At 63.1% G+C, this 111305-nt stretch carries 107 protein-coding genes, 1 tRNA gene, 1 other RNA gene and 1 riboswitch (2 of these 110 running past the window's edge); of the genes, 60 read left to right on the forward strand and 49 right to left on the reverse strand.

What is annotated here, in order from left to right; translation table 11 throughout:
* Window positions 1-1031, reverse strand: the 5' portion of a protein-coding gene (locus ACRTG1_RS18400) for an efflux RND transporter periplasmic adaptor subunit (RefSeq protein ID WP_206546099.1). Its footprint begins 109 nt before the window's first position; only the first 1031 of its 1140 coding nucleotides appear in the window; the start codon lies at window positions 1029-1031; the stop codon falls past the left edge of the window.
* 299 nt (window positions 1032-1330) lie between these two features.
* Here ACRTG1_RS18400 and ACRTG1_RS18405 point away from each other — a divergent pair, with 299 nt between their 5' ends.
* The gene (locus ACRTG1_RS18405; protein WP_113153300.1) at window positions 1331-1948 is read left to right on the forward strand and encodes a TetR/AcrR family transcriptional regulator; all 618 of its coding nucleotides are present in this window, start codon (window positions 1331-1333) and stop codon (window positions 1946-1948) included.
* 14 nt (window positions 1949-1962) lie between these two features.
* Here ACRTG1_RS18405 and ACRTG1_RS18410 read toward each other — a convergent pair whose 3' ends face one another.
* Window positions 1963-2760 carry a 3-hydroxybutyrate dehydrogenase gene (locus tag ACRTG1_RS18410; RefSeq protein WP_317089308.1) on the reverse strand — a complete coding sequence of 266 codons (798 nt, stop codon included), beginning with the start codon at window positions 2758-2760 and terminating at the stop codon, window positions 1963-1965.
* Window positions 2761-2958: 198 nt separating this feature from the next.
* On the opposite strand from ACRTG1_RS18410, the gene ispG reads away from it, so the two are divergent.
* Window positions 2959-4206: a flavodoxin-dependent (E)-4-hydroxy-3-methylbut-2-enyl-diphosphate synthase gene (gene ispG / locus ACRTG1_RS18415; protein ID WP_206546234.1), complete on the forward strand. Its 1248-nt coding sequence runs from the start codon at window positions 2959-2961 to the stop codon at window positions 4204-4206.
* A 66-nt stretch (window positions 4207-4272) separates the two neighbouring features.
* Here ispG and ACRTG1_RS18420 read toward each other — a convergent pair whose 3' ends face one another.
* Together ACRTG1_RS18420 and ACRTG1_RS18425 are read right to left on the reverse strand one after the other, a co-directional pair.
* Window positions 4273-6747: a response regulator gene (locus ACRTG1_RS18420; RefSeq protein WP_432516800.1), complete on the reverse strand. Its 2475-nt coding sequence runs from the start codon at window positions 6745-6747 to the stop codon at window positions 4273-4275.
* A gap of 271 nt (window positions 6748-7018) precedes the next feature.
* On the reverse strand, window positions 7019-7939 hold the full coding sequence (locus ACRTG1_RS18425) for a polyprenyl synthetase family protein (RefSeq protein ID WP_390906827.1): 921 nt from the start codon (window positions 7937-7939) through the stop codon (window positions 7019-7021).
* A gap of 129 nt (window positions 7940-8068) precedes the next feature.
* On the opposite strand from ACRTG1_RS18425, the gene mtgA reads away from it, so the two are divergent.
* Window positions 8069-8845 (forward strand): monofunctional biosynthetic peptidoglycan transglycosylase, encoded by a 777-nt coding sequence (mtgA, locus tag ACRTG1_RS18430; protein ID WP_394374071.1) that lies wholly within the window; start codon window positions 8069-8071, stop codon window positions 8843-8845.
* Window positions 8846-8998: 153 nt separating this feature from the next.
* Window positions 8999-9181, forward strand: coding sequence for a 50S ribosomal protein L32 (gene rpmF / locus ACRTG1_RS18435; RefSeq protein WP_007007560.1), 183 nt, complete (start codon window positions 8999-9001; stop codon window positions 9179-9181).
* Window positions 9182-9238: 57 nt separating this feature from the next.
* On the opposite strand, the gene ACRTG1_RS18440 is transcribed toward rpmF, so the two are convergent.
* Both ACRTG1_RS18440 and phaR read right to left on the reverse strand, forming a co-directional pair.
* Entirely contained in the window at window positions 9239-9661 is a 423-nt protein-coding gene (locus ACRTG1_RS18440) for an ACT domain-containing protein (protein ID WP_206546102.1), read from the reverse strand.
* A 42-nt stretch (window positions 9662-9703) separates the two neighbouring features.
* Window positions 9704-10315, reverse strand: coding sequence for a polyhydroxyalkanoate synthesis repressor PhaR (gene phaR, locus ACRTG1_RS18445; protein WP_113153295.1), 612 nt, complete (start codon window positions 10313-10315; stop codon window positions 9704-9706).
* A 382-nt stretch (window positions 10316-10697) separates the two neighbouring features.
* Here phaR and ACRTG1_RS18450 point away from each other — a divergent pair, with 382 nt between their 5' ends.
* The 7 genes from ACRTG1_RS18450 to ACRTG1_RS18480 all read left to right on the forward strand — a co-directional run bounded on the left by ACRTG1_RS18450 (window position 10698) and on the right by ACRTG1_RS18480 (window position 19631).
* Complete coding sequence (locus ACRTG1_RS18450) at window positions 10698-11882, forward strand: acetyl-CoA C-acetyltransferase (RefSeq protein ID WP_432516801.1); 1185 nt, start codon at window positions 10698-10700, stop codon at window positions 11880-11882.
* 106 nt (window positions 11883-11988) lie between these two features.
* Complete coding sequence (gene phbB / locus ACRTG1_RS18455; RefSeq protein WP_113153293.1) at window positions 11989-12708, forward strand: acetoacetyl-CoA reductase; 720 nt, start codon at window positions 11989-11991, stop codon at window positions 12706-12708.
* A gap of 666 nt (window positions 12709-13374) precedes the next feature.
* A complete protein-coding gene (locus tag ACRTG1_RS18460) occupies window positions 13375-16401 on the forward strand; it encodes a helicase-related protein (protein WP_113153292.1) in 3027 nt (1008 codons plus the stop codon).
* A 9-nt stretch (window positions 16402-16410) separates the two neighbouring features.
* Complete coding sequence (locus ACRTG1_RS18465) at window positions 16411-16800, forward strand: RNA-binding S4 domain-containing protein (protein WP_113153291.1); 390 nt, start codon at window positions 16411-16413, stop codon at window positions 16798-16800.
* A 139-nt stretch (window positions 16801-16939) separates the two neighbouring features.
* Window positions 16940-17278, forward strand: coding sequence for a ferredoxin FdxA (gene fdxA / locus ACRTG1_RS18470; protein WP_113153290.1), 339 nt, complete (start codon window positions 16940-16942; stop codon window positions 17276-17278).
* Window positions 17279-17762: 484 nt separating this feature from the next.
* The gene (locus ACRTG1_RS18475) at window positions 17763-18338 is read left to right on the forward strand and encodes a CarD family transcriptional regulator (RefSeq protein WP_113153289.1); all 576 of its coding nucleotides are present in this window, start codon (window positions 17763-17765) and stop codon (window positions 18336-18338) included.
* A gap of 435 nt (window positions 18339-18773) precedes the next feature.
* The gene (locus tag ACRTG1_RS18480) at window positions 18774-19631 is read left to right on the forward strand and encodes an RNA polymerase factor sigma-32 (protein ID WP_113156050.1); all 858 of its coding nucleotides are present in this window, start codon (window positions 18774-18776) and stop codon (window positions 19629-19631) included.
* Between the two features lie 26 nt (window positions 19632-19657).
* On the opposite strand, the gene ACRTG1_RS18485 is transcribed toward ACRTG1_RS18480, so the two are convergent.
* The 4 genes from ACRTG1_RS18485 to thiB form a co-directional block, all read right to left on the reverse strand.
* The gene (locus ACRTG1_RS18485) at window positions 19658-21145 is read right to left on the reverse strand and encodes a M48 family metalloprotease (protein ID WP_206548415.1); all 1488 of its coding nucleotides are present in this window, start codon (window positions 21143-21145) and stop codon (window positions 19658-19660) included.
* 156 nt (window positions 21146-21301) lie between these two features.
* Window positions 21302-22063: a thiamine ABC transporter ATP-binding protein gene (thiQ, locus tag ACRTG1_RS18490; protein WP_432516802.1), complete on the reverse strand. Its 762-nt coding sequence runs from the start codon at window positions 22061-22063 to the stop codon at window positions 21302-21304.
* A complete protein-coding gene (gene thiP, locus ACRTG1_RS18495) occupies window positions 22060-23658 on the reverse strand; it encodes a thiamine/thiamine pyrophosphate ABC transporter permease (RefSeq protein WP_432516803.1) in 1599 nt (532 codons plus the stop codon). Before thiP ends, thiQ begins: the two co-directional genes overlap by 4 nt.
* 38 nt (window positions 23659-23696) lie before the next feature.
* On the reverse strand, window positions 23697-24701 hold the full coding sequence (gene thiB, locus ACRTG1_RS18500; protein WP_432516804.1) for a thiamine ABC transporter substrate binding subunit: 1005 nt from the start codon (window positions 24699-24701) through the stop codon (window positions 23697-23699).
* 37 nt (window positions 24702-24738) lie between these two features.
* A riboswitch (TPP riboswitch) is annotated at window positions 24739-24900 on the reverse strand.
* A gap of 93 nt (window positions 24901-24993) precedes the next feature.
* Between thiB and ACRTG1_RS18505 the strand changes: the two genes are divergently transcribed.
* From ACRTG1_RS18505 to ACRTG1_RS18525, 5 genes are all read left to right on the forward strand, one after another.
* On the forward strand, window positions 24994-25641 hold the full coding sequence (locus ACRTG1_RS18505) for a thiamine diphosphokinase (RefSeq protein ID WP_432516805.1): 648 nt from the start codon (window positions 24994-24996) through the stop codon (window positions 25639-25641).
* A gap of 3 nt (window positions 25642-25644) precedes the next feature.
* On the forward strand, window positions 25645-27456 hold the full coding sequence (locus tag ACRTG1_RS18510) for an ABC-F family ATP-binding cassette domain-containing protein (RefSeq protein WP_206546108.1): 1812 nt from the start codon (window positions 25645-25647) through the stop codon (window positions 27454-27456).
* 233 nt (window positions 27457-27689) lie between these two features.
* A complete protein-coding gene (locus ACRTG1_RS18515; RefSeq protein ID WP_283799942.1) occupies window positions 27690-28631 on the forward strand; it encodes a tyrosine recombinase XerC in 942 nt (313 codons plus the stop codon).
* An 85-nt stretch (window positions 28632-28716) separates the two neighbouring features.
* Entirely contained in the window at window positions 28717-29796 is a 1080-nt protein-coding gene (locus ACRTG1_RS18520) for a TraB/GumN family protein (RefSeq protein ID WP_432516806.1), read from the forward strand.
* Window positions 29797-29869: 73 nt separating this feature from the next.
* Window positions 29870-30106 carry a hypothetical protein gene (locus ACRTG1_RS18525; RefSeq protein ID WP_432516807.1) on the forward strand — a complete coding sequence of 79 codons (237 nt, stop codon included), beginning with the start codon at window positions 29870-29872 and terminating at the stop codon, window positions 30104-30106.
* Between the two features lie 126 nt (window positions 30107-30232).
* Here the strand turns inward: ACRTG1_RS18525 and lpdA are convergent, their stop codons facing one another.
* From lpdA to ACRTG1_RS18565, 8 genes are all read right to left on the reverse strand, one after another.
* Window positions 30233-31645: a dihydrolipoyl dehydrogenase gene (gene lpdA / locus ACRTG1_RS18530; protein WP_206548408.1), complete on the reverse strand. Its 1413-nt coding sequence runs from the start codon at window positions 31643-31645 to the stop codon at window positions 30233-30235.
* 32 nt (window positions 31646-31677) lie between these two features.
* Window positions 31678-33213, reverse strand: a complete 1536-nt coding sequence (gene odhB / locus ACRTG1_RS18535) for a 2-oxoglutarate dehydrogenase complex dihydrolipoyllysine-residue succinyltransferase (protein ID WP_113153283.1) — start codon at window positions 33211-33213, stop codon at window positions 31678-31680.
* Window positions 33214-33234: 21 nt separating this feature from the next.
* A complete protein-coding gene (locus ACRTG1_RS18540; RefSeq protein WP_206546112.1) occupies window positions 33235-36222 on the reverse strand; it encodes a 2-oxoglutarate dehydrogenase E1 component in 2988 nt (995 codons plus the stop codon).
* Between the two features lie 108 nt (window positions 36223-36330).
* A complete protein-coding gene (gene sucD, locus ACRTG1_RS18545) occupies window positions 36331-37233 on the reverse strand; it encodes a succinate--CoA ligase subunit alpha (RefSeq protein WP_113153281.1) in 903 nt (300 codons plus the stop codon).
* Window positions 37234-37239: 6 nt separating this feature from the next.
* Window positions 37240-38436 (reverse strand): ADP-forming succinate--CoA ligase subunit beta, encoded by a 1197-nt coding sequence (gene sucC / locus ACRTG1_RS18550; protein ID WP_206548406.1) that lies wholly within the window; start codon window positions 38434-38436, stop codon window positions 37240-37242.
* A 14-nt stretch (window positions 38437-38450) separates the two neighbouring features.
* Complete coding sequence (mdh, locus tag ACRTG1_RS18555; protein WP_113153279.1) at window positions 38451-39416, reverse strand: malate dehydrogenase; 966 nt, start codon at window positions 39414-39416, stop codon at window positions 38451-38453.
* 357 nt (window positions 39417-39773) lie between these two features.
* Window positions 39774-40979, reverse strand: a complete 1206-nt coding sequence (gene zapE, locus ACRTG1_RS18560) for a cell division protein ZapE (protein WP_432516808.1) — start codon at window positions 40977-40979, stop codon at window positions 39774-39776.
* Between the two features lie 51 nt (window positions 40980-41030).
* Window positions 41031-41552 (reverse strand): protease inhibitor Inh/omp19 family protein, encoded by a 522-nt coding sequence (locus ACRTG1_RS18565; RefSeq protein ID WP_113153277.1) that lies wholly within the window; start codon window positions 41550-41552, stop codon window positions 41031-41033.
* Between the two features lie 317 nt (window positions 41553-41869).
* Between ACRTG1_RS18565 and ACRTG1_RS18570 the strand changes: the two genes are divergently transcribed.
* From ACRTG1_RS18570 to ACRTG1_RS18590, 5 genes are all read left to right on the forward strand, one after another.
* Entirely contained in the window at window positions 41870-42031 is a 162-nt protein-coding gene (locus tag ACRTG1_RS18570) for a DUF1328 family protein (RefSeq protein ID WP_009450858.1), read from the forward strand.
* Between the two features lie 89 nt (window positions 42032-42120).
* Window positions 42121-43002: a diaminopimelate epimerase gene (dapF, locus tag ACRTG1_RS18575; RefSeq protein WP_206548403.1), complete on the forward strand. Its 882-nt coding sequence runs from the start codon at window positions 42121-42123 to the stop codon at window positions 43000-43002.
* Entirely contained in the window at window positions 43003-44286 is a 1284-nt protein-coding gene (gene mtaB, locus ACRTG1_RS18580; protein ID WP_283799950.1) for a tRNA (N(6)-L-threonylcarbamoyladenosine(37)-C(2))-methylthiotransferase MtaB, read from the forward strand.
* Between the two features lie 5 nt (window positions 44287-44291).
* Window positions 44292-46034, forward strand: coding sequence for a signal recognition particle-docking protein FtsY (gene ftsY / locus ACRTG1_RS18585; protein WP_432516809.1), 1743 nt, complete (start codon window positions 44292-44294; stop codon window positions 46032-46034).
* Window positions 46035-46036: 2 nt separating this feature from the next.
* Window positions 46037-46684, forward strand: coding sequence for a septation protein A (locus tag ACRTG1_RS18590; RefSeq protein ID WP_162742206.1), 648 nt, complete (start codon window positions 46037-46039; stop codon window positions 46682-46684).
* Window positions 46685-46747: 63 nt separating this feature from the next.
* On the opposite strand, the gene ACRTG1_RS18595 is transcribed toward ACRTG1_RS18590, so the two are convergent.
* From ACRTG1_RS18595 to tsaD, 8 genes are all read right to left on the reverse strand, one after another.
* The gene (locus ACRTG1_RS18595) at window positions 46748-48436 is read right to left on the reverse strand and encodes a SulP family inorganic anion transporter (protein WP_206548401.1); all 1689 of its coding nucleotides are present in this window, start codon (window positions 48434-48436) and stop codon (window positions 46748-46750) included.
* Window positions 48437-48506: 70 nt separating this feature from the next.
* Window positions 48507-48779 (reverse strand): helix-turn-helix domain-containing protein, encoded by a 273-nt coding sequence (locus tag ACRTG1_RS18600; RefSeq protein ID WP_113153272.1) that lies wholly within the window; start codon window positions 48777-48779, stop codon window positions 48507-48509.
* Window positions 48780-48881: 102 nt separating this feature from the next.
* Window positions 48882-49289: a DUF1761 domain-containing protein gene (locus tag ACRTG1_RS18605; protein ID WP_206546117.1), complete on the reverse strand. Its 408-nt coding sequence runs from the start codon at window positions 49287-49289 to the stop codon at window positions 48882-48884.
* Between the two features lie 57 nt (window positions 49290-49346).
* A complete protein-coding gene (locus tag ACRTG1_RS18610; RefSeq protein WP_283799952.1) occupies window positions 49347-50003 on the reverse strand; it encodes a class I SAM-dependent methyltransferase in 657 nt (218 codons plus the stop codon).
* A gap of 8 nt (window positions 50004-50011) precedes the next feature.
* Window positions 50012-50437: an EVE domain-containing protein gene (locus ACRTG1_RS18615; protein ID WP_432516873.1), complete on the reverse strand. Its 426-nt coding sequence runs from the start codon at window positions 50435-50437 to the stop codon at window positions 50012-50014.
* Window positions 50437-50733 carry a YciI-like protein gene (locus tag ACRTG1_RS18620; RefSeq protein WP_113153269.1) on the reverse strand — a complete coding sequence of 99 codons (297 nt, stop codon included), beginning with the start codon at window positions 50731-50733 and terminating at the stop codon, window positions 50437-50439. Before ACRTG1_RS18620 ends, ACRTG1_RS18615 begins: the two co-directional genes overlap by 1 nt.
* A 16-nt stretch (window positions 50734-50749) precedes the next feature.
* Window positions 50750-51772: an NAD(P)H-dependent glycerol-3-phosphate dehydrogenase gene (locus tag ACRTG1_RS18625; protein ID WP_283799953.1), complete on the reverse strand. Its 1023-nt coding sequence runs from the start codon at window positions 51770-51772 to the stop codon at window positions 50750-50752.
* A complete protein-coding gene (gene tsaD, locus ACRTG1_RS18630) occupies window positions 51769-52854 on the reverse strand; it encodes a tRNA (adenosine(37)-N6)-threonylcarbamoyltransferase complex transferase subunit TsaD (RefSeq protein ID WP_432516810.1) in 1086 nt (361 codons plus the stop codon). Before tsaD ends, ACRTG1_RS18625 begins: the two co-directional genes overlap by 4 nt.
* A gap of 93 nt (window positions 52855-52947) precedes the next feature.
* On the opposite strand from tsaD, the gene hemC reads away from it, so the two are divergent.
* From hemC to ACRTG1_RS18660, 6 genes are all read left to right on the forward strand, one after another.
* Complete coding sequence (gene hemC, locus ACRTG1_RS18635; RefSeq protein ID WP_113153266.1) at window positions 52948-53877, forward strand: hydroxymethylbilane synthase; 930 nt, start codon at window positions 52948-52950, stop codon at window positions 53875-53877.
* A gap of 1 nt (window position 53878) precedes the next feature.
* Window positions 53879-54586, forward strand: a complete 708-nt coding sequence (locus ACRTG1_RS18640) for a uroporphyrinogen-III synthase (RefSeq protein ID WP_432516811.1) — start codon at window positions 53879-53881, stop codon at window positions 54584-54586.
* A gap of 102 nt (window positions 54587-54688) precedes the next feature.
* Window positions 54689-56200: a COG4223 family protein gene (locus tag ACRTG1_RS18645; protein WP_432516812.1), complete on the forward strand. Its 1512-nt coding sequence runs from the start codon at window positions 54689-54691 to the stop codon at window positions 56198-56200.
* Window positions 56201-56206: 6 nt separating this feature from the next.
* Window positions 56207-57847, forward strand: coding sequence for a heme biosynthesis HemY N-terminal domain-containing protein (locus ACRTG1_RS18650; protein ID WP_432516813.1), 1641 nt, complete (start codon window positions 56207-56209; stop codon window positions 57845-57847).
* 72 nt (window positions 57848-57919) lie between these two features.
* Window positions 57920-58384, forward strand: coding sequence for a TerB family tellurite resistance protein (locus ACRTG1_RS18655; RefSeq protein WP_113153263.1), 465 nt, complete (start codon window positions 57920-57922; stop codon window positions 58382-58384).
* Window positions 58385-58388: 4 nt separating this feature from the next.
* Window positions 58389-59174, forward strand: a complete 786-nt coding sequence (locus tag ACRTG1_RS18660) for a glutamine amidotransferase (RefSeq protein ID WP_299939116.1) — start codon at window positions 58389-58391, stop codon at window positions 59172-59174.
* Between the two features lie 15 nt (window positions 59175-59189).
* Here the strand turns inward: ACRTG1_RS18660 and ACRTG1_RS18665 are convergent, their stop codons facing one another.
* Window positions 59190-60380: a vWA domain-containing protein gene (locus ACRTG1_RS18665; RefSeq protein ID WP_432516814.1), complete on the reverse strand. Its 1191-nt coding sequence runs from the start codon at window positions 60378-60380 to the stop codon at window positions 59190-59192.
* Between ACRTG1_RS18665 and ACRTG1_RS18670 the strand changes: the two genes are divergently transcribed.
* A complete protein-coding gene (locus ACRTG1_RS18670; protein WP_113153260.1) occupies window positions 60373-60855 on the forward strand; it encodes a hypothetical protein in 483 nt (160 codons plus the stop codon). The two genes, ACRTG1_RS18665 and ACRTG1_RS18670, sit on opposite strands and share 8 nt — an antisense overlap.
* Before the next feature lie 84 nt (window positions 60856-60939).
* On the opposite strand, the gene ACRTG1_RS18675 is transcribed toward ACRTG1_RS18670, so the two are convergent.
* Window positions 60940-61386 carry a GNAT family N-acetyltransferase gene (locus ACRTG1_RS18675; protein WP_113153259.1) on the reverse strand — a complete coding sequence of 149 codons (447 nt, stop codon included), beginning with the start codon at window positions 61384-61386 and terminating at the stop codon, window positions 60940-60942.
* Window positions 61387-61499: 113 nt separating this feature from the next.
* On the reverse strand, window positions 61500-62336 hold the full coding sequence (locus ACRTG1_RS18680; RefSeq protein ID WP_206546126.1) for an AAA family ATPase: 837 nt from the start codon (window positions 62334-62336) through the stop codon (window positions 61500-61502).
* Between the two features lie 196 nt (window positions 62337-62532).
* Between ACRTG1_RS18680 and ACRTG1_RS18685 the strand changes: the two genes are divergently transcribed.
* The 5 genes from ACRTG1_RS18685 to ACRTG1_RS18705 all read left to right on the forward strand — a co-directional run bounded on the left by ACRTG1_RS18685 (window position 62533) and on the right by ACRTG1_RS18705 (window position 66037).
* Window positions 62533-63360: a MipA/OmpV family protein gene (locus ACRTG1_RS18685; protein WP_224924956.1), complete on the forward strand. Its 828-nt coding sequence runs from the start codon at window positions 62533-62535 to the stop codon at window positions 63358-63360.
* Window positions 63361-63442: 82 nt separating this feature from the next.
* A non-coding RNA gene (ssrS, locus tag ACRTG1_RS18690) (6S RNA) lies at window positions 63443-63599 on the forward strand.
* Between the two features lie 64 nt (window positions 63600-63663).
* Entirely contained in the window at window positions 63664-64272 is a 609-nt protein-coding gene (locus tag ACRTG1_RS18695) for a 5-formyltetrahydrofolate cyclo-ligase (protein ID WP_432516815.1), read from the forward strand.
* A 102-nt stretch (window positions 64273-64374) separates the two neighbouring features.
* A complete protein-coding gene (locus tag ACRTG1_RS18700; protein ID WP_113153256.1) occupies window positions 64375-65199 on the forward strand; it encodes a TIGR00282 family metallophosphoesterase in 825 nt (274 codons plus the stop codon).
* A gap of 70 nt (window positions 65200-65269) precedes the next feature.
* Window positions 65270-66037, forward strand: coding sequence for a TerC family protein (locus ACRTG1_RS18705; RefSeq protein ID WP_113153255.1), 768 nt, complete (start codon window positions 65270-65272; stop codon window positions 66035-66037).
* Between the two features lie 2 nt (window positions 66038-66039).
* Here ACRTG1_RS18705 and ACRTG1_RS18710 read toward each other — a convergent pair whose 3' ends face one another.
* Entirely contained in the window at window positions 66040-66858 is an 819-nt protein-coding gene (locus tag ACRTG1_RS18710; RefSeq protein ID WP_432516816.1) for an MBL fold metallo-hydrolase, read from the reverse strand.
* A 162-nt stretch (window positions 66859-67020) separates the two neighbouring features.
* On the opposite strand from ACRTG1_RS18710, the gene ACRTG1_RS18715 reads away from it, so the two are divergent.
* Together ACRTG1_RS18715 and ACRTG1_RS18720 are read left to right on the forward strand one after the other, a co-directional pair.
* A complete protein-coding gene (locus tag ACRTG1_RS18715) occupies window positions 67021-67770 on the forward strand; it encodes a YebC/PmpR family DNA-binding transcriptional regulator (RefSeq protein ID WP_113153254.1) in 750 nt (249 codons plus the stop codon).
* Between the two features lie 65 nt (window positions 67771-67835).
* Complete coding sequence (locus ACRTG1_RS18720) at window positions 67836-68111, forward strand: SelT/SelW/SelH family protein (protein ID WP_113153253.1); 276 nt, start codon at window positions 67836-67838, stop codon at window positions 68109-68111.
* 125 nt (window positions 68112-68236) lie between these two features.
* On the opposite strand, the gene rpmE is transcribed toward ACRTG1_RS18720, so the two are convergent.
* Window positions 68237-68458: a 50S ribosomal protein L31 gene (gene rpmE / locus ACRTG1_RS18725; RefSeq protein WP_113153252.1), complete on the reverse strand. Its 222-nt coding sequence runs from the start codon at window positions 68456-68458 to the stop codon at window positions 68237-68239.
* Between the two features lie 204 nt (window positions 68459-68662).
* Between rpmE and ACRTG1_RS18730 the strand changes: the two genes are divergently transcribed.
* Window positions 68663-70480, forward strand: a complete 1818-nt coding sequence (locus tag ACRTG1_RS18730; protein WP_432516817.1) for an ABC transporter transmembrane domain-containing protein — start codon at window positions 68663-68665, stop codon at window positions 70478-70480.
* Between the two features lie 21 nt (window positions 70481-70501).
* Here ACRTG1_RS18730 and ACRTG1_RS18735 read toward each other — a convergent pair whose 3' ends face one another.
* The 11 genes from ACRTG1_RS18735 to ACRTG1_RS18785 form a co-directional block, all read right to left on the reverse strand.
* Complete coding sequence (locus ACRTG1_RS18735) at window positions 70502-70990, reverse strand: cupin domain-containing protein (protein ID WP_206546128.1); 489 nt, start codon at window positions 70988-70990, stop codon at window positions 70502-70504.
* Window positions 70991-71312: 322 nt separating this feature from the next.
* Window positions 71313-72002, reverse strand: coding sequence for a nitroreductase family protein (locus ACRTG1_RS18740; protein ID WP_283799964.1), 690 nt, complete (start codon window positions 72000-72002; stop codon window positions 71313-71315).
* Between the two features lie 64 nt (window positions 72003-72066).
* On the reverse strand, window positions 72067-72780 hold the full coding sequence (locus ACRTG1_RS18745) for a GntR family transcriptional regulator (protein ID WP_113153248.1): 714 nt from the start codon (window positions 72778-72780) through the stop codon (window positions 72067-72069).
* 83 nt (window positions 72781-72863) lie between these two features.
* Window positions 72864-74348, reverse strand: a complete 1485-nt coding sequence (locus ACRTG1_RS18750; protein WP_432516818.1) for a carboxypeptidase M32 — start codon at window positions 74346-74348, stop codon at window positions 72864-72866.
* A 103-nt stretch (window positions 74349-74451) separates the two neighbouring features.
* Window positions 74452-75483 carry a peptidoglycan -binding protein gene (locus ACRTG1_RS18755; protein WP_113153246.1) on the reverse strand — a complete coding sequence of 344 codons (1032 nt, stop codon included), beginning with the start codon at window positions 75481-75483 and terminating at the stop codon, window positions 74452-74454.
* Between the two features lies 1 nt (window position 75484).
* The gene (locus tag ACRTG1_RS18760; protein WP_297562309.1) at window positions 75485-76495 is read right to left on the reverse strand and encodes a MotA/TolQ/ExbB proton channel family protein; all 1011 of its coding nucleotides are present in this window, start codon (window positions 76493-76495) and stop codon (window positions 75485-75487) included.
* A gap of 204 nt (window positions 76496-76699) precedes the next feature.
* On the reverse strand, window positions 76700-77503 hold the full coding sequence (locus ACRTG1_RS18765) for an inositol monophosphatase family protein (RefSeq protein ID WP_420505599.1): 804 nt from the start codon (window positions 77501-77503) through the stop codon (window positions 76700-76702).
* Between the two features lie 45 nt (window positions 77504-77548).
* A complete protein-coding gene (gene efp / locus ACRTG1_RS18770) occupies window positions 77549-78112 on the reverse strand; it encodes an elongation factor P (protein ID WP_113153243.1) in 564 nt (187 codons plus the stop codon).
* Window positions 78093-78344: a hypothetical protein gene (locus ACRTG1_RS18775; protein ID WP_206546133.1), complete on the reverse strand. Its 252-nt coding sequence runs from the start codon at window positions 78342-78344 to the stop codon at window positions 78093-78095. Before ACRTG1_RS18775 ends, efp begins: the two co-directional genes overlap by 20 nt.
* A gap of 37 nt (window positions 78345-78381) precedes the next feature.
* The gene (locus ACRTG1_RS18780) at window positions 78382-79434 is read right to left on the reverse strand and encodes a tetratricopeptide repeat protein (RefSeq protein WP_432516819.1); all 1053 of its coding nucleotides are present in this window, start codon (window positions 79432-79434) and stop codon (window positions 78382-78384) included.
* Window positions 79435-79436: 2 nt separating this feature from the next.
* Window positions 79437-80084, reverse strand: coding sequence for a thiamine phosphate synthase (locus ACRTG1_RS18785; RefSeq protein WP_432516820.1), 648 nt, complete (start codon window positions 80082-80084; stop codon window positions 79437-79439).
* A gap of 193 nt (window positions 80085-80277) precedes the next feature.
* Between ACRTG1_RS18785 and ACRTG1_RS18790 the strand changes: the two genes are divergently transcribed.
* From ACRTG1_RS18790 to ACRTG1_RS18800, 3 genes are all read left to right on the forward strand, one after another.
* Window positions 80278-81051 (forward strand): sulfite exporter TauE/SafE family protein, encoded by a 774-nt coding sequence (locus tag ACRTG1_RS18790; RefSeq protein ID WP_432516821.1) that lies wholly within the window; start codon window positions 80278-80280, stop codon window positions 81049-81051.
* Between the two features lie 43 nt (window positions 81052-81094).
* The gene (locus tag ACRTG1_RS18795; protein WP_206546137.1) at window positions 81095-82744 is read left to right on the forward strand and encodes an acyl-CoA synthetase; all 1650 of its coding nucleotides are present in this window, start codon (window positions 81095-81097) and stop codon (window positions 82742-82744) included.
* A gap of 347 nt (window positions 82745-83091) precedes the next feature.
* On the forward strand, window positions 83092-83625 hold the full coding sequence (locus ACRTG1_RS18800; RefSeq protein WP_113153239.1) for a DUF1465 family protein: 534 nt from the start codon (window positions 83092-83094) through the stop codon (window positions 83623-83625).
* On the opposite strand, the gene ACRTG1_RS18805 is transcribed toward ACRTG1_RS18800, so the two are convergent.
* The gene (locus ACRTG1_RS18805) at window positions 83591-84415 is read right to left on the reverse strand and encodes a sulfite exporter TauE/SafE family protein (protein ID WP_432516874.1); all 825 of its coding nucleotides are present in this window, start codon (window positions 84413-84415) and stop codon (window positions 83591-83593) included. The two genes, ACRTG1_RS18800 and ACRTG1_RS18805, sit on opposite strands and share 35 nt — an antisense overlap.
* A 53-nt stretch (window positions 84416-84468) precedes the next feature.
* Between ACRTG1_RS18805 and ruvC the strand changes: the two genes are divergently transcribed.
* From ruvC to pal, 9 genes are all read left to right on the forward strand, one after another.
* Window positions 84469-84984, forward strand: a complete 516-nt coding sequence (gene ruvC, locus ACRTG1_RS18810; protein ID WP_113153237.1) for a crossover junction endodeoxyribonuclease RuvC — start codon at window positions 84469-84471, stop codon at window positions 84982-84984.
* Window positions 84981-85601: a Holliday junction branch migration protein RuvA gene (ruvA, locus tag ACRTG1_RS18815; protein WP_113153236.1), complete on the forward strand. Its 621-nt coding sequence runs from the start codon at window positions 84981-84983 to the stop codon at window positions 85599-85601. The genes ruvC and ruvA overlap by 4 nt, the downstream gene beginning before the upstream one ends.
* Before the next feature lie 47 nt (window positions 85602-85648).
* Entirely contained in the window at window positions 85649-86695 is a 1047-nt protein-coding gene (ruvB, locus tag ACRTG1_RS18820; protein ID WP_113153235.1) for a Holliday junction branch migration DNA helicase RuvB, read from the forward strand.
* Window positions 86692-87162 (forward strand): tol-pal system-associated acyl-CoA thioesterase, encoded by a 471-nt coding sequence (ybgC, locus tag ACRTG1_RS18825; protein ID WP_297564627.1) that lies wholly within the window; start codon window positions 86692-86694, stop codon window positions 87160-87162. The genes ruvB and ybgC overlap by 4 nt, the downstream gene beginning before the upstream one ends.
* A gap of 307 nt (window positions 87163-87469) precedes the next feature.
* Window positions 87470-88183, forward strand: coding sequence for a protein TolQ (gene tolQ / locus ACRTG1_RS18830; protein WP_113153233.1), 714 nt, complete (start codon window positions 87470-87472; stop codon window positions 88181-88183).
* Window positions 88184-88192: 9 nt separating this feature from the next.
* Window positions 88193-88648: a protein TolR gene (tolR, locus tag ACRTG1_RS18835; RefSeq protein WP_113153232.1), complete on the forward strand. Its 456-nt coding sequence runs from the start codon at window positions 88193-88195 to the stop codon at window positions 88646-88648.
* A 4-nt stretch (window positions 88649-88652) separates the two neighbouring features.
* Window positions 88653-89714, forward strand: coding sequence for a hypothetical protein (locus tag ACRTG1_RS18840; protein WP_432516822.1), 1062 nt, complete (start codon window positions 88653-88655; stop codon window positions 89712-89714).
* 64 nt (window positions 89715-89778) lie between these two features.
* A complete protein-coding gene (tolB, locus tag ACRTG1_RS18845) occupies window positions 89779-91092 on the forward strand; it encodes a Tol-Pal system beta propeller repeat protein TolB (RefSeq protein ID WP_113153230.1) in 1314 nt (437 codons plus the stop codon).
* Between the two features lie 182 nt (window positions 91093-91274).
* Window positions 91275-91778: a peptidoglycan-associated lipoprotein Pal gene (gene pal, locus ACRTG1_RS18850; protein ID WP_113153229.1), complete on the forward strand. Its 504-nt coding sequence runs from the start codon at window positions 91275-91277 to the stop codon at window positions 91776-91778.
* Window positions 91779-91863: 85 nt separating this feature from the next.
* Here the strand turns inward: pal and rpe are convergent, their stop codons facing one another.
* The 3 genes from rpe to ACRTG1_RS18865 all read right to left on the reverse strand — a co-directional run bounded on the left by rpe (window position 91864) and on the right by ACRTG1_RS18865 (window position 94692).
* Window positions 91864-92535 carry a ribulose-phosphate 3-epimerase gene (rpe, locus tag ACRTG1_RS18855; protein ID WP_206546138.1) on the reverse strand — a complete coding sequence of 224 codons (672 nt, stop codon included), beginning with the start codon at window positions 92533-92535 and terminating at the stop codon, window positions 91864-91866.
* 76 nt (window positions 92536-92611) lie between these two features.
* A complete protein-coding gene (locus ACRTG1_RS18860) occupies window positions 92612-93310 on the reverse strand; it encodes a GntR family transcriptional regulator (RefSeq protein ID WP_206548378.1) in 699 nt (232 codons plus the stop codon).
* A complete protein-coding gene (locus ACRTG1_RS18865) occupies window positions 93307-94692 on the reverse strand; it encodes a formimidoylglutamate deiminase (RefSeq protein WP_206553898.1) in 1386 nt (461 codons plus the stop codon). The genes ACRTG1_RS18860 and ACRTG1_RS18865 overlap by 4 nt, the downstream gene beginning before the upstream one ends.
* A gap of 123 nt (window positions 94693-94815) precedes the next feature.
* Here ACRTG1_RS18865 and hutI point away from each other — a divergent pair, with 123 nt between their 5' ends.
* The 10 genes from hutI (at window position 94816) to ACRTG1_RS18915 (ending at window position 107785) form a co-directional block, all read left to right on the forward strand.
* Window positions 94816-96024 (forward strand): imidazolonepropionase, encoded by a 1209-nt coding sequence (gene hutI / locus ACRTG1_RS18870; protein WP_432516823.1) that lies wholly within the window; start codon window positions 94816-94818, stop codon window positions 96022-96024.
* Complete coding sequence (gene hutH, locus ACRTG1_RS18875) at window positions 96021-97562, forward strand: histidine ammonia-lyase (protein ID WP_432516824.1); 1542 nt, start codon at window positions 96021-96023, stop codon at window positions 97560-97562. Before hutI ends, hutH begins: the two co-directional genes overlap by 4 nt.
* Before the next feature lie 169 nt (window positions 97563-97731).
* Window positions 97732-98535 carry an N-formylglutamate deformylase gene (hutG, locus tag ACRTG1_RS18880; RefSeq protein ID WP_317089358.1) on the forward strand — a complete coding sequence of 268 codons (804 nt, stop codon included), beginning with the start codon at window positions 97732-97734 and terminating at the stop codon, window positions 98533-98535.
* Between the two features lie 3 nt (window positions 98536-98538).
* Window positions 98539-100212, forward strand: coding sequence for a urocanate hydratase (gene hutU, locus ACRTG1_RS18885; protein ID WP_432516825.1), 1674 nt, complete (start codon window positions 98539-98541; stop codon window positions 100210-100212).
* A 27-nt stretch (window positions 100213-100239) separates the two neighbouring features.
* The gene (locus ACRTG1_RS18890; protein ID WP_113153221.1) at window positions 100240-101331 is read left to right on the forward strand and encodes a TRAP transporter substrate-binding protein; all 1092 of its coding nucleotides are present in this window, start codon (window positions 100240-100242) and stop codon (window positions 101329-101331) included.
* Between the two features lie 55 nt (window positions 101332-101386).
* Entirely contained in the window at window positions 101387-101896 is a 510-nt protein-coding gene (locus tag ACRTG1_RS18895) for a TRAP transporter small permease subunit (RefSeq protein WP_113153220.1), read from the forward strand.
* Entirely contained in the window at window positions 101893-103443 is a 1551-nt protein-coding gene (locus ACRTG1_RS18900; RefSeq protein WP_432516826.1) for a TRAP transporter large permease, read from the forward strand. The genes ACRTG1_RS18895 and ACRTG1_RS18900 overlap by 4 nt, the downstream gene beginning before the upstream one ends.
* A 258-nt stretch (window positions 103444-103701) precedes the next feature.
* On the forward strand, window positions 103702-104880 hold the full coding sequence (gene cqsA, locus ACRTG1_RS18905; protein WP_432516827.1) for an alpha-hydroxyketone-type quorum-sensing autoinducer synthase: 1179 nt from the start codon (window positions 103702-103704) through the stop codon (window positions 104878-104880).
* A gap of 143 nt (window positions 104881-105023) precedes the next feature.
* Window positions 105024-106019 (forward strand): N-acetyltransferase DgcN, encoded by a 996-nt coding sequence (gene dgcN, locus ACRTG1_RS18910; protein WP_206546147.1) that lies wholly within the window; start codon window positions 105024-105026, stop codon window positions 106017-106019.
* A 113-nt stretch (window positions 106020-106132) separates the two neighbouring features.
* Complete coding sequence (locus ACRTG1_RS18915; protein ID WP_206546148.1) at window positions 106133-107785, forward strand: alpha/beta hydrolase; 1653 nt, start codon at window positions 106133-106135, stop codon at window positions 107783-107785.
* Between the two features lie 85 nt (window positions 107786-107870).
* On the opposite strand, the gene ACRTG1_RS18920 is transcribed toward ACRTG1_RS18915, so the two are convergent.
* On the reverse strand, window positions 107871-108671 hold the full coding sequence (locus ACRTG1_RS18920; protein WP_432516828.1) for an FAD binding domain-containing protein: 801 nt from the start codon (window positions 108669-108671) through the stop codon (window positions 107871-107873).
* 15 nt (window positions 108672-108686) lie between these two features.
* The gene (locus ACRTG1_RS18925; protein WP_113153214.1) at window positions 108687-109175 is read right to left on the reverse strand and encodes a (2Fe-2S)-binding protein; all 489 of its coding nucleotides are present in this window, start codon (window positions 109173-109175) and stop codon (window positions 108687-108689) included.
* Between the two features lie 791 nt (window positions 109176-109966).
* On the opposite strand from ACRTG1_RS18925, the gene ACRTG1_RS18930 reads away from it, so the two are divergent.
* Window positions 109967-110042 (forward strand) — tRNA-Thr (locus ACRTG1_RS18930).
* Window positions 110043-110127: 85 nt separating this feature from the next.
* Here the strand turns inward: ACRTG1_RS18930 and ACRTG1_RS18935 are convergent.
* Window positions 110128-110832, reverse strand: a complete 705-nt coding sequence (locus ACRTG1_RS18935) for an MOSC domain-containing protein (protein WP_432516829.1) — start codon at window positions 110830-110832, stop codon at window positions 110128-110130.
* 286 nt (window positions 110833-111118) lie between these two features.
* Between ACRTG1_RS18935 and ACRTG1_RS18940 the strand changes: the two genes are divergently transcribed.
* Window positions 111119-111305: the beginning of an IclR family transcriptional regulator gene (locus tag ACRTG1_RS18940; protein ID WP_206546150.1), read on the forward strand. 632 nt of this gene lie beyond the right edge of the window; the window shows 187 of its 819 coding nt (coding positions 1-187); the start codon lies at window positions 111119-111121; the stop codon falls past the right edge of the window.

The raw sequence follows: 111305 nt of genomic DNA on the forward strand, positions 1-111305 counted from the left end.
GACACGATGATGTTGGCGTCGGCGGGAATGCCGGCGAGGAAGAGCGCGCGCGGCGTGTCGTCCAGCAGGTCGATGGGATAGAAGATGACCTTGCTGTCCCCATCGACAGCGCGCACGCCCAGCTCCCCGTGCCGGTTCAGCGTCACCACCGAACGCGGCAGCGCAACAGCCTGCACCGGCTCGGCGTGAATGCTGATCTCGGCCGTCATGCCGGCGGGAATTTTCCTGTCGGGGTTCGGGATCGCCACTTCCACGCGGAAGGTGCGGGTCTGCTGCGATGCCTCGCGGCTGACAAAACGAACCGTTCCCTTGACCGTGGAGCCGTTGACCAGCCGCACATCGGCTGCATCGCCCACGTCCACCGAACCCAGATTGTTTTCGCTCACCTCGCCGACCGCGATCACCGGATCGAGCTTGATCAGCGTTGCAATCTCCTGCCCCTGCTGAACCGATGCGCCGAGCTCCACATCGACCCTGTCGATGATGCCGGCAAAGGGGGCGCTTACGGTGATGCGGGCAAGGTCGGCTTCTGCCGCTTCAAGCTGTGAGCGCGCCGTGGCCAGAGCAGAGCGTGCGCCATCAAGCTGAAGGCGGGCCAGATTGCCGGATTTGGCGAGCCGGTCTGCGGCTTCGGCTTCAGCCTCGCGCTGCGCCAGAACCTGGCGCGCTGACTCAACCGCCGATTCCTTGCCCTCGGTCTCAAGCCGCAGGATCAGGTCGCCGGTGGAAAGCAGGTCACCCTTGGAAACCGGCAGTTCGGCAACAATGCCGCTCGCCCTCAGGGCAAGCTCGGAACGCTTGTCCGCCGCAGTCCGTCCCGAAATGCGGATGGTGCGCGAATGATCGACCTGCGGTGCGGACGCAACGATCACGACCTGGGCTTCCGCCGGTTTGTTTTCGGGCCTCTCGGCAACCGTCTGTGCTTCTTCGCTTGCGCTGCCGACCGACGAGAATTTGCCTGTGGCGACCCATGCTGTCGTCGCGACCAGAACGGCAATCGCGGCAATCTTATGCAACCTGAACTTCGGCATGTTGTTTTCCGATGCGGTAAGCCGGCCCGTCGATGAAGGACTGGCGCGATAGTGAGACGATCCGCGCAGAGGTCAATTCACAAAGGCAGTTCCTTGCGGCAAAAGCACGCTCCTATATCGCACGCACGGGCTTTACAAAAGCCAAACGGCTATTGCTCCTGACATCAACGAACGTCGGTCTGGAGCCGAAAAGCACGCGCGCACGACAGCTCTGGCGAGCTGGGTGCGCACCAATTGGGACATGTTGACAAAATTCGTAATTATGTCAACAGTGAAAGAAAAATGAGAGAGCGCAGGCAATGAATCTGATCGCCGGATGCACGGAAGACCCCAAGCGAGAGCGCATCCTCAATGGCGCCATGAAGGTCTTTCTCGCCTATGGTTTCGCGCGGACGACCATGGATGACATCGCCCGTTCGGCAGAGGTTTCGCGCCCGGCGCTTTATCTTCTCTTCCGCAACAAGGCGGATATCTTCCGGGCCATCGGCGTCTGCATTCTCGAGCAGTCGCTTGAGGGCGCGCGTGCGGGGCTGAAGGAAGAGGGCACTTTCGGCGAGCGGATCATGGCGTCGCTCGAGCGCGCCCTTTTCGGCCTGATCGAGATGGTCGACCAGTCGGCGCACGGTCAGGAAATTCTGGATATCGAGAACAAGCTTGCCGCAGACATCATCGCCGAATGGCGTGAAAGGCTGAGTGGCATTGTCGAGGCTGCGGTGGCCGAGGAGGCGGAGCGCTCCAAAGCGGATCTGGAGGCGCTTGGCCTTTCTGCGCGCGGGCTGGCCGACATCCTGCTCGATGGCCTTGACGGCATGCGGGTGCGCGGCATCTGCGGCAAGCCGGCGATTGACGGTGCGCGCCGGCTTGTACGGGTGATGGAGATTTCCCTTCTGGCAGCGCGCCCGGAAGCGCGCATCTGACGAAAGAATTCGGGTTACTGCGCCGTCCAGCCGCCATCCATGGGCAGGGCGGAGCCGGTCATCTGGCTTGCATTGTCGGATGCAAGAAACACCACGAACGCGCCCAGCTCCTCAACGGTGACGAACTCACGTGTCGGCTGTTTGGCGAGCATCACTTCGCGCACCACCGTATCGCGGTCCATGCCGTGCACCTTCATCTGATCGGGGATCTGCGCCTCGACGAGCGGTGTCAGCACATAGCCCGGACAGATGGCGTTACAGGTGATGCCCGTCTCGGCCAGTTCAAGCGCAACCGTCTTGGTCAGGCCGACAACGCCGTGCTTGGCGGCCACATAGGCCGACTTGAACGGTGAGGCGCGCAGGCCGTGCGCCGAGGCGATGTTGACGATGCGGCCCTTGCCGGCGGCTTTCATGTGCGGCGTTGCGGCGGCAATGGTGTGAAAGGATGACGAAAGATTGATCGCCAGAATGGCGTTCCATTTCTCAATCGGGAAATCCTCGACCGGCGCCACGTGCTGAATGCCGGCATTGTTGACCAGCACATCAATGCGGCCGAAACGCTCTACCGCCCGTTCCACGAGCGCGCGGCAGGCTTCAGGCTTCGACATGTCAGCGCTGATATAGACGGCCTCGACACCGTGTTTGGCGGCCAGTTTCCCGGCAGCCGCATGGTCTTCCGGCGTGTCGGAAAAAGAGTTGAGCACGATGTTGCAGCCGTCTGCGGCAAGAGCCTCGGCCACGCCCAGCCCGATACCGGAAGTGGAGCCCGTAATGACGGCTGTCCGGTTCTTTTGGTTCGATGCGCTGTTCATGGAGGTGGCCCTTTGTATCGCAAGACGTTATGTTGCGACGCAGCAAAGCGATGGGCGCCGGTGCTGTCAAGCAGGCTGATCGCTGCAAATGGGCGTTCGCGCCATTGACATTCCGGCCGCTGTCGGCCACCTCAAGCGCGACACGGCTGAAAACGGGACAGTTCCCCCATGACCGGAACATTCACGGCCAGCAAATCTATGAGCGGCTATTTTTCTTCGCCCTTTCCGCGGCGTGATGCGGTTGGCGTTGCTGTGGGCAATGTGATCGTCGGTGGTGATGCGCCGGTGGTCGTGCAGTCCATGACCAACACGGACACTGCCGACGTGGATCGCACGGTCGCGCAGGTGGCCGCGCTTCATCGCGCAGGCTCCGAAATGGTGCGCATAACGGTTGACCGCGACGAGGCGGCCGCCGCCGTTCCGCGCATCCGCGAGCGGCTTGAGCGCGTCGGCATTTTCGTGCCGATCGTCGGTGACTTCCATTACATCGGCCACAAGCTTCTTGCCGATCACCCGTCCTGCGCGGAAGCGCTTGCGAAATATCGCATCAATCCGGGCAATGTCGGCTTCAAGGACAAGAAGGACCGGCAGTTCGCCGCCATCATCGAAATGGCGATCAAATACGACAAGCCGGTGCGCATCGGCGTCAACTGGGGCTCGCTCGATCAGGAGTTGCTCACGCGCCTGATGGATGAGAACCAGGAGCGCGGTGCGCCGATGACGGCGCAGGAGGTGACGCGCGAGGCCATCGTGCAGTCGGCGCTGCTTTCCGCCGAGCTGGCGGAAGAGATCGGGCTTGGCCGCGACCGCATCATCCTGTCGGCAAAGGTCAGCCAGGTGCAGGACCTGATCGCCGTCTACACGGAGCTGGCCCGCCGTTCCAACCATGCGCTGCATCTCGGCCTCACCGAGGCGGGCATGGGCACCAAGGGCATCGTCGCCTCGTCTGCCGCCATGGGCATTCTGCTTCAGCAGGGCATTGGCGACACGATCCGCATTTCGCTCACGCCGGAGCCCGGCGGCGACCGCACCCGCGAGGTGCAGGTGGCGCAGGAGCTTCTGCAGACCATGGGCTTCCGCCAGTTTCTGCCGGTGGTTGCCGCATGTCCCGGCTGCGGCCGCACCACGTCGACCGTGTTCCAGGAGCTCGCCCAGAAGATCGAGGGCGATCTGCGCAAGAACATGCCGGTCTGGCGCAAGAAATATCCGGGCGTGGAAGCGCTCAAGGTTGCGGTCATGGGCTGCATCGTCAACGGGCCGGGCGAATCCAAACATGCCGATATCGGCATTTCGCTGCCGGGAACCGGTGAAACGCCGGCTGCCCCCGTCTTCATCGACGGCAAGAAGGCTGCAACGCTGCGCGGCGAAGCCATCGCCGAGGAATTCGAGCAGATGGTCGGGGCCTATATCGAGCAGCGTTTCGGCGCGCGCAACGACGCCGAATAACCCCATCAAAGAACATCTTGAGGGCGCACGCCGTACCGGGTGCGCCCTTTGCTTTTCGGCCTGCCCTCAGGCCGTTGCAGCCAGCTTCTGCTCGCAACTGCGCCAGTGGGTGATCTTGTCCGCCAGTTTCTGCGGGGAGATCGGTTTGGGCAGATAATCGTCCATGCCGGCTTCGAGGCACTTCTCCCGGTCGCCCTTGAGCGCATGTGCCGTGATGCCGATGATCGGCGTACGGTCGCCGGTGATGGCTTCCAGCTCGCGGATCGCGGCCGTGGCTTCGTAGCCGTTCATCTCGGGCATGGAGACATCCATCAGAATGATGGAAGGCTTCAGCGCGCGGTGCATCTCGGCGGCCGTCTTGCCATTGCCGGCAATCCGGTACTTTAGGCCGAGCCCGTCCAGAACCTGGCTGAACACCAGCTGGTTGACCTCATTGTCCTCCGCCACCAGCACATCCAGCGCGCCATTCGCGCTGCGTGAGCTTGAGAGCCCGCGTTCGATGGGCGAGGAGGCGTGGATCTGGATCGGCTTGGCCGGAACCCTGACTTCCGGTTCGGGTGCAGCCGGTTCCGCCGGGCTCGCCTTTGCCGCACGGCTGCGTTGCATCACCGAGACGAGCGTTTCCAGCAGCATGGAGGAGCGGGTGGGTTTGTTCAGATGCGCGGCGATCCCGCACTCATTCACCAGCCGCGCCGTATCGTTCTGGTCGACGGATGTCAGAAGCACCAGCGGAATGTCCGCAAGCGCCGGGTCCGCCTTGATCATCTTGGCGACATCCGCGCCGTTCATGTCGGGCATCTGGTAATCGAGGATCACGCAGTCGACGCGGGCGTCGAGCTTGGCGGAATGCTGCAGGAAGGCGAGCCCCACCGCGCCGCTCTCGGCTGCGGCGCACTCAAAGTCCCAGCTCTTCAGCTGTTCCTGCAGGATCTCGCGGTTGATCGGGTTGTCGTCGATGACAAAGACGCGCGCACCCGAAACGTCCACCGGCGCGGTCGCCTGCGGGGCTTCCGTGCGGTCGACGGTCAGTGGTACGACGAAGGAGAACACCGAGCCCTTGCCCACTTCGCTGGTGGCCGTCATCGCGCCGCCCATCAGTTCGACAAGCCGCGTGGCGATGGCCAGACCGAGGCCTGTTCCCTCATGGCGACGGGTGGAGGAGGTGTCCACCTGCGCGAATTTCTCAAAAACCGCATCGAGCTTGTCCTGCGGAATGCCGATGCCGGTGTCCTCGACGCGCACGGACACTTTCGTGATGTCGCCCTCGATGCGCCCGGAAACGTCGATCAGAACATGGCCGCGCTCGGTGAACTTCACCGCATTGCCGACGAGATTGGTCACGACCTGCCGGAAACGCCCCGCATCACCCATGAAGGAGCTCGGCAGCTCCGGGTCCACGCGCACGATCAGTTCCAGATCCTTCTCCGATACCTGCGAGGACACGAGCGCCGCCACGTCTTCGATGGCTTCGCCCAGCCGGAAGGACGACTCATCGAGCTGGAGCTGGCCGGCGTCGATCTTGGAGAAGTCGAGAATGTCATTGATGATGGTCAGCAGCGCCGTGCCCGACTTGACGATCACGTCGACGAACATGCTCTGCCGCTTGTCCAGTTCGGTGCGCGCGAGCAGTTCGGCCATGCCCATAACGCCATTCATCGGCGTGCGGATTTCATGGCTCATATTGGCCAGGAATTCAGACTTGGTGCGGTCTGCGGACTGCGCTTTGATCTTCTCCGCCGCCAGCGAGATATTGGCGCTGTGCAGCTCCTGATGCGCACGCGAAATGCGATACATCATCGGCACGAAGATGCGCATCGCCAGAAGAAGGCTCGCTGCGATCATCGCGATGGCGACGCCGATCAGGCCCAGCTGCAGCGTCCCGTGGCTTTCGATCATCTGCGCGTTGAGCATGTCGGAGATGCGTTTCAGTTCCGGGCGCACCTGTGTGTTGGCGAGCGCCTGCAGCTCCCTGAACACGCGCTGGGCGGTGGCGTTCTGATAGTCGTTGAAGACTTCCAGCCGGTTTGCCTGCGAGATGACATCGCGGATCTGTGTGCGCAGCGCCTTGTCGCCATCTTCGCCAAGCCAGATGCGCCTGACGGTTTCCGGCACCGCGTGGCCGGTAATGTCGGTGGCGAGCGATCCGCTCTGCAGCACCGGCGCCACTGTTGTTCCGCCGACCTGCCGATAGGTCAGGCGCTGGCTCTCCATCGTAGTCACTTCGCCGCTGATGGCGAAGTCCAGCGCCTCATAGGCGTCGCTGAGCTGATCGAGCGCGTATTCCAGTTCGTCATGGGTGAGGTCCGCCTGGGCGCTGTTCTGCGGGCGAAGCTCTGCCTGTTCGAGGCGCAGCGCATTGTGGATCACGTCATTGGTCACATCGGCCATGTGGCTGATGAATGCACTGAAACGCACCTGGTTCTTCGTGGCCTGCGTTTGCCATAGCAGGATCCCCGTTCCGGCCATGACTGCCATCACAAACCCCACCAGCACGACAATGAGGCGCGCACGCATATACTGCTGTGTAGCTACTGTAGGCATTACTCTTCCCAAGACGTCCCCCAATTCCCGTAAGAATTGAGCATCTGGATTAATGCCCGATTAACGCTAAAAAGATGTGTTTTTCATTCTGCTGATGCTCAACACAAGCAAAGAGAAGCGTGTTTAGAAAGAAAAGATGCAGTTCAGGCCCGGCAATGCGTGGTCTCTTGTCTCCGGTTAAGATGTGCCTGAGCCAAGAAACGCGCGCAAAAGAGCACAACCCGGCGCAGAGCGCGCGGGCGTAAAAAAGAAAAAACGGGTTGAACCTGGTTTAGCTCTGGCGTTCGGCGACGAAACGCGCGGCCTGTTTCAGCGTGTCTGCGCGTTCGCCGAAAGGCTCCAGAATATCCTCGGCCTGGGCAACAAGCCCCCTGAGCTGCTGGCGTGTCCAGTCGATCCCGTGAAGGCTCGCAAGCGTCGCCTTGCCGGCGGCGGCGTCCTTGCCGGTTGCCTTGCCCATCGCTTCGCTGCTGGCCGTCAGGTCGAGCAGATCGTCGGCAAGCTGGAAGGCGAGCCCGATGGCCGCGCCGAATTCGCCGAGGCGTTCGATGTCCGCGTCCTGTGCGCTGCCGATCACGGCGCCCGCCTCGCAGGCAAAGCGGATCAGCGCGCCCGTCTTCATCGCCTGAAGCCGCAGAATTTCGTCTTCGCTGAGGCTGCTGCCCTCTGCGGCCAGATCCAGCGCCTGACCACCGGCCATGCCGCCCATGCCCGAAGCGCGGGCGAGCCTGTTGACCAGCGTGATCTTGGCTTCAGCGGGCAGCGCCGTTTCAGGCGCGCTCACAATGTCGAACGCATAGGTCAGGAGACTGTCGCCGGCGAGAATGGCTGCTGCCTCGTCAAACGCGCGGTGAACGGTCGGCTTGCCGCGGCGCAGGTCGTCATCGTCCATTGCCGGCAAATCGTCATGGACCAGAGAATAGCAATGGATGCACTCGAGCGCTGCCGCAACGCGCAGCGCAGCCGTGTCGTCCGTCGCCTCAAACAGCGCTGCCGTCTCGAGCACGAGGAACGGCCGCAGCCGTTTGCCGCCATTCAGAACGCCGTGGCGCATGGCTTTCAAAAGGCGGTCGGGGCGGTAAAGTTCGCCTTCCAGCGGTCGCGTGTCGAGCAGTCGGCGCAGTTCGCCTTCCACCATATCCGCGCCAGCGGCAAGTTTCACTTCAAACGGCAGTGTCATCGTCTCGTCCATGCCGGGAGCGATGCCGTCAAAGGGCGTCCGGGTCAAGTCCGTTTGTTTGCGCCATTGCGCCGAAAGCCCCTGGCGGCTATGCGAAAGGCTGGTTTTGAGGCGTAACGTCACACTGAGGGAAAAACAGGTTTGAGCGGCCCCACAGTCGACCCGGAGAAAAGGACGACGAACAGGCGTGGCGGGCGCCGCGGTCGCAGGGCGGCCGGGCGGCGCGCAGGCGGTCGGGCGTGGCTCGGCTGGTTTGCCCGGCGTGTTCTGCTCGTTCTTGTGGTGCTGGCGCTCATTCCCGCGCTTCTGACGCTTCTCTATCGTGTGCCGGTGGTACACCCCATATCGACATTGATGATGCGCGATCTGGTCACCTTCACCGGCTATGACCGCGACTGGAAGTCTCTCGAAGAAATGGGGGATCTGGTCCCGCATTCGGTGATGATGTCGGAAGACGGTCAGTTCTGCGCCCATGATGGCATCGACTGGGCTGCGCTCAACCTCGTCATCAACGACGCGCTTTCGGGCGAGAAGACGCGGGGCGCATCCACCATCCCCATGCAGACGGTGAAGAACCTCTATCTCTGGCAGGGCCGCTCCTTCGTGCGCAAGGGGTTGGAACTGCCGCTGGCGATCTATCTGGATCTGGTGCTGCCGAAACGGCGGATCATGGAGATCTATCTCAACATCGTTGAATGGGGGCCGAACATCTACGGCGCTGAAGCCGCCGCGCAGCATTACTTCGGTCGCCCGGCATCGCAGCTTTCGCGCCGGCAGGCGGCGCTTCTTGCGGTCACGCTGCCCAATCCGCTGGAGCGCAATCCGGCCAAACCCTCAAGCGGGTTGAACCGGCTTGCCGCGAAGATTGAACAGCGTGCGCGCAAGGCCGGCGGGTATGTGGGGTGTTTGAAGCCCTGATCATGCGCTTTCGTTGAAAAAAGCGATGCGCCCCACTGGCCAAAACCTCTTTGGACGTGTATAGGCACGCCGACTTCCAATTCCCGGCCGAAATGCTGGGCCTCTGGATTGAAGGGGCCGCAACGGCCTTTGACCGATTAGCGGAGCAGGACCATGGCTGTACCAAAAAGGAAAACGACGCCTTCGAAGCGCGGCATGCGCCGCTCGGCCGACGCCATCAAGGCGCCGACCTATGTCGAAGACAAGAATTCGGGCGAACTGCGTCGTCCCCATCACATCGACCTGAAGACCGGCATGTACCGCGGTCGCCAGGTTCTGGAGCCGAAGGACGCATAAGCGCCTTTCCTCCTCTGGATGCAAAAAAGACCGGTCATTGACCGGTCTTTTTTTGTTTCAGATGTCCTTGCCGGCTTTTGCCCGTCGCTGCAGCGCCTGCAGGATCGAAAGTGCCTTCTCGGCCATCTCTTCCGGCACGAAGACATGATCGTGATGGTAGGCGGCGACCACGTTGCAGGGGATGGCTTCATCCGCCAGCGCCGTCGCCACACCGGCCGTCAGCCCCACGCCGTCGAGCGCGGAATAGACTTCAAGGACGATCCGGCGCATCGGCATCTGCGTGTCGAAACCAAGCGTTTCTGCGCGCGCCAGCGGCAGCACGAGCGTCGTGCCTTCCTCTTCCTGAAAAACACCTTCCGCTTCCGCATAAAGCGTTGCGGCGCGGTCCCGCTCCACGCAGCAGAAAACGAAAACGCCCGTCGTAAGAACGGGCGTCATTCCTGCCAGCATGGCCTGCGTATCACGAACGGTCCGGGGCATGTCTCTGGCGCTTCAGTCTGTGTTTGCTCCGGGGAAGGGCGGTCAGGAACCGCCCAGGGAGTTGATCTTGCGCTGCATGTCGGCGATCTGCTCACGTAACTCCTTCAAATCGTCGGAGCGCGGTGCCTCTTCGCCGGCATTGTCTTCGCGCGCTGCGCCCTGATTTGGGGCAGGGGGCGTGGGCGCGAACATGCGCATGGCGTTCTGGAACATCTCGATGTTGCGGCGGGTCTGCTCCTCGACCATCTTCATCGGGGCCGACATGCCCATCATGTCCATGGATGATCCGCCGAACGCTTTGTCCATCTGCTCGCGCATGCGTTCCTGCTCCTTGGAGAAGGCCATCATGGATTGTTCGAGGAAGCTCGGCACGACCATCTGCATCTGGTCGCCGTAAAAGGCGATGAGCTGACGCAGAAACGAGATCGGCAGCATGTTCTGCCCGTTGCGGTCGTTCTCCAGCTCGAAAATGATCTGGGTCAGGACCGCATGGGTGATGTCTTCGCCGGATTTGGCGTCCTGCACGACGAAATTCTCGTCGCGCTTTACCATCTCGGCCAGGTCTTCCAGGGTCACATAGGTGCTGGTGCCCGTGTTGTAGAGGCGGCGATTGGCGTATTTCTTGATGACGATCGGGTCGTCCTTGGCTGGCATTACTGACCTCCCCGTAGCACGGTTGTCTGTGGCATCGCGCCCGGACGTCTCCTGCGTCGTCCGGTTTTCGATGCCTTGGATTCAAGGACTGAGGGCTTTGCAAGACGCCACTGCGCCGTTCCACCGCCCCGTTGCCGGGGCCGTCGGCGCGCACCCCCTGCATTTGCCGGTGTCAGGATATGCGCAAAATCCCATTGAATGAAAGCGCTTTTCGCAGTGGCGAAGAGCGCGGCGCTCCTGTTCGGCGGTGCGCAAGCTTTGTTGCGCTGCACACAACCGTTTGACTCGCCCCTGATTAGCCGCAACAAATGTGAATGAGAGCAGTCCGTCACAAGGGCTGCACATTTGCACGTGTATGCAATTTTCCAAGGGAGAGCCTTTCATGTCGTCAGCCGAAGCCATTGTCGTTGCCAGCGCCGCCCGCACCCCGGTCGGCTCGTTCAACGGTTCCTTCGCCACCGTGCCAGCGCATGAGCTTGGTGCAACCGCCATTCGCGAGGCGCTTTCGCGCGCCGGCGTCGCGCCGGAAGAGGTGAACGAGGTGATTCTCGGTCAGGTGCTCACGGCCGGCCAGGGACAGAACCCCGCGCGCCAGGCGGCTGTCGCCGCCGGTCTGCCGGAAGAAGCCACCGCCTGGGGGCTCAACCAGGTCTGCGGTTCGGGCCTGCGCACCATCGCCATCGGCATGCAGCAGATCGCCTGCGGCGATGCCGACATCATTGTTGCCGGCGGTCAGGAATCCATGACGCTCTCCACCCATTGCGCCTATCTGCGCGCCGGCGTGAAGATGGGCGATTATGCCATGATCGACACGATGATCCGCGATGGTCTGTGGGATGCCTTTAACGGCTACCACATGGGCATCACCGCAGAAAACGTTGCCCGCAAGTTCCAGATCACCCGTGACGAGCAGGACGCTTTTGCGCTCGCTTCGCAGAACAAGGCCGAGGCCGCCCAGAAGGCCGGGCGCTTCAAGGATGAAATCGTCCCGGTCACCGTGAAGAGCCGCAAGGGCGAAACCGTGGTCTCGGACGATGAGTACATCCGTCATGGCGTGACCATCGAGGGCATGCAGAAGCTGCGTCCGGCCTTCGACAAGGAGGGCACGGTCACTGCCGCCAATGCGTCGGGCATCAATGACGGTGCGGCCGCCGTGGTGCTGATGCGCGAGAGCGAAGCCCAGCGCCGTGGTCTGACGCCGCTGGTGCGGATCGCCTCCTGGGCGACGGCTGGCGTCGATCCGGCAATCATGGGCACGGGGCCGATCCCGGCATCGCGCCGCGCGCTGGAGAAAGCCGGCTGGAAGGCCGAGGATCTCGATCTGGTCGAGGCCAACGAAGCCTTCGCCGCACAGGCCTGTGCGGTCAACAGGGACATGGGCTGGAACCCGGATATCGTGAACGTGAATGGCGGCGCCATCGCGATCGGCCATCCGATTGGCGCTTCGGGTACCCGCATTTTCAACACGCTGGCCTTCGAGATGCGCCGCCGTGGCGCGAAGAAGGGACTGGCCACGCTTTGCATCGGTGGCGGCATGGGCGTCGCCATGTGCGTGGAAGCGTTGTAGGCTTTGAGCTGGCGCGCGGCGTTTGTGCCGTGCGCCAGCCGGATTATCGCCCGGTCTCAACAGGGCGAAGGCGGCGGGGAACACTCACCTGAGGGAGACGAACTGCATGAAAACGGCACTTGTTACGGGTGGAACACGCGGCATCGGCGCGGCGATAGCGATGGCTCTGAAAGAGGCGGGCTATCAGGTCGCGGCCAATTATGCTGGCAACGATGAGGCTGCCGCGCGCTTTACCGAAGAAACGGGCATAGCCTCCTACAAATGGTCGATTGCCGATTACGACGCCTGTGCGGACGGTGTGGGCCGGGTCGAGGCCGATCTCGGGCCGGTTGACGTTCTGGTCAACAATGCCGGCATCACGCGGGACGTGATGTTTCACAAGATGACGCCAGAAGACTGGCGTGCCGTGGTGGATGTGAACCTGAACGGCGTCTTCAACATGACCCATCAGGTCTTCGCCGGCATGCGCTCGCGCAAGTTCGGCCGCATCATCAGCATTTCGTCCATCAATGGTCAGAAGGGCCAGATGGGCCAGACCAACTATTCCGCCGCCAAGGCGGGAGAGATTGGCTTCACCAAGGCGCTGGCGCAGGAAGGCGCGCGCTTCAACGTGACGGTCAATGCGGTCTGCCCCGGCTACATCGCCACCGACATGGTGATGGCGGTGCCGGAAGTGGTGCGCGAGAAGATCATTTCGCAGATCCCGGTGGGGCGTCTCGGCGAGGCGTCTGAAATCGCCCGTTCCGTGCTGTTCCTGGCCTCCGACGATGCGGGCTTCGTCACGGGCTCCACGCTCACTGTCAATGGCGGTCAGTACTTCATCTGACGAAAAGCCACGTCCTGTGCATTCATTTTTCGGGGCGCTGTGGGTAACCCGCAGCGCCCTGTTTCGTTAAAATGCGTATCAATTTGAAACAGCTTCGTTAACGCGGCATTCAGGCTGCGCGGCTGCGTTTGTGGATAAACTGTGCGCTGTCTGCCCGGAACCGGTGGAAACCACCAGATGTTGCGGTGAACGTAGCAGGAACATCCGGATATCAGTGATTCGTAGCCGATTCGTTCCGGGTTTGGTCGAAGTGTTAACGCCATGCGGCATGGCGGGGCCGTAACCCGTTAACGGCTTCGCAAAAAATCCTAACAAAATCTTATGCTTGCACCGTTGCCTGGCAGGCCCGTCGCGCTTCCCGCGCAAATCCTTAACGCGCGCCACGCGTTTTCCGGCTTTGCGGAACATGCCCGATTCAGCATTTGGGTGTCTTTACGTTGCGTCATACTCTATCTTGTGGTGAACAAAACGGGAAACAACGCAGGTCAGTGATTCGTAGCCGATTCGTTCCAGACTCGTTCCAAATCTTAATGGCCGGAAACGGTTTGGGTCATTTTTGGCAGTCTTTGTCGGTGGAGCGGCAGTCTTGCCTTGGAATGCGCATGCAAAGCATGCTAACCCGTGTGCTCGCCTTTTTTCGCTGAGGTAGACGGCTTTTCAGGCCCTATGAATTTCCAAAAACAGAATGCCAAGCCGAGAGTGTTGTCGGGTCGTGACGTAACGGCCATCCTCGGGCCAACAAATACCGGCAAGACGCACCTGGCCATTGAGCGCATGGTTGCGCATGGCACGGGCGTGATTGGCCTGCCGCTGCGGCTGCTTGCGCGCGAAGTCTATTCCCGCGTCGTCGCCAAGGTCGGCGAGCAGAATGTCGCGCTTGTCACCGGCGAAGAAAAAATCTCGCCGCCCGGCGCGCGCTATTCGGTGTGCACGGTCGAGGCCATGCCGCGCGAGACCGACGCCGCCTTCGTGGCGATCGATGAGGTGCAGCTCGCCGCCGATCTGGAGCGCGGCCACATCTTCACCGACCGCATTCTGCATCTGCGCGGCCGTCAGGAAACGCTGCTTCTGGGCGCGGGCACCATGCGCGGCATTCTTGAAAAGCTGCTGCCGGGCCTCTCCGTCATCACCCGTCCGCGCATGTCGGTGCTCAGCTATGCCGGTTCGCGCAAGATCACGCGCCTGCCGCGCCGCTCGGCCATCGTGGCCTTCTCGTCGGACGAGGTTTACGCCATTGGCGAGCTGATCCGCCGCCAGCGCGGCGGGGTGGCTGTCGTGCTTGGCGCGCTCAGCCCGCGCACGCGCAACGCGCAGGTAGCCCTCTACCAGTCGGGTGATGTGGACTATCTCGTGGCGACCGACGCCATCGGCATGGGCCTGAACCTCGATGTCGATCATGTCGCCTTCGCGCAGAACCGCAAATTCGACGGTTTCCAGTATCGCGACCTCAACCCTGCGGAGCTCGGGCAGATCGCCGGCCGCGCCGGCCGTCACCTGCGTGACGGCACGTTTGGCGTCACCGGCCAGGTCGATCCCCTTTCCGATGAACTCGTTCACCGCATCGAGGCGCATGATTTCGACCCGGTGAAAGTGCTGCAATGGCGCTCCGCCGCGTTTGATTTCTCCAGCGTCGATGCGCTCAAAGCCTCGCTCGACGTTACGCCCCCCGTGGAAGGTCTTACCCGCGCTCTGCCCGCTGCCGACGCCAAGGTGCTCGAATTCCTGTCGCGTGACGGGGATGTGCGTGCGCTGGCCGACGCCCGCGAGCGTGTGGCCCTCCTGTGGGACGCCTGTGCGCTGCCGGACTACCGGCGCATCGCACCGGCCCACCACGCAGAAATTGTTGGTGCAGTCTTTTCTGATCTGGCGCGAACGGGCCATGTCGATGAAGACTACATGGCTGAGCAGGTTCAGCGCGCCTCGTCCACCGAGGGGGACATCGACACACTGTCGCAGCGTATTGCGCAGATCAGAACATGGACATTTGTCTCGCACCGGCCTGGATGGCTGGCCGATGCGACACACTGGCAAGAAAAAACACGAGAGATAGAGGACAGTTTGTCCGATGCGTTGCATGAGCGATTGACGAAACGCTTTGTGGACCGCAGGACATCCGTGCTCATGAAGCGCCTGAGAGAGAATGCAATGCCGGAAGCAGAAATCAGCCCCGTTGGCGAAGTCCTTGTCGAGGGGCATCACGTTGGTGAGATGCTAGGGTTCCGTTTCACCGCCGACCGCTCTGCGGAAGGTGAGGACGCGCGCGCCGTCAAGGCTGCCGCCCAGAAAGCACTCGCTGCCGAATTCGAAACGCGGGCAGACCGCTTTGCCGCTTCCGGCAATGGCGATCTGGCGCTGGATTCCGAGGGCCTTCTGCGCTGGCTCGGCCAACCGGTGGCGACGCTGGTTTCCGGTGAGGAAGCGCTGCGCCCGCGCGTCGTGCTTCTGGCCGACGAGCAGCTGACCGGCCCGGCGCGCGACAAGGTCGCCGCCCGCGCCGAGCGTTTCGTGAACTATCAGATCGAATCGCTTCTGAAGCCGCTGGTCGATCTGCGCGATGCCGAGAGCCTTTCGGGCATGGCGCGCGGGATCGCGTTTCAGGTTGTCGAGAGCTTCGGCCTTCTGAACCGCCGCACCGTGGCAGAGGATGTGCGTGCGCTCGATCAGGACGCCCGCGCTTCGCTGCGTCGCCTCGGCGTGCGCTTTGGCGCTTACCACATTTTCGTGCCGGCGCTGATCAAGCCTGCGCCTGCCGGCCTTCTCACCCTGCTCTGGGCGCTCAAGAACGATGCCAAGGACAAGCCGGGCTATGGCGATGTGGTCAATGCGCTTGCCGCCGGCCGCACCTCCATCGTGTCCGATCCGGCTTTTGAAAAGGCATTCTATGGCCTTGCCGGCTATCGCAATCTGGGTCGCCGCGCCGTGCGTGTCGATATTCTCGAGCGCCTTGCCGACCTGATCCGTCCCGCACTTTCGTGGAAGCCGGGTTCCGGCGCACGTCCCGAGGGCGGTTATGATGGCGCGGCCTTTGTGGTCACGCCGGCCATGATGTCCATTCTCGGCGCGACCGCCGATGATATGGAAGCCATCCTCAAGGGGCTGGGCTACCGCGGCGAGGCGAAGCCGGCCGAAGAGGTTGCAACGCATCTGAAGTCGCTGGACGACGCTGCTGCCGAGAAGGCTGCTGCACCGGCCCAGGCTGCCGATGCTGCCGCTCCCGCCGAGGCCGAAGCCGAAGCCGCCGCGAAGACGGACGACGCGCCCGCCGATGCAGAGAAGCCTGCTGAAGCTGAAGCGCCAGCCGAGGAAGCGAAGCCCGAAGCCGAGGCGAAGCCGGAAGCTGATGCCAAGCCGGAAGTTGAGACGCCGGCTGCTGCTGAGGCACCGGCTGAAAAGGCCGCTGACGAAGAGGAAGAGCCCAAGCCCGTCATGATCTGGCGTCAGGCCCGTTTCGACGGTCGCAAGCGTCAGGGCGGCGGCAAGGGCAACAATCAGCGTCAGCAGGGACGTGGTGGCCGTCAGGAGCGCGAAGGCGCACCGCATCGCGGCAAGCCTAACCGCAGCAAGGATGGCGACAAGCAGGGCTTCAAGCGCAAGGGTGGCGCAGGCCGTCCGCGCGAAGAGCGTCCGGCGCGCATCGATCCCGATTCGCCCTTCGCCAAGCTCGCTGCCCTCAAGGATCAGCTGAAGAAGTAGCGACATGCGATGAGCGGCACGGTCCTGGAACGCCAGCGTATCGACAAGTGGCTGTTCTTCGCACGGGTGGTGAAATCCCGCTCGCTTGCCGCAAAGCTCGCTCAGGCGGGCCGTGTGCGGGTCAATCGCAACAAGATCGAGCAGGCCGCCTACCAGATCAAGGTGGGCGACGTGCTCACCATTTCCCTTGAGCGGCAGGTGCTCGTCTATCGGGTTCTGGCTCCGGGGGCGCGGCGCGGCCCGGCAGAGGAAGCCCGCACGCTCTACGAGGATCTGACCCCGCCGGCGCCACCCAGGGACGCTGTCGTCAAGGCGTCGGCGCCACGGCGCGACGCCGGGGCAGGGCGTCCCACCAAGAAGGAACGCCGCGCGCTTGATCGCTGGCGTGACGACCCGTGATGGCGATGTTTGCGCCGTTTGAGATTGGAATGGGATTCCGCCTGCGACGATTGCCGCGCAACAACGGGCCTTGCAACCGCCGTTTAAAGGGGCTACCTCACCACTCGACATTTTAAGAAGCTGTCAGCCGAGAACACCCATGACCTATATCGTCACCGACAATTGCATCAAGTGCAAGTACATGGACTGTATAGAAGTCTGCCCGGTGGACTGTTTCTACGAAGGCGAAAACATGCTCGTCATCCACCCGGATGAGTGCATCGATTGCGGTGTCTGCGAACCGGAATGCCCGGCCGAAGCCATCAAGCCCGACACCGAGCCGGGTCTGGACAACTGGCTTCAGCTCAATTCCGAGTATGCCGAAAAATGGCCCAATATCACCGCTAAGAAAGAGCCTCCGGCAGACGCCAAGGAATTCGACGGCGTCGAAAACAAGCTGGAGCAGTACTTCTCGCCGGAACCCGGTGAGGGAGACTAGATCGCCGCGCGCCCATCGGGGCGCACAAACGACGATCTTGATGATTGACGGAGCATCGGATTAGCCCGAAACCCGAATTCCACTTTTCGGTCCGGTGCTCTGAGCCCACAATTTGACGTGGGACATAATGCGAATAGATGGGGCGGTCGCGCAGGAAACTGCGGCGACATATTCGCACATGCGGCAAAATCTTGATTCTTTCGGCTTTTTGTGGTAGCTTCACAAAATCATGCCGGTGACAACACGTCTAATTATGGCGCACACACACTAATCACTGAAAGGTGGGGCTCCAAATCCAGGCCAGGGCAATCTGGGTCAGGATGTTTTGGTTTGCGTGGCGGGCCTTCGGTGCAGGCGCAGTCACCATCTTCCGGAGCTTGAACTCTTTCATGCACACGACAAGCCGGCAGGCGTTTTTGGGTACGGGGCATCGCCGAGGCGAGGCGTTGCTCACATACCCCTTTAGAACAGGAGTGTTAGGCGGATGACCACCCAGCAGAAAAAATCGGCGCAGCGCCAGGGTTTCAAGACTGGCGAATACATCGTTTACCCGGCGCATGGCGTCGGCCAGATCGTTACGATCGAAGAGCAGGAAGTCGCCGGTCACAAGCTGGAATTGTTCGTCATCGATTTCGAGAAAGACAAGATGCGCCTCAAGGTGCCGGTCGCCAAGGCGACGTCCATCGGCATGCGCAAGCTTTCCGAAACCGATTATGTTGATCGCGCACTCAAGGTCGTTCAGGGCCGTGCCCGCGTGAAGCGCACCATGTGGTCGCGCCGCGCGCAGGAATACGATGCGAAGATCAACTCGGGCGACCTGATCTCCATCTCGGAAGTCGTGCGTGACCTTTACCGCGCCGACAACCAGCCGGAGCAGTCCTATTCGGAGCGTCAGCTTTATGAAGCCGCGCTCGACCGCATGGCGCGCGAGATCGCAGCCGTCAACCGCATGTCGGAGACGGAGGCTGTCCGCCTGATCGAGACCAACCTCAACAAGGGCCCGCGCCGCGGTGCGAAGGCCGACAATGAGGAAGCCGAAGAGAAGGAAGAAGCTGCATAAGCTTCCCACCTCATCTGTTTTGAAAAACCCGGCTGTTTCAGCCGGGTTTTTTATTGCCGGCTACTAAACTGTAATCGGCTGGAACTTTTTTCGTCTGCGACTCGTTACTCTAGGTGATGTCTCGTTTCTTCGGTCGAGATCACCGCTTTTTGCAAAGCCTGGTCGGGGTCCCGGGATGTCCGTCATTGGCGTGTTTCTGCACCAGCAGATGCCGCGTCAGGGCGCTCTGACACGTGTAACCGCGCATCGGCAATTGGGCCTGTGCGTATGGGCTGACCGGCTTGGAATCCTCTCCTTAAGAAAGGGGCCAAGCCAGAGCATCGGACCGAAAAGTGGGAACCGGTTTTCGGATCATCCGATGCTCCATCAATGGTTTGGATCGTCCTTTATGCGTCCGGACGGACGCGTGGCGATCCAGAAACGCGGGAGAGCATCATGCAAGACCGGGCGGAACGCAAACTCATCGAAAAGGCCATGAAGGCGCCTTATCTGGCGCTGGAGGAAGAGCAGGACCTCGCACAGCGCTGGCACAAGAAGCAGGACCAGCAGGCGCTTCATCATTTAACAGTGGCGCATATGCGGCTTGTCATTGCCATGGCGTCGCGCTTCAGGAATTTCGGATTGCCCGCTGCCGACCTCATTCAGGAGGGGCATATCGGCCTTCTGGAAGCGGCGGCCCGGTTCGACCCGGAGCGGGGTGTGCGCTTCTCCACCTATGCCACCTGGTGGATACGCGCCTCGATGCAGGATTATGTCCTGCGCAACTGGTCCATCGTGCGTGGCGGCACGAGTTCAGCGCAGAAGTCGCTGTTTTTCAAATACCGCCGGCTGAGGGCCAAATTGCAGAAAAGCATGGGCTCACCCAGCGAAATTCATCAGGAAGCGGCCAAGCTTCTCGGCGTTTCGCCTGCGGATGTGGCGATGATGGACGCGCGGCTTTCCGGCCCGGATCTGTCGCTTAACGCGCCGGTGCGGGATGAAGGCGAGGCTTCAGCCGAGCGCATGGATTTCCTGCCCTCCGATGAGGCCCCGGTCGACGAGACGGTCGAACACATGATCGATGAGGAACGGCGGGCGCTCTGGCTGACCGACGCACTCGATGTTCTGGACAGGCGCGAGCTGAAGATCATCCGCGAGCGGCGTCTGGCAGAAGATGGCGCAACGCTTGAAGCGCTCGGTTCGGCGCTGGGCATCTCCAAGGAGCGTGTGCGGCAGATCGAGACGCGGGCCATGGAAAAACTGCGCACGGTGCTCACGCGCGAGCATCCCGCGCTGTCCGGCAGCACGGCCTGAACGGCTGGCCTTGCGCCAGCCGTAATTTAGCGATCAGTGACGATCTTGACCTTGCTCCCGGCCGACGGCGTTGCGCCGGGGCCAAGTGCGTTGAGGAGCCGGAAAAGCTCCACCTTGCGGTCCACACCGCGCATCTGCGATGCCAGCGAACCGAGCGTTTCTCCCGGCTGAACCGTCACGACACGCACGCGCAGCGGCTTGAGCGCAGCGCGCTCCGCCTGATTGAGAATGCGGAAGCTCTGCCCGACGGAATTGGCAACCCGTTCCAGATCGTTGCTCGTCGCAGGCGCTGCCGTCAGCAGGCGGTAAACCTGCCCACCGGAGCGGATCACCGTCACGTCGAACTGCCAGCCATCGGCGCTCGCGCGTCCCTTGGCTGCCGGATATCCATTGATCGTGAACGTGCGGATGGTTTCGGGCTCCAGACCCGCAACCCAGCCGCTCGTCAGATAATCCGTCAGCGAAGTGCGCTGGGGCACCGTCGCCCCGTCGAAGCGCACCGCGATGTCGTCCGGCCCGACAGCCGTCACCGCCTTGGTGGAATTGTCGATGATGAAGCCTTCGGGCACCTGGAAGGCGACGCCCAGACCCGGATGCAGGAAGTCGCGCCCGCGCACATAGCCCTCTTCCGGCGAATCCCCGTAGATCATGCCGTCAATGCCGGCGAGGAAGGAATCGCGGTCGCGCTTGCCTGCGGCGTCCGGCTGCTGCATCTCGCGCGCATGGCGCTGCGCGAGTTCGATGCGCCGTGGCGCATTGGGGTGACTGGCCAGGAAGTCGAGGCTGGCGTCGGTCGCGCCGCTCACACTGCGGAAGCCCTGATAGGCGTCCATGGCCTGCAGGAAGCGCGCAGCCGCAAACGCATCATAGCCCGCATGGGTTGTGGTGCGGATGCCCAGACGGTCCGCTTCCAGCTCCTGATTGCGCGAGAACTGCGCGAGCCTCAACTTGCCGCGTACCAGCGCTGCCTGCGCCGCCTGATCGCGCCCGTCGATCACCTCGCTCACCACTTTCGAGGCGAACTTTTCCTGCGCTTCGAGCTTCTGCCGCTCGATGCCGTGATTGGCTGTGACGTGCGCCATTTCATGCGCGATGACCGCTGCAAGCTCAGCCGAATCATTGGCGAGCGCCAGGAGGCCGCGCGTGACATAGAGATAGCCGCCCGGCAGCGCGAATGCGTTGACGTTGGGCGAATTCAGAATGGTGACCGTGTAGGCCGCGCCGGTGTTCTGCTCATCCAGCGTCAGAGACCCCACCACCTTGGCGACCATGCGCTCCAGCTTCGGATCGGAGTATTCGCCGCCATAGGTCTGCAGAATGCGGGGATGCTGCTGGCGTGCAAGCCGTGCAAGACGGTTGCCGCGCGTCACCGAATCGACCGTGACCGGGTTCGACGACGGCATGAAGCTGCCCGTGTCCGTGGGTACCATCTGGCAGCCCGACAGGAGGACTGTGAGCGCTACGGCGAGAATGGCTTTGCGCGGTATGGCTCGCGCTGATGGCTGGAAATTCATGGTAGCGGGCGCTTCATTGGACAGGGTCGTGTCCTTCCGGTTGATTTTGTCCAAAGCATGACCGTCATTAATGCCCAAGTCACGCACTTGGTTCCCTCAACATGGCGTGATGTCCCGTCCGAGCCACGGTCTAGCGCATAAGCTGCAACAGTGGAATCAATTTGTTGTAGAGTAATTTATTTCCCGCCGTGCGCCTATGTAGCGATTGAAGGCTTCTGAGGCATCGCCGGCGATGAACGCTGCGGTTGTGCCGGTCGCGGCGACCTGCCCCTCTTCAACAAAGATCATCGTCCTGCAAAGCCGTTCCGCGTCGCGCGGGTCATGCGTTGCCATCAGCACCGTCATGTGCTGTTCCGCATGCAGGGCGCGGATCAGGTCCAGCATCTCGTCGCGCAGCGCCGGTCCGAGCGAGGCGAAGGGTTCGTCCATCAGGAGCACCGGACGCTTGCGGATTAAAACACGCGCCAGCGCCACCCGCTGGCGTTCACCGCCCGAAAGCGCCCGTGGCAGCCGGTCTTCCTTGCCGGCAAGCCCGGTTCTGGCAAGCGCATCGGAGACCGCCGCGCGGTCTTCCTCCGTCAGCTTCAGCGCAGGCGAGCGCCCCAGCCCCACATTCTGTGCGACCGTGAGGTGCGCGAAGAGATTGTTTTCCTGAAACACCATGGAGACGGGCCGGCGATGCGGCGTCAGCCCGGAAACATCCTTTCCGTCGATCATGATGCGGCCGGAGGTCGGTGTCTCGAAGCCGGCGATCAGGCTGAGAAGCGTCGATTTGCCAGAGCCGCTCGGGCCCATCACGGCGACGATGTCGGACGGGGAGATGGTCAGGTCGAACGCCATTTCGCTCCCGCCCGGATAGGCAAAGCGCAGCTTTTCGAGTGTGATCCCCGCGCCGTGTGCGGCGTCAGCCTTGGTCATGTCTTCTCCTTGCCGAGACGGTCGGCCACGAACATCAATGCCAGACAAAGAAGCCCCAGAAAAAGGGCAATGCCTGCGGCATCCGCCGTGCGATAGCTGCCCATGCGCTGCAACAGAAGATAGGGCAGCGTCTGCACCTGATCGGAGCCGAACAGCGCGATCACGCCGAGGTCGCCGAGCGAAAGAGCGGCGGCGAAGGCGAGCGCGGTCGCGGCAGGGCGGCGCAGCGCCGGCCAGTCGACGAGGCGTAGTCGTGTCCAGCCAGTGATCCCCAGCGACAGGCAGAGCCGCTCATGGCGGGCGCTGGCAGCGTCATAGGCCGGGCGGATTGCGCGGATTGCAAACGGCATCGCCATCACCGCGTTGACGGTGACGACCATCGCCGGTGCAAAGGCGAACACATCGCCCACATGCCGCAGCAGAATGAACCAGCCGGCACCGATCACCAGCGGCGGAATGATGAGCACCATCGCCGCCCCGCTGTCGGTGGCGCGTTCAAGCAGGCCCGCAGGCAGCGCGCCGCGCTTCATTTCGAGCGCCCGGCGTGCCGCCACCAGCGCCAGCGAGAGAACCAGACATAAAAGCGCGGAGAGGCTGGCGAAAAGCAGGCTGGTTGTTGTGGCCGAGAACACCGCGCTCTCGGTGGCAAGCCGCGCCAGATCCGCCTTCAGACCGGCGATCACGGTCGCGGCCATCGGTCCGGCGACGAAGAGCAGCCCCGCGACGATGATGACGGTGTTGAGAACCGTCTCCAATGGCGTGTGCCAGACAATGCGGCGCGGTGCGACGGGCAGGTTGGCATCGCCGCTGAGCGACGCGCCGAGCCGGCTTAACGCCAGAACAACGCCGCCGGCCAGCACCAGCTGCACCAGCGTCAGCACCAGCGCGCGGGCCGGATCGAAGTCGAACCGCAGCGCCTGATAGATCGCCACTTCCAGCGTTGTCGCGCGGGGTCCGCCGCCAAGCAGCAGGACGATGGTAAACGAGGTCACGCACAGCATGAAGACGAGGCCGGCAATGCCGGGAAGGGCCGCGCGCATGGCCGGCCATTCGAGAAACCGGAACGAGGCGCGCGCGCCCATGCCGAGCTGGGCCGCAAGACGCCACTGGTCGGCGGGCACGCTTTCCAGCGCGTTCAGGAACAGGCGCGTGGCCAGCGGCAGATTGAAGAAGACATGGGCGACCAGAATGCCCGAAAGCCCGTAAATGCCGGGCCAGTGCTCATTGAAGAGCACGGACAGGAAAGGCGCGAAAATCCCCGCTCTTCCCAGAAGCGCCAGAATGCCGAGCGCCGCCACAATGGCGGGGAGCGCAAGCGGCACGGCAAACAGGCGCAGAATGAAGGCGCGCCCCACAAATGCGGGATGGCGCGCCAGCGCGCGCGCCAGAAGGATCGCCGGCACGACTGATAAAAGCGTCGATAACAGCGCCTGCCAGAGCGTGAAGCGGGCGATCCGCAGCAGATAGGCGTCGAAAGCTGCAAACGCGCCCGTACCCTGTTGCAGGGCCTCCACGGCAAGGCCCGCAAAGGCCCCGCCGATCAGCAGGCCGACAGCGGCCAGCGCAAGCCGTCCCGCTGCGATACGCCTGTCCATCAGGGGGCGTCTTTCCATGTCGGGCGCGCGCGAAACGGTCAGCGGCTCATCACCGAAAGCCACTCATCGACCCAGGCCTTGCGGTTTTCCGCCACCTCTTTCGATGAGAATTCGAGCGTCTCGCCCGGCTTCACCAGAGTGTCGAACACCGGGTTGAGCGGCTCCGATGTCTCGCCGGCCGGGAACATCCAGTTGGTTTCGGGAATCGCGTCCTGAAAGCCGGGACCGGTCATGAAGGCGAGGAATTTCTGCGCCAGCGGGTTTTCCGCGCCCTTCACGGTCTGTGCGGCCACTTCCACCTGAAGATAATGCCCTTCTTCAAAGCCCGCCGCCTTGTAGCGCTCGGAATCTTCGGCAATCTGGTGATAGGCGGGCGAGGTGGTGTAGGACAGCACCATCGGCGCTTCGCCGCTGGTGAACAGGCCATAGGCCTCGCTCCAGCCCGGCGTCACCGTCAGCACCTTGTCCTGCAGTTTGCCCCAGGCGTCCGCTGTGTCGTCGCCATAGACGGCCTTCATCCAGAGCAGCAGTCCGAGGCCCGGCGTGGAGGTGCGCGGGTCCTGAATGGCGATCTTCAGATTGCTGTCGCTCTCCACCAGCTCCTTCAGGCTTGCCGGCGGGGTCTCGATGGCCTCGGTGTCATAGACAAAGGCGAAATAGCCGTAGTCGAACGGAACGAACGTGTCGTCCTCGAAGCCGCCCGGCACGTTCACCCTGCCCATGTCGACGCCATGCGGCGCAAACAGGCCGGTCTCGCGGGCCTCGTGCACGAGGTTGTTGTCGAGACCGAGCACGATGTCGGCCTTGGTCGATTTGCCTTCGAGCTTCACGCGGTTCAGAAGCGCCACGCCATCGGCCACGGAAACGAAATCCACGTCGCAGCCGCATTCCGCTTCGAACGCCTTCTCCACCGCCGGGCCGGGGCCCCAGTCGGAGGTGAAGCTCTCATAGGTGTAGACGGTGAGCTTGTCTTCGGCCGCCGCATGGCCGGCCATGGCCAGCGTGCCAAGCGCTATGGTGGAAAGCAGGGTGGTCGCGCGCATCTGCGCCTCCTCTCGTTTGGTTGGGGAATGAGGCGCTGTGCGAAAAGCGTCTAATCCCTCCGCCGGTGCAAACCGGATCAGGTTCAGCGGGTTGGCCGGGTTCCACTGATGCGGCTTTCCTTTGTTCAGGGAAAAGCTGCATCCGTTTCAACCACTGGGCCTCTCAGCCGGCAATCCGCCGGCACCCCGTTAGAGCGACCGGGAAAATAGGGCGCGGCAGGGGCCGGCGCAAGAGGCGGAATGGCGCGAACGCCGTTGGCGCTTGCCCGCCGGCATGATATGGGCCTCGACCATGAGCCTGTTTACCCTTCTCCTGGGCGGAGATCTCACACGCACGCCGGCACTCGATGCCGAAATCGCCGACAGCCGCATCATCGCGGCTGATTCAGGCATGCGCCACGCAGCGCTTCTGGGCGTTATGCCGGAGCTGTGGGTCGGCGATTTCGATTCCGAGCCGGACGGCATGGCCGAGGCCTATGCCCGGGTGCCGCGCCGCGCCTTTTCCGCCGACAAGGACAAGACGGACGGGGAACTCGCCATCGCCGCAGCGCTGGAAGCGGGCGCGACGAGCCTCGTTCTCGTGGGTGCTTTCGGCGGCGCGCGGCCCGACCACATGTTCCTGCATCTCGCGCAGGCGCTTCAGCTTTCAGAACAGGGCATTAAGACGCGGCTGACAAGCGGCGTGCAGGAAGGCGTGCCGCTGCTGCCCGGCAAACGCCATCGCTTCGACTATCCGCAGAAAACGCTGTTTTCGATCCTCGGCTTTTCGGCCCTTTCCGGCCTCACCGTGGAAGGGGCCAAATGGCCGCTCGATGCGGTCGAGGTTCCTTTCGGCTCGTCGCTGACCCTTTCCAATGTGGTCGATGGCGAACTCGCGGTTACCCTCAAAGAGGGCAGGGCGCTTCTGGTCGCCCATCTTTCCAACGACGGAGAACACTGATCCATGGCGCCGCCTCTCTTAAAGCTTGATGGCATTCGCCTGACCTTCGGCGGCACGCCGCTGCTCGATGGCGCATCGCTGATGGTCGGCCCCGGCGAGCGGCTGGCGCTGGTCGGGCGCAACGGCTCCGGCAAGTCGACACTTCTGAAGATCGCCGCCGGCCTCGTGGAGCCGCAGGATGGCGAGGTGTTCCGCCAGCCGACGGCGACCGTGCGCTATCTGCCCCAGTCGCCCGACTGGCAGGGTTTTTCGACCGTGCGCGCCTATGTGGAGGCCGGTCTCGGCCCGGCGGACGACATCAACCGCGTGGCGCTGGTCATCGACCGGCTGGGCCTGTCCGGCGATGAAGACCCGGCAACGCTGTCGGGCGGCGAGGCGCGCCGTGCCGCGCTCGCCCGGGTGCTTGCGCCCGAGCCTGATCTGCTGTTGCTGGACGAGCCGACCAACCATCTCGACCTCGCCACCATCGAATGGCTGGAAGAAGAGCTGCAGCGCACGTCTTCAGCCCTTGTCACCATCTCGCATGACCGTCGTTTTCTCGAACGCGTGAGCCGCGCAACCGTCTGGCTCGACCGTGGCGTGACGCGCAGGCTCGACAAGGGCTTTGCCCATTTCGAGGACTGGCGCGATCAGGTGCTCGAAGAGGAAGAGCGCGACCAGCACAAGCTTGCCCGCAAGATCGAGCGCGAGGAGCACTGGCTGCGCTATGGCGTCACCGCGCGCCGCAAGCGCAATGTGCGCCGTCTGGGCGAGCTGCATGCGCTGCGCGAAAAGCACCGCAGCCATCGCGGTGCGGAAGGCGTGGCCACCATGACGGCCAGCGACGCCGCCGAATCCGGCAAGCTGGTCATCGAGGCAAAGGGCCTCGCCAAGTCCTATGACGGGCTTCAGGTGGTGAAGGATTTCTCCACGCGCATCCTGCGCGGCGACCGTGTTGGCCTTGTCGGCCCCAATGGAGCCGGCAAGACGACGCTGATCAATCTTCTGACCGGCAAGCTCGAGCCGGACGAAGGCTCGCTGCGGCTGGGCGCAAATCTGGAAATCGCAATTCTGGACCAGAAACGTGCACTGGACCCGCTGGAGACCCTGTCTCATTTCCTCACCGATGGCCGTGGCGACAGCGTCGTGGTCAACGGGCAGGAGCGGCATGTCGTCTCCTACATGAAGGACTTCCTGTTCAAGCCCGAGCAGGCCCGCACGCCGATCCGCGAGCTTTCCGGTGGCGAGCGCGCGCGGCTTGTGCTCGCCCGCCTTCTGGCCCGCCCGGCCAATCTTCTCGTGCTCGATGAGCCGACCAACGATCTCGACATGGAAACGCTCGATCTCCTGCAGGAGCTTGTCGAGGGCTTCCCCGGCACCGTGCTGCTCGTCAGCCATGACCGCGACTTCCTCGACCGCACGGTCACGAGCACCATCGCGCCGGCCGGCGATGGCCGCTGGATCGAATATGCCGGCGGCTATGCCGACATGATGGCGCAGCGCAAGGGCGAGGAGCTGGAGCGGCGCAAGGCGCGCACGGCAGAGCAGCAGAAGACCAGGTCAGCCGGCAATGCAGGTGCGCCCAGGGCAGCTTCGAAGAAGCTCTCCTACAAGCAGAAATTCGCACTGGAGACCCTGCCGAAGAAGCTCGATGAGCTGGCTGACGAAATTGCGGCTCTGGAGAAAAAGCTCGCCGATCCCAACCTCTACACGCGCGATGCCGCCGCCTTTCAGCGCTTTTCCAAGGAGCTGGACGACGCGCGCGCCAGCAGCGAGAAGATGGAAGAAGAGTGGCTGGAACTCGAAATGCTGCGCGAGGAAATCGAAGGCGCTTAGCGGTTTTTGCTGAAGCACCAACTTCAAGGCCCCCTTCTCCCCGCATGCGGGGAGAAGGTGAGGATGAGGGGCGAGCGCCAACCTTTCCGAACCCAACACCCTGCGAGCTTGTCAAGCGCAGCGTCAGCCCCTCATCCCCCTGCCGGGACCTTCTCCCCGCATGCGGGGAGAAGGAAGCTGTCATCCCGCACGCCTTCACCGGCTGCTAACCAGACTGGTTCACAATGCTTCCCATGAACCAGGAATTTCTCGTTTCCGCAAAGCCCGACCTTCAAAAGGCCCGCACCGCATGGCTTGCCACGCTTGCCGGTGAGCGGCGTCTCTCCGCGCTCACCGTCGATGCCTATGAGCGCGATACGCGGCAGTTTCTGCAATTCCTGACCGGCCATTGCGGCGATGCGCCGGGCCTCTCCGATATTGCCGAACTGCGCCCGGCGGATCTGCGCGCCTTCCTCGCCTTTCGGCGTGGCAATGGAGCCGGCGCGCGCACGCTCGGTCGCGGCCTTGCCGGGGTCCGCTCCTTCCTGCGCTACCTTGAGCGCCGCGGGCTTGTGAATGCGGCCGCCGCAGCAGCACTCAAAGCGCCGCGCGCACCCCGTGCATTGCCCAAGCCACTGACGGCGGTCGATGCCCGCAAGGTCGCTTCCGGCGCCGGGCAACTGGCCGAAGAGCCGTGGATCGCCGCGCGCAATGCAGCCGTCTTCACGCTGCTTTACGGCGCGGGGCTGCGCATTTCCGAGGCGCTGGGGCTTCTGTGCAGTCAGGTTGCCGACATGCGCCAGGGTGCGCTGCGCATCACCGGCAAGGGCGGCAAGACGCGGCTCGTGCCCGTCCTGCCCGTCACGGTCGAGGCGGTCGCCGAATACCAGCGTCTCTGCCCCTGGCATGGTGAGGCCGACAAGCCGCTCTTTCGCGGCGCGCGCGGCGGCGCGTTGCAACCGGCCATCATTCAGCGCGAGATGAAGCGCATGCGCTCGGCGCTCAACCTGCCGGAGACGGCCACACCCCACGCACTGCGGCATTCCTTCGCCACCCATCTTCTGGGGCGTGGCGGCGATCTGCGCGCAATACAGGAACTGCTCGGTCACGCCAGCCTCTCCACCACGCAGGTCTATACCGGTGTGGACACGGCGCGGCTTCTGGAAATCTACGATGCGGCCCACCCGCGCGCCTGAAACATTCCCCCGCAACCACTGGGTTCCCACGAAACCGCGCGGTTCGATTAACGCTTTGGCCGTGATTTGCGTCTAGCGTGGCCGCATGAAAACGCACGTCAAAGCCACCGCCATTCCCATGGCCGAACGGTTCGCAGATCGCCTCTTCCAGCTGGCGACTGCCTTTCCGTTGCTTCTCCTTCTCGCGCTTGTCGTCGGCCTCGTCACCGCCACCCCGGCGAAGTCCAGAGAGATTGTCTGCGCGGGCAAGAACCTTCTGACCGAACTCGCAACGGACGATCCCGCAGCGCTCGAAGAGGTGCGGCGGCAGGCAGCCGAAACGCCCAATGGCAGTGGCCTTCTGTGGCGGGTCGAAAAGGAGGGCGTGGAGCCCTCTTATCTTTTCGGCACCATGCATATGAGCGATCCGCGTGTCGTGACGCTGACGGAAGACGCGCAGGCGGCTTTCGATGCCTCCGAGCGTGTCGTGATCGAGACGACCGACATTCTCGACCAGTCCAAAATGGCGGCCGCCATGTTCAAGCGGCCTGAACTGATGATGTTCACCGGCGACGAAACGTTGGCCGATCATCTGAGCGAGGAAGACCGCAAAGCGGTTTCACAGGCGCTGGCCGAGCGCGGCGTGCCCTTTTCCAGCGTCCAGAAGATGAAACCCTGGATGCTGATTTCGCTGGTCGCCCTGCCGGGCTGTGAGCTTGAGCGCAAGGAAGCGGGCATGCCTATCCTCGACATCAAGCTTGCCGCCGATGCGGAAGCCTCCGGCAAGGAAGTGCTTGGTCTCGAATCCGCTGTCGAACAGCTCGACGCCATGGCTTCGCTGCCGCTCGACCTGCATATGCGCGGTCTGGTGGAAACGCTGGCGCTCGGCGATGGCCTTGATGACGTGATGGAGACCATGGTCGCGCTCTATGCGCAGGGTGAGACGGGTATGTTCTGGCCGCTCATCCGCGTCGCCATTCCTCAAGAGGAAAGCGCCGGCGACGACTATGCCGCGTTCGATGAGGCGATGATCAAGGTGCGCAATGGAACCATGGCCGAGCGCGCCGCGCCGATCCTCGACCGGGGCAGGGCGTTCATCGCCGTTGGCGCACTGCATCTGCCCGGTGAGGAAGGTCTCATCGAATTGCTCCGCGCCGAGGGCTATGCGGTCGAACCCGTTCTGTAATTCCAGGGTTCCGGCTAACTAATTGCATGTTATCGTCTGGCCAGCGCTGGGGAGCGCCATCTGGAGTGCGATCATGCGCGACGACAATGATAATGAAAAAACCGGGGATAATGAAAAACCCGTGCGTCATTCCGCCGGGTCGGCCGGGGCGGTGAGATCGGAAGGAACGCGCGGCTTCGTGCTCGGTGCAGTGGGCGCCGCGATCATCATCCTCGTCATCATGGCGTTTTCCGGCACCGGCTTTTTCGGCGGGGAAGACGCTCCGACTGCCGACGATGCGGGTGTCGTGCCCTTGGGCGATGGCGGCTAAGGGGCTTTCTGTCCGGCGAGATGCCTGACACGGCACACATCAAAACTCGTAAACCCGACCTGAAACGAAAAAGCCCCGCAGCTTGCGCCACGGGGCCTTTGTCTCACGCAAATGCGCGGGATCGGATCACATGTGGATCGGCTTGGCGAAGGTCGCGAGAGCCGCTTCCTTGACCGTTTCCGACATGGTCGGGTGGGCGTGGCAGGTGCGCGCCAGGTCTTCCGAGGAACCACCGAACTCCATGAGAACAGCAGCCTCGTGGATCATTTCGCCAGCACCAAAGCCGACGATGTGAACACCCAGAACACGGTCCGTCTTCTTGTCGGCAAGCACCTTCACGAAGCCGTCCGTCTTCAGCATGGAGCGCGCGCGTCCATTGGCCGAGAAGGGGAATTTGCCGGCGTTGTAGTCCACGCCAGCCTTCTTCAGCTCTTCCTCGGTCTTGCCGACGGAAGCGACTTCCGGGCTCGTGTAGACCACGCCGGGGATCACGTCATAGTTCACGTGTCCGGCCTGACCCGCAAGGATCTCGGCCACGGCAACGCCTTCATCCTCGGCCTTGTGCGCAAGCATCGGCCCGGCAATCACGTCGCCGATGGCGTAGACGCCCTCGACATTGGTGCGGAAGTGACCGTCGGTCTTCACGCGGCCGCGCTCATCAAGCTCGACGCCAACCGTGTCGAGGCCGAGACCATCGGTGTAGGGCTTGCGGCCCGTCGCCACCAGAACGACGTCGGCTTCCAGCGTTTCGGCGTCGCCGCCCTTTGCCGGCTCGAAGGTCACCTTCGCGCCCTTGCCGGCCTTGGCCACATCCGTGACCTTCGCGCCGAGCTTGAACTCGAAGCCCTGCTTGCCCAGCATGCGCTGGAACTGTTTGGCCACTTCGCCGTCCATGCCGCCGAGGATCGTGTCGAGATACTCGACCACCGTCACCTTGGCGCCCAGACGCGCCCAGACGGAGCCAAGCTCGAGACCGATCACGCCGCCGCCGACAACGATCATGCGCTCCGGCACCTTGGAGAGTTCCAGCGCACCGGTGGAGGAGACGATCACCTTCTCGTCGAACGTCACGTCGACGCCCGGAATGCCGGCCACGGCTGAGCCCGTGGCGATGACGATGTTCTTCGCCTCCACGGTCTCTTCCTTGCCGTCATCGGCCTTCACGGTCACCTTGCCTTTGCCGGCAATGCTTCCGAAGCCGCGATAGATGTCGATCTTGTTCTTCTTCATCAGGAAGTCGAGACCCTTGGTGTTCTGCTCGACTGTCTTGACGCGGTGCTCCATCATCTTCTTGAGATTGAGCTTCGGCTTGCTCACCTCGACGCCGAGATCGGCAAGACCATGTCCCGCCTCCTCGAACATCTCCGTGGCGTGCAGCAGCGCCTTGGAAGGGATGCAGCCCACATTGACGCAGGTGCCGCCATGGGTGGGCAGCTTCTCGACCACGGCCGTCTTGAGGCCAAGCTGCGCCGCCTTGATGGCGCAGACATAGCCGCCGGGGCCGGTGCCGATCACGACGAGATCATAGGTGTTGGACATGGGTCTTTTGCCTTTTTCTGCTCGGTGATCGCCTAGAGGTCGAGAACCAGACGCTCGGGATCCTCAAGCACGTCCTTGATGCGCACGAGGAAGGTCACGGCTTCCTTGCCGTCCACGATGCGGTGATCGTAGGAGAGGGCGAGATACATCATCGGGCGGACGACGATCTGGCCGCCGACCACCATCGGCCGCTCCTGGATCTTGTGCATGCCCAGAATGCCCGACTGCGGGGCGTTCAGGATCGGGGTCGACATCAGCGAGCCGTACACACCGCCATTGGAGATGGTGAAGGTGCCGCCCTGCATGTCGGCCATGGAAAGCTTGCCGTCGCGGGCAGCGAGACCCAGACGACCGATTTCCTTCTCCACCTCGGCAATCGACATCTGGTCGGCATCGCGCACCACCGGCACGACGAGGCCGCGGTCGGTGCCGACGGCAACGCCGATATGGCAGAAGTTCTTGTAGATGATGTCCGTGCCGTCGATCTCGGCGTTAACGGCCGGGATTTCCTTCAGCGCATGGGTCACCGCCTTGGTGAAGAAGCCCATGAAGCCAAGCTTGACGCCGTGCTTCTTCTCGAAGAGCTCCTTGTACTTCTTGCGCAGCTCCATCACGGCCGTCATGTCCACCTCGTTGAAGGTGGTCAGCATGGCGGCTGAGTCCTGCGCGTCCTTCAGGCGGCGCGCAATGGTCTGGCGCAGACGCGTCATCTTCACGCGCTCTTCGCGAACCTCGTCCTCGGCCGGGGAGGCCGGGCGGGCTGCCTTGGGCGCTTCGGTGCGGGCGCTGGACGATCCGCCTTCAATGGCGGCGATCACGTCGCCCTTGAGCACCTGGCCACCCTTGCCGGAGCCGGCAACGTCGGAAGCCTTGATGCCCTTTTCGGTCATCATCTTCTGGGCCGAAGGCGCAGCCGGGCGGCCGCCGTCTTCGTCCTTCTTCGCAGCAGGTGCTGCCTCGGCCGGCTTGTCGGCCTTGGGAGCTGCGGCAGAAGCGGTTGCGCCCTGCTCGATGCGCAGCAGCAGTGCGCCGACTGCAACTTCATCACCCGTGGTAACCACCATTTCGGTGATCACGCCGTCGACCGGAGACATCACTTCCTGTGCTGCCTTGTCGGTCTCGAGCTCGAGAAGCGCTTCGTCGGTCTTCACCGCGTCGCCGACCTTCTTGAAGATCTCGCCGACCTCGGCCTCGGTGACGGACTCGCCCGCCGATGGAACATTCACCTCGACGATTTTTCCGCCGGCCATGGTTGCCTCCTGATTTTCAGAGCTGCCGGACGAAGCTTCGCCGGACTGTTTGGTTTCTGCTTTTGCTTTGCTGGCGCTACCGCCTGCGGCAATCATGCCGAGCAGCGCGCCGACTTCGACGGTTTCGCCTTCCTTGACCACGATCTCGTCAAGCGTGCCGGCTGCGGGAGCCGGCACCTCGATGGAAACCTTGTCGGTTTCCAGTTCGACGATCGCTTCGTCGGTGGCGATGGTGTCGCCCACCGATTTCATCCAGCGGGCGATGGTTGCCTCGGTTACGGACTCGCCCAGAGTGGGAACCCGAATCTCGGTCGCCATGTGGTTTTTCTCCGTCGCTTGCTATTCGCCAAGCGCATCTTCGAGGAATGCCTCGAGCTGCGCCAGGTGTTTCGACATGAGGCCCGTCGCCGGCGATGCGGCGGCCGGACGGCCCGTGTAGCGAACGCGGGTGTTCTTTGCCTCGATGTGCTGCAGAACCCACTCAAGATAGGGCTCGATGAAGGACCAGGCGCCCATGTTCTTGGGCTCTTCCTGACACCACACCATTTCCGCGTTCTTGAAGCGCGAAAGCTCGTTGATCAGAGCCTTGGCCGGGAACGGGTAGAGCTGCTCGACGCGCAGCAGGTAGACATCGTCCAGCCCGCGCTTCTCGCGCTCTTCATAGAGGTCGTAATAGACCTTGCCCGTGCACAGCACGACGCGGCGGATCTTCGAATCCTTCACCAGCTTGACGCTGTTCGCATCCTGATGCTCCGCATCGTCCCACAGCAGACGGTGGAACGCGCTCTCGCCGGAGAGTTCGGCCAGCGTCGAGACGCAGCGCTTGTGGCGCAGCAGCGACTTCGGCGTCATCAGGATCAGCGGCTTGCGGAAGTCGCGCTTCAGCTGACGGCGCAGGATGTGGAAGTAGTTCGCCGGCGTCGAGCAGTATGCGACCTGCATGTTGTCCTCGGCGCACATCTGCAGCCAGCGTTCGAGGCGGGCGGAGGAGTGCTCCGGACCCTGGCCCTCATAGCCGTGCGGCAGCAGGCACACGAGACCCGACATGCGCAGCCACTTGCGCTCACCAGACGAGATGAACTGGTCGAACACCACCTGTGCGCCGTTGGCGAAGTCGCCGAACTGGGCTTCCCACAGCGTCAGCGCCCGCGGTTCTGCAAGCGAGAAGCCATATTCGAAGCCGAGCACGGCTTCTTCCGAAAGCATCGAGTTGATGACTTCGTAATAGGCCTGCTGCGGTCCCATATTGTTGAGCGGGATGTAGCGGTTCTCGTCGCGCTGGTCGTAAAGCACCGAGTGGCGCTGCGAGAAGGTGCCGCGCTCGGAGTCCTGACCGGAAAGGCGAACCGGGTTGCCTTCGAGCAGGATCGAGCCGAAGGCAAGCGCCTCGGCCGTCGCCCAGTCGATGCCCGCGCCCTCGTCGATCATGCCCTTGCGGTTCTTCATGAAGCGCTGGATCGTGCGGTGGGCTTCAAAGTCCTCCGGCACTTCGGTCAGCTTCTTGCCGATCTCCTTCAGCGTCTTCACCGGCACGGCGGTCTTGCCCCGGCGCTGCTCGTCCGCATGGTCGGCCTTCTTCAGACCCGACCACACGCCGTCCAGCCAGTCGGCCTTGTTCGGCTTGTAGGCCTGGCCCGCATCGAACTCCGTCTCCAGGTTCGAGCGCCATCCAGCACGCATCTCTTCGATGTCGGCTTCGGTAACGAGGCCTTCGGCCAGCATCTTCTTCGCGTAGATTTCGCTGGTCGTGGGGTGCTTGCGGATGTTGCTGTACATCAGCGGCTGCGTGAACGCCGGCTCGTCGCCCTCATTGTGGCCGTAGCGGCGGTAGCAGAACATGTCGATGACCACCGGCTTGTGGAAGGTCATGCGGAATTCGGTCGCAACCTTTGCCGCATAGACCACCGCTTCCGGGTCGTCGCCGTTCACGTGGAAGATCGGCGCTTCGATCATCTTCGCCACATCCGAAGGATAGGGCGAGGAGCGCGAGAAGCGCGGATTGGTCGTGAAGCCGATCTGGTTGTTGATGATGAAGTGCACGGTGCCGGCAACGCGGTGTCCGCGAAGGCCCGAAAGACCGAAACACTCCGCCACCACGCCCTGGCCGGCAAAGGCGGCGTCGCCGTGCAGGAGCAGCGGCATGACGCGCGCGCGCTCTTCCGGCGGCACGATCTCTTCGCGCTTGCGGCCAAACACCTGATCCTGCTTGGCGCGGGCCTTGCCCATCACCACCGGGTTCACGATTTCCAGGTGAGACGGGTTGGCGGTCAGCGACAGGTGAACATTGTTGCCGTCGAACGCACGGTCGGAGGAAGCGCCGAGATGGTACTTCACATCGCCCGAACCTTCCACGTCGTCAGGTGCGAAGGAGCCGCCCTTGAACTCGTGGAAGATGGCGCGGTGCGGCTTTTCCATGACCTGTGCGAGCACGTTCAGGCGGCCACGGTGGGCCATGCCGAGAACGATTTCCTTCAGGCCCATCTGGCCGCCGCGCTTGATGATCTGCTCGAGCGCAGGGATCAGCGCTTCACCGCCGTCGAGGCCAAAGCGCTTGGTGCCCTTGTACTTGACGTCGATGAACTGCTCGAAGCCTTCGGCCTCGATCAGCTTCTGCAGGATCGCCTTCTTGCCGTTGGCGGTGAATTCGACGCCCTTGTCCGGACCCTCTATGCGCTCCTGAATCCAGGCCTTTTCGGCGGGGTTGGAGATGTGCATGAACTCGACGCCCAGCGTCGAGCAATAGGTCCGCTTGAGGATGTCGAGCATCTCGCGGATGGTCGCCGTCTCCAGACCAAGCACATGGTCTATAAAGATCGGACGGTCGTAGTCTGCCTCGGTGAAGCCATAGGCCTCGGGCGACAGCTCGTTGTAATCTTCCAGCGGCTTGGCAATGCCAAGCGGGTCGAGATCGGCATGCAGATGGCCGCGCATGCGATAGGCGCGGATCATCATGATGGCGCGCACGGAATCGCGGGTCGCCTGCAGCGTCTCTTCGGGAGAGAGCTTGGCCCCGGCCTTCGCAGCCTTGTCCTTGATTTTGCCGTCGAAGTGTTTTTCGACCGCGCCCCAGTCGCCATCAAGCGCCGAGACGAGTTCGCCATTGGCGGCCTGCGGCCAGCCCTTCTTCTTCCAGGACGCGCCGGCGGCGTTCTTCTTCACATCGGCTGCGTCGTCCTTGAGCGCGCCGAAGAAGTCCCGCCAGTCCTCGCTGACCGAGGCTGGATTGTCCTGATAGCTGGCGTAAAGCTCCTCGATGTAGGCGGCATTGCCGCCATACAGGAACGAGGTGAGCGACATTTGGTCGTTGGCCTGATCTTGCCGTGCCATATCACTTCCCGGAACGACGGTTCCGGCTCCTTGGTCGCCGGCAATAAAAGCCGGACAGTCACATTGTTCCCGGCTGCCACTTGTGTGGCAAGCCGGGATTGATCGTCCTCAACCCTTGATCGCTTCGACGAGCGTCTGGCCAAGGCGCGCCGGGGAGGGCGATACCTTGATGCCAGCAGCTTCCATCGCTGCAATCTTGTCTTCTGCGCCACCCTTGCCGCCGGAAATCACGGCGCCTGCGTGGCCCATGGTGCGTCCGGGAGGAGCCGTACGGCCCGCGATGAAGCCGGCCATCGGCTTCTTGCGGCCCTTCTTGGCCTCGTCGCGCAGGAACTGGGCTGCTTCTTCTTCTGCCGAACCGCCGATCTCACCGATCATGATGATGGATTCGGTCGCGTCGTCGGCAAGGAACATCTCCAGCACGTCGATGAACTCGGTGCCCTTCACCGGGTCGCCGCCGATGCCAACGGCCGTCGTCTGGCCGAGGCCGGCATTGGTCGTCTGGAACACGGCCTCATAGGTGAGCGTGCCCGAGCGTGACACGACGCCAACGGAACCCTTCTGGAAGATGTTGCCCGGCATGATGCCGATCTTGCACTCGTTCGGCGTCAGGACGCCGGGGCAGTTCGGGCCAATCAGGCGCGAGTTGGACTTCTCGAGCTTCGCCTTCACATGGACCATGTCCATCACCGGAATGCCTTCCGTGATGCAGACGATGAGCGGGATTTCCGCCTCGATGGCCTCGATGATGGCCGCGCCTGCGCCTGCCGGCGGAACGTAGATCACGGACGCGTTTGCGCCGGTCTTGTCCTTGCCTTCGGCAACGGATGCGAAGATCGGGAGCTCTTCACCGCCCTGGCCGGTCCAGGTGGAGCCGCCCTTCTTGGGGTGAATGCCGCCGACCATCTGCGTGCCGTGATAGGCGAGCGCCTGTTCGGTGTGGAAGGTGCCGGTCTTGCCGGTCAGGCCCTGCACCAGGACCTTGGTGTCTTTGTTGACGAGAATGGACATCTTGGCTCAGCTTCCCTTAACGGCTGCAACGATCTTCTTGGCGGCGTCGTCGAGATCATCGGCGGCGATCACGTTGAGACCGCTTTCGTTGATGATCTTCTTGCCAAGATCGACATTGGTGCCTTCGAGGCGAACCACCAGCGGAACCTTCAGGCCCACTTCCTTGACGGCAGCGACAACGCCTTCAGCGATGACGTCGCAGCGCATGATGCCGCCGAAGATGTTGACCAGAATGCCTTCCACTGCCGGATCGGCGGTGATGATCTTGAACGCTGCCGTCACCTTCTCCTTGGTGGCGCCGCCACCAACGTCGAGGAAGTTGGCAGGCTCGGCTCCGTAGAGCTTGATGATGTCCATCGTGGCCATCGCAAGACCGGCGCCGTTGACCATGCAGCCGATATTGCCGTCCAGCGCCACATAGGCGAGGTCGTATTTGGAAGCCTCGATTTCCTTCGCGTCTTCCTCGGTCGTGTCGCGCAGGGCAACCACGTCCTCGTGACGGAACAGCGCGTTGCCGTCGAAGGAGACCTTGGCGTCGAGAACGCGCAGACGGCCATTGTCCATGACGATCAGCGGGTTCACTTCCAGAAGGCTCATGTCCTTCTCGGTGAAGGCCTTGTAGAGGATCGGGAACAGCGTCTCGCCGTCCTTCGCCGCGTCGCCCTCGAGCTTCAGCGCCTCGTTGAGCTTCTTCACGTCGTCAGCCGTCACGCCCGTATCCGGGTCGATGGGGAGCGTGAGGATCTTCTCCGGCGTCTCTTCTGCAACGGCCTCGATGTCCATGCCGCCTTCCGTCGAAACGACGAAAGCCGGACGGCCGACCGTGCGGTCGATGAGGATCGAGAGGTAGAGCTCGCGGTCGATGTCCGCACCGTCCTCGATGTAGAGGCGGTTCACCTGCTTGCCGGCCGGGCCGGTCTGCTTGGTGACGAGCGTGTTGCCCAGCATCTCATTGGTGTGAGCGACAACTTCCTCGACGCTCTTCGCCAGGCGCACGCCGCCCTTTGCGTCAGCGCCGAGTTCGGTGAACTTGCCCTTGCCGCGTCCACCGGCGTGGATCTGGCTCTTCACCACATAGAGCGGACCGGGAAGCTGCTTTGCAGCAGCCTCGGCTTCGCCCTTCTCGAACACCGGCACGCCATCGGCCACCGGTGCGCCATAGCTCTTCAGAAGCTGCTTGGCTTGATACTCGTGAATGTTCATGGCGCGGCCTACTCCTACTTTTTCAGGTTGGGCGCGATGTTGGCGCAGGCCTCGCAAAGACCGGCGACGGCCTCGACGGACTGGTCGAACATCTTCTGCTCGTTCTTGTTCAGGTCGATCTCGATGACGCGCTCGACGCCGCCGGCGCCGATCACCGTCGGAACACCGACATACATGTCCTTGACGCCATACTGGCCGGCAAGATGCGCTGCGCAGGGCAGGACGCGCTTCTTGTCCTTCAGGTAGCTCTCGGCCATGAGAATTGCCGAGGAAGCCGGAGCGTAATAGGCGGAGCCGGTCTTCAGCAGGCCGACGATCTCTGCGCCGCCGTCACGGGTGCGCTGTACGATCTGGTCAATCTTTTCGTTGGAGGTCCAGCCCATCTTCACCAGATCCGGGATCGGGATGCCGGCAACGGTGGAGTAGCGCGTCAGCGGAACCATCGAATCGCCGTGGCCGCCCAGCACGAAGGCCGTCACGTCTTCGACGGAGACCTTGAACTCTTCCGACAGGAAGTGGCGGAAACGGGCCGAGTCCAGCACGCCGGCCATGCCGACCACGTGGCTCTTCGGCAGGCCGGAGAACTTCTGCAGCGCCCAGACCATGGCGTCGAGCGGGTTGGTGATGCAGATCACGAAAGCGTTGGGGGCGTATTTCTTGATGCCCGCGCCAACCTGCTCCATGACCTTGAGGTTGATGCCCAGAAGGTCATCGCGGCTCATGCCCGGCTTGCGGGCGACGCCGGCGGTGACGATGCAGACATCCGCGCCTTCAATGGCGGAATAGTCGTTGGCGCCAACCATCTTTGCGTCAAAGCCTTCGACCGGAGCCGACTCGGCGATGTCCAGTCCCTTGCCCTGGGGAATGCCCTCGGCAATGTCGAACAGGACAACGTCGCCCAGTTCTTTCAAGCCCGCCAGATGTGCGAGCGTTCCACCGATCATGCCGGAGCCGATTAGAGCGATCTTGTCGCGTGCCATGTGGATAGAATTCCCCCTTGTGTCGAAAGGATAGGTGGTGAGATTTGTCTAAAGAGAAAATGCGCGCGTCGCGTTTTGCCTGTGCCGTGTCACACCGATGCATTCGGGCCTACGTCCCGCCACGGACCTTTGTTCAAAGGCGCGGCAAATTCGTGGCGTGGCCCGCTCTGTAAGCCTCTCTGGAATAAGCATACTGGCAGGAAAATTCAACCGGTTCTTACACGGCCAGAAATTTCAATCGTTTAGACAGTTTGGGAGTTACGTAAACGTAAAAATTTTGCCCGATTAATGTGCATATCTGCAGACTCTCCGGTGTTCTGGCCGATCTTCTGGCTGCTTTTTCGCGCTGACCGGTCGTCAGTCTTTCTTTCCGGCCTGATCGTCGTCTGTGTCAGTCCGGTCACGGCTTTTCGCGGTGGTCCGCTCAAGCCAGTCCCGGCTCTGCATTTCGATCAGGCGCGAGGCCGTGCGGTCGAACTCGAAGGCTTCCGTGCCGTTGCTTGCCGTATATAGAGCCTCCGGCGCGGCTTCGGCAGAGACAAAGAGCCGCGCTTCGGCGTCATAGAGCGTGTCGATCAGCAGGATGAAGCGCTTCGCCTCGTTGCGGCGCTTCATGTCCATGGTCGGCACATTGTCGATGAAGACCGTGTCGAACGCCCCGGCAATGGCCAGATAGTCGCGCGCGCCCAGCGGCTTTTCGCAGAGATCGGCAAAGGCAAAGCGCGCCGCCGATCCGGAAGCCTGCGGCACCGCCACCGCGCGTCCCTTCACCGTCAGCGTCGCCGGCTCGACGGGCTGCCCGTCCACCACCGTGTTCCAGGCTTCATCCATCTGCTCCCGGGCCGCCGCGTCGTCGGGCGTCATGTAGACGGGAATGCGGTTCAGCTTCTGCATCCGGTAATCGGTATCGATGTCGAGTTCCAGGACGCGGGTGTGATCCTTGAGAATGCCGATGAAGGGCAGGAAAAGGCCGCGATTGAGCCCGTCGCGATAGAGGTTGTCAGGTGCGACATTGGAGGTCGCGACCAGCACCACGCCGCGCTCGAACAACGCCGAGAAAAGCCGCGACAGGATCATCGCGTCGGCAATGTCGGTCACCGTGAATTCGTCGAAGCACAGAACCCATGCTTCCTTCGCAAGGGCGGCTGCAACGGGCAGAATGGGATCCGTTTCCTGCGTCTCGCCGGCCTTCAGCGCCTCGCGGTGCCGGCCGATGCGGTCATGCACATCGGCCATGAAGTCGTTGAAATGCGCGCGTCGCTTGTGTTCCACGGGCACGAGTTCATGGAAAAGGTCCATGAGCATGGTCTTGCCGCGCCCGACGCCGCCATAGACATAGAGCCCGCGCACGGGCTCCTGCACCTTGCGGCGTTTGGCGAACAGCCAGCCAAGCGCGCTCGATTTGCGCGCCAGTCTTTTGTCGCTGATTTCGCCGATCAGCTGGTCGAGCGCGGCCGCGATGGTTTCCTGCGCGGGGTCGCGCGCAATCGCACCGGTCTCGACCAGATGGTCGTAGCGCTTTGTGACGGAGGGATGGGTCACGAGACCGTCACGCAATGTCATGTCAGACTTTCAAGCTTGGCCTTTCGGCCGAAATGTGTTGGCGGTCTTGCTTTAGCGCGACAGCGAAATCGGCTGACCGTTGCTGGTCTGACCGTCGAAACGGCCTGCGCCCGACGAATAGAGCGTTGCCAGCACGCTGCCATTGGCGTCGTAGAAAGCGAGCTGCTTGCCCTCGACATTCCACGATTTCACACCGTCCATCGGTGCGGGGCAGCGCAGCGGGCCGGCGCGGTAGCCGGCGCCGAACTTGGTCTGCGGCGTGGCCACGCGGCAGGACTGGCCGGCCACATTGACGCTCCACACGCCGGCAACGCTGCCGGTGGAAACTTCCGCGGCCGTGTTCGGGTCGATCGCGGCCATCTGCGTCTGCTGTGGCGCTTCGGGGAACTGCGACGGGTCCGTCTGCGTGGCGGAGGGCGGCGGCAGCTGGTTCGACGTCACGACGCCGGACGGCGCGGACGGCAGCGGCTGCGGCGCGGGGCTGTTCATGGATGAGAAGCGGTCGCTCTGACAGCCGGCAAGCGCCAGCGCCATCAGCGATACTGCCAGAATTGCGGTTTTGTTATGCGGCATTCCGTTTCTCCGTTTGCGCGACCAATGCACGAGCATCCACACCGGTTCCATCTAAATGCCCGATCGTGGCAAAGTTTGGCGATTATAACAGCCCACCCATGGTTAAGAACCGGTTTCGAGCATGTCTGTTTGTAACTGTTTCTTATTGGCAACAGTATCCGCGGGCCTCTTTCAACCCCCCGGGAACCAGCCCGGCCTTCCCGCGTTGATGCAGCTCAACAGGCGCTGGAGCGTTTTGCATGCCGGTCACCATGCCAGAAGGCCGGGTGTCGCATGAAGAAAAGCGGCCGCCCGGCGCTGCAAAAGGAGGGCCGAAAATGCTGAAATGGATTCTCATTCTCTTGATCGTTGCCGCCGTCGCGGGTCTGCTGGGCATGAACAGCCTGGCGGGCGCGGCCATGACCGGCGCAAAACTCTTGATCGCCGTGGTGCTGATCCTCTTCCTTCTCGCCGTGTTGGGCATTGTCGTCATAGCCTGACGCCGCGTGCGATTGATGGGCCGTTTGTCTGGTAATTTTGCCTGTCATCAGCCATATAGGCGCCTGAGACACAGGGTTTTGGAGCCACCATGGCGCTTGAGGCAGCATTCGCGAAGATGAACGGCCTCGGCAACGCAATCATCGTTGCCGACATGCGCGGGCGCGCGGACCGGGTTTCGCCCGAGGCCGCCCGCGCCCTCAACGCCGATCCCGCGACCCGGTTCGACCAGATCATGGCCATCCATGATCCGCGCGTCGCCGGCACGCACAATTACATCGAAATTCTCAATTCCGACGGCAGCCAGGCGCAGGCCTGCGGCAATGGCACACGCTGTGTCGTGCAGGCGCTCGCCGCCGAAACGGGACAGAAGGTCTTCACCTTCCAGACCGTTGCCGGCATCCTCAACGCCGAGGAACATGAGGACGGCCTGATCTCGGTCGACATGGGCAAGCCGCGCTTCGGCTGGCAGGACATTCCGCTCGCCGAAGAGTTTCGCGACACGCGCATGATCGAGCTGCAGGTCGGCCCCATCGATGCGCCGGTGCTGCATTCGCCCTCCGTTGCCTCCATGGGCAACCCGCATGCGATCTTCTGGGTCGAGGGCGACGTCAATGATTACGACCTGCCGCGTTTCGGCCCGCTTCTTGAAAATCACCCGATCTTCCCGGAGCGCGCCAACATCTCCATCGCTCAGGTCACCGCCGATGACGCGCTGACGCTGCGCACCTGGGAGCGGGGCGCAGGGCTCACGCGCGCCTGCGGCTCGGCCGCCTGCGCTGCCGCCGTGTCCGCCGCGCGCACCGGACGCACCGGTCGCCATGTCACCGTCACCGTGCCGGGCGGGCCGCTCGATATTCTGTGGCGCGAAGACGATCACGTCATCATGACCGGCCCCGCCGAATGGGAATTCTCCGGCCGTTTCGACCCCGCCACCGGGGCCTGGGAGCGCGAGACCGAGGGAGCAGCCTGAATGGCGGTGGATGTTCTGACATTCGGGTGCCGGCTGAACGCCTACGAGTCCGAGGTCATCAAGCGCGAGGCGAAAGACGCCGGGCTTGAGGAGCTGGCGGGCGGCGCGGTCGTCATCAACACCTGCGCCGTAACCGGCGAGGCGGTGCGTCAGGCCCGCCAGGCGATCCGCAAGGCGCGGCGTGAAAACCCCGATGCCCGCATCATCGTCACCGGCTGCGCCGCACAGACGGAGCCGGGCACTTTCGACGCCATGGATGAGGTTGATCTCGTTCTCGGCAACGAGGAAAAACTAAAGGCCCACAATTACCGCGCCCTGCCGGATTTCGGCGTGAACCAGTTCGAGAAGGTTCGCGTCAACGACATCATGGAAGTGCGCGAGACCGCGTCGCACATGGTCGAATCCATCGAGGGCCGCGCCCGCGCCTTCGTGCAGGTGCAGAATGGCTGCGATCACCGCTGCACCTTCTGCATCATTCCCTATGGCCGGGGCAATTCCCGCTCGGTGCCCATGGGCGCGGTGGTCGATCAGGTGCGCCAGCTTGTCGGCAATGGCTATGGCGAAGTGGTGCTCACCGGCGTGGACCTGACCAGTTTCGGGGCCGATCTGCCGGGCAGCCCGCGCCTCGGGCGGCTTGTCTCCACGCTTCTGCGTGAAGTGCCGGAGCTTGAGCGCCTGCGTCTCTCCTCCATCGATTCCATCGAGGCGGATGACGAGCTGATGCGCGCCCTGGCGGAAGAGGAGCGGCTGATGCCGCATCTCCACCTTTCGCTTCAGCATGGCGACGACATGATCCTGAAGCGCATGAAGCGCCGCCACCTGCGCGCCGACGCGATCGCATTTTGCGAGCGTGTGCGCACGCTCCGGCCCGACGCCGTGTTCGGCGCAGACATCATCGCCGGTTTCCCGACCGAGACCGACGCGATGTTTGAGAATTCGCTGAAGATCGTCGAGGAATGCGGTCTCACGCATCTCCACGTGTTCCCCTTCAGCCCGCGCGAGGGCACGCCGGCAGCGCGCATGCCGCAGCTCGACCGCGCGCTGGTGAAGGAGCGCGCCGCGCGTCTGCGCGCCGTGGGCGACGCCGCCTATGCGCGGCATCTTGCATCGCTTGACGGCACCCGTCAGCGCATTTTGATCGAGCGGCCAGGGCTTGGCCGCACAGAGGGTTTCACGCTGGCCGCGCTTGAAGGCGGTCAGCCGGGGCAGATTGTCGAGGCGCGGATCACCGGCCACGACGGGGAGCGGCTCACTGCGGTCGCTGTCACACAGGAAGCGGCGTAGCAGGCATGGCATTCGGATTTATCAAGAAGGTCTTCTCGTTCGGCAAGAAAGAGGCCGAGGAGACACCGCCAGAAGAGGTCACCGAGACCGAAACGCCGGACGCCGCCGCTGCGGCGCAACCGGCTGACGCCGCCCCGGCTTCCGAACCGTCCGAACCCTTGACGGAAGAGCCGGCTGCTCCTGAAGTCGTTCCAGAGCCAGAGCCAGAGCCAGAGCCAGAGCCAGAGCCAGAGCCAGAGCCAGAGCCAGAGCCAGAGCCAGAGCCAGAGCCAGAGCCAGAGCCAGAGCCAGAGCCAGAGCCAGAGCCAGAGCCAGAGCCAGAGCCAGAGCCAGAGCCAGAGCCAGAGCCAGAGCCAGAGCCAGAGCCAGAGCCAGAGCCAAAGGTCGAAGTTTCAGACGCAACGCTCGCGCCACCTTCTCCCCGTGAACGGGGAGAAGGTGAGGATGAGGGGCAGCGCGACGCCGACGATAACACGCCTGCAGTAGAAGCCGCGCCGACACCCTCGACCGATGACGCCCGCCCCTCATCCGGTCCTTCGGACCACCTTCTCCCCGCAGGCGGGGAGAAGGAAGCGGAGCCCGTCATTGAGGTTGCGGAAGAGACCGTTGCCGACGAAGCCCCGGAACCGAAGGCCGAAGAACCGGACGCAGCGCCCGCGACTCCTTCTCCCCGCAAGCGGGGAGAAGGTGAGGATGAGGGGCAGCGCGACGTTGACGACATCACGCCGTCACCTGATGCCGCGCAAGCCGCTGCCGCCGGCAAGGTCGCCGTCTCCAAAGCCGTCGAGCGCGTGGAAGAGAAGGCTCCCGAACAGGAAACGCCGCAGCCGCGCAAGCCATGGTTTCAGCGTCTGCGCGAGGGGCTGTCGCGCTCGTCGCGCGAGCTGCGCGATTCCATCGCCGGCGTCTTCACCAAGCGCAAGCTGGACGAAGACACGCTTCAGGATCTCGAAGACGTTCTGCTGCGCGCCGATCTCGGCCTTGAGACCGCCATGCGCGTGACCGATGCGCTGGCGTCGGGCCGCTACGGCAAGGATGTGTCGGGCGAGGAAGTGCAGGCCGTCATGGCCGAGGAAATCGAGAAGGTCCTGGCACCGGTCGCCATGCCGCTCGAACTCGACCTCTCGCACAAACCGCATGTCATTCTCGTGGTTGGCGTCAATGGCACCGGCAAGACGACCACCATCGGCAAGCTGGCTGCAAAGCTCACCGAGGGCGGGCTCAAGGTCACGCTGGGCGCTGGCGACACGTTCCGCGCCGCCGCCATCGAGCAGCTCAAGATCTGGGGCGAACGCACCGGCTCGCCGGTCGTTTCCTCAAAGCTCGGCGCGGATGCGGCGGGTCTTGCCTTCGATGCCTATGAAAAGGCGAAGGAGGCCGGCTCCGACGTGCTGATCATAGACACCGCCGGCCGTCTTCAGAACAAGGCGGAGCTGATGGCGGAGCTTGAGAAGATCGTGCGCGTGCTCGGCAAACATGATCCCGATGCGCCGCACACCGTCCTCCAGACGGTTGACGCGACCACCGGGCAGAACGCCCTTAATCAGGTCGAAATCTTCCGCAATGTTGCGGGCGTGAACGGTCTGGTCATGACCAAGCTCGACGGCACGGCGCGCGGCGGTATCCTTGTTTCCATCGCCGCCAAGCACAAGCTGCCGGTCTATTTCATCGGCGTCGGCGAGCAGGTCGACGATCTCGAACCCTTCTCGGCGAGTGATTTCGCCAAGGCGATTGCAGGAGTTGCATAAGCGTGAGCGAGAAACACATCTTTGAACGCGACCCCGCCGATCCCAAGCGCAAGGAGATCAACCCGATCCTCAAGCTGGCGCTGGAACTGGGGCCGCTCATGGTGTTCTTCTTCGCCAATTCGCGCGGCGAGTGGCTGGTCGGGCGCTTTCCCGCGCTGGCGGAGCTCGGTGGCCCGTTGTTCGTTGCAACCGCGCTCTTCATGGCCGCCACGGCCATTGCGCTCGCCGTTTCCTGGGTCCTCACGCGCACCCTTCCCATCATGCCGCTCGTTTCGGGCGTGGTGGTGTTCGTGTTCGGCGCGCTGACGCTCTACCTGCACAGCGAAATCTTCATCAAGATGAAGCCGACCATCGTCAACACGCTGTTCGGCGTGGTGCTTCTGGGCGGTCTCGCCTTCGGCAAGTCGCTGCTCGGCTATGTGTTCGATTCCGCTTTCAAGCTGGATGCGGAAGGCTGGCGCAAACTCACCCTGCGCTGGGGCCTGTTCTTCATCTTCCTGGCGGTGGTCAACGAAGTGGTGTGGCGGATGTTCTCCACCGACACCTGGGTCGCCTTCAAGGTGTGGGGCATCATGCCGATCACCATTCTCTTCACGATGAGCCAGATGCCGCTCATCATGAAGCACTCGCTGGAAGAGCCCACCAAGTAAGCACGATGCGCAGATTCAACAGGTTAGAGCGTCCTTTGTGCGTCCGAATGGACGCACGGCGCTCTAGCCGGCGGCATCCCGCCTTGCGGCGCTGATGGCGTCGTCCAGCCGGCTGTAGAACCGGAGTGCGGGTGGCCGCATCCCGTGTGTGCGCAGCAGTTTGCGCACCGGCTGGCTCGCCCCCGCGAGATAGACATTGGTTCCCTGCTGGCGCGCCTTGCGCACGAAACCTTCAATGGTCGCGGCCGCCGTGGAATCGAGAAAGCTCACCGAACCGATATCGATGACATAGGCTTTCGGCTGGCCGCCGATCCGGTCGAGCGCCGCCCCCACCGCAGCCGCCGCGCCGAAGAAGAACGCGCCGGCAATGCGGTAGACCACCACATCGTCATCCGTCGCGTTCGCCGCCGAATAGGGGCCTTCGCCGCTGTCTGGCTGGTCGCTCAGCGATGAAACGCCATGCTCCACGCGCACCGCTTCCGACATGCGGTGCAAAAAGAGCAGCGCGCCGAGGCCGAAGCCCACCAGAATGCCCTCTGTCAGGTCGCGGAACACCACCAGCAGGAACGTCACCAGAAGCACCACCGCGTCGCCCCACGATGAGCGCAGCAGTGCTGCAAACTGGTGCTTCTCCGCCATGTTCCACGCCACCACGGCCAGAATGGCAGCAAGGGCTGCAAGCGGGATGAAGCGCGCCAGCGGCGCGGCCACCAGCATGAATGCCAGAAGAAACAGCGAATGCAGCATGCCCGAAACAGGCCCGCGTGCGCCGGCCCGCACATTGGCGGCCGTGCGCGCAATGGTGCCCGTCACACAGAAGCCGCCAAACAGCGCCGAACCGATATTGGCCGCGCCCTGCGCCACCAGTTCGCTGTTGGAGCGGTGCCGCCGGCCGGTCATGGAATCGGCCACCACCGCCGAAAGCAGGCTCTCAATACCGCCCAGAAGCGCAAACGAGAAAGCGGCGGGCAGAACCGCCATGATCTTTTCGGTGCTCAGGTCCGGCAGATGCGGGGCGGGCAGCATTTGCGGAATGCCGCCGAACCGTGAGCCGATGGTTTCCACCGGCAGACCCAGCGCCCAGGCGACCAGCGTGGCCGCCACCACGGCGATCAGAAAGCCCGGCCAGTGCGGCCGCCAGCGGCGCAGCCCGACGATCACGGCCACCGAGCCAAGCGCCAGCAAAAGTGCTGCGGCGTTCACCGTCGGCGCGGCTTCCGCCAGCGCCTGCAATTTGGGGATGAAGGGCCCGGGCTCCGCGCCCGACAGCGTCAGGCCGAAGAAATCCTTGAGCTGGCTCGTCAGGATGATGACAGCGATGCCGGAGGTGAAGCCCACCGTGACCGGGTAGGGCACATATTTGATGAAGGTTCCCAGCCGCAGAAAGCCGATGGCAAGCAGGATGAAGCCGGAGAGGAAGGTGGCGAGGATCAGCCCGTCTATGCCGTGCGCCTGCACCGTTGCGAAAACGAGCACGATGAACGCGCCCGCCGGTCCGCCGATCTGAAACCGGCTGCCGCCAAGCGCTGAAACCAGAAAGCCGCCGACAATGGCCGTGTAGAGTCCGCGCTCCGGCGGCACGCCCGAAGCGATGGCGATGGCCATCGACAGTGGCAGCGCGATGATCGCAACCGTCAGGCCGGCAACAATGTCGGCCTTGAGCGCGGCAGGGCCATAGCCCTCGCGCAGCACGGTCAGCAGTTTGGGCGTGAAAAGAGCAGTGAAACCGGGGCGCGTGGCGCTCGCCTGCATGGGAAAGCCTCATACCATCGGCAGCGGAAGGCCGTCGGCGTCTTGCAGGCGGTCGCCGTTGCATTTCGTCTCAGACGGATTTCACCTTTGCCGGGGTCGGCTCCCTGAAGCGCACGCCGCGGCCGGTGCCGAGGCTGGGCGCATGGTCACCGATCAGCTCGATGCCGGCGGCGCCCAGCGCCTCGACCACCTTGGACAGCGTGTCGACCACGCCGCGCACATTGCCTTCGCTGGCCTCCATTCTCTGAATGGTGGGCAGGGAAACGCCCGCTAACTCGGCCAGCTGTTTCTGGTCGATGCCCAGAAGGGCGCGGGCGGCGCGCATTTGTGCGGCGGTAATCATTGGCGCTCCGTCTTAGGATGCATATAATATCTTTCACTATTGATGTCTAGTACATCACTTTTGATGCTCTGACATCAATTAATGATGTTTGGAGCCTTGGCCCTAGGCACCCGATAACCCGATAATGCCGCCCATGATCAGCGCAACGCCCAGCCAGTGGCCGGCGTCGATCACGCTCAGCGTCCATCCGAAGCCCTGATAGCGCTGGTTGACGACCACGGTTGTCGCCATGAAGCCGAGCCACAGGAATGCGCCCGAGATAATGCCGTTCCAGAATGTTACCTGGCCCAGGCCCAGATGGCCGATCACCCCGGCCAGCACCCACGCCATGATCAGCTCCGCCACAAACGCGGCAATGACGAGTGGGGGCGTCATCTTTGCCTCTTCGGGCTTGATGCGTGCGGCCTTCATCCATGCCGTTCCCAGCGCGCGATAATAGAGCGCTCCGAACAGGCAGGCGGCCACCGCCGCCACAAAAATGGCAAGAAAATTGAGCCCCGCAAAATCCATCGTGTCCTCCTCCTCCGATGTCTTGAGCCGGGATTGAACCCATGCCCCCCGGAGTGGTCAAGTGAATTGCCAGACTGTGGTGCGTTTCACTTCGGCATCTTCCAGCGCGCGTGTCACCGGCACGGTGTAGACGGCGAGTTCGGAAAGGCGCTCGCGCGGCAGGTAGCTGCGGCCGGGATCACCGACAATCACGGTGGAGCCGGCCCGTGAAAGCCGTTCGAACCATGGCGTCAGCGTCTCGGTCATGGCCCTGTCGTAGAAAACGTCGCCCGCCAGCACCACGTCCCATCCGTCCGTCAGTCCGACGAGATCGTCCTGCGTGGTTTCGAACAATACGTGGTTTTCCGCCATGTTCAGCGCGCAGGCCGGTGCGCTGAACGGATCGATATCCGCCGCCGTCACGCGTTTGGCGCCCGCCATTGCAGCGGCGATGGCGACCAGTCCCGAGCCGGTGGCGAAGTCCAGCACGGTGCGGTCGCGCACGGTTTCGGGATGGTCGAGCACATACCGCGCCAGCCCCTGTCCGCCCGCCCAGGCAAAGGCCCAGAAGGGCGGCGGCAGACCGATTTCGGCAAGCTCCTCTTCGGTGCGTTGCCAGAGGTCGTGCGCCTCGTCGGCCAGGTGAAGGGCGATCTCGGGCACATGCGGCGGCCGCGTCAGCGCCGTGTTGGCGCGGATGAACGCCGCCGCATTGTCCGCAGTGATTCGCCTCATGCGCGTTCTCAGGGGATTTTCTTGAGGCCACCCATGCGGCAGATCTCGGCCCATTCGTCCGGCCGCACCGGCTGCACGGAAAGCCTGGAATTGTTGACCAGAACCATTTCCGAAAGCATCGGATTGGCCTTGATCTCCGCCAGTGTCACCGGGCGGGGCATCTCTTCCACCGCGCGAATGTCCACGCATTCCCAGCGCGGGTCATCGGTCGTCGTGTCGGGATGCGCCAGCGCACACACTTCCACGATGCCCACCACGGAGGTTTCCTTGACCGAGTGGTAGAAGAAGCCGCGGTCGCCGATCTTCATCTCGCGCATGTTGTTGCGTGCCTGATAGTTGCGCACGCCGTCCCACTGCTCGCCCTCATCGCCTTTTTTCTTCTGCATCTCCCACGACCAGGTGGAAGGCTCGGACTTGAACAGCCAATAGGCCATCATGCGTTCTCCGGATTGTTGAAGACCCAGTTCCAGGCCCGTATTTCAACGGATTCGAACAGGCCCGCAAGGGCGTAAGGATCGGCTGCGGCGATCAGCTCCGCCGCCGCTTCGTCTTCGGCTTCCACCGCCACAAGGCTGCCGCAGGGCTTGCCCTCGGCGTCGAGGAAGGGACCGGCAAACTTCAGCGCGCCGTTTTCATTGAGCCCGTTCAGATACGCCACATGGTCGGGTCGTGTACCCAGTCTCGTTTCGAGATGGCCTGGCTTGTCCTTGCAGATAATGGCGAAGATCATGGTGTTTCCCTCCGTGTCATGTTTCGCTTTTGAGCGGGCGTGAAAGCAGGGCTTCCATGGCGGCCTGCACGGTCAGCCTGCCTTTGAGAAGCTCTGTCACGCTTTCGATAATGGGTGCCTCGAGGCCGCGTTCGCGCACGATGCGCGCGGCAATCCCCGCCGTATGCGCGCCTTCCGCCAGCGGTCGGCCCTCAAGGCTTTCCCCGCGTCCGAGCGCTGCCCCAAAGGCAAAATTGCGCGATTGTTCCGAGCCGCAGGTCAGGATCAGGTCGCCGAGGCCCGAAAGCCCCATCAGCGTGTCGGGCCGCGCCCCAAAAGCCTCGCCGATCCGCCGCAGCTCCACGAATCCACGAGTGATCAGCGCCGCCGATGCGCTCGCGCCAAGGCCAGCGCCATGGGTCGCGCCGGCGGCGATGGCCAGAACGTTCTTCAACGCGCCGCCAATCTCCACGCCGGTCAGGTCGTCGGTCGAATAGCAGCGAAGGCGCGGCGCGGAGAGCCGTTCGGCGAGCGTCACCGCCAGATCGGCATTCTGCGCCGCAACTGTCACGGCGGTCGGCAGGCCGCTTGCCAGATCGCTGGCAAAGCTTGGGCCGGAGAGGGCGGCCACCGGGTTCTCCGGCAGCGCCTCGGCGGCGATTTCGGACATCAGCCTGCCCGTCTCGCGCTCAATGCCCTTGGCGCAGAGCACAATCGGGACACCCTTTGCCACATGCGGGGCGGCGTCGGCGAGAACCGTGCGCAGCGTCTGCGCCGGCGTCACCGCCAGCACGCAGTCAGCGCCCTCAAGCGCGCTCTGCATTTCGCTTGTCGCCTTAAGCCGGGCATCGAGCGTGATCCCCGGCAGATACCTTCTGTTGACGTGATCGTCATTGATCGAGCGCGCCAGCGCTTCGTCACGGGCCCAGAGCCGGGCGTGATGGCCGCCGGTCAGCATGGTCGCGCCGAGCGCCGTGCCCCATGCGCCCGCGCCCAGAACGGCGATGGTCCATTTCTGGGCCGATGACTTGGATGACGTCTGGGACGATGTCTCGCTCATGCCTTGGCTCCCCGTTTTCCGGTGCCGAAAAGTGGTGTCGCAGCCTGATCCAGCGGCCAGCGCGGGCGTGGCGCGAAGCCGAGCGCATCGTCCTCGCCAAGCTCCGCTTTGAGCCGCTCCAGACCCGCCCAGGCGATCATCGCCGCATTGTCGCCGCACAGCCGGATCGGCGGTGCGATGAGGCGGAAACCGATTTTGTCGCACAGCGTGTCGAGCGCGGTGCGGATTGCCTGGTTGGCCGCCACGCCGCCCGCCACCACAAGCGCCGGCGTTTCGATGTCGGGATGGGTTTCACGGAAGCGTTCCAGACTTCGCTTCACCCGGTCGCTCAGCGTTTCCGTCACCGCCTGCTGGAAGGAGGCGCAGATATCGGCAATGTCGTCCTCGCCGAGCGGGGCCAGCGCAGAGGCTTCGCGCCGCACCGCCGTCTTGAGGCCGGAGAACGAAAAGTCGGGCCGCGCCTCGCCTTTCAGCGGACGCGGAAAGGCAAAGCGCTTGGGGTTGCCGCCTGCGGCCGCCTTTTCCACGCTGGGGCCGCCGGGATAGGACAGGCCAAGCAGCTTTGCCGTCTTGTCGAACGCCTCGCCCAGCGCATCGTCGATGGTGGATGCCCAGCGCTGATAGCGCCCCACACCTTCCACATGAACGATCTGCGTGTGCCCGCCGGAAACGAGCAGAAGCAGATACGGAAATTCGATCCCGTCCGTCAGTCGCGCCGTCAGCGCATGGCCTTCCAGGTGATTGACGGGAACAAGGGGCTTGCCGCTCGCCGCCGCAATCGCCTTGGCGGTGGTCAGGCCCACGATCAGCCCGCCGATCAGGCCCGGCCCCGCCGTTGCCGCGATGGCGTCGATCTCGGTGAGCGACACGCCTGCTTCCTCAAGCGCCGCCTTGATCACGCCGTCCAGCGCCTCCACATGGGCGCGCGCGGCGATCTCCGGCACCACGCCGCCAAAGGCTGCATGGTCGGCAATCTGGCTAAAAACCACATTGGAAAGTATCTCGGTCTTGCCGCCACGATCATCGATCACGGCGGCTGCCGTCTCGTCGCAACTCGTCTCGATGCCAAGGATGCGCGTCATTCAGCCTTACCTGCTCATGTTGCCGTCGCCGCCAATCCCCGTTAGGGGTGTGGTGCATCCGGTTCGGATGCGGGTTAGCACGGACATGACGGCATGCAAACTGATGTGGTGAAGATCGGCACGCGCGGAAGCGCTCTGGCAGTGGCTCAGGCGGCAGAGGTGCGCGCGCGCCTCATGGCGGCGCATGGCCTGCCCGAAGACGCGTTTGAGATCGTCGTCATCTCCACCTCGGGCGACCAGATTCAGGACCGCCCGCTCTCGCAGGCCGGCGGCAAGGGGCTTTTCACCAAGGAAATCGAGGAAGCCATGCTCGATGGCCGGATCGATCTGGCCGTGCATTCCTCCAAGGACATGCCCACCGTTCTGCCCGACGGGCTCGAAATTTCCGCCTTTCTCGAACGCGAAGATGTGCGCGATGTTTTCATCGGCCGCTCCATCGCCAGGCTTGAGGATCTGCCGCAGGGCGCCAAGCTCGGCACATCGTCGCTGCGCCGTCAGGCGCTGGTCCTGCGGCTGCGCCCCGATCTCGAAGTCGGCATGTTCCGCGGCAATGTGCAGACGCGCCTGCGCAAGCTGGATGAGGGCGTTGCCGAGGGCACGCTTCTCGCACTTGCCGGGCTCAACCGGCTGGGCGTGCCGCACATCGCCACCGAAATCATGGACCCCGAACGTTTCCCGCCCGCACTCGGGCAGGGTGCAATCTGCATTGAAAGCCGCATCGGCGATGCGCGCATCGGGCCGATGATTGCCGCGATCCATCATCCCCAAACGGGCGATGCGCTTCTTTGCGAACGCGCTTTTCTCGGCGCGCTGGACGGTTCCTGCCGCACCCCCATTGCCGGCCTTGCCCGCATCGAGGGTGACATGCTGCGCTTTTCCGGTCTGGTGCTGACGCCCGACGGGCGTGAGGTGCATGACATCGAGACCGAAGGCCGGGCAGCGGATGCCGTTCGTCTCGGCGCGGAAGCTGGCGCCGCCGTGCGCGAAAAGGCGGGCACGCGGTTCTTCGACAGCTGGCTCTAGCATGCGGCGGGTGCTGGTCACGCGCCCTGAACCGGGCGCATCGGAAACAGCCAGACGGCTTGCCGAAATGGGTTTCGAGCCGCTCGTCCTGCCGCTCACCGAAACCGTGCCGCTTCCTGCCGCCATACACGCCGAGGCGGTGGATGTGGTGGCTGTCACCAGCCCCAATGCCATCCGCCATGCGCCGCAATCCGTTTTCGACGCGCTGAAGGGCAAGCCCGTCTACGCCGTTGGCCGCCGCACGGGCGATGCCGCACGTGCTGCCGGGCTCCATGTGGTGGATGATGAGGCGGGTGACGCCGAACGGCTTTCCCGGCGCATCGACGCCGCCTTTGCCGCCCCCTGTCATGTGACGGTGCTTTGCGGCCAAGTGCGCCGTGACGTACTCGAAACGCGGCTGATGGAATTCGGCCACAGGCCGCGCCTGATCGAGATCTACGACACGCTGCCGCTTGAGCCTTCCGACGCCGCCGTCCAGTCGCTCATCGGCGACCGTCCGGTCGATGATGTGCTGCTTTATTCGGCCAATGGGGCCGTCCAGCTTGCGCGTCTCATGGCGCGGTCGGGCGTTGGGAAAAAATTAGCGGCTGCGACATATTATTGCCTCTCCGAGCGCATTGCCGAAGCTTTGGGGCCTGATGTCGCAAAAACCGCCCGAATTGCGGATTTTCCGGCGGAAGACCGTTTGCTGCTTCTGCTAAAGACTTAACGTCAATTGCGCTCGCCCCTGTTTTCACCACATGCGGGTGTGATAGGAACTTATATGCACTGCACATAGTGCAGGAACAGCCTTTTGCAGCGGAGTTGCCTGATGGTCAAAACGCCGAGAACGCGTCATTCCAAAACCCAGAAGGAGCCGGTGACCATCGATCTGGATCCCGATCAGGTAAAGCGGGAGAAGGTGGAAACGCCCGACGCGCCCGGCGATACCAGCAAGCAGGAAGCCAAACCGGAAGCGCAGAAGCCTTCTGACGCCGTCAGGGACAGCGCAAAGCCTGAGGCCGCGAAGGCCGAAGCTGCCGCAAAGCCGGCTTCTTCTGCTGCTGCGAAGGACGACAAGGCCTCCACTTCGCCCAAAGACAAGCCCGCGTCGAAGGATGCCGGTTTCGGTCGGGACGCGAAACCCGGCAATGCCGGTGCACGGCAAGACGATCAGGCAGCGAAGTCCGCAAAGCCTGAAGCCTCCACTCCCGCTACTCCCGCCCCGGCCAAGAGCGGCGGCGGCGCGGGTCGCGCCCTTGCCGGCGGTGTTGTCGGTGGCGTCGTTGCGCTCGCCATTGCCGGTGGCCTTCAATGGGCTGGCGTTCTGCCCGCGCTCGACACGAAGAGCAATGCGCCCGACCCGGCGGTCGAGGTGCTTCGCCAGCAGGTTGCAGCACTTGAGAGCAAGCTGAACGAACAGCCCGCCGCCGGAGGCGAAAGCGAAGCCGTCACTGCCGCTTTGAGCGAGGCCAGTGCGCGCGCCGGTGCGACCGAGCAGCGCCTTGCCGAGCTGGGCGATGAGATCACCATCCTGCGCGAATCGATGTCGTCCGGTGCGGCAGGCGAGGGGCCGGGGCTCGAAGCGCTTTCGCAGCGCCTGGCAACGCTTGAAGAGCAGACGGCCAGCCTTTCGGCGTCCGGCGATGCCGGTGCGGCGCTGGAGGGCGTGACCGCGCAGCTTTCCACCATGGAAACCGCCGTTCAGGGCGCGACCGAGGCTGCGCGCGCCGCAAACCAGTCGGCGTCCGGCAATGCGACGACCCTATCCACGCTCAAGAGCGAGCTTGATGCGCTGAAGGCGCAGGTGCAGGAGGCGGACGCCGCGCCGCGCATGGCGCTCGTCATCGCTGCGACCACGCTCAAATCGGCGGTCGAGCGCGGCACGCCCTATGCCAGCGAGCTTGAAACCTACACCGCCATTGCGCCGGCGGGCGAGGCCGAGGCGCTTGCGCCGCTTGAGGCGAACGCCGCATCCGGCGTGCCGAGCCGCGCCACGCTTGCCGCAGAAGCGCCTGCGGTGGCGAGCAGCATCGTCGCCGCCGTCACCCGCGAGGCCGGAGATGGCGGAGGCGGCATCATCGACAATCTGATGGCCAGCGCCCGCTCGCTCGTGGTGGTGCGCCCGGTAGGCAGCGTTGAAGGTGAAGGCCCGGACGCCATCGCCGCGCGCATGGAGGCGGCGGTCGTCGCCAATGATTATGCGAAGGCGCTCGCCGAATATGAGACGCTGCCGGAGGCCGGCAAGCAGGCTGCGGCGGATTTCGCCAACAAGCTTCAGGCGCGTCAGGCCGCCGACCAGATCTTGAACAAGGCGCTCGCCGATGCGCTGAAGGGAGCATAAGCGCAGATGTTCCGTATTCTCTTCTACCTCGTCGTTGTCTTCGTTCTGGGGCTGGGCTTTGCCTGGCTGGCCGAGCGTCCGGGCGACCTGGCAATCACCTTCTCCGGCTACCGCTATGAGGTTTCGCTCATGGTGGCGGCGGTCGGCATCGTGGCCATCGTCGCTGCGGTGATGATCCTGTGGTGGCTGATCCGCAGCATCTGGACGAGCCCTTACACTGTCGCCCGCTATTTCCGGGTGCGCCGCCGCGACCGTGGCTATCAGGCGCTTTCCACCGGCATGATCGCCGCAGGCGCCGGCGATGGCGGTCTGGCCCGTCGCATGAGCCAGCAGGCCGCCAAGCTCATTTCCGCCGATCAGGAACCGCTCATCCACCTGCTCGATGCGCAGGCAGCCCTCCTTGATGGCGACCGTCAGGCGGCGCGCGACAAGTTCACCGCCATGCTGGACGATCCCGAAATGCGCCTTCTGGGCCTGCGCGGGCTTTATCTTGAGGCCGAGCGGCTGGGCGAGCGCGATGCCGCGCGCCACTATGCCGAGCGCGCCGTCGAGGCCGCGCCGCAGCTCGAATGGGCCGTCAATGCTGCGCTTGAGTGCAAGACCGGCGAGGGCGAATGGGATGGCGCGCTGAAGCTGCTCGACAGCCGCAAGGCGACCGGCAAGGACGAGCGCGAGAGCGTCGCCAGCCGCCGCGCCGTACTCCTCACCGCCAAGGCGATGGACGTGCTTGACGCCGACCCGCAGACCGCCCGAACCGCCGCCCTCGAAGCCCACAAGCTTCGGCCCGATTTCGTGCCGGCGGCTGTCACTGCGGCAAGGGCCCTGTTCCGCCAGAACGAGCTGCGCAAGGGCTCCAAGGTTCTGGAGACCGTCTGGAAGAAGGAGCCGCATCCCGAAATCGCGGATGTCTATATCCATGCGCGCCCCGGCGATTCCACGCATGACCGTCTTGCCCGCGCCAAAAAACTCCAGTCGCTGAAGCGCAACAATGTCGAATCGGCGCTGATCGTTGGCCGCGCCGCGCTTGATGCCGGTGAGTTCCAGCTTGCGCGCGAATCCTGCGAGGCCGCAGCCCGTCTCGGCCCGCGCGAGAGCGTCTATCTGCTGATGGCCGATATCGAAGAGGCCGAGACCGGCGATCAGGGGCGTGTGCGCCAGTGGCTCGCCAAGGCCCTGCGCGCGCCGCGCGATCCCGCCTGGGTGGCCGATGGCTATGTGGCCGAACGCTGGGCGCCCATCTCGCCCGTCACCGGCAAGCTCGACGCGTTCGAATGGCGCATGCCGATGGAGCGGCTGGCGCAGGTCGTGGAGAGCGAGGAGGATTTCTCGCCCGCTCCTTCCATTCCCGCGCCGAGGGAAGAGCCTGAAACGGCAGAAGCCGAAACCGTGGTGATCGAGGCCGAAACGGTAAAGCCGGAACCCGCCGCAAAGCCTCAGGAACCGGAAAAGCCCTCGGAACCTTCCCCGGAAACGGCAAAAACCCCGCCGCAGCCCCCCGAACCGCCTGCAACTCCAGCGCCGGTCAACGGGCAGAAAGCTGCGCCGGAGGAGGCCGAAGAGCCCGTCAAACCGCCCATCCCGGATGACCCCGGTGTGGAGCCGGATGACAAGGACGCCTCGACGTCGGGCCGCTTCCGCCTATTCTAATGATCATGCACTGCGATTCGCCCTTTCGGGGCGGATCGCGCTTCCCCCAGGCACCGGATCGCAATCACGCTCATGTTCGACAGCATTCTGTCCTTTCTGAAAGACCTTCCCGGCGGTAGCCGGCAGACCACCCTCAGGCCCGAGGACGACCCGCGCGTCGCCGCTGCCGCGCTGCTCTTCCACGTGCTCGATGCAGACGGCATCCGCGAGGCTTCCGAAGTCGAGAAGCTCAAGGAGACCCTCTCCCAGACCTACAATGTCACGGGTGCGGAGCTGGAAAACCTCCTTGAAGCCGGTGAAAAGGCCGAGCAGGAGGCCATCGACCTCTACGCCTTCACCAGCGTTTTGAAGCGGCATCTCGATGCCGATGCGCGCAAGTCCTTCATCGGTCTCATGTGGGGCATCGTCTTCGCCGATGGCGAGATGCACGAGCTGGAAGACAATCTCGTCTGGCGCGTTGCGGAGCTGATCGGCGTCGACAATCGCGACCGGGTGGTTCTGCGCCAGGAAATGCAAGAGAAGTACAGCAAGTCCTAGCCCCATGGAGACAGACCCGAGCCGTAAGATCCTCATCGTCCTGCATCAGGAAACGTCCAGCGCCGGGCGTGTTGGTCAGGTTTTGCAGGCGAGTGGCTTTTCGCTCGACATTCGCCGCCCGCCGCTCGGTCATCCCTTACCGGAAACGCTGGAAAATCACGCCGGCGTCGTCATGTTCGGCGGCCCGATGAGCGCCAACGACCATGATGAGTTCGTGCGGCGCGAGACGGACTGGCTGTCCGTTCCCCTGCGGGAGAACAAGCCCTTTCTCGGCATCTGCCTCGGCGCGCAATTGCTTGTCAGGCATCTGGGCGGGCAGGTGAGAAGCCATGATGACGGGCTGGTCGAGATCGGCTGGTATCCGCTGCGCGCCACCGAGGCCGGGCGCAGGCTCCTGCACTGGCCCGAGATGGTCTACCAGTTCCACCGCGAAGGTTTTTCGCTGCCGAAGGACGCAACCCTTCTGGCCACTGCCGAACACTATCCCAATCAGGCCTTCCGCTATGGCGAAAACGCCTGGGGCGTGCAGTTCCACGCCGAGCTGACCCGCGCCATGATGCAGCGCTGGGTGGTGCGCGGCGCGCAGCGTTTCGTCATGCCCGGCGCACAGCAGGGCCGCGATCATCTGGGTGGCCGTCTCATCTGGGACCGGCACCTGAAAACCTGGCTGGTTGATTTTCTGGAACTGATCTTCGATTGCGAATGCAAAGGCGCTCTGCACAGCGGTGACGAGGCCACGGGCCAGCACCCCGCCGGCCGCCGCATGGTAGGCCGCCGGGGCCTCGCCTAACCGAAGCCGGCCACCTCAGTGCTTGCGTGAAAGTTCCCGCGTGGCGGCTTCAAGCCCGGCAAGCGTCATCGGGTACATGCGCCCGGAAAAGATCTCCTGAAGCATCTGGACCGAGTGCGTGTAACGCCAGTGCTTTTCCGGCACGGGGTTGAGCCACACCGCGTTCGGCCATTGCTGGAGCACGCGGTTCAGCCACACATGGCCGGCTTCCTCGTTCCAGTGCTCCACCGAACCGCCTGCATAGGCAATCTCGTAAGGGCTCATCGACGCGTCGCCGACGAAGATCACCTTGTAGTCCGGCCCGTATTTGTGCAGCACGTCAAAGGTCGGCGTCACCTCGGAATAGCGCCGCCGATTGTCCCTCCACACGCCTTCATAGAGGCAATTGTGGAAGTAGAAATATTCCATGTGCTTGAACTCGGCGCGCGCCGCCGAAAACAGCTCCTCCACAATGCGGATATGGTCGTCCATCGAGCCGCCCACGTCGAAGAACATCAGAAGCTTCACTGCGTTGCGCCGTTCGGGCCGCGTTTTCACGTCCAGATAGCCGTGCTCCGCCGTCGCCTGCACCGTGCCGGGCAGGTCGAATTCCTCCACCGCGCCCTCGCGCACCCAGCGGCGCAGCCGTTTCAGCGCGACCTTGATGTTGCGCGTGCCAAGCTCCACCGCATCATCGAAATTCTTGAAGTCGCGCTTGTCCCAGACCTTCACCGCCCGCCGGTGGCGCGATTCGTGCTGGCCGATGCGCACGCCTTCCGGGTTGTAGCCATAGGCCCCGAAGGGAGAGGTGCCGGCAGTGCCGATCCACTTGTTGCCGCCCTGGTGGCGGTCCTTCTGTTCGGCCAGCCGCTCCTTCAGCGTCTCCATCAGCTTCTCGAAACCGCCCATGGCTTCGACCAGCTTCTTCTCCTCGTCGCTGAGGTGTTTTTCCGCCAGCCTCCTCAGCCATTCCCCGGGGATCGCCTGCGGGTCTACGCCATCGCCGCCCGACACCGCCTCCACGCCCTTGAAGACCTGCGAGAAAACCTGATCGAAACGGTCGATGTGCCGCTCGTCCTTCACCAGCGCCGCCCGCGCGAGATAGTAAAATCCCTCCACGTCATAGGCGACGAGCCCCTTCTCCATCCCCTCCAGCAGCGAAAGATATTCGCGCAGCGACACCGGAACGCGCGCGGCTTTCAGTTCAAGGAAGAAGGGGATGAACATCTTGCTTAGAATCTTACCGATTGCATTTGGGATCTATTGGAATGTCTCTCATATACGGGATGTCATGGAAACAGACCAACTGCATTCCCTCGTTCGCTCGGCGGAGTCCATTATCGGTCTCTGGTGGCAGGATGACCGCAGGAACTGGTGTGCCTATTGCGGCATTCCCATGCGTCGTCGGGCGGCAACGGGTACCCGTTTGCCACCCACCAAGGCAACGCGCGATCATGTGGTTCCGCGTGTTCACGCCAGCGGACTGCTGACCCTTCCTTGCTGTCTGGAGTGCAATCAGGCCAAGGGTAAGCAGTCGCTGCCGGAGTTCCTGTCGGGGCCATATTTCAATCAGAAACGAATGAAGAAGCACCGCAACCAGTGGCCGCTAGCCCATCTCTGGTTTGTGGCCGGCCTCGCCTATTTCCGAAAAAGCGAATTGATCGCTCAAAAGGCTCGCGGCTCAAGGCGCGTTGCAGGCTAGAGCATCGGCCCGAAAACCGGAATCGATTTTCGGAAAGCACGATGCGCAGATTCAATGGGTTGGAGCGTAACCAGTCGCGGCGTCCTAGCCCCGCTGGTACTTGATGAACGGTGTCAGTTTCGCGATCCGGTCATAGAGCTTGCGGGCGGTCTCGTTGAAGTCCTGCGTCATCCAGTAGACATTGGCGGCGCCCGCCGCATCCGCCTTCTCGTAAACCGCCTCGATCAGCGCCCGGCCAATGCCCTTGCCGCGTATCGCGGGGTCGGCATAGAGATCCTGCAAATAGCAATTGTTGCCCACGGTCCAGCACGTGCGGTGGAACATGTAGTGCACCAGCCCGACCGGTTTCCCGTCCACCTCGGCGATCAGCCCGTTCGGCTCATAGTCGCCATCGTCGAAAAGCCGCTCCCATGTGGTCGCATAGACCTCTTCGGGAACGCTGGTCTTGTAGAACTCCAGATAGGCGGTCCAGAGCCTGCGCCATTCGGGCTCGTCGCTTCTGGCAAGCGGGCGGATGGTGATTTCGGTCATTCGGGTCTCGTCCTCCTCTTTCCCGCACAGTCCGGCCCCGCACTGTTCGGCGTAGCGGTTTCGCCGGCAAGGGCCAGAAAAATGAAGGCTTTGCGCCTGGTAAAGCCGCCCGTCTATTGCCGTCGCGCCATGAAGGCGAGCTTTTCGAAGAGGTGCACGTCCTGTTCGTTCTTCAGGAGCGCGCCGTGCAGGCGGGGCAGGGCGCTTTTCGCATCCCCGCGCAGATCCTCCGGCTGCACATCGTCGGAAACGAGAAGCCTGATCCAGTCCAGCGCCTCAGAGGTCGAGGGCTTCTTTTTCAGTCCCGGCACGTCGCGGATCTCGTAAAACTGGCTGAGCGCGGCAGACACCAGGTTCTTCTTGATACCCGGATAGTGAACCTCGACAATGTCGGCCAGCGTCTCGGCGTCGGGAAAGCGGATATAGTGGAAGAAACAGCGGCGCAGAAAGGCGTCCGGCAGTTCCTTCTCATTGTTCGAGGTGATGATCACGATGGGCCGATGGATCGCCCGCACCGTCTCGCCGGTCTCGTAGACATAGAACTCCATCTTGTCGATTTCCTGCAACAGATCGTTGGGGAACTCGATGTCGGCCTTGTCGATCTCGTCGATCAGAAGAACGGTCCTGCGGTCCGCCGCGAAGGCTTCCCACAGCTTGCCGCGCTTGATGTAGTTCTTGATGTCGTTGAAGCGCTCGTCGCCGAGCTGGCTGTCACGCAGGCGCGACACGGCGTCATACTCGTAAAGCCCCTGCTGGGCGCGTGTGGTGGATTTCACATGCCATTCGATCAGGTCCAGCCCCAGTGCGGCGGCCACCTGCTTGGCAAGCTCGGTCTTGCCGGTGCCGGGCTCGCCCTTCACCAAAAGCGGCCGCTCCAGCGCAATCGCCGCGTTCACCGCCACCATCAGATCCTTGTCGGCGACATAATCCGCCGTGCCTTCGAAGCGCATGCAATCTCTTCCCTGTTCCCGTGCGCAGTGAACCTATTGGCGCGGCATGGCAAGCGCAAGCATCGGCCGGCCAATCTGTGCGCTCTACCGGCTGCACGCGCCGGTTTCGACAAGGGTTCACAGAGCGTTAAGCCGGTCTTTACGGAAAAGAGGGTATTTTAGACATTTCGGCTTTCCCGGTTCTCGGAGTTCTGCGTTGCGTCCACATTTAGCCGCCATTCTGTCCGCGCCTCTGGTTGCGGCGTCCCTCGCTCTCGCCCCCGCTTCCGCACAGGAAGGCGGGTCCGGCAAGAACTTCTGGTCGGGTGACTGGTCGGTGACCGTTGGTGCAAGTGGCGCTTTCCGGCCGGAGTTCGAGGGCTCCAGGAGTCATCTTTTCAGCCTGGTGCCGCTGGTCTCCGTTGGCCGTCAGGGCAATGACAGGCGTTTCTCCTCGCGCAACGACAATGGCTCCTTCGCCCTGTTCGGGGCTCATGGCTTCGAGGCGGGCCTCACCGGCAAGTTTCTCTTCAAGCGCGACGCGGACGACGCCAATGACCTGAAGGGCCTCGACCCGGTCAAATGGGGCGTGGAAGCCGGCGGTTTCGCCGAGGTCTACCCGACCGACTGGTTGCGGGTGCGTGGCGAGTTGCGCCACGGTTTCCGCGCCCATAGCGGTTTCGTTGCCGATGTGGCGGCAGACGCCTTCTACGATGTGACCCCGCATATCCGCATCTCGGGTGGCCCGCGCGCCTCGTTCGCCAGCAAGGACTATTTCGAGACCTATTACGGCGTTAATGCCAGAGAGGCTGCGGCCTCCGGACTGAGCGAGTACCAGCCCGATGGCGGCGGCCTCAAATCGCTTGGTGTGGGCGGTGCGGTGACATGGAAGGTGACCGACGCCTTCACCTCCAGCGTCTTTGCCGAATACGCGTCCCTGAAGGGCGCAGCAGCCGATTCCAGCCTCGTTCGCGAGCGCGGTTCGCGCAATCAGTTCACGATTGGTCTGTCCTCCACCTACCGTTTCGATTTCACGCTCGACTGACGTCACACTTGGTTGTGAAACTTGTGCGCCCGGCGTCAGAATATCTCTGGCGCGGGCCGGGGCTCGTCCCTATATTGCGCGCAGCGATCTGCGCTTCCCGACAGGAATCTTTTTCCCCGGGGCCTTATCGATCCTTAAGGGAGCTGTCCCTGACCTCGCCCGTGGGCTTGGTTACACGGCGCCCACCTACGTTGTAGGTTCCCGGGATCGTGCATTCCATCGGTCGCCGTGGATCGCAGCTTTCTTTTTTCAAATGTCGTCAGCACGCTTCCTTCCGTGCTTCATTCATGGTGATTGAGCCGCATGAGCGACATGATGAACGATCAGGCCTCACAGAAGAAGCAGTTGCGCCGCGAGGCGCTGGCCCGCCGCAATGCGCTCGATCCCGATTGGCGTGCGGAAGTGGCCGAGGCGCTGGCATCGCAGGCGCAGCGGATCGCAGTCGGGTCCGGCACGGTCGTCTCGGGCTTCTGGCCAATGCGCTCTGAAATGGATGTGCGCCCGCTGATGGCGGTGCTGGCTGCGCGCGGGGCGCGGATCGCGCTGCCCGCCATCCTCGACAGGACCACCATCGTTTTCCGGGAATACCGCCCCGACGCGCCTCTGGTCGATATGGGGTTCGGCACATGGGGACCGGATGACAGGGCGGCGGTCCTTGACCCCGAAATCATGCTCGTGCCGCTTGCAGCCTTCGATGCGCGGGGCCACCGCATCGGCTATGGCGCGGGCTATTACGACCGGGCAATCGCGCGGCTGAAGGCGCAGGGGCTTTCGCCCCGGCTCATCGGCATCGCCTTCGATTGCCAGGAGGTCGCGGGCGTGCCCGACGAGCCGCATGACGAGCGTTTGCCCGAGATGCTCACCGAAAGCGGCCTGCGGCAGATTTCCGGTTTTCACGCGCAGAAAAATTGATCTAGGGCGCCGTGCGTCCATTCGGACGCACTACCTTGTTGAATCTGCGAAACGGCCCGAAAATCGATTCCGATTTTCAGACCGATGCGCTAGAAGCGGCCCATGAGATTTTTGTTTCTTGGCGATATGGTCGGTCGCGCCGGCCGCACGGCGGTCTGGGAAAAGCTTCCCGGCCTTATTTCTGATTTCCGGCTCGATTTCGTGGTCGTGAATGGCGAGAACGCGGCAGGCGGTTTCGGCATCACCGAAGAGATCTTCCGCAACACGCTGGATGCGGGCGCCGATGTGGTGACCACGGGCAACCACGTGTGGGACCAGCGCGAGGCGCTGGCCTTTGCGCCGCGCGAGGAGCGTTTCCTGCGCCCGGCGAATTTCCCGAAGGGTACGCCCGGTCGTGGCTCCGGCGTCTACATCGCGCGCAATGGCGCGCGGGTTCTGGTGTCCAACATCATGGGCCGGGTGTTCATGCATCCCGAGCTCGACGATCCCTTCGCCTGTGTTGAAGATGTGCTGGCCGCCTGTCCGCTGGGCGAGCAGGCCGATGCCGTCATTCTCGATTTCCATGCCGAGGCCACGTCCGAGAAGATGTGCTTTGGCCATTTCGTCGATGGCCGCGCGAGCCTTGTCGTGGGCACCCACACGCACCAGCCGACGGCCGATCATCAGATCCTGAACGGCGGCACGGGCTATCTGTCCGATGCCGGCATGTGCGGCGATTACGATTCTTCCCTTGGCATGGACAAGGAAGAGCCCCTCAACCGGTTCACCGCCAAGGTGCCCAAAGGGCGGTTCGAGGCGGCCAGCGGTCCTGCAACGATCTGCGGCGTCGGGCTCGAAATCTCCGACCGCACGGGCCTTTGCGAGAAGATCGCACCGCTCAGGCTTGGTGCGCGCCTTGAGGAAACCGTTCCCGCCTTCTGGCGTTGACGCTGGGCGCGGCTGCGCATAACTCTGCAAAACGCTATATTTTGAACAATTGCCAGCGAGGGGTGCTGCCATGGAATGGCTTGCCGGTCACTTTGAGTTTGTCTCCCATCCGGAAGCCTGGGTCGCGCTCGTGACCCTGGTGGTGCTCGAGATCGTTCTCGGCATCGATAACCTGATCTTCATTTCCATCCTCACCAACAAGCTGCCCAAAGAGCAGCAGGCGCGTGCGCGGCGCATCGGCATCAGCGCCGCGCTGATCCTGCGGCTGGCGCTTCTGGGCACGATCTCGATCATCGTCCAGCTCACCGAGCCGGTGTTCGAGCTGTTCGGCCATGGCTTCTCCTGGCGCGACCTTATCCTCATCGCGGGCGGTCTCTTCCTGGTGTGGAAGGCCACGAAGGAAATCCACCATTCGGTCGATCCCGACGATGGCAAGGAAAACATGATGGGTCAGGTCACGATGTCCGCCGGTGCGGCGATCGTTCAGATCCTGCTGCTCGACCTGGTGTTCTCCATCGACTCCATCATCACCGCCGTTGGCATGACCAACGAGCTCGCCATCATGTTCATCGCCGTCATCTCGGCCGTGACCGTCATGCTCATCGCCGCCGAGCCGCTGTCGCGCTTCATCGCGGCCAACCCGACCGTGGTCATGCTGGCGCTCGCCTTCCTGCTGATGATCGGCATGACGCTGATCGCCGATGGCATGGGCTTCCACGTGCCCAAGGGCTACATTTACGCGGCCATGGGTTTCTCGGCGCTGGTCGAGTCGCTCAACATGCTGGCGCGCCGCAAGCGTGCGCGCGCCAAGGCGCTGCAGGGCGGGGCGGGCAAGTAGCCCTAAACCCCGTTTAGAATAACGATTGTCGGTCGCCGTGGCAGGTTATCCAGCGCCACGGTGATCGACCGTCCCTCACGAAAATCCAGTTCGAACCCACCGCCCATACGGCCCGTGAAGGCGCTGAGCGGTGTCGAATGCCGGTGCATCGGCAGGATCACCGACGAGGAAAGCCGGCGCGCAATCTCGCTCATCCCGTCAAGAGACAGCGTCAGCCCGCCATCGACGGGCACCATCAGCACGTCGAGCCTTCCGATCGCCGCATAATGGCCGTCGTCCAGCCGGTGATGCAGATGGCCCAGATGCCCGATGCACAGCCCCGCGACCTCGAAGATGAAGATCGAATTGGCGTCCGGCTCCATCGCGCCATAGCGGCGGATGTCGGTGGTCACATTGCGGATATAGACGTCTTCAACCAGCAGAGAGTGTTTCACCGGCCCGCCCTCTTCGTTCCAGCCCGGCAGAACATGCTCTATGGCGGGGTCGGGATTGCGCGTGAAGTGCGTGCCATGCGCCCTGTTCATGGTCACGACGCGCGGTGGCGGGTTCGCGCCATAAATGCCCGCGAAGTCCGTGGCGATGGTCACACCGGCCGGCGTCTCGATCAGATAGGTGGAATGGCCCGCATAGGTGATGGTCACCGGGTCGGCCCTTGCAGCGACCGGTGCCACCAGCGAGGCGTAGATCACGCCTGGCAGCGCCTGCGCCATGGCGAGGCAGGTGCTTGGTCGCTCGATCTGCCCGTTTGTCTGTGCAAGGGCTGCAGGCAGCGGAGCGAGCAATAAAGTCAGAATGGCTGCGGTCAGTCGGAAGGCGGTCATCGGCATCTCCCGTGTGTGCAAGAGCCCATGGTAGGGCAAAGCGCGGCTCTGCGCCATGTCCGCCCCCATCGCTGCAGTGCGCGGGTTCTGGACGTTGGCCGGCATTTTCACTATAAGGCCCCGGTATTCCATTGCTTTCAAAAGACCGTGAGAAGGAGCCCCATGGCCGGTCATTCCCAATTCAAGAACATCATGCACCGCAAGGGCCGGCAGGACGCCGTTCGCTCGAAGATGTTTTCCAAACTGGCGCGCGAAATCACAGTCGCTGCCAAGATGGGAATGCCCGACCCGGCGATGAATCCGCGCCTGCGCCTGGCCATCCAGAACGCCAAGGCCCAGTCCATGCCGAAGGACAACATCGAACGCGCCATCAAGAAGGCGTCGGGCGGTGATGCGGAGAACTATGACGAGGTGCGTTACGAGGGCTATGGTCCCGGTGGCGTCGCCGTCATCGTCGAGGCGCTGACCGACAACCGCAACCGTTCCGCTTCCAACATCCGCGCCGCCTTCACCAAGGCAGGCGGATCGCTTGGCGAAACCGGTTCCGTTTCCTTCATGTTCGACCGCGTTGGTGAAATCATCTACCCGGCTGACAAGGGCGATGCCGACACGGTGATGGAAGCCGCCATCGAGGCCGGCGCCGAAGATGTCCAGTCGGACGAAAACGGCCACGTCATCACCTGCGCCTTCGAAGATATCGGCGATGTCACCACGGCGCTGGAAGGCGCTCTGGGCGAAGCCGAGTCCGTCAAGGCGATCTGGCGTCCCCAGACCGGCACGCCGGTCGATGAGGAGCGCGCCCAGTCGATCCTCAAGCTCGTTGCAACCCTCGAAGACGACGATGACGTGCAGAACGTCTACGCCAATTTCGAGGTGGACGACGAAACGCTCGCGAAACTCAGCGCAGCCTGATTGCGCTTCTGCCGGGCTTCAGGCCCGGCAGTTTTTGGCTGTCTGGCAACAAAGGACAGGTTCTCGTGAAACAGCATCGTATCGCGATTACCTACTGCACCCAGTGCCAATGGCTCCTGCGCGCCGCATGGCTCGCGCAGGAGCTTCTCTCCACTTTTTCCACAGAACTGTCGGAAGTCGCGCTGCGTCCGGGCACGGGCGGGGTGTTCGAGATCACGTGCAACGGCATCCTCATCTGGGAGCGCAAGCACGATGGCGGCTTTCCTGACGCCAAGACGCTGAAGCAGCGTGTGCGCGACGTGATCGATCCCGAGCGCGATCTTGGCCACATAGACAAGTAGGCAAGCAGACAACAAAAAACCCGCCTCGATGAGACGGGTCTCTGTAAAAACGCTTTTGCGTTCCGGTCGGCTCTGCCTCTCGGTGTCCGCAAATGCCGGATGACGCCATCCGGCCGCAGGATACCTTAGATGCCGAGGCCCTGGTAACGCTGCTTGAAGCGGGAAACGCGGCCGCCGCGGTCCATCAGGGACTGCTGGTTGCCGGTCCATGCCGGGTGCGTGGACGGGTCGATGTCGAGCTGAAGGGTCTCGCCTTCCTTGCCCCAGGTGGAGCGCGTCTCGTACTCGGTGCCGTCCGTCATGACGACCTTGATCATGTGGTAGTCGGGATGAATTTCGGCTTTCATCGTCTTGTCCTGAGTTCTGGCGGGATGGCAATCTGATCCGCACTTGCGGCAATTGCACCCATCTTGAAAACTTGAAGCCGCGGCCAAGGAAGGCTACGGCTTCGGAATTGGTTGGCGAGCCTATACATCAGGTACGACGACAAGACAAGGCTTGAGCGGCGCACATTTTGCCGCTCCCGAACGAGAATTGAGAAGGGGCAGGCGATGGCGCGCAGGCAAAGGGCGTCCGAAGAGCGGGAACAGGCGGCGAAGCGGCGGTCGTTAAAGCCGCTCAAACGCCTCTTTCCCTATATCGGCCGCTATCGCGGTCTTGCGCTTGGCGCGGCCTTTTTCCTGGTGCTCGCAGCCATCGCGACCCTCACGCTGCCGCTGGCCGTGCGCCGCATGATCGATCACGGGTTTTCCCATTCCGATTCCATCTTCATCGCGAATTACTTCTCGATGCTGGTGGTCATAGCTGCGGTTCTCGCAGCCGCCTCGGCGGGGCGCTATTTCTTCGTCATTACGCTGGGCGAGCGTGTTGTCAGCGACCTGCGGCGCGATGTCTTCGATCACGTCACGCGCCTTTCCCCCGGCTTCTTCGATACGGTCCAGTCCGGTGAAATCGTTTCGCGCATTTCGGCCGACGCCACGCAGGTCAAATCGGCTGTCGGGGCCACCATTTCCCAGGCGCTGCGCAACGTCATCATGGGGCTTGGCGCTGTCGGCATGATGGTCGTCACCAGCCCGCGTCTTTCCCTGCTGGTGGTGGCGGCCATCCCCGTCATCGTTCTGCCGCTGGTCGCCTTTGGCCGCTCGGTGCGCCGTCGCTCGCGTTTTGCGCAGGACACGCTGGCCGACGCCACCGCCTATGCGGGCGAGCAGATCGGCGCGGTGCGCACGCTTCAGGCCTTCACCGGCGAGAACGTGGTGCGCAAGAAATTCTCCGATGCCATCGAGACGGCGTTCTCTGCTGCACGCGCATCCATCTTCGCGCGGTCCTTCCTCACCTTCTTCGCCATCTTCATGACCTTCAGTTCGGTCGTGGCCGTTCTCTGGTTCGGCTCGCGGGCCGTTCTGTCCGGCGAGATGACGCCGGGCACGCTCGGTCAGTTCCTGCTCTACTCGGTTCTGGCCGCTGGCGCTCTCGGCGCCCTGTCAGAGGTCTGGGGCGAGCTCTCGCAGGCCGCCGGCGCTGCCGAGCGCATGAGCGAGCTCCTGTCGGAAGAGCCCGCCATCACCGCGCCCGCCAGCCCCGTGGCGCTGCCGCAGCCGGCGCGCGGCGAAGTGGCGTTCGACAATGTCTCCTTCGCCTATCCGACGCGACCGGATCGCTCTGCGCTTCATGGATTGTCCTTCATCGTAAAACCGGGCGAGACGGTCGCCATTGTCGGTCCCTCGGGCGCGGGCAAAACCACTGTCTTCTCGCTGCTTCTGCGCTATTACGATCCCGATTCCGGTGCGGTGCGCGTCGATGGTGTCGATGCGCGCGAGGCCGATCCGCTGGCGCTGCGCGGACGCATGGCCATCGTTCCGCAGGACGTGACGATCTTTGCCGCCAGCGCGGCCGAGAACATCGCCTTTGGCCGTCCTGACGCCTCCCGCGCCGAGATCGAGGCTGCGGCCCGCGCCGCGCTTGCGCATGATTTCATCACCGATCTGGCGGAAGGCTACGACACGCCGGTCGGCGAGCGCGGCGTCACCCTGTCGGGCGGTCAGCGGCAGCGCATGGCCATTGCGCGCGCGATCCTGCGCGATGCACCGATCCTGTTGCTCGACGAAGCCACCTCCGCCCTCGATTCGCAAAGCGAGACGCTGGTGCAGCAGGCGCTTGAGCACCTGATGAAGGGCCGCACCACGCTCGTCATCGCACATCGTCTCTCAACGGTTCTGAAAGCCGACCGCATTCTCGTCATGGAAGAGGGGCGCATCGTTGAGGAGGGCACACACGCCGCTCTCGTGGCAAAGGGCGGCATCTATGCCGAACTCGCCAGCCTTCAGTTCCAGGCGGGCGCAGAGGCTCTCGGAGACGCTGCGGAATAGTCGCGGAGGGCGGGGTCGGCTCTACTTCTTGCCGACCTTGCCGCCGACCGCATCGATCCTGTCGATGTCGGCCAGCCCCCAGGGCATCTGCCTGTCGCGGAAAATGCGTTTGCCCAGCCTCGGGTAATCGCCCACATCATGCGCAAGCCGCTCGCCAACGACGATGCAGCGCAGCGTTTCATTTCCCGTGTTCTTGATTGAATGGGCCAGCCCGCCCTTTCTGTAGCCGATGAAGTCTCCGGGGCCGATTGCGTGCTCTTCATCGCCGATAAAGGCCGTGGCGGAACCCGCCAGCACGAACACGCATTCGTCTTCGTGGTAATGGCAGTGGTGTTCCGTCGTTTCATAGCCGGGCTCCACTTCGATGATGTGGAAGCCGAAGCCGCTCAGACCCGTGAGGTCGCCAAGAGACTTGTTCAGACGCTGCGCATTGGGGTTGAGAAAGTGGGTCTTCTTCAAACCCTCCATCTCGGCAATTTCGCTGCTTTTAACGAGATATGTCGTGCTCAAAACCATTCCCTCCAGAATTGCTTCGTAGAAACGGGCTGACCCTATTGCATCGGGCAAAAAAGTGGAAATCGGCTCCGGTGTCTGGCCGCTTCTGGAGAAGGTCATGGGTGCCCGGACATGCCGGGCATGGCGAAAGGCGGCATGTGCACCGTTCCATCGAGCGGCTGGCACGAGCCCCTTGCCAGCCATTCGATGCGAAGCCTGCACGTCGCTTTTCGTCATCCTCAAAGAGAGGACCCATGTTCGTTCAGAGCCTTTCGGGAAAGCCGAAACGCCCCGAATGGCTCTGTTGTCCGATGCCTGTACGCGTTGGAGGCGACGCTCAGATGAACGTGGCGATTTCCTCCAGCGGCTTCTTCTCCATTGCGTGTTCGGGAATGGTGGCGTCCTCCTTTGGATAGCCGACCACCATCAGGATATAGGGTTTGTCATGCGGGTCGCGACCGCACAGCTCGTTTAGAAAGCTCATCGGGTTCGGCGTGTGCGTAAGAGTTGCCAGACCTGCCTTGTGCAGGGCTGTAATCAGAAAGCCGGTTGCGATGCTCACGGACTCTGGAACGTAGTAGTTCTTGCGCTTCACGCCATCGGCCGAGCGGCTGCGGCGTTCGCCGAAAACGCAGATGAGCCAGGGCGCTTCTTCCAGAAACGGCTTGCTTGCATCGGTGCCGAGCGGGGCCAGCGCATGAAGCCATTCTTCACCCGCGCGTCCTTCGTAAAACGCTTTCTCCTCGGCCTCCGCCGCCTCGCGGATCTGTTTCTTTACCGCCGGATTGCCGATCACCGCGAAGTGCCAGGGCTGGTGGTTTGCGCCATTGGGCGCGGTGCCTGCTGCCTTGATGCAGGTTTCGATGATGTCGCGCGGCACGGGGCGGGTGGAGAAGTCGCGCACGGTGTGGCGTGTGCGGATCTCGTCATAGAAGGCCTGTGCGCGGGCCCGCATCTCCTCGACCGGAAGCTCCCTGTAATCGGGAAGTGGAACCGGACGGTATTCCTGTGTGGCCTTTTCGCTCATGCGGACGTCTCCTCCATTTTGTCCGATAAGATTGTCGGACAATCTAGATGGGCTGGTTCCGGCGTCAAGCCTTGGCGTTGCGCTGGTTGCCCTTTGCTTTGCTTTTTGCGGGCGCTGGCGGTGCGGCGAAATGATCGTCAGGCAGCGACTGGATGAGCTGCCGCGCATTCTCCACATGATCGAGCATCGCAGCTTCCGCGCCTGCCGTGTCATCGGCCACCACGCAATCCGTCAGCTGCCTGTGCTGCCGGTTGGTGTCGAACACATCACGCCGGTCCACCAGCACGCGAAACTGCAACCAGTAGAGCGAGTTGGAAAGCCGCGTCAGCGTCTCGTTCAGAAGGGGATTGTCCGCTGTCTCGCGAAACAGCCGGTGGAAACGGGCGTTGAGTTCGGAGAACCGGTTCATGTCGCCCTGTTCGGCTGCGGCGTCCAGATCCGCCTGCAGCGCGACAAGCGTTTCGGGTGCTTGGTGAAGCACAGGCAGGGCGAGCTTCACCGCCAGCGTTTCCAGTGCCCCGCGCACCTGGAAGAGGTTATCCACCTCGCTGCGCGAGAGCTGGCGCACCATCACGCCGCGATGCGGTTCCGCCGTCAAAAGCCCGTCTGCCGTCAGGCGTCGAAAGGCTTCCCGCACCGAGGAGCGCGAAACGCCCAGCCGGCTGGTGAAGGCGTTCTCCGTCAGTCTCTGGCCCGGAACCAGACGCCCGTCGCGCACGGCTTCCGTCAGCGCGTCGGCCACGGTCTCTACAGTGGATCGGGAATCGGTTTCTTCCATGTCCGTCAGAGTGTGCGCAGGCAATGGTCCTGACAAGCCCGACCTCACCGGTTCGTTTTCAAGCCAGGACCGAGCGTTTGGCCCTATTGGCCGTAGCGTGCTTCCAGATGTTTCTTGAAATGCGCGGCATTGAGCGGCTCGCCGGTGGCCCGTTCGATCAGCTCCGGCGTCGACCAGCGCGAGCCCTGCGACCAGATCCGTTCACGCCGCCAGTCGTTCACCGCATCGAACTGGCCCTTGGCGAACTGCGCGTTCACGTCCGGGATGTCCTTCTCGATGGCCGACCATTGCTGCGCCGCGATCATCGCGCCGAGCGTGTAGGAGGGGAAATAGCCGAAGGCGGCGGATGGCCAGTGCACGTCCTGCATCGGGCCGTCCTGCGGCGTGTCGATGGTCGACAGGCCCAGATAGGCCTTCATCTTCGCGTCCCAGGCTTCCGGCAGGTCGGCGGCTTCCAGCTTGCCGGCGATCAGGTCCTGCTCCAGCTCGAAACGCAGGATCACGTGCAGCGGATAGGTCACCTCGTCGGCGTCGACGCGGATCAGCCCGCGCTCCACATGGTGCACATGGGGCAGGATCTCGTCCATCGACCAGTCTTCGCCCAGATGCTTCGCCACCACCGGCAGCGCCCATTCCCAGAAGGCGGGGCTGCGGCCGATCTGCTTTTCAACGAACAGGCTCTGGCTTTCATGCATCGCCATGCCGCGCGCCTTGCCAAGCGGCCAGTGCGCCCAGGCCTGCGGCAGGTTCTGTTCATAGAGCGCGTGGCCGGTCTCGTGCAGAATGCCCATCAGCGAAGAGAGAAACTCGTCTGAACGGTAGCGCGTGGTGATCCGCACATCGGTCGGAACGCCGCCGCAGAACGGGTGATGCGAGACCGACAGGCTGCCGCGCGTCAGGTCGAAACCGACCGCCGCCATCATGGCGAGGCCAAGCTCGCGCTGCTTCTCGACGGCGTAATGTCCGGAGAGCGGGCGCAGGGGATTTTGCGCGCGTTTCGTTTTCTGGATTTCCAGCGCATTTGGCACGAAATCCACCAGAAACGACTTCAAATCCTCGAAAACGGGGGCGATTTCCGCCGTTCTGTTTCCGGGGTCGAATTGCTCCATCAGCGCGTCATAGGGCGCAAGGCCAAGCGCCTCGGCGCGCATCTGCGCCTCCTCCCGCGCCAGCTCGATAACCCCTTCCAGCGCCGGCAGAAAACCCGCCCAGTCGCCCTTGCCACGGGCCTCGCGCCACAGCTGTTCGCAGCGCATGCGGTTGCGCGTCTGGCGCTCCACGAAATCGGCCGGGAGGCAGGTCAGGTTGACGTAATTTCGGCGAAATTCGGAAATTGCCGCTTTTTGCTCTGCGTTCAGGTCTTCCTGTTCGGCGGCCTCGATCCAGTCGGCAATCTCGGGTGCTGCGGCCTGACGGTGGGCCATGCCGGCAAGGGCAGACATGGCTTCGGCGCGGGCCTCGCCGCCACCGGGCGCCATATGCGTCGCCTCATCCGCACCGAGGATCGCCAGCGCGTGATTGAGCGCTTCGATCCTGTGGCCGAGTTCATCGAGTTTCTGAAAGGACATGGAACACCTCGTCGGGGCATTGGGAGGAACGACGCCCGCAGATGCAGGCGTCGATTGTTTGAAGGAGGGGACACGAAGCCGGGCGGCTTCGCAAGCCGTGTCGTCAGCGCTCGGTGAGCTTCAGCTCGATGCGGCGATTGCGGGCACGCGCTTCCCGCGTGTCTTCCGTGTCGAGCGGCTGATACTCGCCGAAACCGGCTGCAACGAGCCGGTTGGCGGGGACGCCGTTCTCGATCAGAAACTTGACGACCGCCGTGGCGCGGGCCGTGGAAAGCTCCCAGTTGTCGCGGAAGCGACCGGTGCCCGAAAGCGGCACGTCATCCGTATGGCCGTCGACGCGCAGAACCCAGTTGATCTCCGGCGGGATCTCTTTTTGCAGTTCGAGAATGGCGTCGGCAAGCTTGCGCATCTCGTCCTGCCCGTTCGGATTGATCTCCGTCGCACCCGACGGGAACAGAACCTCGGACTGGAAGACGAAACGGTCGCCGACAATGCGGATGTTTTCGCGGTCGGAGAGGATTTCGCGCAACCGGCCGAAGAAATCCGAGCGATAGCGGTTCAGTTCCTGCACGCGCTGCGCCAGCGCCACGTTCAGGCGGCGGCCAAGATCGGCGATCTTGGTGCGGGACTCCCGGTCGCGCGCTTCGGAAACCTCAAGCGCGGCTTCCAGCGCGCCGATCTGCTTGCGCAGCGCCGAAATCTGCTGGTTGAGCAGCTCCACCTGCGAAAGCGCCCGCTGGCTGACCAGACGCTCCTCGTCGAGCGCGCCCGAAAGCTCGCCAATGCGGGCTTCCGCCTGCTCGCTCTGGCCGCTGCCACTGGCCAGCAGCGTTTCCAGCCGGGAACGGTCGGCGCGGATGTCTTCCAGCGAGGCGCGCAGGCTGGCGATGGTGTCCTCGGCGTCCTGGCTGTTGGCCTGTTCGAGCGCCAGAAGCTGCGTCAGCTCGTTGATCTGCGCATTGAGCCGGTCGAGCACGGCGTCCTTGCCGGTGATCTCCTGGCTCAGAAAATACTGCGCCAGCACGAAAACCGAGAGCAGGAACATGATGGCGAGCAGAAGCGTCGCCATGGCGTCCACGAAACCCGGCCAGTAGTCGACGTGGCGGTCGTTGCGGCGTCCACGGGCAAGCGCCATGTCAGCTGTCCCGCTTCTTCAGCGTCGTCGCCAGCTTTTCAAGTGTGGCGCGCATGGCGCGCTGCTCTTCCGCCTGGGATTCCACCCAGTCGCGCATCATCTGCTGTTCACTGCGCATGTTCTTCACAAGACCGGAAATGCCCTCGGCCAGATTGGCCATGGAGGCCGCAAGGCGCGGATTGGAGGTTCCATCCTCCTGAACCGCGCGCAGCTTGTCGGCCAGCTGCTGCATTTCGCTGGACGCGCCGCTGCGGCCCTCTGCGATGTCGGAGCCAAGGTCGGTGACGGACGAGAGCCAGTTTTCCAGCTCGGTATAGAAACGGTTCTGCGCGCGGCCCGCCTGAAGGTCGAGGAAGCCCAGGATCAGCGAGCCTGAAAGACCGAACAGCGAGGAGGAGAACGCCGTGCCCATGCCTTCCAGCGGGGCTGACAGGCCGGATTTCAGCGCGTCGAGAATGTCGTTGGCATTGCCCGATGCGGGGTCGAGCGACTGGATGGTGTCACCGATGGACCCGATGGTCTGCAACAGGCCCCAGAACGTGCCGAGCAGGCCGAGAAAGACCAGTAGGCCGATCAGGTAACGCGAAATGTCGCGGCTCTCGTCGAGGCGGGTGGCGATGGAATCGAGGATCGAGCGCATGGAGCTGGTCGACAGCGCCATCGAAGAGGCCCGGCTCAAAAGCGCCTTCATCGGTGCGAGAAGGACCGGATCGGCCGCATCCGTGCCGGCGCGGAAGGAATTGACCCACCGTACCTCGCGGAACAGGCGGATCACCTGCATGAAAGCGAGCAGGATGCCGATCAGCAGAACGCCGAGAATGAGCCCGTTCAGCCCCGGATTGGTCTGAAAGGCGGAAGCGATCTGCCGGTAAAGGATTGCCGCAACGAAGCCGGCAATCGCCAGAAACACCAGCATGGAAAAGAGGAAGACTTGGGGGCTCGACAAGGTATGCGGGTCGTAATCGAGCCCGTAGGATGGTTCGTCGTCCCCACGCGATTTCAGCAAGGCCATCTGCTCCTCGTGTCCACTGCGCCGCAGAACCAGTATTGATTCCTGTATGGCGCAGGATTCTAATCGTAAATATGACGAAATTGAAAGCCGCAGACAGTATCCGGTTATGAGCGCATCAGCTTTTTGATGTCGCAACGACAAAGCCCGGGACCTTTCGATCCCGGGCTTTGCTGGTTCTGAAACACCGTGCGGGACGGGGTTGAATCAGGCTTTTTTTGCGGCCGGCTTGCCGAGCGTCTTGACCAGTGCGCGGTGAATGGCTTCGTTGCCGGCGACGATCTGGCCGCTGTCGAACATCTTGTCGCGGCCCGTCTTATCGCTGACGAAACCACCGGCTTCGCGCACGAGGATGATGCCGGCGGCAATGTCCCAGGGCGAAAGCGTATCTTCCCAGAAACCGTCCATCCGGCCCGCCGCCACATAGGCGAGGTCGAGCGCCGCAGAGCCAAGCCGGCGGATGCCCGCCGTCTCGCCCATGACATTGCGCAGGTCGAGCAGGGCCGTGCCGTGGTGGCCGCGACCCAGATGCGGAATGCCGGTGCCGACAACGGCGTCGGACAGCTTGGTGCGCGCCGCGACACGCAGACGGCGGTCGTTGAGGAACGCGCCGCCACCGCGCTCGGCGGTGTAGAGCTCGTCCATGGCCGGGTTGTAGATGACGCCGGCGACGATCTGGCCCTGACGTTCCAGGGCAATCGAGATCGAGAAGATCGGAATGCCGTGCAGGAAGTTCGTGGTGCCGTCGAGCGGATCGACGATCCAGCGGTGCTGCGGGTCGTCACCCTCCACCGTGCCGCTCTCTTCCATCAGGAAGGAGTAGCCCGGACGGGCGCGCGACAGCTCGGCGTGAATGATGTCTTCCGCCTTGCGGTCGGCCTGGCTCACATAGTCGCCAGGGCCCTTGAGCGAAACCTGCAGGTTCTGGACCTCGCCGAAATCGCGAGCGAGGGAGCGGCCTGCCTTCATGGCAGCCTGAACCATGACGTTGATAATCGCCGAACGGGCCATGGGATGTAAGCTTTCGTAAGTGTGTGTTTCGCGGAAGCGCCGGGTTTATTCGCCGCGGCGCAGATAGGTGAGTTCGTTGGTGTCGACGACGATCCGCTCGCCAGCCTCGATGAAGGGCGGCACCATCACGCGCACGCCGTTCTCCAGAACCGCCGGCTTGTAGGAAGAAGCAGCCGTCTGGCCCTTCACCACCGGGTCGGCCTCGGCAATCGTCAGCGTGACCTGATCCGGCAGGGAGATGCCGATCGGCTTTTCTTCGTAGAGCTCGACCGTGACGGTCATGCCGTCCTGAAGGAATGCGGCGCGGTCGCCGACGAAGTCCTTCTGCAGCTCGAGCTGCTCATAGGTCTCGGAGTCCATGAACACCAGAGCGTCTTCCTGCTCGTAGAGGAAGCTGAAGTCCTTCTGCTCGAGGCGAACGCGCTCGACGGTTTCGGCAGCGCGGAAGCGCTCGTTGAGCTTCGTGCCGTCGATCAGGTTCTTCAGTTCGACCTGGTTGTATGCGCCGCCCTTGCCGGGCTTCACAGCGTTGGTCTTCACCGCAACCCAGAGGCCGCCATTGTGTTCGATGACGTTGCCGGGGCGAATTTCATTGCCGTTGATTTTCATATGGATCGTCCTGCGGGTCTTGAGCGCGCCAGCGGTTCACGTCCTGCATTTGCATCCCGGCTGCATCGGCCGCGAGAGCAAAGGTTGGAAACAGCAAAACCGCCAGCAAGTTTATGTTTCCAGTGGAGTGAATTCGACATCCGATCTCAAGACCGCATTGCGGATTTCGAATGGCGAGTTCATTCCACTGGCGCGCAATTCGGCGCTTCCAAGACCATAAAAAGCGGTCCAAGGCAAGTCATGCGGCCTTTGGGGGCGTCCGAAAAATGCTAGCGGAGCCGATTTGCGCGCTGGATGGCTTCCTTCATTTCTTCCGGCGTGAGGCCGGCCAGAAAGTCTTCCATCTCCGGATCGATCAACCCGGCGCGGCGCGCGGAGATATACCATGCAGCGCCTTCAATCGTGTCAGGGTCGGTGCCGACGCCGGCGCGATAGAGCTTGGCGAGGCGGTTCTGCGCGGCGATGTTGCCGCCTTCGGCTGCGCGCTTGAGCCAGGCGAACCCGGTTTCCGCATTGCGCTCCCCGCCACGGCCTTCGACCATCCACGTGCCCAGATCGAGCTGTGCGGTGTCGTAATTCTGCCTGGCTGCACGATCAAGCCATGAACGGGCGACCTTGTCATCGGCCTCGCGCCCGCCAAACCCGTTGGCATAGACCTGGGACATCGCATACTGCGCGTCGGCCAGCCCGGCATTGGCGGCCTTCTCGTAATAGGAGACAGCGCGTTCGCGACTTTCGAAGCTCGACTGCCGGTCGAGGATCATCTGCGCGAGGTTGAACTGGGCGAGCCGGTTGCCATTGTCGGCCGCCACCTGCATGAGTTCGAAGGCGCGGTCGGTGTTCTTCTCGACGAAGCCGCCGTCAAGCAGCATCAGCGCATACTGGAACTGCGCCTCGGGAACGCCCTGCTGCGCGGCCTTTGAATACCATTCGGCGGCCTTCTTCGCGTCGCGCGCCATGCCAAGGCCACGGGCATAGATCTCTGCGATGAGGGTCTGCGCAGCCGGGTCGCCCGCCTCTGCGCGGGGCAGGGCCAGATTGTGCGCGGTCAGATAGTAGCCGCGCTGAAAGGCGCCATAGGCGGCGTCCGGCAGCTTGCCGAAGCGGTCCGGGTCCACCTGATCCACCGTGGGGGCGGAAAGCGGCCTGTCGCCGACCGGTTGCAGCCGGTCTGCCCGGGGCGCCTGCTTTTCAGTCCCGGTTGTGGCGGGTGTCGTTTCTGCGGCCTTTTCCGGGCCGGCGTCGCCGGCTGCCTGCGCTGTCGCGGCAAGCCCGCAGAACAGGGCGGCAAGCAATGCTACCGGCTGGAGGCGCGCGCGCATAATCAGGCTCCTTGAGCGTTCTGGGAGGTCTTCTCGAGAATGACGTTGGCTTCCTTCACGGCGGCGGCGGCGTCGATCTCGTCAGCGAAGACGGCCGCACCGAGCGCAATGAAGTCGCAGCCGCTCTGTGCCACGGGTTCTGCCGAGGCGACCGCATTGCCGCCCATCACGATGCAGGGGATCTGGACCATTTCCGACCACCATTCGCCCAGCGTGAGGTTGCGCGGGTGCGGTTCCGGCTTGTTGTCGTATCCGAAACGGCCGAAGAACAGATAATCGGGCTGCATTTCGCCGCGCTGAAGCGCGTCGTCGCGGGTTTTCACGCCGCCTGCGCCGATCATCATGCGATCCTGATATTTCTCGATGATTTCGGCCAGCTCTTCGAGCGGGCCGTCGACATGGATGCCGTCTGCCTTCACCCGCGCGGCGATGCGCGGCGCGCCGGCGATCATCACGGCGACGCCGTGCGCCTGCGCGATGGGGGTGAGGCGCTCGGCACGGGCCTGGAAGCTGACCTCGTCCTGCCCGTAATCGGGAATGATGAGGGAAGCGACATCGCCGGCGGCGAGGGCTGCTTCCAGATGTGCTTCGTCATTGGCAGCCAGTTCCGGCGGCGGTGCAATCAATACGAGGCGGCAGCGATTGGTCATGTAGGAACTCCTGGCGTCTCGACGGAACCGACCCGGTTCGTTTCTGACCCGTCATTTTGGTTTGAATGCGGCATAGACGAAGCACGGGGGGATGGACAAGGAAAATTGGTCCTTCCTGCCGGACGCTCGCCAAGTGCGCTCATAAGGATTATGACTGGCGACGCCCGGCCGTCGGGCGATCCAGACGAATTTCATGACACCTTTGCTTTCCGATCCAGCTTTTTATCTTGCAGCGATTCCGGCCGTTCTGCTGGTCGGCCTGTCGAAGGGGGGCTTCGGCGGCGCGATGGCGCTGCTCGGCGTGCCGATGCTTTCTCTGGTCGTGTCGCCGGTGCAGGCGGCGGCGATCCTGCTGCCGATCCTGATCGTCATGGACATCGTCTCGCTCTGGGCCTGGCGTGGTTACATGGACCGCAGGACGCTTTCCATCATGCTGCCTGGCGCGCTGATCGGCATCGCCATCGGCTGGGCGACGGCGGCCGTCGTGACGGAAGGGCATGTGCGCCTGATCGTCGGTCTGGTGACGCTGGCCTTCTTCCTGCGCTGGGCGTTCGAGAAGATCGCAGGGAATGTGCGGATCGCCAGCCAAAGCCGCCCGCGCGGCACTTTCTGGGGCGCGGTTGCGGGCTTCACGAGCTTCGTCGCGCATGCGGGCGGGCCGCCCTATCAGGTCTATGCGCTGCCGCTTGGGCAGGATCCGCGCCTTTACACGGGAACGAGCGTGGTCTTTTTCGCCATCGTCAACGCGGTGAAGCTCGTTCCCTATTTCGCGCTCGGGCAGTTCGACCGTTCCAACCTGACGGCGTCGCTGATCCTGATACCGCTTGCGCCGCTCGCCACGCTGGCCGGCGTTTGGGTGATCAAGCGCATGAAGCCGACGATCTTTTATCCGTTCATGTATATCATGGTCCTGATCGTTTCCCTCAAGCTCATCCATGACGGGGTCTTTGACCTTATGGGGTGGTGACGGGTTCGGGAGCCTGTGCTTAAAAGATGAAAACAGCGGGAGGATGTTTGTGACCGGCAATGCTTTCGAACGGGATCTGGACAAGAACCCCGCCAACCACCAGCCGCTGACGCCGCTTGTGCTTCTGGAGCGCGCGGCGAAGGTGTTTCCCGATGACGTGGCGATCATCCATGGCAGCCAGCGCATCACCTATGCGACCTTCTGGGAGCGCTCGCTGAAACTCGCATCGGCGCTTGCCAGCCACGGGATCGGCAAGGGCGATACGGTGACGGTGATGCTGTCCAACACGCCGCCCATGCTGGAGGCGCACCACGCCGTGCCGATGACGAAGGCGGTGCTGCATTCGCTCAACACCCGCCTTGATGCCGCGATCATCGCCTTCCAGCTCGACCATGCGGAGAGCCGGGTGGTGATCGTCGACCGGGAGTTCTCCGGCGTGATGAAGGAGGCGCTGGCGCTGGCGAGCGTCAAGCCGCTGGTCATCGATTATGACGATCCCGACTATGCGGACGATGCGCCCTATCCGAAGGGCGAGCGCATCGGCAGCGCCGATTACGAGGAATTCCTGGCTTCGGGCGATGCCGGGTTTGCCTGGTCCATGCCCGATGACGAATGGGACGCCATCGCGCTGAACTACACGTCCGGCACCACGGGCAATCCCAAGGGAGTGGTCTATCATCACCGCGGTGCGGCGCTGATGACCTATGCCAACACGGTGCATGCGGGGTTGACGCGCGGATCGGTCTATCTGTGGACGCTGCCGATGTTCCACTGCAATGGCTGGTGCTTTCCGTGGACGCTGGCGCTGACGGCGGGAACCCATGTCTGCCTGCGCTGGGTGCGCGCAAAGCCCATGTATGACGCGATTGCCGATCACGGGGTGACGCATCTGTGCGGCGCGCCGATCGTGATGTCGGCGCTGCTCAATGCGCCGGATGAGGAAAAACGCGATTTCTCGCACACGGTGACGTTCAACACGGCAGCGGCTCCGCCGCCCGAAACCGTGCTTTCGGCCATGGCCGAGGCGGGTTTTGCGGTGACCCATCTCTATGGCCTGACGGAAACCTACGGACCGGCCGTGGTCAATGAATGGAAGGGCGAGTGGGATGCGCTCGACGGCGCCGGGCAGGCCGCGCGCAAGGCGCGTCAGGGCGTGCGCTATGCGGCGCTCGAGGGGCTGACCGTGATGGACCCGGAGACGATGGAGGAAACCCCGCGCGATGGCGAGACCATTGGCGAGGTCATGTTCCGCGGCAACATCGTCATGAAGGGCTATCTGAAGAACAGGGCGGCGACGGAAGAGGCTTTCGCCGGCGGCTGGTTCCATTCGGGCGATCTGGGTGTGATGCACCCCGATGGCTACATCCAGCTGAAGGATCGTTCCAAGGACATCATCATTTCGGGCGGCGAGAACATCTCTTCCATCGAGGTGGAGGATGCGCTCTACAAACATCCCGCCATTGCGGCCTGCGGCGTGGTCGCGAAGGCGGATGCGAAGTGGGGCGAAACGCCGGTGGCCTTCGTCGAACTGAAGCCGGGCAGAAGTGCGGAAGCCGAAGAGATCATCGCGCACTGCCGCTCTCTGCTCGCGCATTTCAAGTGCCCGAGAACCATCATTTTCTCTGAAATACCAAAGACTTCGACGGGGAAGATTCAAAAGTTCCGGCTGCGGGATCAGGCCCGGGCGCTGTAGGGAAAAGAGGGCGAACGCTGGCATTCGATGCAATTATCGGTGGCGGCGTTAACCAAGCATTAAGCTTTACATGCGTTTACTGTGTACATCCAGTGATCTGGATTCTTACCGAGTGGCTGGAGCCATTCTGTTTGACGCCTCCCTGTTTAAACTCCTGAGAGCCGCGTTTGCGGCTCTTTTTTTCGACAAAATGAGCATTAACCTTTCATTAAGTAAGAACTTGCCAACAGCTGTGCACAGGCTCATCCTTGCATTGAGTTCTTGGCATTGAGAGTCAGGCTCACTTGTGATTGAACGCATCAGCCGGCGGTGGCCGCAGTTTCGTATAATGGTGGGGCGTAAGCACAATGATTGAAGGCGGGAACGGTCGCGCGACTACGATCAAGCTGGCCGAGCATCGCGTGTTCTCGGATTCTTTCAAGCCTCTCTACAATCAGGGCATGAGCCTGGTTGAAGAGGCCGCGGAGTATCTGGATGGCGAAGGACGCATCGAGGCCAAGGGCCTGACGCGGGCCGGCGCTGCGCTTTATGCGGCCGAATCCATGCGGCTGACCACACGTCTGATGCAGCTTGCCTCGTGGCTTCTTCTGCAGCGCGCCGCCAATTCCGGCGAGATGACGCGCGAGCAGGTGGCTGCCGAGAAGTCCAAAGTGCGTCTCGACACGCATTCGCCGCAGGAGCAGGCCGACGGCTGGTCCGATCTGCCGGAGAATTTCCAGGATCTGGTCATGCGCTCGGTGCGCCTGCAGGACATCGTGCGGCGTATGGACGAAGAGATCTATGGCGGTGCGCCGGCTGCAGCGAACGATGCCGATCTCTACAGCCACAACCCGGTCTTCGAGCAGATCACCCTGCTGAAAACAGCGTTCGGGCACCGCTGATTCCCCACTGAAACAGCGTCTGCGTGAGTGGCAGCGCGATCAGCGCAGATGCGATGATGAGCGTGAAGGCGAGCCGCCGATAGGTCGTGTCGCTGGCGATTCCGTACAGCTTTCCGCCGATGAGCAGGCTCACCACATAGGGCGGGACCATAATCAGGCCGAGCATCACGCGCGGCTCATCGAACAGGCCGGCCGCCCACAGATTGCCTGCGGAAAAGATCTCCGAAATCAGAAACAGCGTCATGAGATTGGCGCGCACCACGGAGACCGGCAGCGCCGACGCCATCCAGTAGATGATGACCGGCGGGCCGGGAATGGCGGCGATGCCCGACAGCGTGCCTGAAATGCCGCCAATGCCGCAGGATACGGGAAAGCCGCGCGGCCCGTGGTAGCGCCAGCCGCTGCGCAGCACCAGCGCACAGCCCAGAATGACGATGCAGATGATCCAGCGCAGCGCGGTTTCGTCGCCATTCTTGAGAATGTAGACGCCAAGCGGCACGAACAGCGCCAGCCCGGCGAGAACCGGCAGCACCTCGCGCCAGCGGGCGAGTTTCACCACCGGCAGGGCGACGGGAAGCGTGGGCAGCGAATCGATGATGACCAGCAGAACCACAGCAGTCACGGGATCGTAGAGCGCGCCGGCAATCGGCGCGACGATGAGCCCCGTGCCGAACCCGGACAGGCCGCGCACCACCCCCGCCACCAGAACGGTGAGGGTGAGAAGGGCAAGACTGAGATCGAGTTCGGGCAGGATTTCGCCTCCAGGCAGTCGGTGTACCCGGACAGGAATGCAGCTGCATCCTAACGCGTGGCAATGGGCCTGCCCACCGCTATGGTAGAGCCATGAACACACCGATTCGCATTATGGGCATCGACCCGGGGCTTCGCCGCACCGGCTGGGCCGTCATCGAGACGCAGGGCAACTCCCTTCGCTTTGTTGACGCAGGCTCGGTCTCATCCGATGCCAAGGCTGACCTCGCCTCGCGCCTGTGCCAGTTGCATGAGGGGCTGGAGGCGGTTCTGCACCAGCACCGGCCGGAGGAGGCCGCTGTGGAGGCCACTTTCGTCAACAAGGACGCATCGGCCACGCTGAAGCTGGGTCAGGCGCGTGGCATCGCCATGCTGGTGCCGGCAAGGGCCGGCCTGCGCGTTGCCGAATACGCGCCCAATGCGGTCAAGAAGGCCGTGATCGGCGTCGGTCACGGCGACAAGAAGCAAATTCATCTGATGGTGAAGGTGCTGATGCCGAAGGCGCATTTCGACACGCATGATGCGGCGGATGCGATTGCCATCGCCATCTGCCACGCGCATCACCGGCAGTCCGTCACCTCCCGACTGGCAATGGAAGCACTGAAATGATTGGCAAACTTAAGGGCATCATCGACGAGATCGCCGAAGATCACTGCATCGTCGATGTGGGCGGGGTTGGCTATGTGGCCTACTGCCCGGCGCGTACGCTGGCCGCGCTGGAAGGCGAGGGGACGGCGGTGACGCTGTTCATCGAGACCTACGTGCGTGAGGACATGATCCGTCTCTACGGCTTCCGCTCCGCGCTGGAGCGCGAGTGGTTCCGCCTTTTGCAGAACAATGTGCAGGGCGTGGGCGCAAAGGTGGCGCTTTCGGTGCTTTCCACGCTTTCGGCTTCGGAACTCGCCAACGCCATTGCGCTGAAGGATGCCGCCACGGTGGCGCGCGCGCCGGGCGTGGGCAAAAAGGTGGCCGAGCGCATTGTCTCGGAACTCAAGAGCAAGGCCCCCGCCTATGCCGGCGAGGCCAGCGACACGATCGGTCTCAAGCAGGAACTGGGCGAGGGCGCAGCGCCTTCGGCGGTGGCCGATGCGGTTTCCGCGCTTGCCAATCTCGGTTATTCGCGCGATGTCGCAGCCAATGCGGTTGCGGCGGCGCTGAAGGAAGCCGGCGAGAGCGCCGAGGCCGGAACGCTGATCAGGCTTGGCCTGAAGGAACTGGCGCGCTAGGCAACAGGCATGCGCGCCAAGCTGTGTAGTGAAGTGGATTTCTGCGGATGACGGATGCCGAACGGCTCATTTCGGCCGACAAGCGCGGTGAGGATCTGGACGCGACCATGCGGCCGCAATCGCTGGACGATTTCGTCGGCCAGAAGGCGGCGCGCGCCAATCTGAAGGTCTTCATCGAGGCGGCGCGCGGACGCGGCGAGGCGCTGGACCACGTGCTGTTCGTTGGCCCGCCCGGCCTCGGCAAGACCACGCTGGCGCAGATCATGGCGCGGGAGCTGGGCGTGAATTTCCGCTCCACCTCCGGCCCGGTGATCGCCAAGGCCGGTGATCTGGCGGCCCTTCTCACCAATCTTGAAGAGCGCGATGTGCTTTTCATCGACGAAATTCACCGGCTGAGCCCGGCGGTGGAGGAAATCCTCTATCCGGCGATGGAAGATTTTCAGCTCGACCTGATCATCGGCGAGGGGCCGGCGGCGCGTTCGGTGAAGATCGATCTGGCGAAGTTCACGCTGGTGGCCGCGACGACGCGGCTTGGCCTTCTGACCACGCCGCTGCGCGACCGTTTCGGCATTCCGGTGCGGCTCGATTTCTATACGACCGAAGAACTGCAATCCATCGTCACGCGCGGCTCGCGCATTCTGGGCATGCCGCTGGCCACCGATGGCGCGGAGGAAATCGCCCGTCGCGCGCGCGGCACGCCGCGCATTGCCGGACGCCTGCTGCGCCGGGTGCGCGATTTCGCCACCGTGGCGGGTGCGAGCGAGGTGACGCGCAAGGTTGCCGACGAGGCGCTGTCGCGGCTTGAAGTGGATGCGCTTGGCCTCGACCTGCTCGACCGGCGTTACCTCAGCATGATCGTGGAAAATTTCGGCGGCGGCCCGGTGGGCATCGAGACCATTGCGGCGGCGCTCTCGGAGCCGCGCGACGCGATTGAAGACATTATCGAGCCCTATCTGATCCAGCAGGGCTTCATCCAGCGTACGCCGCGCGGGCGCGTTCTTGCCGCGAAGGCATGGCGTCACATGGGGCTTCAGCCGCCCAAGGCGCTGGCCGAGGCGCAGATCAGCCTGTTCCAGCAGGGAGACAAGGAATGAGCGGCGGCGGCGCAGGCGAAAACCTGACGGTCGGGCTTGCGGGCGAACTGACCGAATTCGGTCACCGTCTCGTGGCGCGGGTCTATTTTGCCGATACCGATTTTACCGGTGTGGTCTATCACGCCCGCTATCTGGAGTTTCTGGAGCGCGGCCGGTCGGATTTCCTGCGTCTTGCGGGCGTCCACCATACCGAGCTTGCCGACGGCAAGCATGGCGAGGTGCTGGCCTGGGTCGTGCGGCGCATGGAAATCGACTTTCGCCAGCCGGCCCGCGTGGACGACATCGTGACGGTGGAAACGCGCACCGAGGCGATTTCGGGCGCGCGCATCTATATGGCGCAGCGTCTCCTGCGCGGTGACGATGTGCTGGTGGAGGCGAAGGTGGAGGCGGCGATCATCGGCGCATCCGGCAAGCCGCGCCGGTTCCCGAAAGAATGGATCGAGGCCTTCAAGCCGAAAGGCGGCTAATTCGCGGGTTTCGCTGCGATGAGGGGCATGCCGAAGGCGCATTGTCTTGCCCTGTAAGCGATTCTCTTTGCCGCAGCCTGGTTGGCGCTCCGTTTCCTAACGCTTAATTAACCATAACGGTTCATGAAGAAAATCATGAAATCCGTAGCGAATCCGTGCGCCTTCCTTTCACCAAATTTTACCGGATAAAGGGGCCTTGAAGCATCTTGCGGGGACGCCTCGGATCGGACGAAGGCAACGGCACGCAAGCAGGGGCGAGACCGAAGCCGAGATGTACGCCGCCCTGATCTTAAGAGGATTTTGATCCATGGAAAGTGTTACGCTCGCCGCACCAGGTGGGGAGTTGTCGATCTGGGCTTTGTTCTGGCAGGCCGGTTGGGTCGTCAAGCTGGTCATGATCGGCCTTCTGGCGGCATCCGTGTGGACCTGGGCCATCATTATCGACAAATCGATTGCCTATGCCCGCATGCGCTCTGCTCTCAATCGTTTCGAGAAGACGTTCTGGTCCGGCCAGTCTCTTGAAGAACTTTACCGCGCGCTTTCGGAGCGCAAGACGACCGGTATGGGGTCGATCTTCGTGGCTGCGATGCGCGAGTGGAAGAAGAGCTTCGAGAAGGGCGCGCGTTCGCCGATCGGCCTTCAGAACCGCATCGACAAGGCCATGGATCTGGCGCTGACGCGCGAGATGGAGCGTCTGGAGAGCCGGCTGGGCTTCCTCGCCTCCATCGGTTCGGCTGCGCCGTTCATCGGCCTGTTTGGCACGGTGGTCGGCATCATGACCTCGTTCCAGGCCATTGCCGGTTCCAAGTCGACCAATCTGGCCGTTGTCGCGCCGGGCATCGCCGAGGCGCTTCTGGCCACGGCCATCGGCCTTCTGGCCGCCATTCCCGCTGTTATTGCCTACAACAAGCTGTCATCGGATGCGGGCAAGCTCGCCGGACGCATGGAAGGCTTTGCGGACGAGTTTTCGACCATCCTCTCGCGGCAGATCGACGAGAAGGTCGCCGCCAAGGCGGCTTAGGAGAACGCAATGGGTATGTCAGTCGGCTCGGCGGGCGGAAGAAACGGACGGCGGCGCGGTCGCCGGGGTTCGCGCTCGGGCCTGATCTCCGAAATCAACGTGACGCCCTTCGTGGACGTGATGCTGGTGCTGCTCATCATCTTCATGGTGGCCGCCCCGCTGCTGACCGTCGGTGTGCCCATCGACCTGCCGGAAACGCAGGCCAAGGCGCTCAACTCCGAAACGCAGCCGATCACGGTTTCCGTCAACAGCGATGGCCAGATCTATCTGCAGGAGACCGAAGTGCCCATCGAAGAGGTGGTCGCGAAGCTGCAGGCGATTGCGCGTTCGGGCTATGACGAACGTATTTATGTGCGCGGTGACCGCGCGGCTGATTACGGCACGGTGATGCGCGTGATGGCGCGTATCTCGGCTGCCGGCTATCGCAATCTGGGCCTGGTCACGCTGCAGGAAGAAGGCAACTGACCGAATGAAGGCGGGTATCGTCATATCGGCGGGCATGCACGCGGCGCTTCTGGGCTTTGGCCTGGTTTCGCTGTCGGCGCCGCGCGCCTATGAGGTGGCGGATGTCGAATCCCTGCCCGTCGACATCATTCCCATCGAATCGATGACGCAGGTGCAGGAGGGCGACAAGAAAGCCGAGCTTTCCGAAAAGCCTGCGCCCACGCCAACCAAGCGTCCTGATCCGGTCGAGAACGCGCAGAACACGGGCGACAATGATGTCGACCTGAAAACGCCGCCGACGCCGGAGCCGAGCAAGCGCGAAGTGCAGAAGACGGCGGAGCCGCCGCCTGCGCCGAAGCCGACGCCCAAACCCGAACCGAAGCCGGAGCCCGAGCCCAAACAGGCCGAGGCGGAGCCGACCCCGGTGCCGGCGACGGAGGTGCGCCCCGAGCCGCAGCCCAAGCAGGATGTGCAGCCGGACCCCGCGCCTGAAGAGACGGTGGTGGCCGAAGCGCCCGAGGCAGAGAGCGTTTCCCTGCCCAACAGCGCGCCGGTGCCACAGTCGCGGCCTCAGCCGCCAAAGGCGAGCACGGCCAAGGCACCCGACCGCAAGGATGCCGAAAAGCCGGCGCAGAAGACCGCGGCCAAGCAGAAGTCGGAGAAATCCGACGAGCTGTTCGACGAGGTGGCGGCGCTTCTGAACAAGGACAAGGCCTCTGGCGGCGGCGCGAAGCGCTCGCAGGAGCAGGCGTCGCTTGGTGGCAGCCGCAACACGCCCGGCGAGAAGCTTTCGCAGAGCGAGATGGATGCGCTGCGCGGTCAGATCCAGCGGTGCTGGAACGTGCCGGCCGGCGCGCTCGAGGCCGACAATCTGAAGGTCTCCATCCAGATGAACCTGGATGCGAGCGGCAATATCGAGGGAAGTCCGCGCATCATTTCCGGCGGCAGCGGGTCCATGGTCGAGCGGGCAGCGGCAGAATCCGCACGCCGCGCCGTCCTCCAGTGCGCGCCCTACAGTCTGCCGGCGGCGAAGTACGACACCTGGTCTGAAGTCATCGTCCACTTCGATCCAAGCGACATGTTTTAACCCGGGCACCATCCATATGGCGATGGGGGCTTGAGCCTAACCAAATGGGGAGAGGCAGGAGCAAATGCAGATAATCTTGAGAGCGACCTTCCTGATCGCGACGCTTGTCGCCGGGCTTGGCGTTGCAGTGCTGCCGGCAAGGGCAGTGGTCGAGATCGACATCAACAAGGGCGTGGTCGAGCCGCTGCCGATCGCCATCACGGAGTTCATCTCCGCCGATGGCACCGGCGCGGAAATTGCCAGCGTCGTTGAGGCCGATCTGAGGCGGTCCGGCCTGTTCGCACCAATCGAGAAGGGGGCCTTCATCGAGAAGATCTCCAACCCGGATGCGGCCCCGCGTTTTCAGGACTGGACCGTGATCAACGCGCAGGCGCTGGTGACGGGCAAGGTTTCCGAGACGGCGGACGGACGGCTGAAGGCCGAGTTCCGTCTGTGGGACACCTATGCGGGCCAGCAGCTCATCGGCGAGCAGTTCTTCACCAGCAAGGACAAGTGGCGGCGCGTGGCGCACATCATCGCCGACGCCATCTATCAGCGCCTGACGGGTGAGAGCGGCTATTTCGACACGCGCATCGTGTATGTGGACGAGTCCGGCCCGCGCAACAACCGCGTGAAGCGGCTTGCGATCATGGATCAGGACGGTGCCAACCAGCGTTTCCTGACTGATGGCCGCGCCATCGTTCTGACGCCGCGCTTCTCGCCGACGCGTCAGGAAATCACCTACATGTCCTATGAGGGTGGTCAGCCGCAGGTCTATCTCCTGCAGCTGGAGACCGGACAGCGTGAGCTGGTCGGCAATTTCCCCGGCATGACGTTTGCGCCGCGCTTTTCGCCCAATGGCCAGCAGATCGTGATGAGCCTTCTGCGCGATGACGGCAACTCGAACATCTTCGCGATGGACCTGCGCAGCCGCAACACGACGCGCCTGACGACGGCCAATGCGATCGACACCTCGCCGTCCTATTCGCCGGATGGTTCGCAGATCGTGTTCACCTCCGACCGTGGCGGTCGCGCGCAGATCTATGTGATGAGCGCGAGCGGCGGCGATCCCAAGCGTATTTCGTTCGGTGACGGCAGCTATTCGACGCCGGTCTGGTCGCCGCGCGGCGATCTGATCGCTTTCACCAAGCAGACGCGCGGCGAGTTCCAGATTGGCGTGATGCGCACCGATGGTTCGGGCGAGCGCATCCTGTCCTCCGGCTTCCTGCAGGAAGGTCCGACCTGGTCGCCCAATGGCCGCGTTGTGATGTTCTTCCGTCAGCCGGCGGGCTCTGCCGGACCGCAGCTCTATTCCATCGATCTGACGGGCCGCAACGAGCAGAAGATCCCGACCGCGAATTACGGTTCGGATCCGGCATGGTCGCCGCTACTCGAGTAGCGGCGGGCCGGTTCCTGCCGGATTCGCCGCGTTTCCGCCGTATTTTAAGCTAGTTTGCGCGAAATAACGGTTCTGGTTGGTACCGGTAAGTCTTCGTTAACCGCGTTTCTTGAGGGGTCCTTAACGGCAACGTGGTTACTGATCATTGAACAAAATTTCTCTAATTTGAAGGAGAGGTGGCAATGCTGTCGATTGCAGCGATCGCCAAACACCCGGTTAGCATCGCCCTGGTAGCGGCTCTTGCTCTGGCCGGTTGCGCCAACAAGCAGGTTCCCAACAGTGCAGCCGACATCGGGCTGGGCGGTGCGGGCGGTCCTCCCGGATCGCAGCAGGAATTCACCGTCAGCGTGGGCGACCGGATTTTCTTCGACCTCGACTCGTCGTCGATCCGCGCCGATGCGCAGCAGGTTCTTTCCCGCCAGGCGCAGTGGCTGAACAAGTACCAGAATTACACGATCACCGTGGAAGGCCATGCCGACGAACGCGGCACCCGCGAGTACAACCTCGCGCTCGGCGCACGCCGTGCGGCTTCGGCCCGTGACTTCCTGGTTGCCCGTGGCGTTGCGGCAAACCGCATCCGCACGATTTCCTACGGCAAGGAGCGTCCGGTCGCGACCTGTGACGACATCTCCTGCTGGTCGCAGAACCGCCGCGCGGTCACCGTTCTGAACGGCGGCAGCAGCTAAGCATTTTGCATACAAGAAAAGAAAAGCCGCGCTGGACAATGTCCGCGCGGCTTTTTTTGTTGGCTGAATTTGAAAGACGTAGGCGTCAGCCCTGCGCGGCCTTGCGGATGGCCTCGATGTTCTTCGCATAGGCTTCTTCGCCGTCGCCCTTGAAGACGGCGGAGCCGGCGACGAGCACATTGGCGCCGGCGGCAACCAACTCACCGGCCGTGTCGGGCGACACGCCGCCATCGATCTCGATGTCGATCGGACGGTCGCCGATCATTGCCTTCACGCGGCGCACCTTCTCGACCACGGACGGAATGAAAGCCTGGCCGCCAAAGCCCGGATTGACCGTCATCAGAAGCACGAGGTCGACCTGGTCGAGCACGTATTCGATGACGTTTTCGGGCGTCGACGGATTGAGCGAGACGCCGGCCTTCTTGCCGAGATTGCGAATGGTCTGCAGCGAGCGGTGCAGGTGCGGACCGGCTTCCGCGTGAACCGTGATGATGTCGCAGCCCGCATCCGCAAAGGCGGCGAGGAAGGGATCTGCCGGTGTGATCATCAGGTGGCAGTCGAACACCTTGTCGGTGCGGTCGCGGATTGCCTTGATGATGGGCGGGCCAAAAGTGATGTTGGGCACGAAATGGCCGTCCATCACGTCGAGGTGGATCCAGTCAGCGCCTGCTTTGGCGACGGTTTCGACCTCGTCGCCGAGGCGCGAGAAGTCGGAAGCGAGGATGGAGGGGGCGATGAGCGTGTTGCGCGCGGTCATGACGGTTTTCCGTAACGATGAGACTGGCTTGCCCTAACGTCTTCTCCGCGCCTTGTCGAGGCGCGGGCGGGACGCCTCACAGATGTGTCACCATGCGGTGCGATGCGGGATGCACCAGATGAGCCAGCGTGATCGGCTCGCCCGCCATCCATGTGATGCGTTCGCCGATGAAGACCGGATCACCTTCCCGGATCTGCAGCAGGGATGCCTCGTCGGGGCTGGCGGCCGCCGCCATGAAGGTGAACTCCGCATTGGAGAAGGGGGCGTGGCCGACGAGCCATTCATTCGGCCCCATGGTCGCGAAATCAGCATCGCGGGCACCGGGAACCGTGTTCAGATTGATCCAGCGATCTTCGTACTGGTAGGGGACGCGGTCGGCCAGGTGCAGGCATCGCACATGCATCATGTTGGATCTGGACAGGAGGCTGAGCCGGGCGCAGATGACCTCCGGTGCATCGGTAATGTCAGCGCTCAGTAAGCGGTACTGATATTCCGAACCACGCGCTTCGATCTCCTGCCGGATGCGGGGGATGACGAAGCGCGCCTCGCGTACCGGATGAAGGGCGACGCGGGTGCCAGCGCGGCGCTTGCGTTCGAGAATGCCGGCGCGGGCAAGCTCCTGAAGCGCGCGGTTGACCGTCGCGCGCGCCGCCCCGAACTCCTCCGCCAGGGCTTCTTCGCCGGGGATCAGGGCTCCCGGCAGCCAGACCCGTTCTGCGATGCGTCGGGAGAGCTCGTCGCGGATGGTGCGGAATGAGGCGCGTTCGCTGGTCACAGCAACTCCATCAGTTTTCTGATCGTGCGCGTGTAGCGTGCGGCGATCGTTTCACGTTCGATGTGGCGGCCCTGACGGACACAGTGGCGTCCTGCCGACCACACTTCGGATACGGCGCCATTGTCGCCGGTAAAAAGCCAGCCGTCTAATACACCATCGTCGAATGCTGCACCTGCGAAATCGTCCTGATCGATTGCCACCAGATCGGCCCAGTGTCCCGGCTGGATCGCGCCGGAATCGCGGCCAAGAGCCTGAGCGCCGCCGGCAAGGGCTGCATCGTAAAGCGTGCGCCCGCAGGACTGGCCGTGCGCAGCCAGAACCACGCGGGCCGTGTCGCGCAGGCGCTGGGAGTATTCGAACTGGCGCAGCTCTTCGGCAACGGTGATGCGGATGTTGGAATCGGAGCCGATGCCAAGTGCACCGCCTGCCTGACGGTAGTGAAGCCCGTTGAAAATGCCGTCACCCAGATTGGCCTCGGTGACGGGGCAAAGCCCGGCGACCGCTCCGGTGTCGGCCAGATTGCCGGTCTCTTCGTCGGTCATGTGGGTGCAGTGGATCAGGCACCAGCGCGCATCCACATCGCAATTGTCGAGCAGCCACTCCACCGGACGCTGGCCATAGGCCGCCAGAACCTCGTCGATCTCCGGCAATTGCTCGGCGATGTGCATGTGCAGCGGCGCATCGGGACGCATGGTCTGCGCTTCACGCAGATCATCCAGCCCCACCGCGCGCAGCGAGTGCGGCGCGACGCCAAGCCGGGCGTCGGCGGCGAGATTTCCAATGCATGCTTCAGCGCGTGAAAGCAGCTTCTGGAACCGGTCCAGATCGTTGCCGAAACGCTGCTGGCCGCCCTGCAGCGGTCGCTGGTCCACGCCGCCATGGCGGTAAAGAACGGGAAGGAGGGTGAGGCCGATGCCCGTCTGGTCCGCAGCGCCTGCGATACGCGCGGAAAGCTCGCCCACATCGTCATAGGCAACGCCGCCGGGCTGATGGTGGACGTAGTGGAACTCCGCGACGGCGGCAAAACCCGCCTCCTGCATTTCCATGAAGGCGAAGGCGGCGACCGCCTCGATGTCTTCCGGCGAAAGCAGGTCGAGAAAGCGGTACATGATTTCGCGCCATGTCCAGAAACTGTCGCGCCCGGCCGGACCCCGCCGCTCGGCCAGCCCGGCCATGGCGCGCTGAAACGTGTGGCTGTGCAGGTTGGACATGGCGGGCAGGAGAACGGGAACGCGTATTGTCTTAGCATCCCCCGACTTGTCATCCGTGGGCGCGGCCCCGGCCGTCACGCTTTTGATGCGCCCCGCACTGGTGAGCTCCACAAGCACGTCCTTTTGCCAACCGCCTGGCGTGAGTGCATTCTGAGCAAAAATCGCTTGCATGAGGCGTTGTTCCCGGCTTAATTATGTCTATACATATAAGAATAATCGTAGACAAAAATTCTGTCTTAGGCAATATGCCCTGTATGGGGAGGCCTGCAGTGGGTAGGGAGGAATCTTCCTGTTATGAAGCAGAGTGTCATCAGCGGTATCCGCTTGGCGAGCATGTGCGAAGGCGGCGCGCCCTATGGGCTTGTCGAGGATGCGGGCATCGCCATCGAGGGTGATATGATTGTCTGGGCAGGTGCAATGAGCAACCTGCCGGAGCGTTTTTCCGGATGGGAGCGGACCGATTTCGGCGGTCGCCTCGCCACGCCGGCGCTTGTCGACTGCCACACGCATCTGGTGTTTGGCGGCAATCGCGCCAGGGAATTCGAGATGCGGCTTGAAGGCGCGAGCTACGAAGAAGTGGCGCGGGCCGGCGGCGGCATCGTTTCCACCGTTTCTGCAACGCGTGGCCAGGACGAAGATGCGCTGGTCGAAGACGCGCTGAAGCGGCTCGATGCGCTTCTTGCCGAAGGCGTTGCGACGGTGGAGGTCAAATCCGGCTATGGGCTGACCGTCGAGGACGAGCTCAAGATGCTGCGCGCCGCGCGCCGTCTGGCAGAGCTGCGGCCCGTGCGGATCAAGACGAGCTATCTCGCCGCCCATGCGGTTCCTGCCGAATATCGCGGGCGTGAAGACGCCTATATCGACGCGGTGGTGCTGCCCGGCATGGATGCTGCCCATGCCGAAGGTCTGGTCGATGCGGTTGACGGGTTCTGCGAGGGCATTGCCTTCTCGCCGGCGCAGATGGCGCGCGTCTTCGACCGGGCGCGCGAACTCGGCCTGCCGGTGAAGCTGCATGCAGAGCAGCTTTCCAATCTGGGCGGCGCGAAGATGGCCGCCTCCTATGGCGCGCTTTCGGCGGATCATCTCGAATATCTGGACGAGGAAGGCGTTGCGGCGATGGCCGCTTCAGGAACGGTGGCCGTTCTCCTTCCGGGCGCATTCTACACGCTGCGCGAGACGCAGTATCCGCCGCTTGCGGCGCTGCGCAAACATGGCGTGCGGATTGCGGTCGCGACCGACTGCAATCCGGGTTCATCGCCGCTTGCCTCGCTCCTTCTGACCGTGAACATGGCCTGCACGCTGTTCCGCATGACGCCCGAAGAGGCGCTGGCGGGAGCCACGCGCGAAGGCGCGCGGGCGCTCGGGCTGGCCGAGGAAATCGGCACCATCGAGGCAGGCAAGCGCGCCGAGATCGCCATCTGGGATGTGGAGCATCCGGCCGAGCTTGCCTATCGCATCGGCTTCAACCCGCTCCATCGCCGCATTGCAGGAGATTTTGCATGACGCTTGTTCTGACCCCCGGTGCGGTCACGATCCAGGATCTGGAGCGTATCTGGCGTGATGGCGTTGCCGTGCGCGTTGATCCGGTCTGCTATCCCGGCATCGAGGCGGCGGCTGCGCGCATCGACCAGATCGCACGTGGCAATGAAGCGATCTATGGCGTCAACACCGGCTTTGGAAAGCTCGCCAGTGTGAGCATCCCGCCGCAGGATGTGGAGACGCTGCAGCGCAACCTCATCCTCTCGCATTGCTGCGGCGTTGGTGCGCCGCTTGACGAAGCCATTGTGCGGCTGATCATGTCGCTGAAACTGCTCTCGCTGGGCCGTGGCGCATCCGGCGTGCGCATGGAGGTGGTCAAGCTGATCGAGGAAATGCTGGCGCGCGGTGTCGTGCCGGTGATCCCGGAAAAGGGCTCGGTCGGTGCATCCGGCGATCTGGCGCCGCTCGCGCATATGGCGGCTGCCATGATGGGCGAGGGCGAGGCCTTTTTCGACGGCGAGCGGCTTTCCGGCGGCGAGGCGCTGCGCAGGGCCGGGCTCACGCCGGTCGTGCTGAAGGCCAAGGAAGGGCTTGCGCTGATCAACGGCACGCAGGTTTCCACCGCGCTGGCGCTGACCGGTCTGTTCCGGGCGCATCGCGCGGCGCGGTCGGCGCTCATCACCGGGGCCTTGTCGACCGATGCGGCAATGGGTTCTTCCGCGCCATTCCACCCCGAAATTCACACGCTTCGCGGCCATCAGGGCCAGATCGACACGGCGGCAGCACTGTGGGCGCTGCTCGAGGGCTCGCAGATCCGCGAGAGCCATCTGGAAGGCGATGAGCGGGTGCAGGATCCGTATTGCATCCGCTGCCAGCCGCAGGTGGATGGCGCGTGTCTCGATCTTCTGCGCCAGGCGGCGCGCACGCTGACCATCGAAGCCAATGCAGTGACCGACAATCCGCTGGTTCTCTCCGACGGGACGGTTGTTTCGGGCGGCAATTTCCACGCCGAGCCGGTGGCGCTTGCCGCCGACCAGATTGCGCTCGCCATTTGTGAGATCGGCGCAATTGCGCAGCGGCGCATTGCGCTTCTGGTCGACCCGGCGCTGTCGTTTGGCCTGCCGGCGTTTCTGGCGAAGAAGCCGGGCCTGAATTCCGGCCTGATGATTGCCGAAGTGACCTCGGCTGCGCTGATGTCGGAAAACAAGCAGATGTCGCATCCGGCCTCCGTGGATTCGACGCCCACTTCCGCCAATCAGGAAGACCATGTGTCGATGGCCTGTCACGGCGCGCGGCGGCTCATTCCGATGACGGAGAACCTGTTCGGCATTATCGGCATTGAAGCCGTGACGGCGGCGCAGGGCGTCGATTTCCGCGCGCCGCTGAAAACGAGTGCGGAGCTTGCGCAGGCCCATGCGGCGATCCGCAACGCGGTGCCGGATCTGGAGGAAGACCGTTATCTGGCCCCCGATCTGGAAAACGCTATCGCGCTCGTGCGCTCCGGCGATCTGAACGCCAGCATTCCCGGGAACATTCTGCCTGAATTGAGGAGTGAGCCTTGATCGGGAGCGTGTCTTTTTTGGATGTGGCGACTGCCCCTCATCCGCCTGCCGGCACCTTCTCCCCGCTCGCGGGGAGAAGGACGATGGCCGCAACGTTGACGCCCCCCTCTCCCCGCCTGCGGGGAGAGGGTAAGGGTGAGGGGCGGACGCCAACACTGGAGATTTGCGCATGAACCCCGTCGAAGTGCATCAGGGCTCTTCGCCCGTCATTCTGGGGCTGCCGCACACGGGCACTTTTGTGCCGGAGGCGGTCAAGGCCCGGCTCAATGAACAGGGCCGGCTTCTGACCGATACGGACTGGCACGTGCATCGGCTCTATGACGGTCTGCTCGATGGTGTGACCACCGTGCGGGCGACCTTTCATCGCTATCTGATCGACGCCAATCGCGACCCTTCCGGCGAGAGCCTTTATCCGGGGCAGAACACGACCGGTCTGGTGCCGCTGACGGATTTCGACAACCGCCCGATCTGGCGCGAGGGAGAGGAGCCGACGGCTCAGGATGTAGCCGAGCGGCTTGATGCCTTTCACGCGCCCTATCATGCCGCGCTGGAGGCCGAGATCGCGCGGGTGAAGGCGCTGCATGGCGTGGCGATCCTCTATGACTGCCATTCCATCCGCTCGCATTGCCCGTTCCTGTTTGAAGGGCAGCTTCCCGATTTCAATATCGGCACCAATCACGGCGAGACCTGTGCGCGGGAAATCGAGCAGGCGACGGTTGATGTCTGTGCCGGTGCGGACGGGTTTTCCAGCGTGCTCAACGGCCGTTTTGTCGGCGGATGGACGACCAGGCATTACGGCCGGCCCGAGACCGGCGTGCATGGCATCCAGATGGAACTGGCGCAGGCGACGCATCTTCAGGGCGAGGCCGTGCCGTTTGACTATGACGAAGAAAAAGCGGCGCGCCTGCGACCGCATCTCAAAGCCATTCTGACGCGTCTTTCCAAGATCGCGCCATCCTTGAAGGGGAACTGAACCATGAGCAATCCGCGTCACAACATTCGCGAGGTGAGGGCGCCGCGCGGGACGGAGCTGAACGCCAAGGGCTGGATGACGGAAGCGCCGCTCAGGATGCTGATGAACAATCTCGATCCCGACGTTGCCGAAAACCCGAACGAGCTGGTCGTTTATGGCGGCATTGGCCGGGCGGCCCGCACCTGGGACGATTTCGACCGCATTGCCGCGACGCTGAAGACGCTTGATGAAGACGAGACGCTGCTCGTCCAGTCGGGCAAGCCGGTGGGCGTGTTCCGCACCCACAAGGATGCGCCGCGCGTTCTGATCGCCAATTCCAACCTGGTGCCGCACTGGGCCAACTGGGACCACTTCAACGAGCTCGATAAGAAGGGCCTGATGATGTACGGCCAGATGACGGCCGGCTCGTGGATCTATATCGGCTCGCAGGGCATCGTGCAGGGCACGTACGAAACCTTCGTGGAGGCAGGCCGGCAGCATTATGGCGGCGACCTTACGGGCAAGTGGATCCTGACCGCAGGGCTTGGCGGCATGGGCGGCGCGCAGCCGCTGGCGGCCGTCATGGCCGGTGCCTGCTGCCTCGCCATCGAGTGCGATGAGACGCGCATCGATTTCCGCCAGCGCACCCGCTATGTGGACGAGAAGGCGACCACCCTGGACGAGGCGCTGGAGATGATCGACCGCTGGACGAAGGCGGGCGAGGCGAAGTCCGTCGGCCTTGTGGGCAATGCGGCGGAGATCGTGCCCGAGCTGGTGCGGCGCGGCGTGAAGCCGGACATGGTGACGGACCAGACCTCCGCGCATGATCCGGTGAACGGCTATCTGCCCAAGGGCTGGACCGTGGCCGAGTGGCGCGAGAAGCGCGAGAGCGATCCGAAGGCCGTGGAGAAGGCGGCCCGTGCTTCGATGCGCGAGCATGTGGAGGCGATGGTCGACTTCTGGAACCAGGGCATTCCCACGCTCGACTATGGCAACAACATCCGCCAGGTGGCGCTCGAAGAGGGCTTTGAGAACGCTTTCGCTTTCCCCGGTTTCGTGCCGGCCTATATCCGCCCGCTGTTCTGCCGCGGCGTCGGCCCGTTCCGCTGGGCCGCACTTTCCGGCGATCCGGAAGACATCTACCGCACCGACGAGAAGGTGAAGGAGCTTCTGCCCGACAATGAGCATCTGCATCGCTGGCTCGACATGGCGCGCGACCGCATCGCGTTCCAGGGCCTGCCGGCGCGCATTTGCTGGGTCGGTCTGGGTGACCGGCATCGCCTTGGCCTCGCCTTCAACGAAATGGTGGCGAAGGGCGAGCTGAAGGCTCCGGTGGTGATCGGGCGCGATCATCTGGATTCGGGCTCGGTAGCGTCTCCCAACCGTGAAACCGAGGCCATGAAGGACGGTTCCGATGCCGTTTCCGACTGGCCGCTGCTCAACGCGCTCCTGAACTGCGCCTCCGGCGCGACCTGGGTTTCGCTGCATCATGGCGGCGGCGTGGGCATGGGCTTCTCGCAGCATTCGGGCATGGTGATCTGTGCCGATGGCACGGAAGATGCGGCGCGCCGCCTTGAGCGGGTGCTGTGGAACGATCCGGCGACAGGCGTGATGCGTCACGCCGATGCGGGCTACGACATTGCGCGCGACTGGGCGCAGGAAAAGGGCTTGCGGCTGCCGGCGATTCTTGGAAATTAATAACCGAACAATTCAGAGGGGTTTTCCATGAAAAGGCGTCAATTTCTAAAAGCGGCAGGTGTTGCCGGTGTGGCGACGGGCTTAGCGGCTCCGGCCATCGCACAGGACAAGATCACCTGGAAAATGGTCACGGCCTGGCCGAAGAACCTGCCCGGACCGGGCGTGGCGGCGCAGATGCTGGCAGACCGAATCACGGCTCTGTCCGGCGGCCGGCTGGAAGTGAAGCTTTACGCTGCCGGCGAGCTCGTGCCGGGCAATGGCGTGTTCGACGCGGTGTCGGAAGGCACGGCCGAACTCTACCACGCGGTTCCCTCCTACTGGGGCTCCAAGTCGCGCGGCATTCTGCTGTTCGGTTCGCAGCCTTTCGGTCTGCGCGCTGACGAGCAGCTGGGCTGGCTCGTGCATGGCGGCGGACAGGCGCTTTACGACGAAATGTATGGCCGTTTCGGGCTGAAGCCGTTCCTTTGCGGCAATTCCGGTCCGCAGTGGCAGGGCTGGTTCCGCAACGAGATCAACTCGGTCGACGATCTGAAGGGTCTGCGCTTCCGCACCACGGGTCTTGCGTCCGAAATGTGCGCCAAGCTTGGCATGGCCGTTCAGGCCATGGGCGGCGGCGACATGTTCCAGGGCTTGCAGTCCGGCACGATCGACGCCGGCGAGTTCATCGGTCCGTGGACGGATTCGGCGCTGGGCTTCTACCAGGTTGCCAAGAACTACTATTGGCCGGGTGTCGGCGAGCCGTCTTCGGCCGAGGAGTGTGCGGTGAACAAGGCGGCCTATGATGCGCTGCCGGAAGATCTGCAGCAGGCCGTCGCCTATGCCTGTGAATCGCTCTACAATCCGGTCTGGACCGAATACACGACCAAGCATGCCGCAGCGCTGAAGCAGCTCGTGGCAGAGCAGGACGTTCAGGTGAAGAAGCTGCCGGATGACGTGATCGTCGCCATGGGCAATGCCGCAGGCGAAGTGATCGCGGAACTGCGCGAAGACGATGACGAGCTGGTCAAGCGCATCGTCGAGAGCTTCCTCGGTTACCGCGAAGGCATCGCCGAATACATGGTCTACGCAGACAACGGGCAGATGAACGCCCGTGCGATGGACTACAAATACGGCGGCTGACAACACGACCGGGCCGGGCTCGCGCTCGGCCCGTTTCTTTCGGGGAACGCTCGGCATGCTTGAGCTTGCGGACAAACTTGACCGGATCAACCGGGCAGTGGGCGCTGTTGTGCGCTGGCTGGCGCTGGCCATGGTGCTGGTGCAATTCGGCACGGTGGTGCTGCGCTATGTCTATGGCGTCAGCTTCATCTTCATGAACGAGACCGTTCTCTACCTGCACGCAGCACTGTTCATGCTGGCCGGAGGCTACACGCTTCTGGTCGACGGGCATGTGCGCGTGGACATTTTCTACGGGCTGTTCGGCCCGCGTGGCAGGGCGCGCATCGATATTTTCGGTGCGCTGTGCTTCCTGATGCCGTCCATGTTCATGATCGCCTGGTTCTCCTGGCCTTCCGTGCGCAATTCCTGGTCGATCATGGAAGGAGCCATCTCGGTGGGCGGCATTCCCGCCTCCTTCCTGCTCAAATCGCTGATCCCGGCCTTCTGTGCGCTGCTCATCATCCAGGGCCTTGCCTGCATCCTGCGCGATCTCGCGCGTCTTCGTGAAGAAGCCCCCGCCGCATGACCTTACCGCTCGACATCCTCATGTTTGCGGCGCTGATCGTCGCCATTCTGATCGGCTATCCCGTTTCCTTCATGCTGGCGGGCACGGCGGCGCTGTTCGCCTTTCTTGGCTGGATGACCGGCCAGTTCGATGTCGGGCTTCTGGGCGCGCTCGGGCAGCGGGTTTTCGGAACCCTCACCAATGAGGTTCTGATCGCCATTCCGCTGTTCGTTTTCATGGGCGTGGTGCTGGAAACGAGCCGCATCGCGGAAGAGCTTCTGGAGACGATGGGCCGTCTCTTCGGCGGCATACGCGGCGGTCTCGGCGTTTCCGTCGTGCTGGTCGGTGCGCTTCTGGCGGCCTCGACCGGCATTGTGGGCGCAACCGTGGTGGCGATGGGCCTGATAGCGCTGCCGACCATGGTGCGCAACGGCTATGATCCGAAGCTTGCTTCCGGCGTGGTTTGCACCTCCGGTACGCTGGGCCAGATCATTCCGCCCTCGACGCTGCTCATCATCCTCTCCGACGTGATGTCGACCGCCTATCAGCAGGCGCAGTATGAGCAGGGCAAATTCACCATCGAGACGATCTCCGTCGGTCAGGTTTTCGCCGCAGCCCTTCTGCCAGGCCTGACGCTTGTGGCGGTCTACATCGCCTATCTGATGACGCGGGCAGCCCTGAAGCCGGACAGCGCTCCGGCGCTGGTTGCGGCCGGCGACCGGCCGAGCAGGCAGGAGGTGCAGCGCGCCGTTCTGCCGCCGGTTCTGCTCATCGTTGCCGTTCTGGGCTCCATCCTCGGCGGCATTGCAACGCCAAGCGAGGCGGCAAGCGTGGGCGCCATTGGCGCATTGCTACTCGCCGGTGTGCGCAGCGAAGGAAATGGCCGTCTGATCGTTCTGGGCGCGGCGGCGCTGGGTGCTGTCGCGGTGCTGGCCGGTATCTTTCCGGTGCGCCTGCAGCGCAGCGATGTGGGCCTCTTCGAATGGCTCATCGCGGGGCTGACAACCGGGCTTCTGGCGCTCGGCGTCCTCGCCATCGTCATTTCCATCGGCAAGGCGCGCCAGCGCGGCATTCTCACGCCGATTGTCACCAACACGATGACGGTGACGGCAATGATCTTCGCCACCATTCTCACGGCCAGCGTGTTCTCGCTCGTGTTCCGTGGACTGGGTGGTGATGCGCGGGTCGAGGACATCCTGCACTCCATGCCCGGCGGTCCGCAGGGGGCGCTCATCTTTGTGATGGCGATGATCTTCGTGCTCGGCTTTTTCCTCGATTTCGTGGAAATCTCGGTGATCGTCCTGCCACTGGTCGCTCCCATTCTGATCCTGATGGGACATGACCCGCTCTGGCTCGCGATCCTGATCGCGATCAACCTGCAGACGTCATTCCTGACGCCGCCCTTCGGGTTCTCGCTGTTCTATCTGCGCGCGGCTGCGCCAAAGGAAATCACGACGGGACAGATCTATCGCGGCGTCATTCCCTTCATCATTCTGCAGCTCGTGGGCATGGGCGTTATCTGGCTTCTGCCGTCGATTTCCACATGGCTTCCGGCGCAGATATTCTGACGCGAATATCTGCTTTTATTTATCTTAATGATTGTATTAATGCTGCGCGTATAAGTAGAGAATTTATGTAAAGCGTCGGTTACAATTCTATTTTATTCAGAATTGAAATCCCTTCGTCATATACATATGCTGATACTGTTTTTGTAGGTGAAGCCCTAATATTGTTGCTTATAAGCCTTTCAGAATGGGGGGTGCTGCACGGCGTTGCGATTTCATGGCGCGACCGGGGCTCGCGAAACTGTTTTGGAGAATTTGCTTATGGCCGAGCTCGCTGCGTGTCCCAAAGAACAGCTGCGTGAACGCGAAGACGCGTTCCATATCCAGCGCGTGGAACGATTATGGAGCGGGGGCCATCTCCTGAGGGGGCGTGAGCCGGGCAGCGGCGACCTCCAGCTCATGAGCAATGATTATCTTTGCATCCAGAACGAGCCGGCGCTGAGAGAAGCGCAGGCCGAGGCCCTTCTGAACAGCAAGACCGATCTGCTGATGTCGAGCGTCTTCACCATGAAGGGCAGCCCGATGCAGCAGCTGGAGGCGGCGTTCGCCGATTACATGCAGGGTGAAGAGGCGATCATCTGCCAGTCGGGCTTCACCGCCAATGTGGGGCTGCTTCAGTCCATCGCCAGCCCTTCGGTTCCGGTCTATCTGGACATGAATGCGCATGCGTCCCTTTGGGAAGGGGTGAAAGCAGCGGGCGCGCGTGGCATTCCCTTTCGCCACAACAGCCCGGACCATGCCGAGCGCCTGATCCGGCGGTATGGGCCTGGTGTGCTGGTGGTCGACACGGTTTACAGTACGGACGGAAGCCTCTGCCCGCTGGCCGCAATCGTGGATGTCGCAACGCGCACGGGCTGTGTTCTCGTTGTCGATGAATCCCATTCGCTTGGCACGCACGGTCCCGGTGGTGCGGGGCTTGCCGTGGCGCTGGGACTGGCAGACCGGATCGACTTTCGCACGGCCTCTCTGGCCAAGACGTTTGCCGGCCGCGCCGGACTGATTGTCTGCTCACGCCGCTTCAAGGAGTATTTTCGCATGGAGTCCAACCCCGCGATCTTCAGCTCCGGACTGCTGGAGCATGAGTATGTCTGGTTCCTGGAAGCGCTGGCGCTGATCCGCAGGGCTGATGATCGCCGCGAGCGCCTGCGCGAGGTGTCGGACATCGTGCGCTGGCGGCTGGACGAGCTTGGCTTCGATGTGGGCGGCGGCACGGAGCAGATCATCGCGATTGAGAGCGGCAATGAGCCGGACACGCTGAAAATGCGCGATGCACTGCAGGGATCGGGTGTGTTCGGCGCGGTTTTCTGCCCGCCAGCGACGCCGCGCAACCACTGCCTGGTGCGATTATCGGTTCATTCGGGACTGACGGATGAGGAAATCGACACGCTGACGACGCGCTGTGCAGACGCGTTGAAGTTGCTGAAAGAAGTGATGGCATAGGCGCTTTCAGGTGCGGCGCGCTCTGGCTCAATCGTTGTGGCGGCGGTTGATCCAGAGGGCTCTGGTTGCCGAACCACAGCTTGACAAGCGGGGCTTTCATCATTGATGAGCCGATAAACCAATTATAAGGGAGCGACCCACCGATGCTGAAAACGCCCTATCTGCTGTTTCTTGGAGATGCGCCGGACGCGCTGACCGCAAAGGTCGCGCAAGGCATCAAGGACTGGCGACCCGAGTTTTGCGTGGGGCAGTTGCGCCTTGAGGGGTGCAAGGCTGATCTGGGTCTCAAGGACATGACCATCGCGGAAGCCCGGGAAGCCGGTGCGCAGACGCTGGTTGTGGGCGCGGCCAACCGCGGTGGTGTGATCTCGCAGAGCTGGGTCGCGACGCTGGTGGAAGCTGCCGAAGCGGGCATGGACATCGCCTCCGGTCTGCACAATCGCCTGACGGCGCAGCCCGCCCTTGTGGCGGCGGCCGAAAAGGCCGGCACCCATCTTTATGACGTGCGTGTGCCGCAGGAAGAATACCCGATTGCCGATGGCAAGAGGCGCGCGGGCAAGCGCTGCCTGGCCGTGGGCACCGACTGCTCGGTCGGCAAGATGTACACCGCGCTCGCCATGGAGCGCGAGATGCACAAGCGCGAGATGAAGGCCTCGTTCCGGGCAACCGGCCAGACCGGTATTCTGATCACCGGTTCCGGGGTGCCGCTCGACGCGGTCGTTGCCGATTTCATGGCCGGTTCCGTGGAGCACATCACGCCTGACAATGACGCCGATCACTGGGATCTGATCGAAGGGCAGGGCAGCCTGTTCCATCCCTCCTTCTCCGGCGTGACGATGGCGCTGATCCATGGCGGTCAGCCGGACGCGCTGGTGCTGTGCCACGAGCCGACCCGCACCCACATGCGCGGCCTGCCGCACTATCAGCTACCCACGCTTGAGGCGCTGCGCGACCTGTCTCTGGAAACCGCGCGCGTGGTCAATCCGGACGTCAAGGTGGTGGGCATCTCGGTCAACACCGCTGCCCTCAACGATGCGGAGGCGAAAGCCTGCCTCGAGGAAATCGAGAGCCGCATGGGGCTGCCGACCATCGATCCGTTCCGCCAGGGTGCTGGCCGTCTGGTCGACGCGCTGGACTGATCCTGACCGATCTTTAACGACGTGGCAGACAGGGCTGTTGCCTTGCCTGCCATGACGCTTCACTGTGGCCATCCCGATGCCATGCACGGGATTGGTGAGACAGTGGGGCAGACATGACCGATACCTTGGAGCAGGGCGACGTGCGCGTCTGGCATTCATTCTCCGTTCTGGGGCTTTGCCTTGGAACACTGCTTTTCGCAGCATCGCTTACGCCCACCCTGCTGCCGCGGGACTTTCTGCTGCAGGGTGTTCTGTCTGGCGTTTCGGCAGCGGTTGGCTATGGGTTGGGCGTTTTCTGCGTCTGGCTGTGGCGCTATCTGGAACTGCCGGAGCCGCCGCGCCGTCCGCGCATTTATGGCAAATTCGCCATGGCCGCGCTGTGCGTGGCTGTCGCCATCTTCTTCCTCTGGAAAGCGGCCGAATGGCAGAATTCCATTCGTGCGCTGATGCAGCTTGAGCCGGTTGATACCGCGCATCCCTTCAAGGTGGGCGGCATCGCGCTGGTTCTGTTCCTTCTGTTTGTCGTGATGGGGCGTGGCATCGGGCGTGCTTTCACCTTCATTTCAGGCCGGCTGAAGCCTTATGTGCCGCGCCGCGTGGCCAATGTGATCGGCATTGTCATTGTCGGTCTCGTGCTGGCATCGCTGGTCGACCGCGTGCTGCTGCGCTATGCGCTGCGGGTTGCCGATTCCGCCTATGCGGAGCTCGATGCGCTGTTTGAGGACGGTATCGAGCAGCCTGAAAGCGGGCTGCGCACGGGCGGGCCGGGATCGTTGATCCCATGGGACACGCTGGGGCGTACCGGACGCCAGTTCGTTGTCGGCGGTGACAGCAGGGAAGCGATTGCTGCGTTTACCGGTCGCGAGGCGCTGGAGCCGATGCGCGTTTACGTGGGGCTGCGTTCGGCGGAGACTGCAGATGAGCGCGCCGAGCTGGCGCTGGAAGAGCTGAAGCGGATCGGCGCGTTCGAGCGCAAGGTCATGGCGGTGGTGGCGCCCACCGGCACTGGCTGGATCGACCCGGAAGCGAGCGTGACACTGGAATATCTGCATGGCGGCGACACGGTGATGGTCGCGCAGCAATATTCTTACCTCACGAGCTGGCTTTCGCTGCTGATCGAGCCGAGCTACGGGGCGGAAGCTGCGCATGCGCTGTTCCGCAAGGTCTATGGGCACTGGACCACATTGCCGAAAGACGACCGGCCGGAGCTTTATCTCTACGGTTTGAGCCTTGGCGCACTGAGTTCGGAGCAGTCGACCGAGATCTACAACATTCTGGCGGATCCCTTCCAGGGGGCGCTGTGGGCCGGGCCGCCCTTCAACAGCCGCCTGTGGAGCAACTTCACCCGCGACCGCAACCCCGGCACGCCGGCCTGGCTGCCGCGTCTGGGGGATGGATCCGTGGTGCGCTTCACGGCGCAGAAGAATTCGCTCGACATTCCCGGCGCAAAGTGGGGTCCGCTGCGGATCGTCTATCTGCAATATGCGAGCGACCCGGTCGTCTTTTTCGATCCGCTGGCCTGGTATCGGCGACCGGCATGGCTGGTGGGGGAGCGCGGGCCTGACGTTTCGCCGGACCTGCGCTGGTATCCGATCGTCACCTTCCTGCAACTTGCGCTGGACATGGCGATGGCGACCACGGCGCCCATCGGATACGGGCATCTCTATGCTCCGCAGCATTACATCGATGCGTGGGTGGCCGTGACCCAGCCGGAAGGCTGGTCGCCGGCGGAGATCGAGCGTCTCAAGGAAAAGCTGAAGAAGTAGGCCCTGGAGCACTTCCAGGAAAAGCGGGAGCGCTCCAGCTGCGGGCCTGCGGGCAGGCCCGCGCTTTATCGCGTGCGCTGGAGGATCAGCTCGTGGCCATTGCAACGGCGCGCTTGGCCATGGCAACGACCAGGCTGGCACGGTATTCGGCCGATGCGTGGATGTCGGTCATGAGATCGTCCGCAGGGACGGACACGGCCTCGAGCACCGATGCGCTGAACTCGGCGGCGAGTGCGGCTTCGAGTTCGGCGCTGCGGAAAACGCCGTCATCGCCGGCCCCCGTTACGGCCACACGGACCGCGCCGCCATCCACGGCAACGAAGACACCGGCCATCGCATAGCGCGAAGCGGGGTTCGGGAACTTGGCGTAGCCGGCCTTTTCCGGCGCGTCGAAGCGCACGGCGGTGATGATCTCGTCTTCTTCCAGCGCCGTTTCAAACAGGCCGGTGAAGAAGTCTTCGGCGGCGATTTCGCGGGTGCTGGTGACGATGGTGGCGGGAAGCGCCAGCATGGCCGCCGGGTAGTCTGCCGCCGGATCATTGTTGGCGAGCGAGCCGCCAATCGTGCCCATATGGCGCACCTGCGGATCGCCGATGAGACCGGCCAGATGGCAGAGCGCCGGGCAGGCGGCTGCGATGTCGGCGCTGGCGGCGACCTCGGCATGGGTGACGCCCGCACCGATGGTGACGGTCTTGCCGGCAACGGAAATCGCCTTCAGATCGGCGATATGGCGCAGGTCCACGAGGTCGGACGGAGCGGCGAGCCGCGTCTTCATGGCCGGGATGAGGGTCTGGCCGCCGGCGATGAACTTGCCGTCTTCCGCCGCCTTGAACAGCTTGAGGGCTTCTTCGAGGGAGCCGGCGCGGTGATAATTGACGTCATACATGGTCGCTCTCCTCGCTCAGGCGGCTTTCGTGGAACCGGTCTTGACCGCTTCGGAAGCGGCCATGATGGCCTTGACGATGTTGTGGTAGCCGGTGCAGCGGCAGATATTGCCTTCAAGCTCTTCGCGCACGGTTTCCTCGTCGAGCCCTTCCGGGTGGCGGCGAATCATGTCCGTGGCGGCCATGATCATGCCGGGCGTGCAGAAACCGCACTGAAGGCCGTGATGCTCCTTGAACGCGGCCTGCACCGGATGCAGCACATCGCCTTCGGCAAGTCCTTCGATGGTGGTGATCTCCGCGCCTTCGGCCTGCACGGCGAGAAGGGAGCATGCCTTGACTGATTTTCCGTCCAGATGGATCGTGCAGGCGCCGCATTGCGAGGTGTCGCAGCCCACATGGGTGCCGGTCAGCCCCAGCGTATCGCGCAGGAACTGAACGAGCAGGGTTCGACCTTCGACGCTGCCCGAGACCTTCTGTCCGTTCACCGTCATTGTCACATTCGTCATGGGTACCTGCCTACTGGAATTTTCGGTGGCTATTGTGATGATCGCCAACTTAGCGAATGCAGCAGCGGTGTCCATGCCTGCCGTGTGAAAGAAGGGGCCGGACGCCGCTGCCACGGGTACTTTCTACTGGCTGTGCTCCCCGCCGTTTCCGCGGATTTGCGCGGGAGGTCTGCGGCTTTCGGTCAGCGTCCTCTTCGGGTGTAGTCTACACCTGATCTTGTTGACGGTTGCGCCGCCTGACGGGAACTTTTTCCTGTCGGTCAGGTGGATGTAGGTCACCACATGGGCACGCCATGGTGTGTCGGTTCTCACATGCGTGAGGTAACTGTTGGTCCTGCACTGATACGCATTTGCGTCGGCGTGGGCATTCACGGGCAGAAACGCCGCTGCAGCAATTATAATTGGTGCAAAATTTTTCATAGTATATTCCTCCAATGCGCAACTTAAAAGTCATATCTATTTGTTTATCAAGTAATTTGTATTTATACTTAAAATGATTTACTGAATTATTGTTTGTTAACTATCAAATCTACATGGCTTGTTTTAGGTTGCTCTGATAGTGCCATTTCCGCTTGATCTCCTGGGAGATTGCCGCTATCAGGACGCCGCTTGCTGCCTTGGTGATTGCGGACCGAAAATGTCCCTCTCCAAACGGCGTTCTAGCTCGACAATTGGGTTGCGAAAGCTCGCAGAGGCGGGTATGTGCACTGGGAAAGTGCTTCGCGCCGCAATTGTCCAGAGCGGATGGCGAAGCAAGCTGGTCATGGCGGGGTTCCGACCATGGCGAAAGGGCCGCTTTAGCTCAGTTGGTAGAGCATCGCATTCGTAATGCGGAGGTCGTCAGTTCGAGTCTGACAAGCGGCACCACTCTCTCTCTCTCCACTTTGGAAGATGACCACCCGGGCTTGAGTGCGCGCCCCGCGTGCTGTCGGAGCGCGCGTGTTCGTGTTCCTCAGTCGGCTTTGTCGCCCTGCAGGCGGCGGTTCCAGCTCTCGACCTTGCCGGATTCAAGGCGTCGCTGCGCATAGCGCCGCCAGCCATCGGGCAGCTTCTCCAGCGCGGCCATCTCTTCCAGCTCGCTGCGGTCGAGCGTCTTGACGTAGAGCGTCTGCCAGAGCCGTTTCAGCGGCCATTCGGGCAGGGGGCGTTCGATCCGTTCAAGCGCGTCGCCCGGCGCTACCTGACCTTCCTGCAAGACCCGGTAATACCAGCCGGTGCGGCCGCTTTTCTGTACCCTGAGCGCCATGTCCCTGACGCCGAAGCGGCTGTTCAGCTTCCAGCATGGCTGCCGTCCCTGGGATACTTCAAGAATGGCGTTGCCGAGGCGAAACACATCGCCCAGCGCCACGGTCTCTTCATTGAGGCCAAGGGTTGAGAGATTTTCGCCAAACGCGCCGGGGCTGTCGAGAAGGGTGTTGTCACCGATCTCTTCCCGCCAGGCGTCATAGTGATCGCGGGGATAGTGGTGAACGGCCTTTTCGGAGCCACCATGATGTTTGGTGTCTGCCTGATTGTCGCCGATGAAGCCGGTGTGGCTGAGGAAAAGAGCCCTTTCGACGGGCTTCTTGTCGATGCCGCTTGGCGCCTGCTTCTCTCCAAGCGGCGCGATTTCGCCGATCAGGAGGGCTTTCAGTGGGGTGTTTGTCGCGTGGGGCACGTGGTTGCCTCCTGAGTTTGGTGTCCTGGAGCATCGGATCGAAAAGATGTGCTTCAGGTCCGGTCAGTACATAGAGGCGGAAGAGGCCGGCGTTGTGAGCCAGTTTAGGGTTTCATGTGAACTAGCGTGTTGACGCAGTGTTTCAGAACTAAACCCGGTTTTGAAATTGCAGTTTGCCATAGAATGTTTGCGATAAACGCATGTTTATCGTTGCCTGTCGAGCGTCAGTGTTGCTAGTTTTGGTTCCCTTTTTCCGAAGGGTTCAACATCACACCAAGGGGGGAGAATGGCAGGCGCGGGTATACTCAAGCGGCAAGGGCGCAAGACGCCGCCTGTTTCAACCGCGCTGTCCCGGGGACTGCGCCTTCTCTCCGTTTTTGCCGAAGCGCCCGTCTGGATGAGCAATTCCGACATTGTCGAGCGCACGCATCTGCCGGCTGCTACCGTTGCACGATTGACCAAATCCCTCGCGT

The sequence above is a fragment of the Nitratireductor sp. PBL-C9 genome (assembly GCF_050877045.1).
Taxonomy (GTDB): Bacteria; Pseudomonadota; Alphaproteobacteria; order Rhizobiales; family Rhizobiaceae; genus Nitratireductor; species Nitratireductor aquimarinus.

Excerpts from the sequence above, each read along its gene's own strand:
- ACRTG1_RS18405 (WP_113153300.1), top strand. The coding sequence starts at position 1,331 with ATGAATCTGATCGCCGGATGCACGGAAGACCCCAAGCGAGAGCGCATC.
- ACRTG1_RS18410 (WP_317089308.1), bottom strand. The coding sequence starts at position 2,760 with ATGAACAGCGCATCGAACCAAAAGAACCGGACAGCCGTCATTACGGGC.
- ispG (WP_206546234.1), top strand. The coding sequence starts at position 2,959 with ATGAGCGGCTATTTTTCTTCGCCCTTTCCGCGGCGTGATGCGGTTGGC.
- ACRTG1_RS18420 (WP_432516800.1), bottom strand. The coding sequence starts at position 6,747 with ATGCCTACAGTAGCTACACAGCAGTATATGCGTGCGCGCCTCATTGTC.
- ACRTG1_RS18425 (WP_390906827.1), bottom strand. The coding sequence starts at position 7,939 with ATGGACGAGACGATGACACTGCCGTTTGAAGTGAAACTTGCCGCTGGC.
- rpmF (WP_007007560.1), top strand. The coding sequence starts at position 8,999 with ATGGCTGTACCAAAAAGGAAAACGACGCCTTCGAAGCGCGGCATGCGC.
- ACRTG1_RS18440 (WP_206546102.1), bottom strand. The coding sequence starts at position 9,661 with ATGCCCCGGACCGTTCGTGATACGCAGGCCATGCTGGCAGGAATGACG.
- phaR (WP_113153295.1), bottom strand. The coding sequence starts at position 10,315 with ATGCCAGCCAAGGACGACCCGATCGTCATCAAGAAATACGCCAATCGC.
- ACRTG1_RS18450 (WP_432516801.1), top strand. The coding sequence starts at position 10,698 with ATGTCGTCAGCCGAAGCCATTGTCGTTGCCAGCGCCGCCCGCACCCCG.
- phbB (WP_113153293.1), top strand. The coding sequence starts at position 11,989 with ATGAAAACGGCACTTGTTACGGGTGGAACACGCGGCATCGGCGCGGCG.
- ACRTG1_RS18460 (WP_113153292.1), top strand. The coding sequence starts at position 13,375 with ATGAATTTCCAAAAACAGAATGCCAAGCCGAGAGTGTTGTCGGGTCGT.
- ACRTG1_RS18465 (WP_113153291.1), top strand. The coding sequence starts at position 16,411 with ATGAGCGGCACGGTCCTGGAACGCCAGCGTATCGACAAGTGGCTGTTC.
- fdxA (WP_113153290.1), top strand. The coding sequence starts at position 16,940 with ATGACCTATATCGTCACCGACAATTGCATCAAGTGCAAGTACATGGAC.
- ACRTG1_RS18475 (WP_113153289.1), top strand. The coding sequence starts at position 17,763 with ATGACCACCCAGCAGAAAAAATCGGCGCAGCGCCAGGGTTTCAAGACT.
- ACRTG1_RS18480 (WP_113156050.1), top strand. The coding sequence starts at position 18,774 with ATGCAAGACCGGGCGGAACGCAAACTCATCGAAAAGGCCATGAAGGCG.
- ACRTG1_RS18485 (WP_206548415.1), bottom strand. The coding sequence starts at position 21,145 with ATGAATTTCCAGCCATCAGCGCGAGCCATACCGCGCAAAGCCATTCTC.
- thiQ (WP_432516802.1), bottom strand. The coding sequence starts at position 22,063 with ATGACCAAGGCTGACGCCGCACACGGCGCGGGGATCACACTCGAAAAG.
- thiP (WP_432516803.1), bottom strand. The coding sequence starts at position 23,658 with ATGGACAGGCGTATCGCAGCGGGACGGCTTGCGCTGGCCGCTGTCGGC.
- thiB (WP_432516804.1), bottom strand. The coding sequence starts at position 24,701 with ATGCGCGCGACCACCCTGCTTTCCACCATAGCGCTTGGCACGCTGGCC.
- ACRTG1_RS18505 (WP_432516805.1), top strand. The coding sequence starts at position 24,994 with ATGAGCCTGTTTACCCTTCTCCTGGGCGGAGATCTCACACGCACGCCG.
- ACRTG1_RS18510 (WP_206546108.1), top strand. The coding sequence starts at position 25,645 with ATGGCGCCGCCTCTCTTAAAGCTTGATGGCATTCGCCTGACCTTCGGC.
- ACRTG1_RS18515 (WP_283799942.1), top strand. The coding sequence starts at position 27,690 with ATGAACCAGGAATTTCTCGTTTCCGCAAAGCCCGACCTTCAAAAGGCC.
- ACRTG1_RS18520 (WP_432516806.1), top strand. The coding sequence starts at position 28,717 with ATGAAAACGCACGTCAAAGCCACCGCCATTCCCATGGCCGAACGGTTC.
- ACRTG1_RS18525 (WP_432516807.1), top strand. The coding sequence starts at position 29,870 with ATGCGCGACGACAATGATAATGAAAAAACCGGGGATAATGAAAAACCC.
- lpdA (WP_206548408.1), bottom strand. The coding sequence starts at position 31,645 with ATGTCCAACACCTATGATCTCGTCGTGATCGGCACCGGCCCCGGCGGC.
- odhB (WP_113153283.1), bottom strand. The coding sequence starts at position 33,213 with ATGGCGACCGAGATTCGGGTTCCCACTCTGGGCGAGTCCGTAACCGAG.
- ACRTG1_RS18540 (WP_206546112.1), bottom strand. The coding sequence starts at position 36,222 with ATGGCACGGCAAGATCAGGCCAACGACCAAATGTCGCTCACCTCGTTC.
- sucD (WP_113153281.1), bottom strand. The coding sequence starts at position 37,233 with ATGTCCATTCTCGTCAACAAAGACACCAAGGTCCTGGTGCAGGGCCTG.
- sucC (WP_206548406.1), bottom strand. The coding sequence starts at position 38,436 with ATGAACATTCACGAGTATCAAGCCAAGCAGCTTCTGAAGAGCTATGGC.
- mdh (WP_113153279.1), bottom strand. The coding sequence starts at position 39,416 with ATGGCACGCGACAAGATCGCTCTAATCGGCTCCGGCATGATCGGTGGA.
- zapE (WP_432516808.1), bottom strand. The coding sequence starts at position 40,979 with ATGACATTGCGTGACGGTCTCGTGACCCATCCCTCCGTCACAAAGCGC.
- ACRTG1_RS18565 (WP_113153277.1), bottom strand. The coding sequence starts at position 41,552 with ATGCCGCATAACAAAACCGCAATTCTGGCAGTATCGCTGATGGCGCTG.
- ACRTG1_RS18570 (WP_009450858.1), top strand. The coding sequence starts at position 41,870 with ATGCTGAAATGGATTCTCATTCTCTTGATCGTTGCCGCCGTCGCGGGT.
- dapF (WP_206548403.1), top strand. The coding sequence starts at position 42,121 with ATGGCGCTTGAGGCAGCATTCGCGAAGATGAACGGCCTCGGCAACGCA.
- mtaB (WP_283799950.1), top strand. The coding sequence starts at position 43,003 with ATGGCGGTGGATGTTCTGACATTCGGGTGCCGGCTGAACGCCTACGAG.
- ftsY (WP_432516809.1), top strand. The coding sequence starts at position 44,292 with ATGGCATTCGGATTTATCAAGAAGGTCTTCTCGTTCGGCAAGAAAGAG.
- ACRTG1_RS18595 (WP_206548401.1), bottom strand. The coding sequence starts at position 48,436 with ATGCAGGCGAGCGCCACGCGCCCCGGTTTCACTGCTCTTTTCACGCCC.
- ACRTG1_RS18600 (WP_113153272.1), bottom strand. The coding sequence starts at position 48,779 with ATGATTACCGCCGCACAAATGCGCGCCGCCCGCGCCCTTCTGGGCATC.
- ACRTG1_RS18605 (WP_206546117.1), bottom strand. The coding sequence starts at position 49,289 with ATGGATTTTGCGGGGCTCAATTTTCTTGCCATTTTTGTGGCGGCGGTG.
- ACRTG1_RS18610 (WP_283799952.1), bottom strand. The coding sequence starts at position 50,003 with ATGAGGCGAATCACTGCGGACAATGCGGCGGCGTTCATCCGCGCCAAC.
- ACRTG1_RS18615 (WP_432516873.1), bottom strand. The coding sequence starts at position 50,437 with ATGGCCTATTGGCTGTTCAAGTCCGAGCCTTCCACCTGGTCGTGGGAG.
- ACRTG1_RS18620 (WP_113153269.1), bottom strand. The coding sequence starts at position 50,733 with ATGATCTTCGCCATTATCTGCAAGGACAAGCCAGGCCATCTCGAAACG.
- ACRTG1_RS18625 (WP_283799953.1), bottom strand. The coding sequence starts at position 51,772 with ATGAGCGAGACATCGTCCCAGACGTCATCCAAGTCATCGGCCCAGAAA.
- tsaD (WP_432516810.1), bottom strand. The coding sequence starts at position 52,854 with ATGACGCGCATCCTTGGCATCGAGACGAGTTGCGACGAGACGGCAGCC.
- hemC (WP_113153266.1), top strand. The coding sequence starts at position 52,948 with ATGCAAACTGATGTGGTGAAGATCGGCACGCGCGGAAGCGCTCTGGCA.
- ACRTG1_RS18640 (WP_432516811.1), top strand. The coding sequence starts at position 53,879 with ATGCGGCGGGTGCTGGTCACGCGCCCTGAACCGGGCGCATCGGAAACA.
- ACRTG1_RS18645 (WP_432516812.1), top strand. The coding sequence starts at position 54,689 with ATGGTCAAAACGCCGAGAACGCGTCATTCCAAAACCCAGAAGGAGCCG.
- ACRTG1_RS18650 (WP_432516813.1), top strand. The coding sequence starts at position 56,207 with ATGTTCCGTATTCTCTTCTACCTCGTCGTTGTCTTCGTTCTGGGGCTG.
- ACRTG1_RS18655 (WP_113153263.1), top strand. The coding sequence starts at position 57,920 with ATGTTCGACAGCATTCTGTCCTTTCTGAAAGACCTTCCCGGCGGTAGC.
- ACRTG1_RS18660 (WP_299939116.1), top strand. The coding sequence starts at position 58,389 with ATGGAGACAGACCCGAGCCGTAAGATCCTCATCGTCCTGCATCAGGAA.
- ACRTG1_RS18670 (WP_113153260.1), top strand. The coding sequence starts at position 60,373 with ATGAACATCTTGCTTAGAATCTTACCGATTGCATTTGGGATCTATTGG.
- ACRTG1_RS18665 (WP_432516814.1), bottom strand. The coding sequence starts at position 60,380 with ATGTTCATCCCCTTCTTCCTTGAACTGAAAGCCGCGCGCGTTCCGGTG.
- ACRTG1_RS18675 (WP_113153259.1), bottom strand. The coding sequence starts at position 61,386 with ATGACCGAAATCACCATCCGCCCGCTTGCCAGAAGCGACGAGCCCGAA.
- ACRTG1_RS18680 (WP_206546126.1), bottom strand. The coding sequence starts at position 62,336 with ATGCGCTTCGAAGGCACGGCGGATTATGTCGCCGACAAGGATCTGATG.
- ACRTG1_RS18695 (WP_432516815.1), top strand. The coding sequence starts at position 63,664 with ATGAGCGACATGATGAACGATCAGGCCTCACAGAAGAAGCAGTTGCGC.
- ACRTG1_RS18700 (WP_113153256.1), top strand. The coding sequence starts at position 64,375 with ATGAGATTTTTGTTTCTTGGCGATATGGTCGGTCGCGCCGGCCGCACG.
- ACRTG1_RS18705 (WP_113153255.1), top strand. The coding sequence starts at position 65,270 with ATGGAATGGCTTGCCGGTCACTTTGAGTTTGTCTCCCATCCGGAAGCC.
- ACRTG1_RS18710 (WP_432516816.1), bottom strand. The coding sequence starts at position 66,858 with ATGACCGCCTTCCGACTGACCGCAGCCATTCTGACTTTATTGCTCGCT.
- ACRTG1_RS18715 (WP_113153254.1), top strand. The coding sequence starts at position 67,021 with ATGGCCGGTCATTCCCAATTCAAGAACATCATGCACCGCAAGGGCCGG.
- rpmE (WP_113153252.1), bottom strand. The coding sequence starts at position 68,458 with ATGAAAGCCGAAATTCATCCCGACTACCACATGATCAAGGTCGTCATG.
- ACRTG1_RS18730 (WP_432516817.1), top strand. The coding sequence starts at position 68,663 with ATGGCGCGCAGGCAAAGGGCGTCCGAAGAGCGGGAACAGGCGGCGAAG.
- ACRTG1_RS18740 (WP_283799964.1), bottom strand. The coding sequence starts at position 72,002 with ATGAGCGAAAAGGCCACACAGGAATACCGTCCGGTTCCACTTCCCGAT.
- ACRTG1_RS18745 (WP_113153248.1), bottom strand. The coding sequence starts at position 72,780 with ATGGAAGAAACCGATTCCCGATCCACTGTAGAGACCGTGGCCGACGCG.
- ACRTG1_RS18750 (WP_432516818.1), bottom strand. The coding sequence starts at position 74,348 with ATGTCCTTTCAGAAACTCGATGAACTCGGCCACAGGATCGAAGCGCTC.
- ACRTG1_RS18755 (WP_113153246.1), bottom strand. The coding sequence starts at position 75,483 with ATGGCGCTTGCCCGTGGACGCCGCAACGACCGCCACGTCGACTACTGG.
- ACRTG1_RS18760 (WP_297562309.1), bottom strand. The coding sequence starts at position 76,495 with ATGGCCTTGCTGAAATCGCGTGGGGACGACGAACCATCCTACGGGCTC.
- ACRTG1_RS18765 (WP_420505599.1), bottom strand. The coding sequence starts at position 77,503 with ATGGCCCGTTCGGCGATTATCAACGTCATGGTTCAGGCTGCCATGAAG.
- efp (WP_113153243.1), bottom strand. The coding sequence starts at position 78,112 with ATGAAAATCAACGGCAATGAAATTCGCCCCGGCAACGTCATCGAACAC.
- ACRTG1_RS18780 (WP_432516819.1), bottom strand. The coding sequence starts at position 79,434 with ATGCGCGCGCGCCTCCAGCCGGTAGCATTGCTTGCCGCCCTGTTCTGC.
- ACRTG1_RS18785 (WP_432516820.1), bottom strand. The coding sequence starts at position 80,084 with ATGACCAATCGCTGCCGCCTCGTATTGATTGCACCGCCGCCGGAACTG.
- ACRTG1_RS18790 (WP_432516821.1), top strand. The coding sequence starts at position 80,278 with ATGACACCTTTGCTTTCCGATCCAGCTTTTTATCTTGCAGCGATTCCG.
- ACRTG1_RS18795 (WP_206546137.1), top strand. The coding sequence starts at position 81,095 with ATGTTTGTGACCGGCAATGCTTTCGAACGGGATCTGGACAAGAACCCC.
- ACRTG1_RS18800 (WP_113153239.1), top strand. The coding sequence starts at position 83,092 with ATGATTGAAGGCGGGAACGGTCGCGCGACTACGATCAAGCTGGCCGAG.
- ruvC (WP_113153237.1), top strand. The coding sequence starts at position 84,469 with ATGAACACACCGATTCGCATTATGGGCATCGACCCGGGGCTTCGCCGC.
- ruvA (WP_113153236.1), top strand. The coding sequence starts at position 84,981 with ATGATTGGCAAACTTAAGGGCATCATCGACGAGATCGCCGAAGATCAC.
- ruvB (WP_113153235.1), top strand. The coding sequence starts at position 85,649 with ATGACGGATGCCGAACGGCTCATTTCGGCCGACAAGCGCGGTGAGGAT.
- ybgC (WP_297564627.1), top strand. The coding sequence starts at position 86,692 with ATGAGCGGCGGCGGCGCAGGCGAAAACCTGACGGTCGGGCTTGCGGGC.
- tolQ (WP_113153233.1), top strand. The coding sequence starts at position 87,470 with ATGGAAAGTGTTACGCTCGCCGCACCAGGTGGGGAGTTGTCGATCTGG.
- tolR (WP_113153232.1), top strand. The coding sequence starts at position 88,193 with ATGGGTATGTCAGTCGGCTCGGCGGGCGGAAGAAACGGACGGCGGCGC.
- ACRTG1_RS18840 (WP_432516822.1), top strand. The coding sequence starts at position 88,653 with ATGAAGGCGGGTATCGTCATATCGGCGGGCATGCACGCGGCGCTTCTG.
- tolB (WP_113153230.1), top strand. The coding sequence starts at position 89,779 with ATGCAGATAATCTTGAGAGCGACCTTCCTGATCGCGACGCTTGTCGCC.
- pal (WP_113153229.1), top strand. The coding sequence starts at position 91,275 with ATGCTGTCGATTGCAGCGATCGCCAAACACCCGGTTAGCATCGCCCTG.
- rpe (WP_206546138.1), bottom strand. The coding sequence starts at position 92,535 with ATGACCGCGCGCAACACGCTCATCGCCCCCTCCATCCTCGCTTCCGAC.
- ACRTG1_RS18865 (WP_206553898.1), bottom strand. The coding sequence starts at position 94,692 with ATGCAAGCGATTTTTGCTCAGAATGCACTCACGCCAGGCGGTTGGCAA.
- hutI (WP_432516823.1), top strand. The coding sequence starts at position 94,816 with ATGAAGCAGAGTGTCATCAGCGGTATCCGCTTGGCGAGCATGTGCGAA.
- hutH (WP_432516824.1), top strand. The coding sequence starts at position 96,021 with ATGACGCTTGTTCTGACCCCCGGTGCGGTCACGATCCAGGATCTGGAG.
- hutG (WP_317089358.1), top strand. The coding sequence starts at position 97,732 with ATGAACCCCGTCGAAGTGCATCAGGGCTCTTCGCCCGTCATTCTGGGG.
- hutU (WP_432516825.1), top strand. The coding sequence starts at position 98,539 with ATGAGCAATCCGCGTCACAACATTCGCGAGGTGAGGGCGCCGCGCGGG.
- ACRTG1_RS18890 (WP_113153221.1), top strand. The coding sequence starts at position 100,240 with ATGAAAAGGCGTCAATTTCTAAAAGCGGCAGGTGTTGCCGGTGTGGCG.
- ACRTG1_RS18895 (WP_113153220.1), top strand. The coding sequence starts at position 101,387 with ATGCTTGAGCTTGCGGACAAACTTGACCGGATCAACCGGGCAGTGGGC.
- ACRTG1_RS18900 (WP_432516826.1), top strand. The coding sequence starts at position 101,893 with ATGACCTTACCGCTCGACATCCTCATGTTTGCGGCGCTGATCGTCGCC.
- cqsA (WP_432516827.1), top strand. The coding sequence starts at position 103,702 with ATGGCCGAGCTCGCTGCGTGTCCCAAAGAACAGCTGCGTGAACGCGAA.
- dgcN (WP_206546147.1), top strand. The coding sequence starts at position 105,024 with ATGCTGAAAACGCCCTATCTGCTGTTTCTTGGAGATGCGCCGGACGCG.
- ACRTG1_RS18915 (WP_206546148.1), top strand. The coding sequence starts at position 106,133 with ATGACCGATACCTTGGAGCAGGGCGACGTGCGCGTCTGGCATTCATTC.
- ACRTG1_RS18920 (WP_432516828.1), bottom strand. The coding sequence starts at position 108,671 with ATGTATGACGTCAATTATCACCGCGCCGGCTCCCTCGAAGAAGCCCTC.
- ACRTG1_RS18925 (WP_113153214.1), bottom strand. The coding sequence starts at position 109,175 with ATGACGAATGTGACAATGACGGTGAACGGACAGAAGGTCTCGGGCAGC.